Origin of the sequence: Micromonospora sp. NRRL B-16802, assembly GCF_001279555.1 — a bacterium.
GTDB classification, from domain to species: Bacteria; Actinomycetota; Actinomycetes; order Mycobacteriales; family Micromonosporaceae; genus Micromonospora; species Micromonospora profundi.
Map to the genome: position 1 here is coordinate 285,244 of NZ_LGEB01000053.1, position 114,172 is coordinate 399,415.

Here is a 114,172-nt window from a genome sequence, read left to right on the forward strand (position 1 = left end):
GGCGTTCGCCGGCTACGCCCGCGACCTCACCGACTATCCGGTGGAGTATCCGACCGCGTGCAGCCCGCAGGCGTGGTCGACGGGCACCCCGCTGCTGTTGCTGCGGGTGATGCTGGGGCTGGAGCCGCAGGGTGAGCACCTGATCATCGACCCGGCGGTGCCACCGGGCATGGGCCGCATCGAGCTGCTGGACATTCCCGGCCGCTGGGGCCGGGTGGACGCCCTGGGTCGCAGCCGCGATTCGCAGGGCGGAGCGACCGACAGCTGACCGGAGCGGGTCGCGTCAGTCCGGGCAGCCGACGGTGGCCGCCAGTCGTACGGCGCCGTCGTCCGGGCCGGCCTCGGCCAGCACTGTGACGTCGCCGGCGCGGTACGCGTACACCGGAGGTTTGTCCAGCAGTGGAGCGTCGCCGACCAACTGCGCGAGTGCGCCGGCCGGCGGAACCGGGCCGGGCTCGGCGGACCGGGCGGTACGGGCCAGCGCGCCACCGGGACAGGGCGCGGTGACCACCTCCGGTGCGGCGGGGTTCGGCTGGCCGAGAGCCTTCAGCGCGGCCGTCAGCACCAGGCTCAGCCCGGCGACCTCCGGGCCTGCGGCGGCGGACGTCGGGGTGTAGCCGGAGCCCACCGGCCGGCAGCCGGTCTCGACCGTCAACCGGACCCGGCCGTCCCCGGTCGGCCGGCCCTCGACGGAGACGAACTCGCCGGCGTCGGCGCGCAGCTCCGGGCCGTCCAGTCCGGGGCCGACCCAGGCCCGCCAGGTGGCGGGCAGTCGGTCGGCGATGCCGGTCAGCACGGCCCGTTCGGTGCCGGCGGGCGCGAGCACGCCGACCTCGCGTCGCAGGGCGGCACCGTCGGAGATCGGGGTGACCCGGCAGCCCGAACGGACCCGGGCCGGACCGACTTCCAGCAGCCCCGCCGGGCCGGCGGCACGGGCCAACTCGCCGGCCGCACTGTCGACGATCGGGCCAGCCTGATCGAGGGTGCGCTGCTCGCGCACTGTCGGCGGGTCGTCCCGAGCCGACGTCCAGGCGAGCCCGGCCAGCAGGACGCCCCACAGCACGGACGCGACAAGCAGCCAACGCCGCCAGCGCCGGGCGGGTGCCGGCGCGACAGGACCGTTCGACGACGGCCAACCCGTCTGCACAGCACCGCTCACCCGGTCATGGTGTCACGGGCGGTCAGCCGGCTCAGAGGCAGCGGTCGGTCGGCAGCACGGTACGGCGGTACCCGTCTCAACCGGACCGGGGCGGCGGGTCGATCCGGTAGCCGACCCCCCGCACGGTGTGCACCCGCGGGCCGTCCGGAAGGTCGCGCAGCTTGTGGCGGAGCCGCTTGACCGCGGAGTGCAGGATCGAGGAATCCCCCAGGTACGCGCCGTTCCAGACGGCGGCGAAGAGCTGTTCGTAGCTCCACACCACCAACGGCGGGCCGATGAGCCGGGCGAGCAACTCGCGTTCGATGCGGGTGAGTGGAATCGGCCCGCCGCGCCAGGTGACCACGTGCCCGGCCCGATCGACGACCAGCTCACCCCAGCGGACCGGCCCCTGCTGCGCCACCGGCGGGACGACGGCCGGTGCCGGGCCCGCCGTTGCTGGGAACAGCATCGCCCGCAGCTGGGACAGGTCGGCACAGCTCAGCACTGGGCCGACCCCGTCCAGCTGGCGCAGGACCCGCTCACGCACCGACACGTCCGCACTGACGCAGACGACGATCGGGACGTCCGCACCGGACACGTCGCCTCCAGCCCACACCCACCGTGACTTCACCCATAGATAGTGACGTACACCGATGTATTTCGGGGGGCGACACCAACGACCGGGCCGGTCACCCTCGAAGGAGTGACCGGCCCGGTCGATCAGAGCAGTGGGTCAGGCGACGGTGACGGTGACCTCGTTGAGGCCCCGGGCGGCGGTGACGGCGGCATCGCCGTTGCCGTGCCGGGACAGTGCCCGCAGCGTCCAGGAACCCGGCGCGGCGAAGAACCGGAACTGCCCGGCTGCCGAGGTGACCACCTCGGCGGTGAACTCACCGGTCGAGTCCAGCAGCCGAACGTACGCGCCCGGCACGACCTCGTCCGCCGCGGAGCGGACGATGCCCGTGATGACGGTTTCCTTCTCCAGGTCCAGGCTGGCCGGCAGCGGCGCGGCCTGGTCCGGGGCGGCGCAACCCGCAGCCGTGGGAGCGGTCATCGTCAGGCCTCCCCGGGCTCGTCGCCGAGCGCCACCGGCACACCGACCAGCGAGCCGTACTCGGTCCAGGATCCGTCGTAGTTCTTGACGTTGCGGTGACCGAGCAGTTCCTGGAGCACGAACCAGCTGTGCGAGGAGCGCTCGCCGATCCGGCAGTAGGCGATCGTCTCCTTGCCGTCGTCCAGACCGGCGTCGGCGTAGATCTTGCGCAGCTCGTCGTCGGACTTGAACGTGCCGTCCTCGTTCGCCGCCTTGGACCACGGGACGCTGATCGCGGTCGGGATGTGACCGGCCCGCTGCGCCTGCTCCTGCGGCAGGTGGGCGGGGGCGAGCAGCCGGCCGGCGAACTCGTCGGGGCTGCGCACGTCGACAAGGTTCTTGGTGCCGATGGCGTCGACGACCTCGTCACGGAAGGCGCGGATGGAGGTGTCCGGCTCCTGCGCGACGTACTGCGTCTTCGGCCGCTGAACCGCGTCGGTGACCAGCGGGCGGGCGTCCAGCTCCCACTTCTTGCGGCCGCCGTCGAGCAGCTTCACGTCGCCGTGGCCGTACAGCTTGAAGTACCAGTAGGCGTACGCCGCGAACCAGTTGTTGTTGCCGCCGTAGAGGATGACGGTGTCGTCGTTGCTGATGCCCCGCTCGGAGAGCAGCGCCTCGAACTGGGTCTTGTTGACGAAGTCCCGGCGGACCTGGTCCTGAAGGTCGGTCCGCCAATCGATCTTGACGGCGCCGGCGATGTGGCCGGTGTCGTAGGCCGAGGTGTCTTCGTCGACCTCGACGAAGACGACGCCCGGGGCGTCGAGGTTCTTCTCGGCCCACTCGGCCGAAACGAGTGCGGTGTCGCGACTCATCGAATCACTCCCTGGTGAATGGATGGTGAGTCAGCGCGCGAATGTCGATGGATGCAGTTTGTCGCACCGCGCGCGGGACCCAGCGGAAGGACGGGATCACGGGTTCGTGCGACGGCGCCGCTGCCGGGCGTTCGGTGGGATCACCGGAGGGGTCGAGGACCCTGCAAGCCGGTGGCCGCCATCAGGCGGCCGAAAACAGCCCCGCCGTCAGATGACGGGGCGACACAGGCAGGTGGCCACGCGGCACAGGTCGACCGCGCGCCGTTTGGTGAGGTGAATCCCCATGGTCACGGAGCCTACCAGTGAGTGACGGAGCTGCCACAGAGCCGACCAGCATCCGGGAATCGCCCCGGCTGTCGAACCATTGGCGTGTCCCACCGCCGGAGAAAACTGACGTGCCACTCAGCCTGCGGAGTTGATCGGCACGTCCTTCGCGTCGGCGGTGACGGCCAGACCTTCGGGCAACGGCCGGACCTCCCGGACCGCGAGCTGGAACGGCAGATCCGGCAACGGCACGTCGACGGAGATGCCCTTGGCGTAGTTGTTCAGGACGGCGCGGGCCAGCGGCAGGTTCGGCAGACCCTCGGCGTCCAGGTTGCTGAAGCGCAGCGCGACAGCGCCGTTCTCGGCGACGGTGACGTCGGCGGTGCCGCTGACCGTGAAGTTCTGGCCGAGCACGTCGACAGGCGCGGTGACCGCGAGCTTGCCGCCCTGCTCGCCGAGGGTGAGCCCGGGCCGGTTCAGCAGTGCGGCGAGGCTGTCGTAGCTGATCGTGCCGGTGCCGTTGACGGTGTCCGCCACGACGTCGCCCTGCCCGGTACGCAGGGTGTCCAGCGATGCCCGCACGTTGCGGGCGTCCACGTCGAGCACCGGCAGCCGTACGGCGTCACCTTCGACCGATGCCTGCACGTCCCGCAGCTGGATGGAGATCCGCTCGTAGCGACCGTCGAGCACCTGGGTGAGGAACGGCGTCCCGGCGACCTCCACCTTGGGAGCGGCGGCCTGCGCGCCCTGCTTGCTGACCTCCTGGCTGACCCGGTCGGCGATGAGGCGCTCGGCCACACCGACAGCCACCCGGTCGGCGACCACCAGCAGGCCCCCCACCACCAGGAGCAGCACGACCAGGCCGATGAGCAGCTTGCGACCGCGCCGTCGGGGCCGGGCATCGCCGGCCGGATACTCCTGGGCCACGCCGCCTCCTGTCTCCACCCGCCGCGGCGCGGCGGGGCGTGCGTACCGGTGCCGCAGCGCGGCGCCTCCGTAGGTACCCGACCGGCGCCGCGCTCAACCGTGACTCACGGCCCGACGGTGGATCAAAGAAAGAGCATGCACATCGCGTACGCCGCCGGCGCCGCCAGGGCGAAGCCACCGAGCGGCCCCTGCATGTGCCGGGCCACCCACATTGTGGGCAGTTCGCCGGCCATCATTCGACCCGCCTCCGCGTACCCCACGGCGAGGTCGGAGAGCACGGCGGTGACCGCCGCGACCAGGCCGAGCACCGCGGCCCTCGTCGGCGTGAAAGGTGCCACCAGGTAGCTCCCGAGCACCGCGCTGACAAGCGTGCCGACCATCGCGCCAGCCACCACGCCAGCGGCACCCCGGGGCACCTGCGGGGCCAGCCGGGGCCACGGCAACACCGCGTCGGTGAGCCGGGCGACTGTCAGCGCGACCCCGCTGGCGGTCAGGCAGACCATGATGGCCTGGGTGCCGGCCGGGATGCGGCTGAGCACGATCAGGGTGCCGAACGCCACCACGCCGACCACGATGAGCAGCGTGGCGCCGAGTGAATCGGTGACCCGGGCACGGTCGACCCGACGGACCAGTTGACCGAGCACGGCGGCGAGGAAACCGCCGACGGCCAGGTAACCCAGTGGTGCCAGCCCGGCGACGTCGGTCTGCACGGCGGCGACGTCGACGCCTGCGGCGACCACCGCGCTGACCCCGGCGACCAGCAGCACCGCCGGTGGGCGCATCGCCATCGTCCAGGCGAGGATGAAGAGCAACTGGACGCCGAAGACGACGAAGGCGAACGGCAGCCGGTTGCCCGGCCCGGAGGTCTGCGCACCGAGCACCAGACCGAGACCGAGCAGCGCGGCGAAGCCGGCGATGGTCAGCGCCAGCGGGCGGCGCACCTCGACCGGGGGTACGACCTCCTCCTCCGGCTCGTCGACCTCGTCCTCGGAGCGGCGGGCGGGCTCACCGGCGCGGCGAGCCCGGCGCGGCCCACCGCGCTCACGGCGTTCGCCGTCGGTGCCGGCCGGGCCGGTGCGCGGCGCCGGCGGTTGGCCACGGGTCGGGGCGGCCGGACCCGAGCGGGGGCCGTCGGGCCACGATTCGCGATCGGCGTCGGACGAGGTGGAGGGAAACACGCCCCGATCGTGCCAGACCGACCGCCCGACACGGTGGTCCCGGGTTTCAGCAACGTTAAAAAGTGCGCCACGATCAGGGGCAAGCTAGACAAACAGGAAAGGGCCTGATGGTGCGGGCGAGGCGATCGGTTAGTCTCGGACGCGTTACCCGCCCGTCAGCGACGCCGGGACCACGCAATTTCTCAGCGCACTCCTCGATGAGTGTGTCTGGTCGCGCGCGGCGATGCGCCGCCGGGACGGAGGTGATCGTGGAGATCCTGCTGCTGGTGACCGCGCGAGCGGGGGAGCCGTCGGCTGTGCTGCCGGCACTCGACCTGCTGCCGCACTCGGTTCGCACCGCGCCGCGAGACGTCCGCACACTTGTCGCCGGGCCCAGCCCGGACGCGGTGCTTGTGGACGCCCGTTCGGAGCTGAGCGAGGCCCGGGCGACCTGCCGGATGCTGCACGCCACCGGGCTCGGTGTGCCGCTCGTCGCGGTGGTGACCGAGGCCGGCCTGATCGCGCTGAACGCCGACTGGGGCGTCGACGACGTCATCCTCGCCTCGGCCGGCCCCGCCGAGGTGGAGGCGCGGCTGCGCCTGGCGGTCGGGCGTCTGAGCAACGCGACCGCCGGTGCCGGCGGCTCGATCCGCGCCGGTGAGCTGACGATCGACCCGGACACGTACGCGGCGAAGCTCAAGGGCCGCCCGCTCGACCTCACCTACAAGGAGTTCGAGCTGCTGAAGTTCCTGGCCCAGCACCCGGGCCGGGTGTTCACCCGCGACCAGCTGCTGCGCGAGGTGTGGGGTTACGACTACTTCGGCGGCACCCGGACGGTGGACGTGCACGTCCGGCGGCTGCGCGCGAAGCTCGGCTCGGAGTACGAGTCGATGATCGGCACGGTCCGTCAGGTGGGTTACAAGTTCGTCGTGCCGCCGTCGCGGTCCCTGCCCGAGGCGGAGCACGCGCCACTGCCCGTCTGACCCTGACCCGGGATCGCCGAGGACGCGATCCCACCTCCGGACGATTTCCCATATGCCCCTTTTGCGCAGCTCGCCGGCTCTATTCTGACTGCCGGGTTTGTCGGAAAAGGGGGGCGACGGTGCGCGCAGGTACCACGGGGGCAACGGGCGGGCGCGCCCTGTCGACGAGGCGGAAGCCGTGATCCGGGTCAACTCGACCGCGCGCGCCGCGGCGATAGTGACGCTGGTTGTGGTCGCACTGCTCGGCTCGGCGTACGTGCTGGGCCGCAGTCTCGTCCCCGAGCAGCCCCGACGGCACGCTACCGGTGCCACCACGAACGGCGACGAGCCGCACTACACCGACCAGCTCCCTCCCGACGAGCCCAGCGGCACCCCGAGCGCCAGCCAGAGCACCGGCCCCACCGAGGCAGGTCAGGACGGCTCGGGGCGGGACGCCAGCGGCGATCGGCTGTTCGGCGCGCACACCGGCACCGGCAGCGACCGACTCGCGCTGACCTTCGACGACGGGCCGGACCCGCGCTACACCCCGCAGGTCCTCGCCGCTCTGCGCGAGTACGACGTCAAGGCCACGTTCTGCGTGGTGGGCGAGAACGCGCAGAACCACCCGGACCTGATCCAGGCGATCGTGGCCGACGGGCACACACTGTGCAACCACTCCTGGCACCACGACGTCTCGCTGGGCAACAAGTCGACCGACCAGATCCGCGCCGACCTGCTGCGCACCAACGCCGCGATCCGGGCCGCGGTGCCGGAGGCGCCCATTGTCTGGTACCGCCAGCCCGGCGGCGCCTGGACGTATCCGGTGGTGTCGGTGGCACGTCAGCTCGGCATGACCCCGCTGCACTGGTCGGTGGACCCGTCCGACTGGCAGGCACCTGGCGCCGGCAAGATCGCCGCGACGGTGTCCACCCAGGTGGGCCCAGGCTCGGTGGTGCTGCTGCACGACGCGGGCGGCGACCGGCAGGGCACCGTCGACGCGCTACGCCGGATCCTGCCGGAGCTGAGCACGCACTTCGAGTTGGAGGCGCTGCCCACCGACCCGACGTGAGCCAGGCACCCACGCCGGGCGCGGCTTTACCTGGCGACGGTCCGAGCGTCACGCACCCAACGGATACGGTGGCGGAATGAGCAGCGCGGAGCCGACCAGCGACCAGGTGACCCGGACCGACCGACTGGCTCCGGCGGAGATCGCTGACGTGCTGGCCCTGGCCGGCGCCGCTGGCGACACCGACGGCGCGGACCCGCTCGACGAGCACGTCCTGCTCCGGTTGCGTGACCCGGAGGCCAGCGCCATACATCTGCTGGCCCGCGCCGACGACGGCACCCTCACCGGGTACGCGCACCTGGACACCACCGACCCGGTGGGCGGCATCGGCGTGGAACTCGTTGTGCACCCCGGCTACCGGCGGCGGGGCACCGGTCGGGCGCTGGCCCGGGGCGTGCTCGCGTCGGCCACCGGGCCGCTGCGGGCGTGGGCGCACGGCGACCACCCCTCGGCCGCGGCACTCGGCGTGGACCTCGGTTTCACCCGGGCGCGGGTGCTCCTGCAACTGCGCCGGCCGCTGACCACCCCGCAGGGCGAGCCGCGCCTGCCCGACGGGGTGGCGCTGCGCGCGTTCCGGCCGGGGGCGGACGACGCGGCGTGGCTGGCCCTCAACGCGCGCGCCTTCGCCGAGCATCCCGAGCAGGGCCGGTGGACCTCGGAGGACCTGCGCGTCCGCCTCGCCGAGCCGTGGTTCGACCCGGCCGGCTTCCTGCTCGCCGAGGAGACCGCGACCGGCCGGCTGCTCGGCTTCCACTGGACAAAGGTCCATGAGCGTCCGGGGTCGGCCCGCATCGGCGAGGTGTACGTCCTCGGCGTGGAACCGACAGCGCACGGCGGCGGGCTCGGCCGCGCCCTGACCACTGCGGGGCTGGCGTACCTGCGGGACAAGCGGGGCCTGGACCGGGTGATGCTCTACGTGGACGAGTCGAACAGCGCAGCGGTCGCGCTGTACGAGCGGACGGGCTTCGCCCGCTGGTCCGCGCACATCAACTACCACCTCGGCTGAGCTGCAACGGGGCACTGAAGTGCCCTGGTTCACTTAACGGACAACTCACCCTCAGCGAGCGGTCATCTTCCAGGCCGTACGTGTTCACCTTGCGTTCACTTGTGACCGGCAAACCGGCTACCTGGCACTTCTAACTTTCGTGTCAGCCGGCCAGTGCCGGTCCTCGGGCCCCGGATTCGGGGTGCCAAGTCAGACGCGAAGGGAACCCCTCAGGTGAAGCTCCAGCGGTACGGCGCTATTGCCGGCCTCGCCCTCGCCGCGACGCTCGGCCTCAGCGCATGCGGCTCGGACAACAACGAGCCCGCTGCCGGTGCCGGCGCTTCGGGCTCGGCCGCCGCGATCGACTGCGCTACCGGAACGCTGAACGCCCAGGGCTCGTCGGCGCAGAAGAACGCCATGGCCGAGTGGATCAAGGCGTACCAGCAGAAGTGCCAGGGCACCACTGTCAACTACGAGCCGACCGGTTCCGGCGCCGGCATCCAGGCGTTCATCGCCGGGACCGCCGACTTCGCCGGCTCGGACTCCGCGTTGAAGCCGGAGGAGCAGCCGCAGGCCGACGCCAAGTGCGTCGACGGCAAGGCCATTCACCTGCCGATGGTGATCGGCCCGGTGGCCGTCGCCTACAACATCAGCGGCGTGGACAACCTCCAGCTCAAGCCGGCCACCTTGGCGAAGATCTTCGCCGGCAAGGTCACCAAGTGGGACGACCCGGCCATCAAGGCCGACAACCCGGACGCCAAGCTGCCGGCCACCACGATCCAGACCGTGCACCGCTCGGACGAGTCGGGCACCACCGACAACTTCACCAAGTTCCTCTCCAAGACCGCCGAGGCCGACTGGACGCTCGGCAACGCCAAGGCGTGGAAGGGCCCGGGCGGCACCGGCGCCAAGGGCTCGGACGGCGTGGCCAGCCGGGTCAAGGGCGCCGAGGGCTCCATCGGCTACATGGAGTGGTCGTTCGCCGAGAACGCCGGCCTCAAGATGTCCAAGATCGGCAACGGTAACGGTGAGTTCGCCGCGCTGACCGCCGAGACGGCAGGCAAGACCATCGCCGGTGCCGAGGTCGAGGGCCAGGGCGACGACCTCAAGCTGAAGATCGACTACAACACCAAGGAGGCCGGGGCCTACCCGATCGTCCTGGCGACGTACGAGATCGTCTGCAGCAAGGGCCTCGCGGCCGACAAGTTGCAGCTGGTCAAGGGGCTGCTGGGCTACGCCGCCAGCGCCGAGGGCCAGAACTCCCTTACCGACCTGGGCTACGCCCCGCTGCCGGAGACGGTTCGCACCAAGGTCGAGTCCGCGGTCAAGAACCTCTCCTGACCCGACCCCAACACCTCAGCAACCGAATCGAGCGAGCAGATGGGTGAAATCCCTCACCGCTCGGCCGACGCCGGCACCGGCGGGACGCAAGTGACCCAGAGTCACGAGTGGCCCGCCGGTGCCTCGGCGCACGTGGCCGAGGCACCAGTCAGCACCCGTTCCCCGGGCAGCGGGGGGCTGGGCGGCGGCGGCGCGTTGCCGCGCAGCCGTAAGTTCGGCGCCGAGCGGGCCTTCCGCGGTCTCACCCTGGCCGCCGGCACCACCGTTCTGGTCATCATCGCCGCCATCGCGATCTTCCTGGTCGCGAAGGCGGTGCCGGCCCTGCGCGCCAACACCGAGAACTTCTGGTCCTACGAGGGCTGGTCCCCCAACGACACCGAGCCGAAGTTCGGCATCGGTGCCCTCGCCTTCGGCACCGTGCTCAGCTCGGCACTCGCGCTGCTCGTGGCGGTTCCGGTGGCGCTGGGCATCGCGCTCTACCTCTCGCACTACGCTCCCCGCCGGCTGGGCACCGCACTCGGCTTCCTGATCGACCTGCTCGCCGCCGTACCCAGCGTGGTCTTCGGCCTCTGGGGGCGCGACGTCTTCAGCGGCCCGGTCCGGGACTTCTCGATCTGGCTCAACCAGCACTTCAGCTGGATCCCGCTCTTCGGCGGCGACGGCCCGTTCGGCGCCTCCGTCATGCTGGGCGCCCTGGTGCTCGCGATCATGGTGCTGCCGATCATCACCTCGCTGTCGCGTGAGGTGTTCCTCCAGACGCCGACGGCGAACGAGGAGGCCGCCCTCGCTCTGGGCGCCACCCGCTGGGAGATGCTCCGCACCGCGGTACTCCCTTACGGTCGCCCCGGCATCATCGCCGCCGTGATGCTCGGTCTGGGCCGGGCGCTAGGCGAGACCATCGCCCTGGCGCTGACCCTCGGCATCACCTTCGGCATCTCGTTCAACCTGATCCAGAACGGCGGTAACACCATCGCCGCCAACATCGCCAACGCGTTCGGCGAGGCGAACGAGACCGGCCGGGGCGCGCTGATCGCCTCCGGTCTGGTGCTGTTCACCATCACGCTGATCGTCAACATCACGGCGCGGGCGATCATCTACCGCCGCCGGGAGTTCACGGAGTCGGCCGCATGACCACAACCGCCACCTCCCACCGCACCCGCCCGCCGGCCCAGCCCGACTCGCTGCGGGCACGCCGGCTGCCCCGGTACGCCGCACCGGCAATCGCCGTCGCGGCCCTGGCGCTCTCCGCCGTGATCGTCTACGGCGCCGGCATCGGCGGCCCGGTCCTCGTGATCGGCCTCGGCGCGATCCTCTACCTGGTGGGGCTCTTCGGCGCCGCCAACGCCGTCGAGGGACGCCGATCGGCCCGGAACCGCACCTGGAGCGCGCTGATCCACTCCGCGTTCGTGCTGGCGGTGCTGCCACTCGTGTCGGTGGTCTGGACGCTCGTCAGCAAGGGCGCCGAGCGGCTGGACGTCAACTTCTTCCAGACCTCGATGAACAACATCGGGGCGCGTGACGCGAACGGCGGCGCGTACCACGCGATCGTCGGGACGCTTGAGCAGGTCGGCATCGCCACCCTGATCACCGTGCCGCTCGGCATCCTCTGCGCCATCTACATCGTCGAGTACGGCCGGGGCAAGTTCGCCTTCGCGATCCGGTTCTTCGTGGACGTGATGACGGGCATCCCGTCGATCGTCTCCGGCCTCTTCGTGCTGGCGTTCTGGGTGCTGATCGTCTCGCCGTGGTTCAACGACGGCCGGCCGAGCTTCTCCGGTTTCGCCGCCGCGCTCGCGCTGAGCGTGCTGATGCTGCCCACCATCGTGCGGTCAACCGAGGAGATGCTCCGCCTCGTTCCCGCGCCGCTGCGCGAGGGCGCGTACGCGCTCGGCGTACCCAAGTGGAAGACCATCCTGAAGGTGGTCCTGCCGACCGCGCTGCCCGGCATCGTCACCGGCGTCATGCTCGCCATCGCCCGCGCGGCCGGCGAGACCGCGCCGGTGCTGCTGGTCGCCGGCGGCGGTGCCGCGATCAACGTCAATCCGTTCGAGAACAACCAGTCGTCGCTGTCCCTCTTCGTCTACCAGCAGGCAAGTGACGCGTCGCGGTACGCGCCGGCGCGGGCGTGGACCGCAGCGCTCACGCTTGTCGCCCTCGTACTCGTCCTGACGATCGCGGCGAAGCTGCTGGCCCGTCGCAACCGGCTCGGCCGATGAACCCCGGAGGTACCACCACAATGGCCAAGCGTGTCGAAGCCTCGAACGTCACCGCGTACTACGGCGGTTTCAAGGCGATCGAGAACATCAACCTGACCGTCGAGCCGAAGACGGTCACCGCCCTGATCGGCCCGTCCGGTTGCGGCAAGTCCACGTTCCTGCGGTCGATCAACCGGATGCACGAGGTGCTGCCGGGCGCCCGGGTCGAGGGCAGCCTGACCGTCGACGACCAGGACATCTACGACCGGGACGTGGACGTCACAGCTGTCCGGCGCATGATCGGGATGGTGTTCCAACGGCCGAACCCGTTCCCCACCATGAGCATCTTCGAGAACGTGGTGGCCGGGCTGAAGCTCAACGGCGTCCGGAAGAAGTCGATCCTGGAGGAGGCGGCCGAGAAGGCGCTGCGCTCGGCGAACCTGTGGGACGAGGTCAAGGACCGGCTGGGCAAGCCCGGCGCGGGCCTCTCCGGCGGTCAGCAGCAGCGACTGTGCATCGCGCGGACCATCGCGGTCGAGCCGCAGGTCGTCCTCATGGACGAGCCGTGCTCGGCCCTGGACCCGATCTCCACGCTGGCGATCGAGGACCTGATGTTCCAGCTCAAGGACAAGTTCACGATCATCATCGTGACCCACAACATGCAGCAGGCCGCTCGGGTGTCGGACCGGACCGCCTTCTTCTCGATCGAGAAGACCGGCGACCCGGGCCGCCTCATCGAGTACGACAACACGCAGAAAATCTTCAGCAACCCCGGCGTGAAGAAGACCGAGGACTACATCACCGGCCGCTTCGGCTGAGCTGACCCGGTCACCGGCGTCCGCCGTGCGCGCACCCCGCGCCTGCGCTGGACGCTCAAGATCGTGCTCGATCCTGGAAACAGTGGCCTCGGCCGCACGACGAACCCACTACTTCCTGGATCGAGCAGGTGTTCGCCGGCAACCGGCGAGCGGCGTGTCAGCCGAGCACGAAGCGGGGTTCGCCGTCGGGCGGGAGGTCCAGGCGTGGGGTGATCGGCGTGGCGGCGTCCCGGTCGGCCGCCGCCTGCCCCACTCCGGCCAGGTCGCCGGCAGCCGCGACCTGCTCCAGCGTGACAAGGGTCGGCGGCAGCATCGTCAACTCGCCCGCCGCGTGGCGGGCCAGCGCGTCCGCCGGGCGGATCCAGAGGGTGTGGTCGGCCTCGCCGGAGACGTCCCGGGTCCGCTGCCCCGCGGGCAGCAGGGCCACGAAGAAGTACGTGTCGAAGCGGCGCGGCTCGAACTCGGGTGTGATCCACCGGCTCCACGGCAGCAGCAGGTCCGACCGCAGCGTCAGCCGACGGTCGGCGAGCAGCGCCGCGAAGCCCAGCCGCCGCCCCTCCAGGTCCTGCCGGGCGGCCTCCCAGTCGTCGCCGCTGACGTCGCCCACCACTGTCGCCGGGTCCGGGCCGGCCAGCAGCACGCCGGCCTCCTCGAAGACCTCGCGGGCCGCTGCGCAGACGACCGCCTGGGCGGCGTCCGGGTCGACCCCCAGTCGCTGCGCCCATCCGGTCGGCGGCGGGCCCGCCCAGTCCAGGTGCGCCTCGGAGTCGGAGCGGTCGACCCCACCGCCGGGGAAGGCGTACACCCCGCCGAAGGTCATCGACGCGACCCGGCGGATGACGTACACCTCGAAGTCGGTGTCGGTCGGACGCAGCAGCAGCACTGTGGCCGCGACCCGCGGCACCGCCGGGGTGCCACCCTCGGCCTGGAACCGGCGGGCGTGCTCGACCAGGGCGGCCGGTGCGGCGAAGCCGTCGCTGTCGATCGTCATGGCGCGAGCCTAGTTGCCCGACGCGGCGACGCCGATCGACAGGTGTGCCGGCCGGGCACGCTCGACCGCCGACCAACCACCCGATCCCGCTGGATGCGCTGGCGGCGACCGGACATCGGGGCAGCGCACCGGCTCGGCTAGCGTTGCTGACATGACTCGTTGGGGCATCCTGGCCACCGGCCAAATCGCCACCCGTTTCGCCGAAGACCTCCGGCTGGTGCCGGACGCCGAACTGGTCGCTGTCGGCTCCCGCAGCGTCGAGACCGCCAAGCTCTTCGCCGAGCGGTACGGCGCACAGCGCGCGCACGGTTCGTGGGTGGAGTTGGCCGCCGATCCGGACGTCGACGTGATCTACGTGGCGACTCCGCACGCCGCGCATCACGAGGCGGCCCTGACCTGCCTGACCGCCGGCAAGCCGGTGCTGCTGGAAAAGCCGTTCACCCTCGATCTCGCCACCAGCACCGACGTGGTGGACACCGCCCGCGCCGCCGGGGTCTTCCTCATGGAGGCCATGTGGATGCGGGTGAATCCGCTGATCCTGCGGGCGGTGCAGTTGATCGCGGACGGGGCGATCGGCACGGTGCGCAACGTCCGCGCCGACTTCGGGGTGGCCGGGCCGTTCCCGCCGGAGCACCGCATGCGCAGCGCGGCGCTGGGCGGAGGTGCGCTGCTCGACCTGGGGATCTACCCGATCAGCCTGGCCCACCTGCTGCTCGGCGTGCCGCAGCACGTCCGTTCGTGGGCGAAGCTCGGCCCGGAGGGCACGGACGAGAACACCGGCATCCTGTTCGGCTACGACAGTGGGGCGCTTGCCACCCTGAGCTGCGGCATGGTCGGCGCGAGTGAGCTGACCGCCTCGATCACCGGCAGCACCGGCCGCATCGACCTGCCGGAGCCCTTCTTCCGGCCGGGTTCGTTGACCCTGCACCGGGACGGCGTCGAGCCGGAGACGATCACCACCGAGATCGTCGGCAACGGCTACCAGCACGAGGCGATCGAGGTGCAGCGCTGCCTGGCCGCCGGGCTGACCGAGAGCCCGCTGGTGCCGCACACCACCACCCTCGAGGTGATGGCCCTGCTGGACGCGATCCGCGAGCAGATCGGCGTGCGCTACGAGTGAGTGAAAGGAAGGGCCCTTTCCTAACGCTATGCGTTAGGAAAGGGCCCTTCCTTTCACGAGCGGCGGGGATCAGCCGAAGATCGGCCGGACCAGCAGGTAGGCGACGCAGGCGATGAGCGCGGCCGCCGGGAACGTGATGATCCAGGCGAGCACGATGTTGCCGGCGACGTTCCAGCGGACCGCGGAGAGCCGCTTCGTCGCGCCCACACCCATGATCGCCGAGGTGATCGTGTGGGTCGTGGAGATCGGCGCCTTCAACACAAGCGCGTTGAAGTAGAGCACCGCGCTGGCCACCGTCTCGGCGGCGAAACCCTCCGGGGGGCCAAGGTCGATGATCTTGCGACCGAGCGTGCGGATGATCCGCCAACCACCGGCGTACGTCCCCAGTGCCAGCATCGTCGCCGAGGTCCAGAAGACCCAGCCGGGGATGTGCGTCTTGCTCTCCTGGAAACCGCCGGTGTAGAGCGCGAGCACCACGATGCCCATGGTCTTGGCGGCGTCCTGCATGCCGTGGCCGACCGACATGGCGGCGGCCGAAGCGGTCTGCGCCCAGCGGAAGCCCCGGTTGAGCTTGCCCGGCTGCCCCTTACGGAACAGCCAGAGGATGGCGAGCATCACCAGGTAACCGAGGGTCAGACCGACGATCGGCGACAGCACCATCGGCAGGATGACCTTCTCGCCGATTGTGACCCACTGGACGATGCCGCCGGTGGACAGCAGGGTCGCGCCGACCAGACCGCCGAAGAGCGCGTGCGAGGACGACGACGGCAGGCCGAAGTACCAGGTGATCAGGTTCCAGGCGATGGCACCGAGCACCCCGGCGAACACCACACCGAGACTGCTGACCCCGGTGGGCAGGGTCACCAGGCCGTCGCCGACGGTCTTCGCCACCCCGGCGCCGAAGTGGGCGCCGATGAAGTTACCCACCGCGGCGAGCCCGAGGGCGATCCGAGGTGTCAGCGCCCGGGTGGAGACGCTTGTCGCGATCGCGTTGGCAGCGTCGTGGAAGCCGTTGGTGTAGTCGAACACCAGGGCCACCGCGATCACCGCCAGCACGGCGATGAGTTCGGGCGTCAGAGTCACCGGCTCAGGACTCCTTGACCGCGATGGTCTCTACGGTGTTGGCCACGTGCTCGAAGGCGTCGCAGGCGGCCTCCAGTTCGTCGGCGACCTCCTTCATCTTGAGCACCGTCAGCGCGTCGTACTCGCCGGAGAAGAGCCGGACGAGCAGCTGCCGGTTGATCCGGTCGCCCTCGTTCTCCAGCCGGTTGCACTCGATCCAGTAGTCCTCGAGGTCCTTCATCGACTTCAGCCGGGGCATCGCGTCGGCGGTGAGCTTCGCCTGCTGGTCGAGGACGTTGACCATCTCGTGCAGCTCGCGGGGCAGCGCCGGCAGCTCGGTCAGCCCGTACAGGTAGAGCAGGTCGCCGACGGCCTCGAGGTGGTCCATCACGTCGTCGAGCAGCGAGCCGAGCCGGTAGATGTCCTCCCTGTCGAACGGCGTGATGAACGTCGAGTTGATCTTCTTGTAGAGATCGTGCGTGATCTGGTCGCTGTCGTGCTCGACCTCGGTCAGCCGCTCGCTGACCGACTGGACGTCGACACCTGGAAGGGCCAGTTCGTTAAGCAGCGCCGTGCCCCGGACCAGGTTCTGCGCAGCCCTGGTGAAGAGCTCGTAGAAGGCGCCCTCGGTGGGGCGGAAGGAAAACTTCACAGCACAGACCTCGTCGTGTCGGTGGAAGGTGGCGGCGTCCATCGGCGTCCGCCTGGTGAATGCTAGGAAACGCTCGAAGCGTGAATGCGTCGGCCCACCCCTGGTCAGACCTGATTCACCGCTCGTTCACCTGCTGTTCATCTGCGGTCCCGACCGCCCCGCTCCCCCGACACTCAATCGGTCGCGCTCGTGCGCCACGTCGAAATCGGCAGGCGGATACCCGAGATTCAGCGTGTCGAACGTCTCTCGCAGCAGGTGGGCCACCGCCCAGTCCCGGTACCACTTGCGGTCCGCCGGCACCACGAACCAGGGCGCGGCGTCCGTGCCGCACCGGCTCAGGGCCTCGGCGTACGCAGCCTGGTAGTCGTCCCACTGCGCCCGGGCATCGACGTCCGACGGGTTGTACTTCCAGTGCTTACGCGGGTCGGTGAGCCGCTCCAGCAGGCGCTCGCCCTGCTCGGCGTACGAGATGTGCAGCATCACCTTCACCAGGGTCACCCCGCCGTCGGCCAGCTCCCGCTCGAAGGAGTTGATTTCGTCGTAGCGGGCTCGCCAGGTGGCCTCCGGCACCAGCGAGCCGACCCGGGCGATCAGCACGTCCTCGTAGTGTGACCTGTTGAACATTCCGACGTACCCGGGCGGCGGCAGCGCCCGACGGATCCGCCACAGGAAGTCGTGCCGTAGCTCCTGCGGCGTCGGCGGACCGAACGACCGGATGTGCAGGCCCAGCGGGTTCATCGCGCCGGCCACCCGCTTGATCGTGCCGTCCTTGCCGCCGCAGTCCATCGCCTGGAGCACCAGCAGCACCCGGCGCGCCGGGCGGTCCGAGGCTGCCGTGGCCATCGCGTACAGCATCTCCTGCTGCCTGCCCAACTCACCGCCGACGAGTTCGACCTGGTCACGGGCCCAGGTCTTGGGGCGTTCCCCGGTCACCTCGGTCGGCGGCAGCCCGGGGGTGGACCGGGGGTCGATCGCCGCGAGGTCCACCGGCGCGGTCACCCGCAACAGCTTCCGCACGGATCCGCCGTCCGGCGCCACGATCTGCCCGTGCTGGGGTGCACTCATCCTCGGATCATCGCCCACCCGCCGGTCGTCCGCCCGTCGAGGGCCGCCCCGCCCGCCGGGACCGGCGGAGCCGTCAGCACACCCCGACCGGGCCCGCCCGGTCACCGGGCCGTCATCAGTGGTGGCGGGGCTGCCCGTTCGTCCGGTTGGCGGGAGGATGGGCTCCGGGACACGTACCGGTCGGGGAGGGTGGTGGGTCGTGCGGGACCTGGCGACGGAGTTCGAGGCCGAGCGACGCCGCCTGCTCGCGGTGGCCAACCGGATGCTGGGCAGCCGCAGCGAGGCCGAGGACGCGGTGCAGGAGACCTGGCTGCGCTACGCCGGGGCGCTCGCCGATCCGACGGCCCGTGCCGAGATCCGCGACCTCTCCGCCTGGCTGACGACCACCTGCGCCCGGATCTGCCTCGACGTCCTCCGCTCGGCGAGGGTCCGGCGCGAGGCGTACCCCGGGCAGTGGCTTCCGGAGCCGGTGGTGAGCCCGCTGGACGCCAAGCCGCCGACCGACGGGTACGCCCCCGACCCCGCCGAGCGGGCGGTCCGCACCGACCAGGTCGGCACCGCGATACGGGTGATGCTGGAGCGGCTCGCGCCCGAACAGCGGGTCGCACTCGTGCTGCATGACGTGTTCGCTGTGCCGTTCGCCGGGATCGCCGACGTGCTCGGCACCACCGAGGCGGCCGCCCGGCAGCTCGCCTCCAGGGCGCGGCGGGCGGTCACCGCACCGGACGCGCCACGGCACACCGCCGATCCGGCCGAGCAGCGGCGGGTGCTGGAAGCGTTCGTTGCCGCCACCGAGTCCGGCGAGCTGGATCAACTGCTGCGGGTGCTCGCCCCGGACGTGATCCTCCTCGGCGACTCGGGTGGGCACTTCCCGGCTGCCCGCCGGCCGGTGGTCGGCGCGGACGCTGTGGGTCGCTTCATCCTCGGCCTGTTCGGTCGGGCCGGCCGGTACGGGCAGCGGGTGACGTCCCGGCCGGTGCTTGTCGACGGTGTGCTCGGCCTTCAGATGGAGACGGTGCACAGCGACGGGCGACCGATCCGCCTTGTCGTCGCCTTCGCCGTGCACGAAGGCCGGATCACCGGCGTGTTCAACCAGCTCAACCCGGAGAAGCTTGGCGACGTGCCGCCGCTGGGCGACGACGACGGGTGGCCGCCACGCCTGTGAGCCGGCGCCGGCTCAGACCACAAGCGCCAGCCATTTCCGGTACGCGGTGGCGAACGGCTCGGTGCCGTCACCGAGCGCCCCGAACAGCCAGCGGGCGGCCGCCTCGGACTCGACGACCAGGTCCTCCGGGTATCCGAAGCGCGCCCGATGCTCAGCGAACTCGTCCTCGTCGAGCAGTTCCACGACGCCGGTGGCGCGACGGCGGACGACATCCAGGTCCAGGTCGATGAGGTGGACCGTGTCGTCGGACTCCCAGCGGGCCGGGGTTGCTATGTCGCAGTAGACCTCGCTGGTGCGCGGCGGCGGGTTGAACATGCACGTCCACCAGGCGTGGTGCGGCACCAGCAGGACGAAGGGGATCTTCTCCACCGACGGCCGGCCGTGGTAGACGGACTCGGTGCCGAACGGGACGCCGAGCCAGATGCCCAGGTCGTCCTCAGCGAGGCGACGAGCCGGGTAGTCACGGTGCGCTCTGCCGTCGTACTTGCGGTAGATCACTCGGACCACGTCGCTCGGCATGATTCGCACCTTAACCGATACCGCCCACGCCTCGTAGTGCCGCCGTAACCGGACGGCTACCACCGAAACGACCTACCGGTCGGCTGCGCGCCACGCGGGCGGATGGGCGCAGCCGGTGTCGGGCGCGGCGGGTACCGTCGCACGGTGACTCCGCCCCGCACCGCCACCGGTTCCGCCACCCCGTCGGCCCGTGCCGGAAGCCGGCGGCGGGGTGCCCGGCCCAGCGGCACCGAGCTGCTGGCGGCGGCGGTCGGCGCGGTCCCCGGCGGCGCGGCGCGCCCCGGCCAGCAGCAGATGACCACCGCTATCGAGGAGTGTGTGACGAGCGGCGAGCACCTGCTCGTCCAGGCCGGCACGGGCACCGGCAAGTCGCTCGCCTATCTCGCGCCGGCGCTCACCGTGGACGGCCCGGTCGTGGTCTCCACGGCCACGCTGGCGTTGCAGTCCCAACTCGTCGACCACGACCTGCCCCGGCTGGCCGACGCGGTCGAGCCGCTGCTCGGCCGCCGGCCCACGTTCGCGGTGCTCAAGGGCCGGCACCACTACCTCTGCCTGGCCCGACTTGACAACTCCACCGAGGACGAGCCGGAGGACACCCTCTTCGACACCCCGCCCGCCCGGCCCGGCGGCGGAACGAAATGGCTGGGCGAGGCGAGTCGGCTGGGCAAGCAGATCGAGCGGTTGCGCGGCTGGGCCGAGCGGACCGCCACCGGCGACCGCGACGAGCTGGACCCGGGCGTCGACGATCAGGCCTGGCGGCTGGTGTCGATGCCGGCCCGCGAGTGTGTCGGGGCGACCCGCTGCCCGTTCGGGCAGGAGTGCTTCGCCGAGGCGTCCCGGGCGCGCGCCCGGGAGGCCGACATCGTTGTGACAAACCACAGCCTGCTCGCCGTCGACATGCTCGCCGAACGCCACATCGTGCCGCCGCACAAGCTGCTCATCGTCGACGAGGCGCACGAGCTGGCCGACCGGGTCTCGTCGGCCGCCCAGGCGGAGCTGGTCCCGGAGCTGATCGACAGGTCCACCCGCCGCGCACGCCCGCTGCTGCGACCGGAGACCGCCGAGGCGCTCACCGCGGCCGGTGACGCGCTCGCCGTCGGGCTGGCCGAAGCACCGGCCGGGCGTCTCACCGCCGGGCTGCCGACGCCGCTACGGGAGGCGTGCACGCTGCTCGACGCGGCCACCCGCGCCGCCCTGGACGCCATCGGCGACGTCAAGTCCGACGACCCCGACCCGGTCCGCAAGCAGCAGGCCAAGGCCGCGTTGGACGACCTGTCGACGACCGCCCAGCGGCTGCTGGAGGAGGCCGACCACGACGTGGCCTGGGTGGAGAAGAACGACAGCGGCAGCCGCCGGGCCCTGGTGGTCGCGCCGCTGTCGGTGGCCGGCACGCTCGCCACCCACCTGTACGACGAGCGCACAGTGGTCGCCACGTCGGCCACACTGGCGCTCGGCGGCCGGTTCGACACCGTGGCTCGCGCCCTCGGCCTGGACGCGCCCCCGCCCGCACCGCCGACGCCGGCCGCCGCCGCGCTGGCCGCCCGCACCGCACCGGGCCGCCCCGCCGCCGAGGCGCCCGGCCGTCGCCTGGCCGGCGACACCAATCCGGGCGCGGTAGTGCCGGCCACCGAAGGTCCGGGCTGGCGGTCGCTGGACGTGGGGTCGCCCTTCGACTACGCCCGGCAGGGCATCCTGTACGTCGCTGCGCACCTGCCCCGCCCCAGCGTCTCCGGGCTGCCCGAGGCCGCCGGGGAGGAACTGCTCGGGCTCGTCGAGGCGCTCGGTGGACGTACCCTCGGGTTGTTCTCGTCGCGGCGGGCCGCGCAGCAGGCGGCGGAGCTGCTGCGCGCGCGCACCGACCTGCCGGTGCTGTTGCAGGGCGAGGAGGCGTTGCCGCTGCTGGTGCGTCGGTTCCGCGAGGAGCGCTCCAGCTGCCTGTTCGGGGTGATGTCGCTGTGGCAGGGGGTGGACGTGCCGGGCGACGCCTGCCAGTTGGTGGTCATCGACCGGCTGCCCTTCCCCCGGCCGGACGAGCCCCTGGCGGCGGCGCGTGCCGCAGCAGTCGACGCGGGCGGCGGTTCCGGCTTCGCCGCGGTAAGCGTGCCGATCGCGGCGGTCCGGCTGGCGCAGGGCGTGGGCCGGCTCATCCGGGCGACAGGCGACCGGGGGGTCGTCGCGGTGCTCGACTCCCGGCTGGAGACGGCCCGGGGCTACGGGCCGTTCCTGCGTCGTTCGCTGCCACCGTTCTGGTACACGACACGACCCGAGGTCGCCCGCGGCGCCCTGGAACGCCTAGCCAGCTCCTGACGGCGCGCCCCGCCCACTGCACGCCCTGCGGCGGCGCGGCGCGCGCGTCGGGCTTGTCCGGCCGGCGCGGCGCCGGCCTCAGGGAGCTTGTGAGGCGACGACCACGGCGTCCGGTGGGGTGTCCGGCACGGTACGGGCGGCCAGTCGGCGCACGGCCGTATTGAGTACGGCGATCAGGGGCACCGAGACCAGCGCGCCGGTGATGCCGGCCAGTACCACGCCGGCGGCGATACCGATGATCACCGCGAGCGGATGGATGGCCACCGCCCGACCCATGATCAGCGGCTGGAGCACGTGCCCTTCCACCTGCTGCACACCGATCACCACACCCAGGATGATCAGCGCGGTGACCGGCCCGCTGTCGACAAGCGCCACCAGCACCGCCACACCGCCGGAGAGCGTGGCGCCGACGATCGGGATGAACGCGCCGAGGAACACCAGCGCCGCCAGCGGGAACGCGAACGGGATGTCGAAGATGACAAGGAAGATGCCGATGCCGACCGCGTCGATGAACGCCACGAGCACTGTCGCGCGGACGTACGCGACGAGGGTCTGCCAGGAGGCCCGACCGGCGTCGTCGACCTTCCAGCGGGCGGCCACCGGCAGCAGCCGTACGAGGAAACGCCAGATGCGGTTGCCGTCACGCAGGAAGAAGAACGTGGCGAAGAGCACCAGCAGGGCGCCGGTCAGCACCTCCGCCAGCGTCGCGGCGGTGCTCAGCGCGCCGCTTGTGAACTTCGAGGTGTTGTCGTTGATCCAGCTCTGCGCCTCGGCGATGTAGCGGTCGAACTGGCTGTCGGAGAGGTGCAGCGGGCCGGTCTTGAACCAGTTCTGGATCTGCCGGACGCCCTCGGAGGACTTCGCGCTCAACTCCGGCACACCCTGAATGAACTCGTTGACCACGAAGGTCAGCGTGCCGATGACAGCCGCCAGGCCGCCGACCAGCACCACCGCGGTCGCCAGCGACCGGGGCAGCCGGGCCCGCAGCAGCCAGCCCACCGCCGGCGCGAGCAGCGCCGACAGCAGCAGCGCGATGGCCAGCGGAATGATCACGATCTTGATCGTGCCGACGACCCGGAGCAGCGCCCAGGCCACCACCCCGATGACGATCAGGCGCCAGCACCAGGCCGCGGCGATCCGCAGCCCGTGCGGCACATCCGCGTCATCGCGACTGGACGTCGAGCTGTGCAGGTCCATCGCGGGCTCGGCACCGACGACCGTGGCTGCCGGCGGCGCGACCGGCCCCGGCACGGCGGGCGAGGCCACTCCGGCCGTCTCCGGCACGTCGCTCGGCTTCTGCTGGTCGGAGCGTACGGAATCCCGGCTCGACTGGTAGGCGCGGCGGAGCCGCCCGCGTACCTGCTCGAAGCGGCTCAAGCGCACCTCCTGGCAGAAAAGTCCGGCCCGCCCACGGTGACAGGTCGCACAGCATACGTCCGTCCCGACACCCTAGGACAGTTCCGCCACACAGTGCCCCCACCACCTCTGGCGTAACCACCGGCGGCGGGTCGTCGGCGACACGGTAGCGTCTCCCCGTGACCGCCGACCAGGATTTCGACTCCGGCCTGCCGATCCGCCTGCTGCACGACCGCGTGCTGGTACGGATGGACGGCAGCGAGGGCGAGCGGCGCTCCACCGCTGGCATCGTCATCCCGGCGACAGCGGCGGTCGGCAAGCGTCTCGCCTGGGCCACCGCCGTCGGTGTGGGGCCGAACGTCCGCGCCATCGTCTCCGGCGACCGGGTGCTCTTCGACCCCGACGACCGCTCCGAGGTCGAGCTGCACGGGCGCGGGTACGTGCTGCTGCGCGAGCGCGACGTGCACGCCGTGGCAGCCGAGCGCGTCGAGAACGACTCAACCGGCCTCTACCTCTAGGCACTTTTCGGCCACCGAGCCGCGCAGGCACTCTGCACCCTGCACCGTTTGCCCGGCCCCACGCGGGGAAGCCAGCCGGCGACCGTTGCCCTGGGGAGGGACGATGCCGGTATTCGTGAAGAAGCTGCTGACCTGGGGCAGCGTCGCGTTCCTGATCTACTTCATGGCGTTCCGGCCGGATGGCGCCGCGCAGTTGTTCAAGGCGATCGGGGCCGCGCTGATGGCGATGGCCCAGGGGCTCGGTGACTTCCTCACCACCCTGATGACCTGAGCGCCGCTCGCCGCCGCACCGACCGCCGCCGCACCGACCGCCGTCAGCGGTGAGCGGGCGGCCAGGGCGCCGGCGGGCGTGCACCGGGCCAGCCGGGCGGCGCGTACCCGGGCGGTCCGTATCCGGGCGGTCCGTATCCGGGCGGAGGCGGCGGCGGGGCCAGCACCACCGGAATCGGCACCACAGGCTCGTCGGGAGCCTCCACCGGGCGCTGCGTACCGTCCGGGAAGCGCAGGTGGTAGCGGCTTCCGTCCCAGACCCCTACCGGTGCCTGCGGGTCCCGGCCCACGAAGAACGACCGGTACGCGGTGATCTGCTCCAGCAACTGCCGCTCCTCGGCGGCGGTCCGCTCCTGGTCGGCGGGCTTGCGGTCCAGGCCCCGCAACGTGCCGTCGCGCAGCAGAGCCAGTCGGGTGGCGGCGAACTGGTACCCCCGCATCGCCCGTACACCGGCGTCTCCGGCGACCCGGCGTGCCCAACTGCGGGCCGCGTGGCGACGGCCGAGGCTGCTGAGCGCGGCCACCTCGGGTGGGCTGAGCCAGCCCGCGCGCACGTAGTCAGGCAATCTCCGCTCGGTGAGCCGGCCCTCCCACGCACGCAGCCACAGCGCGAGCCCGACCATGCCGAAGAACACCGGGACCATGAGGCTGAGGAAGCCGTACAACATGATCACTACCTCGCCGGTGGCCTGGGTCAGCGTGGGCAGCAGGTTCCAGGTGCCGTGCAGGATCATCGCCAGCAGCAGGCCGGCGATGGGGGCGAGCACCCGGACCCGACGGTCGGCGGTACGGGCCGCGATGCCCAGCCCCACACCGGCCATCGAGGTGAAGAGCGGATGGGCGAACCCGAACAGGAGGATCCGGACGATGAAGATGGCGATGACCTGTTGGGTGCCGGTCGCCGGGCCGTACTGGTCGGCGCCTGCCGCATAACCGTGCCCGCCCAGGTAGAGGATGTTCTCCACCATGGCGAAGCCGACAGCGGAGAGCCCGCAGTAGACGAGGCCGTCGGTGATCCCGGACCACTCACGGCGGCGGAACACCAGCAGCAGGATCGGGCCGAGGGCCTTCGTCAACTCCTCGATGAACGGCGCCACAAGCACCCCGGTGAGCGCGACCGGCAGCCCCCTGTCGGCGAACTGGGCGGCCGAGAACTCGTTCACTGTGAGCGAGGCGGCGGTGGAGACGAAGGCTCCCCAGGTGAAGCAGAAGATCAGGTACTTCAGTGGTTCGGGCTCGTACCGGTCCAGCCAGAGGAAGCAGGCGACGAGCACCGGCACCGGCAGGATCGCGGCGACCACACCGATCAGCAGCGCCTGCGCGCCGAGCGACTGCCCGAGCGTGAAGAGCATGAAGACCGCGCACGCGGCGATGAGCAGCACCACCCCGGCCAGCACCAGGAACCGTCGCCAGCCAAGTCGGCGCAACGGCATCCGGGGCGCCTCGCCGCCGGGTGGGGTCGCGGGCGCGGGCGGCAACGACGGCAGGGGTGCACCGGGCGGGGTGTCGGCCATGCGGTCAGCGTAGCCATCCGCCGCCTGCTGTTCCGGTCGCATCCACAGCCATGCGGCCGGCACTGACGCCGGGCTGCGCGCTCAGCCGATGGGCGGCGCGGTGGGTGGCTTCGGTGCCTCGCCCGGCTCGGCCGGCTCACCGACCGGCCTCTCCTGCTCGCCGAACGCGGTGCGGATCCACCGGTTCGCCTCGTCCTGCTCGATCCCGGACGCCACGAGCAGGTCACTTGCCGTCGTACGGATCTGCGCGACAACCACGCTGCCGGAGAAGCCCACCCCGGCGCCGTACGCCCGGCCGGCCTCGCTTACCGCCCGCAACGACCGCTCCCGCGCCTTCTGCGGCTCCTGGCTGGACGCGAACTCATGCTTGAGCAGCCGGACCGCCTCGGCGAGGTGCTCGATGCCGTCCGGCATCGGCTCCGGCACGGGCTCGTCGTCCTCGATAAGGGTGACGGACCGGCGGATGAGTGTGCCGGTGTTGCGCATCGCCCGGTCGATCGGGTCGGCCGCCTCCGCGTAGTGGGTCAGCTCGCTACGGCGGTGCCAGCGGGCCGGCGAGAGGGTGGCCGTCTCCTTCGCGCCCTCGATCGCCTCGGCCAGGGTGGCCAACTCCTCCTTGTTGTTGCGCATCCGGTCCAGTGCCCGTTGGGTGGCGTCGCGGTCCCGTTTGCGCAACCCGTCGGCGGCGGCGTCGAGTTGGTCGGCGAGCAGGTCCAGCGCCGGCCGGGCGGCGCGATTGATCACCCGCAGCGGGTTGAGCGGCAGCAGGACCGCCGTCACCAGCAGCGCGACCCCGCCGCCGAGGAACGCGTCGATGAAGCGCGGGATCTCCAGATCCTCCGTGGAAGGGCTCAGCGTCACGATCAGCACCGCCGTGGCCGCCGCCTGGATGACGATGGCCACGCTGGCGCCCGCGAAGATGGTGAGCAGGATCGCCACCGTGACCACCAGGCCGAGCTGCCACGCCCCGGTGCCGACCAGGTAGATCAGGATGTCGCCGATCGCCACCCCGATCGCCACTCCGAGGATCAGCTCCACGGTCCGGCGGAATCGTTGCCCGACAGACGCGGCCAGGGTGCCGACTGCGGAGATCGGCCCGAAGACCGGCTGCGGGTTGCCGAGTAGCTTGTGCGAGATCAGGTACGCCAGTCCGGCGGCCAGCCCGGCCTGGACGGCCAGCCCACCGGCCATCCGTACCCGGTGCAGCCGGTCGTGCAGTGTGGCCCGGCTGCGGTGGCGCAGTTCCTCGGTGACCTCGGCGATGCGGGCACCGTCGACGTCCACCAGACCTTCCCGCAACGGGGCGCGGCGCACCATCGGCGGTCTCTTGTCGCGGGCCACTGCCATGGGCGCGACTACCCGTGGCGGGCGCGCTGAATCCTCCCGCCCCGCGCACCGGGGACGGATTGCGGCAAACTCGGACGGTGACCGATCTGCTGGGCCGGTGGCGGGCGGCAGCCCGGGGTGCCGGGGCGACCTGTGACGATGCCGCGGCCCGGGCCGGGGAGCAGCTGCTCACCCGGTGGCGGGAACCGCACAGGCGCTACCACACTGTGGCGCACCTGACCGCCGTACTCGATGTGGTGGACCGGCATGCCGCGCTGGCCGAGCGGGCCGACCTGGTCCGCCTGGCCGCCTGGTGCCACGACGCGATCTACGATCCCCGGGCCGCCGGCGACAGCAATGAACGGGCCAGCGCCGAGCTGGCCGCCGACCTGCTCAGCGGGCTCGGGGTGCCGGAGGCGGCTACGGCCGAGGTACGGCGGCTCGTGCTGCTCACCGCCGAGCACGCGGTGGGGCCCGCCGACTCGAACGGCGCCCTGCTCTGCGACGCGGACCTCGCCGTGCTGGCCGCGCCGCCGGCCGCCTACGACCGCTACGCGGCGGCGATCCGGCAGGAGTACGCGCACGTGCCCGAGCCGGCCTTCCGGACGGGCCGGGCCGGCGTCCTCACCGGGCTGCTGGCGCTGCCCGAGCTGTTCCGGCTGCCCCCTCTCGCCGACCGCTGGGAGCAGCCGGCCCGGGACAACCTGCGCCGGGAACTGGCCAGCCTCAACGGGCCGTCGATGCTCGCGGACTGACCAGGTGCTTCGGGCGGCGCAGGCCGGCGTCGCGGAGTAACCGGACCACCTCCCGGCTCGGCACCACCCGCGCTCCGAGCCACACCGCCGACTCGAACCGGTCGGCCGGTATGTCGTAGTGGTCGCGGTCGAAGCCACGCCGGGGTGCGCCCAACACCTCGGCGAAGGCGTGCAACTCGGCGTAGGAGACGTCGCTGATCAGGTGTGACCAGAGTCGGCCGCGCCACGGCCAGGCGGGCTGGTCCAGGTAGAGCATGCGCCCAAGTTATCCCGCAGAGTTGATCATGTTGATGATCGGCCACCGGCGACCTAGCCTCGGCTGCATGGCCTCCACCACCGGACTCCTCGACGACCTGCGCGCCGCTCTGGGCGAGAACGCCGTGCTCACCGACCCGGACCTGCTGCGCATGCACCAGCGCGACGAGGCCGACCTCTGCGCCGCCGGGATGCCGCTTGTGGTGACCCGCCCGAGCAGCACCGAGCAGGTCGTCGCTGTGGTCCGGGCGGCGGCGCGGTACGGCGTACCTGTGGTGCCGCAGGGCGCGCGGACCGGCCTGGCCGGCGCGGCGAACGCCGTGGACGGCGCGGTGGTGCTCAGCACCGTCGCGATGAACGAGATCCGGGAGATCGACCCGGTGAGCCGGATCGCGGTGGTCCAGCCGGGGGTGGTCAACGCGACGCTTGCCGCGGCGGTGGCCAAGCAGGGGCTCTGGTACCCGCCGGACCCCGGCTCCTGGGAGTCGTCCACCATCGGCGGCAACGTGGCCACGAACGCGGGCGGCATGTGCTGCGTCAAGTACGGGGTGACCACCGAATACGTGCTCGGCCTTGAGGTGGTGCTCGCCTCCGGCGAGGTGCTGCGCACCGGCCGGCGTACCGCAAAGGGGGTTGCCGGCTACGACCTGACGCGGCTCTTCGTCGGCTCGGAGGGCACCCTCGGGGTGATCACCGAGGTGACTGTCTCTCTCCGGCCCGCACCGGCGGAGTCGTTGACCCTGGTGGCGGTCTTCCCGTCCACGGCGGCGGCCGGCGCGGCGGTGGCCGAGATCGCGGCCCGCGGGCTGACCCCCAGCCTGCTGGAGTTGCTGGACCAGACCCACCTGCGGGCGATCGAGGCGTACCAGCCGATGGGGTTGCGGACCGACGCCCAGGCACTGCTGCTGGCCGCCGCCGACACCGGCAGCCGGGCGGCCGACGACCTGGCCGCCCTGGCCGAGGTGTGCGAGGCGGCCGGCGCCGACGAGGTGTACGCGGCCACCGACGCGGTGGAGGCCGCAGCCCTGCTCCAGGCCCGACGGTTGGCGCACCCGGCGATGGAGAAGTTCGCGGCCGACGCCTACCCGGGCGGCAACGGCGGCCTGGTGATCGACGACGTGGCGGTGCCGCGCGGATCGCTCGCCGCACTGCTGGACGGGGTGGCCCGGATCGCTGCTGAGTGCGCGGTGCCGATCGGCGTGGTGGGGCACGCCGGGGACGGCAACATGCACCCGAACATCGTTGTCGACCGGGCCGACCCGGCGAGCGTGGAGCGGGGCCGGCGGGCGTTCGACGAGATCATGCGGCTCGGCCTGGACCTGGGTGGCACCTGCACCGGCGAGCACGGGGTGGGGTTGCTCAAGCGGGACTGGCTGGCCGCGGAGATCGGGCCGGTCGGCGTCCGGGTGCACCAGGCGATCAAGTCGGCGCTGGACCCGGCCGGGCTGCTCAACCCGGGCAAGGTGCTCTGACCCGCGCAGAGCGGTGGATCAGCCCTCGACCTCGGCCGGGGTCGCCTGGGTGAGCAACAGCAGGATCTCCCCCGCCACTGTCGTGCGCTCCTCACCCGGGCAGTCCTGCGAGGTGATCAGCCCGGAGGAGGTGAGCAGGCTCGAGGTGAGCGCGTCGATGCAGGTCGTCCGGTACCGCCGGACCTGGTCGGTCTCGTTGGCCAGCGCCGGATCGGCCAGCAGCACCTGAAGCCGTGCGGTCTGCTCCGGCGCGAGCCTGCCCCGCGAGGTGACCCCGTCGCCGGCACAGTCGAGGCACCGCCAACTGCCGTCCCGCTCGACGCTCAGGGTGCGCAGCGGACCATCCGCGCCGAGCCGTTGCAGCAGGCTGACCTGTCCCACGGCGACAGTTGTCGGGATCTCGGGCTCCGACCCACCCGCCGCCGTACCGGCTGGTGGTTGCGCGGCCGGCCCGGCGGAGGCATCCCTGTCGAAAAGCGAACAACCGGTCAGGACGCTGGTGAGCACCGCGGCGAGCAGGAGCGGAAGTAGTCGGGAGTGCGCACGGTAAGGCACGCGCGGAACCTACCCCACCGTCGGTAGGGTCCGAAACCGCCATTGGGGGGAGAATCGATAGTTACCCCTTGGTAACGTATTTTTCATCACCGAGCGGACGGACGCAACTCTGCCTGATCATCGCCACCCCGATCCGCGGCGTAACCCCTGACGTCCGGTGCGCCCAACCGTGCCGCGTCGGCGGCGGCGTCGTCAGGCATCAACTGGGACTGCCGCTCCGCCTGCACCCGCACGCGGTAGTGCTCGACCTCGCGGGCCCGGGTCGCCGCGTCCCAACCGAGCACACCGCCCATCAGCTCGGCGGCGTGCTCCGCCGACTCCAGGCCACGGTGACTCGTCTCGAAGGAGATCCGGGTCCGCCGGGTCAGGACATCCTCCAGGTGCAGCGCACCCTCGGCCCGAGCCGCGTACGCGACCTCGGCGGCCAGGTACTCCGGAGCCCCGGCCAGCGGTGACGCGAGCAACGGATCGGCGTCGATCATGGCGAGCAGGTCCAGTGTGAGGCTGCCGTACCGCTCGAGCAGGTGCTCCAGGACACCCACCGGCACACCGTGCCGGCGCGCCAGGTCGGCACGGTCGCGCCACAGCGCCGGATAGCCGTCCGCGCCGAGCAGCGGCAGATCGGCGGTACGCGACGCACGGCCGCCACCCAACCGGCGTACCGCCCTGTCGACAACGTCCGAGGCCATCACCCGGTACGTCGTGTACTTGCCCCCGGCAACAAGCATCAGCCCGAGCATCGGCTCGAACACGGCGTGCTCGCGGGAGAGCTTCGAGGTCGAGTCGGCCTCACCGGCCAGCAACGGCCGCAGCCCGGCGTAGACGCCCTCGATGTCGGCGGTGGTCAACGGCCTGTCGAGCACGGTGTTCACCTGCTGCAACAGGTACTCGATGTCGCTGGCCGAGGCCGCCGGGTGGGACCTGTCCAGTCGCCAGTCGGTGTCGGTGGTGCCGATGATCCAGTGCCCGCCCCACGGGATGACGAAGAGCACCGAGCGCGCCGTACGCAGGATGAGCCCCGTCTCACCGGTGATCGCCGAGCGCGGCACCACCAGGTGCACCCCCTTCGAGGCGCGTACCCGGATGCCGGGCCGCAGTCCCACGTCGTTGAGCATCCGGGACATGTCGTCGCTCCACACGCCGGTGGCGGCGATCACCGTACGGGCCTGCACCTCGAACTCGGCATCCGGCGACCCGGCCGGCGCCTCAAGGTCACGCACCCGGACGCCGGTGACCTCCCGCGCCTGCCGGATCAACCCGACAGCACGGGTGCTGCTGACCACCGTGGCGCCGAGGCTGGCGGCGGTACGGGCCAGGGTGACCACCAGCCGGGCGTCGTCGACCTGCCCGTCGTAGTAGCGGATCGCCCCGGCCAGCGCATCGGCCCGCAGGCTCGGGAAGATCCGCCGAGCACCCTCCCGGGTCAGGTGCCGGTGCAGCGGCATGCCTCGGCCACCGCCGAAGAGACCAGCGAACGCGTCGTACGTGGCCACACCGGCGCCGTAGTACGAGCGGCGGAAGATCCGGGCGGGCAGGTCCCGCAGACCTCGACCCGCCGGCAGCGGCACCAGGAACGGCACCGGGCGAACGAGGTGTGGCGCGAGCCGGGTCGCCAGCAGACCGCGCTCGGTAAGCGCCTCGTGGACCAGGTGGAACTCCAACTGCTCCAGGTAGCGCAGCCCGCCGTGGATCAGTTTGCTGGAACGGCTGGACGTGCCGGAGGCGAGATCGCGTGCCTCGACCAGGGCGACCTTGAGCCCTCGGGACGCCGCGTCCAGAGCCGCGCCCGCACCTGTCACTCCGCCTCCGATGACCAGCACGTCGAAGCGTTCCGCGCGCAGTCGGCGCAGGTCAGCGGTGCGGCGGGCCGGGGAGAGCTGTCCGGCGACCGATCGGGAGATGTTGGGGTCACGCACCCGTCCACCGTAACCGCCGTGGTCACCGGTCGACATGCGGCGCTCGCCCCGTACTGTGCGAGTCATGCAGGTCGGCTCTGCGTCACCCGCTGGTCAACCACCGCCCTACCAGCCGTGGGCGGCGCCCCGGCCCAGCCCGTGGCCGGTCGTCGCGGCCGTGCTGGCGGGCTGCTGGACGGTAGCGGTCACCGTGGGAACCCAGGCCGGTGGCTGGGTCACCGACCAGGTGCTGCTGGCCTTCGGGCTGGACCGGGTCGGCTGGCTCTGGCCGGTGCTGGGTCTGGCAACCGTCGTGCTGGTGGGCACACCCGCCCTGCTGTTGACCGTGTTGCCCCGCTCTGCCGCGGTCCGGGCCACCGGATGGGTCTGGCTGGTCGCCGCGCTGGCCAGTGGGGTGTTCACTGTGCTGCGGGTAGTGCCGCCGGTGCACCACGAGGCGTACCTCGCCGGGCTTGCCGGCTCGGCGCTGCTCGGCGCGTTCGCCGTGCGCTGGTCGGCGCGCCGTCGGGCGTACCCCAGGGTTTCCAACCCCATCGCCGGCGCGGCGCCCCACGGAGAAAGCGACGCCACGCGGCCCGAGGTCGCCGACGCCGCTCCCCACGGCGACGTTCACAGCGCGCGGCCCGAGGTCGCCGACGCCGCTCCCCACGGCGACAGCCACACCGCGCGGCCCGAGGTCGGCGGCGTCGCGGAGCCGGTCGGGCGGCGGCGGGAGTCGCGCCGCCCCGGGCCGGTGCCGCTGCTCGCGGTCGCCGCCGGCTTGGCGCTGCTGCTGCCGTGGGTCTGGCTGGGCGCGCTCGGCGGGCTGCTGGAGACGGTGCTCGCCGTGCTGGCGGCAGCCGCAGTGGGTGTGCTGGCCGCGACGCTGTTCGACGCTGCGTTCTGGTCGACGTTCGCTGTCGGTAGGCCGCCCCGCCCAACCCGGTTGGTGCTTGTCGGTGGGCTGGTAGCCGGGGTGGCGTTGCTGCTGCTGGCTGCCGGCGTCGGTCAGTCCGGTGCGCAGTTGCCCGCCCTGCTGACCCTGCCACCTGCGGGTTTCGCGTTGGCCGCGCTGTGGGCGGCGACCTGGCGACCTACCGCCGACCCGGCCGACGCCACGCACGCCGGTCGGGCCGCGACCGGGTGGCTGGTGGGCCTGGCCGTGCTCGGCCCGCTGGCGTTCACCGACCCGGAAGAGATCAGCCTGCTGCTGGTCGGCACCCGCGACGTGCCGTACTGGGTGGCGGTCGCCGCTGGTGCCGGGCTCGCCGTCGCGGTCCTGGTCGCCATCGGGTACGCGGTGCTGCTCGCCCGGCCGAAGGCACGCACCCCGAGCCGCCGGGTCGCGGCGGTGGCAGCCGTGGTGCTGCTGGTGACGGCGGTCGTCGTGGACGTCGGCCCCGGCCAGCCCGGCCTGCACGGCGAGCGGCTGCTCGTGGTCCTGCGCGAGCAGGCCGACCTGAGCGACCTGCCGGCCGCCACGCCTGGGAGGGCCGGGCGGGACGCGCGGGCGGTGGAGGTCTACCGGCGGCTGGTGGCCACCGCCGAGCGGACCCAGGCCGACCTGCGCCGCGACGTCAACCGGCTACGACTCGACCCCGTCTCGTACTACCTGGTGAACGCCGTGGAGGTGGATGGCGGCCCGTTCGTGCGGGCCTGGCTGGCCCGGCGGCCCGAGGTGGCCCGTGTACTGGTCAGCCAACAACTGCGACCGCTGCCCGCCCCGGCGGGACAGACCCGGGGCACCGCACCGGCGCCCACCGGCCCGGAGTGGAACATCAGGCAGATCGGCGCCGACAAGGTCTGGTCGCAGCTCGGGGTGACCGGCTCGGGCATCGTGGTCGGCAGCTCCGATTCCGGTGTGGACGGTGGCCATCCGGCGCTGCGAGCCGGGTTCCGTGGCGGGGACGACTCCTGGTACGACCCGTGGAACGGCACCCGCACCCCCACCGACAAGGGCGGGCACGGCACCCACACGACCGGTAGCGCTGTGGGACGGGCCGGCGTCGGGGTGGCCCCGGACGCGCAGTGGGTCGGCTGCGTCAACCTGGACCGCAACCTGGGTAGCCCCGGGCACTACCTGGACTGCCTCCAGTTCATGCTGGCCCCCTTCCCGGCCGGCGGCGACCCGTTCACCGACGGCCGCCCGGAACGCGCACCGCAGGTGCTTACCAACTCGTGGGGCTGCCCGCCCATCGAAGGCTGCGACCCGGCTGCGCTGCTGCCGGCCGCCACGGCGCTCGATGCCGCAGGCATCTTCGTGGTCGCCGCAGCTGGCAACACCGGCCCGTGGTGCGCGTCGATCGACGACCCGCCCGCGCCGTACGCGAGCGTGCTGACCGTGGGTGCTGTCGACGCGCAGGGGCGGGTGGCCGAGTTCTCCTCGCGCGGACCGGTTCCGGGCGGCGACGGCAAGCCGGATGTGGTGGCGCCGGGGGTGGGTGTGGTGTCGGCAATGCCCGGCGGCGGCTACGCGGCGCTGGACGGCACGTCGATGGCGACCCCGCAGGTCGCGGGAGTGGTCGCGCTCATGTGGTCGGCGAACCCGGCGCTGGTCGGTGACCTGCCCCGGACCCGGCAGATCCTGCGCGACACTGCCACACCGGTGACGACGACCTACCGTTCCGGCAACCCGGCCGACGCCTGCGGCGGCGCGGCCAACGTTACGGGCGCGGGGCAGGTCGATGCCTTCGCTGCTGTCCGCGCCGCCCAGCCCTAAGGAAGGGCACCTTATTAACGCCTGGTGTATAGGAAGGGGCCCTTCCTAACGCGGTGGGCGGGAACGCGGCGGGCGGGAACGCGGCACGACGCGCGGTGATCTAGGGTCGGCCACCATGACCGCCGAGATCGTCGTCACCGAGCTGACTCCCGACCTGGCTCCCAGCGTGGTACGCCTCTGCGCACAGGCTCTCGACCTGGCGGAGGACGCCACCGAGGCGGCAGCCATCGTGGACGTGCTGTGGCCCCGGGCCGCCACAGCCGGCCGGCCGGTGGTCGGGCTGGGCGCGTACCAGGGTGCTGACCTGGTCGGCGTGCTGCTCTGCTCGGTGTCGTCGAGCGACCCGTCCCTCGGGCACGTCGACCTGGTGGCCGTGCTGCCGGAGCAGCGTCGCCGAGGTGTCGGTCGCGCGCTCCTGAGGCGGGCCGAGCGGGTGCTCGCCGAACGCGGCGCGACCGAGGTGCTGCTTGCCGGCAACCCGCCGTACTACGCGTGGCCGGGCATCGACGTCCGCTACACGCCGGCGATCTGTGCCGCCCTCGCGCTGGGCTACCGGCAGGACCGGACCGCCTGGAACATGACGGCCGACCTGTCGTACGACGGTTCGCCGGCACTGCGGTCCACCGAGGCGGCGGAGCGGCGGCTTGCCGAGCAGGGCGTCACCGTACGCCGGGCGGAGCCGGCGGACCTGCCGGCGCTGACCGAGTTCGCCCGGTCCACCTTCGGCGGCACGTGGGACGGCGAGTTGGCAGGGTCGGTGGGTCGCGAGGGCGCCGGTTGCCACATTGCGGAGCGGGACGGCGAGGTGCTCGGTTTCGCCGCGTACGGGTCGTCCCGTCCGAGTTGGTTCGGGCCGATGGGCACCGCGCCGGCTGCTGCGGGTTCGGGCATCGGCGGGGTCCTGCTGCGGCGTTGCCTGCGTGACCAGCGGGCGGCAGGGCTGGACCGGGCGCAGATCGGCTGGGTGGGGCCGGTGCCGTTCTACTCGGGCAGCGCGGGTGCCCGGATCGAGCGGGTCTTCTTCCTGTACCGGCGGACACTCGATGTCGGTTAAAGGGCGAACAGGATATAGATCCATATAACGCGATTCGCCCGCATCGGTGATCGACACCCCCTACCGTTTCGGTAAGAGGAGGCAGCCATGACCACGGATGATGACCAGACCGAGGACGGCCCGCCGATCACCTGGAAGCCTGTCGCCGAACTGCCCGGCCAACTGCCGTTCGACAGGCTCGACTACGGCGACGCCGAGCAACTGGCCGAGATGACCACCGACGACCCGGCGGCGGAGTCGCACGAGATGGTGGACGCGCCGATCCACCTGCCTCCGCCATACGACCAGGCGAAGAAGCGGCGCAACCAGCGGCCACTGCCCACCTGACGACAAGGGCCAAACGACGAACGGGGCGGACCGCGTCAGCGGCCCGCCCCGTTCCGTGTCGGAACTGGACTCAGAAGTCCATCTCTCCGCCACCCGGGCCAGCCGGGGCAGCCGGGTGCTTCTCCGGCTTGTCCGCGACAACAGCCTCGGTGGTGAGGAAGAGCGCCGCGATGGAGGCGGCGTTCTGCAGCGCCGAGCGAGTCACCTTGGCCGGGTCGATGATGCCCGCGGCCAGCAGGTCGACGTACTCGCCGTTGGCGGCGTTGAGGCCGTGACCCGCTTCGAGGTTACGGACCTTCTCCACCACGACGCCGCCCTCGAGGCCGGCGTTGACGGCGATCTGCCGCAGCGGGGCGTCCAGCGCGACCTTGACGATGTTGGCACCGGTCGCCTCGTCGCCGACCAGGTCCAGCTTGTCGAAGGCGGTCTTGCCGGCCTGCACCAGCGCGACGCCACCACCCGGGACGATGCCCTCCTCGACGGCCGCCTTCGCGTTGCGAACGGCGTCCTCGATGCGGTGCTTGCGCTCCTTGAGCTCGACCTCGGTGGCCGCGCCGACCTTGATCACCGCGACGCCACCGGCCAGCTTGGCCAGCCGCTCCTGCAGCTTCTCACGGTCGTAGTCGGAGTCGCTCTTGTCGATCTCGGCCCGGATCTGGTTGACCCGACCCTGGATCTGCTCGGCGTCACCGGCACCGTCGACGATCGTGGTCTCGTCCTTGGTCACCACGACCTTGCGGGCGCGGCCCAGCATGTCGAGGCCGACGGCGTCGAGCTTGAGGCCAACCTCCTCGCTGATGACCTGACCACCGGTGAGGATGGCGATGTCGGCGAGCATGGCCTTGCGGCGGTCACCGAAGCCCGGCGCCTTGACGGCGACCGACTTGAAGGTGCCCCGGACCTTGTTGACGACAAGGGTGGCCAGGGCCTCGCCCTCGATGTCCTCGGCGATGATCAGCAGCGACTTGCCCGACTGCATGACCTTCTCGAGGATCGGGAGCAGGTCCTTGACCGACGAGATCTTGCTGTTGACGATCAGGAGGTAGGGGTCGTCGAAGACGGCCTCCATGCGCTCCGGGTCGGTCATGAAGTAGGCCGAGATGTAGCCCTTGTCGAAGCGCATGCCCTCGGTGAGCTCAAGCTCCAGCCCGAAGGTGTTGCTCTCCTCGACGGTGATGACGCCTTCCTTGCCGACCTTGTCCATCGCCTCGGCGATGATCTCGCCGACGGTGCTGTCACCGGCGGAGATGGAGGCGGTGGAGGCGATCTGCTCCTTGGTCTCGACGTCCTTGGCGAGCTTGGACAGCTCCTCCGAGACGCTCGCGACAGCAGCCTCGATGCCCCGCTTCAGGGCCATCGGGTTGGCGCCAGCGGCCACGTTGCGCAGACCCTCGCGAACCAGAGCCTGGGCCAGGACGGTCGCCGTCGTCGTGCCGTCACCGGCAACGTCGTCGGTCTTCTTGGCGACCTCCTTGACCAGCTCGGCGCCGATCTTCTCGTACGGGTCCTCGAGCTCGATCTCCTTGGCGATGCTCACACCATCGTTGGTGATGGTGGGGGCACCCCACTTCTTCTCGAGCACCACGTTGCGGCCCTTCGGGCCGAGGGTCACCTTTACGGCGTCGGCGAGCTGGTTCATGCCTCGCTCGAGGCCGCGGCGAGCCTCTTCGTCGAACGCGATCATCTTGGCCATACGGCGTTGTCCTCCTGGACACTCACGGGCCACCCGAGATTGTGCCCCGGATGGGCCGCCTGGTGTACGCACCTTGGGACGTCGCCACCTGGCGACGACGACGTCCTTCGGCCGGGCCGGATAGCCCGCGACGACCGGCCATGTGCCGCCCCGGTGTCTCCACACCGGTGCAACCTGGCCCCACCGTCCCGACCATTGGCACTCACAGTGTGCGAGTGCCAATGCCTTTTTTAGCACTCTCACCTGCCGAGTGCAAGCACGATGGGGCCGCTCAGCCGAGTTCCGCGGCCAGTCCGGCGCTGTTCACCGGCCCCTCATGGGCCCGCTGCTCGGTGTACGTGACCAGCAGGCCGACCAGCTGGACGAGGTAGGCCGGCAGGGCCAGGACCGAGGTGACCGCGATCACGACCACCACGCCCACTGCGGAGCCCGGCGACCCGAATGGATCCGTACCGAAGGGGGCGGTGCCCACCGACTCCAGGGCACCGGAGATCAAGCTGACGACGAGCACCACGCCGCCCACCAGCGCCACCCGGCCGAGCATCATCCCGAACCGGTCGTGGAACATCCGGAACGACCGGCCGATCGGGTTCTGCCGTTCGAAGAGGTAGACCGGGCCGGCCATGCTCAGCGCAAACGCCAGATAGATGCCGGGCAGTACGCAGAGACAGATACCCACGCCGACGAGCAGGCCCGTCACCAGCGTCCAGCCCCACAGGCCGAGCGCCCGGCGTACGCCGTACCCCAGCGCCGCGTCGAGGCTGGCCGGCCTGCCGGCGGCCTGCTGGGTGATCACCCAACTGCCTGCGGCCCACCCGATGGCCTGCACCGCACCGATGAGCAGGCTGCCGACGATCAGCACCACGGCGAAGGTCAACAGCTCTGTACCGAAGTTGTCCGGCAGCCCGGCAGCCGGGTCAGGGGGCTGCGTGTCCCACCCGGCTGACGGGTCCAGGGCCAGCGAGATGATCGCCAGGGCGGCTGCGGGCAGCACCTGGGTGAGCAGCAGAATCGGCACCAACTGCCGCCAGCCCCGCCGCAGCCCGCCGTTGAACCGTTGAAGCCAGCCCGGAAGACCGGCACCCGGTGGCGTGACCAGCGGGTCGTTGGGGTCGATGCCGGGTGGGTACCAGCCGACCTGCGGCCCCGGATACCAGTACTGGCCGCCGTAGGGACCAGCGCCGGGCGGGTAGCCGCCGGTGGGCGGGAAGACCCAGCCCTGCGGGGGTGGACCGGCCTGCGGACCCCAGCCGGCCTGCGGGTCACCCCAGCCCTGCGGCGGCGGACCGACCTGCGAACCCCCGCCCGCCTGCGGGTCACCCCAGCCCGCCGGCTGACCCCACCCACCCTGCGGGGCACCCCACCCTGGCGGCGGGCCGGCGGGCAGCTGACCTGCCGGTTGGCCCCAGCCACCCTGGGCGGCGTCCCACCCGGGCTGCTGACCGGGGTACGCGCCGGATGTGGGCGTCGCACCGGGCTGGAGCGGATCGGACGGACCCGGCTCCCCCGGCCCGATGGGCGGGTTGGGCGGGGGCGGCTGGTCAGTCATGAACCCTCCTCAGCATTGGCTGGAACGGTTCACGATCTTCCCGGGTGGGCTTCGTCGGCGCAGCCCCGACCCGCCGACGACCGGGCACGATTCAGCGCCCGGCCGGGCGGATGGGGTGCGGGGCTGCGCTCAGGCGACGACGCGCACGTGCTCGGCCTGCGGACCCTTCTGACCCTGGGCGATCTCGAACTCCACCCGCTGACCGTCGTCCAGCGCCTTGTAGCCGTCCATCTCGATCGCGGAGAAGTGGACGAACACGTCCTGACCGCCGTCGACGGCAATGAAGCCGTAGCCCTTTTCGGCGTTGAACCACTTCACGGTGCCCTGTGCCACGGTGCACTTCCTCACTCTGCGCGGCGTTGCCTGGCCCCGGCGCACGGCAGGGCCGGACGCCTCCGGCCCACCGCTTCAGCGATCGACGACGGCCGCTGAAGGGGGTGACCGAAATCGCACGCTACACGAGGAGTGACGGCCGCGCACGACCACAAATCGGGCATATTCCTGACCCTTCCCTCAGCACGCCTGACGGTGGCGACAACCCCCGCTTGATTTACGCCCGTCGTTGCGCAGGTGGCCGCTGCCGACCCTGATCAACCACCGCGGGATGCGCGTGGGCGTGCCGAGGATCCAGGTGGGAACGGGCCAGGCGCGGTCCGGAAAACGGCTTCTGCCCCTGTGGTAGGCATGCAGACATGACCACCGACACCGACTCGGCCGCCGTTCGACAGGCGAAGATCCGTCGGGTCCGGCCGGAGGATGCCGGCCGGATGCGGGCCCTGCGCCTGGAGATGCTCGCCGACGCGCCGTTGGCCTTCCTGGAGACCCTGGCGGAAGCGGCGGCCCGGCCGCACGCCGAGTACGCGGCCCGGATCGCGTACACCTCGATCGGGTCCGACACCGCGCAGTTCGTCGCCGATCCCGGAGGTCGGCTGGTCGGGCACGCCGGTGGCACTGTGGCGCCGCGCGAGGCCGACCTGACAGTGATCTACGCGGTCTATGTCACGCCGACCTGGCGGGGCAGCGGCCTGCTCGGTGATCTGATCGACGAGGTGGCGGCCTGGTCGCTGGCCTGCGGTCGGCCGGAGTTGATGCTTGAGGTGGTGGTCGGCAACGACCGCGCCTGTCGCGCCTATCAGCGGCTGGGCTTCAAGGACACCGGGGTACGCGTGCCCCACCCCACGATCCCGGCCCTGACCGAACTACAGATGCGCCGCCCCGCCAAACTGCCACTGCAAAACCGCGTGCTGATCTGACCACCCAAGCAGGCTTCGACAAGCGTGCCCACAAAGGGTTTCCGGGGCAGCCCGACCCGCGCAGGGATCAAGCCTGACCGCCCGGAGCGGGTCGGGCTGCCCCGGAAACCCCAACCGCAACCACAATCAGACGTGACGCCGCGACTGCACCACCCGGAACCGGTTGGCGACATAAGCCCCGTCGGTCAGCGCCGAGTTGGCCGCCGCGTTCGCCCCGCTGCCGTGGAAGTCGGAGAACGCCGCGGACTGGTTCACGAAAACCCCACCGGTCAGGTTGCAGGACAGGTGCACCCCGACGTCGACGGCCACCGCCTCGGCGGCGTCCAGCACTGCTTCGTCGGTCGAGTAGACCGCCGCCGTGAGCGCGCCCTTCTCGCCGACGGTCCGGCGCATCAGCTCCAGGCTGTGCGCCGTGGAGTCGGTCGCGATGGCGAACGAGATGGGCCCGAACCACTCCCGGCCGTAGGTGTCCGCGTCGTCCGCGGCCAGCTTCACGATCGTCGGGGTACGCACCACGGCGTCGGCGTACGACGGGTGCGCGACGGCCCGCGACTCCAGGATGGGCTCGCCGACCTTTGTCACCTCGGCCAGCCGCTCCAGCACGCCGTCGTTGACGATGGCGCCGGTCAGCTCGACGCCCCGCGCCGGGTCGGCGGTGAGCTTGCCGACCGCCGCGGCGATGCCGCCGGCCACCTCGTCGAAGCTCTTGTGGCCCTGGTCGGTCTCGATGCCACCGGCCGGGATGAGGATGTTCTGCGAGGTGGTGCACATCTGGCCGCTGTAGAGGGTCAGCGTGAAGCCGAGGTTGCGGCACATGCCGGCGAAGTCGTCGGTGGAGTCGATCACCACCGTGTTCAGCCCGGCCTTCTCGGTGTAGACCGACGCCTGCCGGGCGTGCGTCTCCAGCCAGTCGCCGTACTCGGTGGACCCGGTGAAGTCGACGATCTTCACGGACCGGTGCAGGGCCAGGTCGCTGGCTAGCTTTTCGCCAGGCGCCTCGGCGGCCAGCAGGATCAGGTTCGGGTCGAAGCCGGCCTCGGCGAGCACCTCCCGGGCGTACTTCACTGTGACGGCCAGGGGCAGCACCGCGCGCGGGTGCGGCTTGACGATCACCGGGTTGCCGGTGACGAGCGAGGCGAACAGCCCGGGGTACGAGTTCCACGTCGGGAAGGTGTTGCAGCCGATCACCAGCGCCACTCCACGGGGCACCACGTGGAAGGTCTTCGTCATCCGCAGCGGGTCGCCCTTGCCCGCGGGCTTCTCCCAACCGGCCGTCTGCGGGTGCCGGGTCATCTCGGCGTACGCGTACGCCAGCGACTCCAGCGCCCGGTCCAGCGCGTGCGCGCCGCCGGCCTGGAAGGCCATCACGAACGCCTGCCCGCTGGTGAACTGCACAGCGTTGGCAAGCTCGAAGATGTGCTTGTGCAACCGGTCGAGGATCTCCAGGCAGACGCCCACCCGGGCCTGCGGGCCGGCGTCACGCCAGGCCGGCAGCGCCGTCGAGGCAGCCCTGATCAGCTCGTCGGTGCCGGCGTGCGGGTAGCGCACGGCCAACTCCACACCGAACGGGCTCGCCTCGGTGGAGATCCGCCGGCCCGTGCCGGGCTGGTCGAGGGGGAAGTCCCCACCGAGGTACGCCTCGAAGGCGGCCTTGCCGTCGGCGGCGGCGGTCTCGCCGTACACCCGGGGGCTTGGGGATTCTGGGTACGCGGACCAGTAGCCCCGCTCCGTGATCGCGGTCAGCGCACGGTTGAGGGTGTCGGCGTGCCTGTCGTACAGGGGATGCGGGGTCTCCGTCATGCCGCCATCATGCCTGAGGACCCCGCACGAGCAGTAGCGCCGATCGCCCGTCAGAGGGTGAGCTGCCAGTTGTTCCAGGAGTCCACCGGGCGGAAGCCGAGCCGCTCGTTGATCGCCACCATGTAACTGTTGCTTGCCGCGTTGAAGGTGTCGACGACGCGTACCGCCGGCTCGTGGGTGAGCAGGTGATGCAGATTTTCGATCTTGGCGAGCAGACCGAGCCGGTGCCCACGGTGAGCGGGGTCGACGATGGTGATCTGCTGGAAGGCGTGCCAGTCTGCGCTGGCGCCCACGTCGAGCAGGGTCCAGGCGACAAGCCGACCGGACGCCTCGTGTCGCATCCCGAGGTGGTAGCGCCGCCGGCCCCTGGCCTCCAACGCCCGGTCGGTGCCCCGGATGCGTTCGGCGTCGACCTGCTCCGGCTCCCACTGCACGTCGCCCATTGGCGCGTCGATGAGCAGTCGGCCGTCCAGATAGGCGATGTCCGCCAGGTACTCCGTCGGGGTCGCACCCTGCCAGGTGACGGACTGATAGCCCTCGGCCATGGTGTGGGCCTCGGCGAGCGCAGCGCGCAGCGCGACCCGGTCGATGCTGTCGATGTCGAGTCGGCGACGCACGTCGACAAGCGCGGCCTGGGCTCCTATCGTGGCGGCGAACGCGTCACCCGCCACTGATCGGGGCGGCCCGTCGGGCATCGTGGAGACGGTCATCCCGACCACCCGCTTGCGTCCGTGCTCGCGCAGCAGGCGTACCCCGTACTCGTGCAGTGCCCGGCCGACGCCGCGACGCCGCAGCTCGGGATGCACCGTCAGCTCGACTGTCGCGTTGTCGGTGTTGTCGAGCTGGGGCAGGTCCAGTTGCAGGTAGCCGGCCGGTACGCCGTCCAGCCGGGCCAGCGCCCAGAGCGACTCGGTGCCGGGCATCGGCGTGTGGAACAGCGCGTCGAAGCGACGCCGGCAGAACGGCGGGAAGTCCGGCATGTCGACGTCGTTGGCGGCCGCGCCGATCCGGTACGCCTCGTCGACAGCGGCCCGGTCGGCGCCGTCGAAGGACGCGATCGTGATGCTCATGCCGGCGAGCCTGTCACCGGGAAAAGCGATCGGGCCACCGAATTAATCCGGTGGCCCGATCGGACGTGGTCGGGAGGGACACTCGCACAACGCCTCCGGCGTTGGGTCGCAAGAACTTCAAAAGTCTCCGGCGAAATGCCCTCCCGCACGGAGCATCTTGCGCCGTCCGGTTCCTGTCGTCAAGTCCGCAGCGGCGGGTTTTCTACACTCACTGCGAAAAGCCAGTTACAGGGCGGATCGGCCCGATCCCCCGTCCGGGCGATCCCCCGCCCCCGACCGGCGGTGGACGTCAGCCGAGGAGACCGGCGTCGCGGGCGGCGCGCAGAGAGGGCTTGATGTGGTGGGTCGGGCCGACCTGACCGGCCACGGCGTCGATGGTCTTCAGCCCTTCGCCGGTGTTGAACACGACAGTCTCGGCCGTCGGGTCGAGCCGACCGGACTCGACAAGCTTGCGCAGTACCGCCACGGTGACGCCACCCGCGGTCTCGGCGAAGACCCCGGTGGTGCGGGCCAGGTCGCGGATGCCGGCACGGATCTCGTCGTCGTCGACGTACTCCATCCAGCCGCCGGTGCGACGGACCGCCTCCAGCGCGTAGAGGCCGGCGGCCGGGTCACCGATGTTGAGGGACTTGGCGATGCCTGTCGGCTTGACCGGGGTGATGGTGTCGGTGTCGGCGTGCAGCGCCGAGGCGATCGGGTTGCAGCCGGCCGACTGGGCGCCGAAGACCTTCCAGCCACCGGCCGGCGCCTCGACCAGGCCGATCTCGACAAGCTCGGAGAACGCCTTGTCAATCTTGGTGAGCAGCTCGCCGCTGGCCATCGGGATGACCACCTGGGCGGGGATCCGCCAGCCGAGCTGTTCGGCGACCTCGTAGCCGAGGGTCTTGGAGCCCTCCGCGTAGTACGGCCGGACGTTGACGTTGACGAACGCGGTGTCCTCGAACTCGTCGGTCTCGACCAGCTCGCCGCAGAGCCTGTTCACGTCGTCGTACGAGCCGTCGATGGCGACGAGTTCGCCGCCGTAGACGGCGGTGGTGATGACCTTGCCCTGTTCCAGGTCGCTGGGGATGAAGACAATCGAGGGCACCCCGGCCCGGGCGGCGTGCGCGGCCACCGAGTTGGCCAGGTTGCCTGTCGACGCGCAGGCGAACCGGGTGAAGCCGAGCGCCTTGGCGGCGGTGAGCGCCACCGACACGACCCGGTCCTTGAACGAGTGGGTGGGATTGGCGCTGTCGTCCTTGACCCAGAGCGGCGCGGTGATGCCCAGCTCGGCGGCGAGGTGCGGGGCCGCCACCAGCGGCGTCAGACCGGGGTTGACGGTGACCCGGGTGGCCGGGTCCTGACCGGCGGGCAGCAGCGCGGCGTACCGCCAGATGTTGTTCGGGCCGGCCTCGATCTGCTCGCGGGTGACGGTGGCTAGGGCGGCGGTGTCGTAGTCGACCTCCAGCGGGCCGAAACACTCGTAGCAGGCGTGCTGCGCGGCGAGCGGGTAGCGGGCCGAACAGGCGCGGCAGACCAGGGCGCGGGCGGGGCTGGCGGAGGTGTCGATGCCGGAGGCGGCGAGCGTCGACGTCATGTCGAGAGTCCTCTCATCTTTCCCCGCATCGCACGGTGCGGCAGGGACGGAATTGGCACCTGCCCCACGGGTCGCTCAGCGGTGAGCGCGCGGGGTGGTTGCCGGGGCGTCGTCGGGCCGTATCCCTCAGCCCCTCTGGATGAGGTATTCAGTTGTGCCGCCGATTCTAGGCACCGGCGGCCGTCGCATCCAGCGCTGATCCCACGCTGTGAGCTAACCGACCAGGCCAGGACGGGTGACGAGCACGGCGCGTCGCCGGGGCCGCCTCGTCGAGGCCCCGGCGACGCGCGGTGGGAGTGCGGTCAGACCGGTACCGAAGTGGGCTCGGCGATCGGCGCGGTCAGAGTGGCGGGGCGACGCCGGGCCAACAGCGAGTCGAGCGCCCAGGAGCCTGGGCCGAGCACCGCGACCAGCAGGAAGGACCAGCAGAAGAGCGCGGACAACTCACCGCCGTTCTGTAGCGGCAGCAGGCCGTCCGGCTGGTGCACGACGAAGTAGGCGTACGCCATCGAACCGGAGGCGAGAATCGCGGCCGGTCGGGTGAAGAGACCGACAAGCACCAGCGCACCGCAGATCAGCTGAATCAGCGCGGCCCACCAGCCTGGCCACGTGCCGAGGGGTATCGCCTTGCCGGTCACGGGGTTGCCGCCGAACAACCCGAAGATCGAGGACAGGCCGTGCAGCGCGAACAGCAGGCCGGTCACGATGCGGAACAGGGACAGGATCGGCCCGCCGAGCCGAGAGACGTTCATGGAACCTCCCATAGATGGATATCGATACCACCCATCATGGAGCATGAATCCATCGAAGTTAATAGATTCCTTGCTAGTGGGAAAATCCCTGCTCGGAACAAGCCGGGCGTGATCGCCTCCTGTGGGAGCGCTCCCGCAACCGACGGTACCGTTCCGCGCGCGGTCCGTACACCCTGTCGGCCTCGTCGATAGTTGCGGCGGCACGTTTCCGGCTTCCCGGAAATCGCGCATCCCACCCGACCGACGCCCCAGGAAGCGAGTCGATCGAGCGGTGGCGTCAGGTGGCCGCTACGACGTGATGTCCTTGCGGGTGAACCGCCAGAACGCCAGCCCCCAGAACAGCGTCGCGTAGCAGATCGCCGAGATGCAGCCGCGCACCACGTCGTCGGTCTGCACCGGGGTGGAGAGCAGCCCCAACCAGGCGGTGCTGAAGTGGGTGGGCAGGAAGTCGCGCAGAGCCCCCAGGGCGGTGATCTGGTCCAGGATGCTGGACAGGATCCACAGCAGCACGGCGCCACCGACAGCGCCGAGCGCGGCGTCCGTCGTCACCGACAGCAGGAACGCCAGCCCCGCCACCACCAGGAGTACGACCGCCAGGTAGCCGAGCACGGCGAGCAGCCGGAGCAGCCCTTCGGTCGGCTCCAGCTCGGCGGCGACAGTGCTGCGCAGCGGCGACCAGCCGTAGCGCAGGGTGCCGGCCACCAGCGCGGTGCCGGCCAGCAGGAGCAGGGCCAGCCCCGAGTACGCGAGCGCGACCACGAGCTTCACCGTGAGCAGCCGGGCACGGGGCACAGGGACGGCCAGCAGGTAGCGCAGACTCCCCCAGCTCGCCTCGCTGGCCACCGTGTCGCCGCAGAACAGCGCGACGACCACCACCAGCAGGAACGACGCCGACACGAAGATCGAGAACAGGGTGAAGTTGAGCCCGCCCGAGGTGGCCAGCTCGACCAGGCTGGAGAACTCGTTGCGGCCGTTGTCGTCGTCACCGCCCGAGTCGAACTGGAACGCGATCAGGATGATCAGCGGCAGCAGCACCATGAACCCGAGCGCCAGCTGGGTGCGCCGCCGGGACGCCTGCCGGCGGAACTCCGCAGCGAACGGCATGGTGGCCGACGGCCGGTAGCCCCGGGCCGCACCGGCCGGATCGGTGACGCCCGACGGCGTGTCGACGGAAGAGCCAGCCATCACCGGTCACCGCTTCCCCGAGAGTTCTCGCCCACCAGGGCGAGGAACGCGTCCTCCAGGCGGCGCCGGGGCACCACCCGGTCCACTCCGATGCCGGCGCGTACCAGCTCGGCCACCACCTCGCTGCGGGCCGTGCCGTTGGTGTCGACCACCAACTGCCCGTCGCTCTCCGGCAGCACCCGTACGCCGTGCAGGCCGTCCAGCACCTGCCGCGCCGCCACCGGGTCGCTGACATCGAACAGCACGCTCGGCGACTCCCCCACGATCTCCTCCACCGGCCCGGACGCCACGATCCGGCCCTTGTTCACCACCACCGCGTGGGTGCAGGTCTGCTCCACCTCGGCCAGCAGGTGACTGGAGACCAGCACCGCGCGCCCGTCGGTGGCGTACCGCTGGAGGACTCGGCGCATCTCGGCGATCTGCGGCGGGTCGAGCCCGTCCGTCGGTTCGTCGAGCACCAGCAACTCGGGCAACCCGAGCATGGCCTGGGCGATCGCCAGTCGTTGGCGCATGCCGTGGCTGTAGTTCTTGATCTTCCGGTGCACCGAGTCGCCCAGCCCGGCGATCTCCAACGCCGCGTCGAAGTGCGCGTCCTCCCACGGCCGCCCGGTCGCCCGCCAGTACGCCTTCAGGTTGTCCAGGCCGGACAGGTGCGGCAGGAAACCGGGCCCCTCCACGAGCGCGCCGATGCGGGAGAGCACCGGTGAGCCGGGCACCAGCCGCCGACCGAAGACGTAGATCTCACCGGCGGTCGGCTGGGTCAGCCCCATCAGCACCCGCAGGGTCGTGGTCTTACCGGCCCCGTTGGGCCCGAGCAGGCCCACCACCTGCCCCGGATGCACCTCGAAGTCGACGTTCGACACGGCCACGAAGCCGTCCGCGTACTCCTTGCGCAGGGCGCGCACGGCAAGCGGCGTGTCCGCGTACTCCGGATGCACCGAGCGGTCCTGGCGGCGGTGGCGGCGGCGGACCACTGCGACGACCACGACGAGCCCGATCGCGATGGCCGCGAGCAGGCCGGCGAGCACCCAGCGCCACACGGTCGCGGCAGTGGGGATCGCCTCTCCGTCGATCGTGGGCAGGCTCACCGCGCCGTCCACCGCAACCGTGTAGACGGTGGGCTCGGCCGGAGTGGTGTACGCCTGGTCGGACGTGGCGACCACAAGGCGCAGCCGGTGTCCGGCCTCGACACGGTGGACGATGCCGGGCAGCGTCACGGTGACCGGGCGGGCATCCTGCACCTGCTCCGGCAGACCGGTGAGCCGGACCGGCGCGACCAGCCCGTTCGACAGGGTCGCGGCGCCGTCCTTGTCGACGTCGTAGAGCTTGACGAAGAGCACCGCCTCGCCGGTCGGCGACGCGGCCCGCACTGTGACTGTGGGCGCGCCCGCCACGTCCACCGCCTCGGTCAGCGGCGTCGACTCGAACCGGGCGTGCTGGCCCGGAACGTCGCCGGCCACCCCGCCGAGCAGCGAGGTGAGCCCGCCGGCGAACGGGATCGAGGAGATCGCCGCCGGATTGCCGTTCGGCGGGTTCGCGATCGGCTGCGGCGGGCCGGCGACGGTGACCTCTCGGCGGCTGTCGCCGTCCAGGCCCGGATAGTCGGTGGCGCGGAAGCCGGTGGCGACCAGACCCCTGTCGAGCGCGTCGAAGCCGGCGATGCGCGACCAGGTGAAGTCGTCACCGGGCGCGTCGCCCTCGCCCTTGACGTAGTGGTCGAGCCACTGGACGGTCAGGAACTTCACCCGGTCCGAATCCGAGCGGGGGCCAGCGCCGCCGTCGTGACCGCCGGTGAACCAGGCGACCCGCACCGGGGTGCCGGCGGCGGCGATGCCCTTGGCGTTGGCGTCCGCCTCGCCCAGGGGAAAGAGAGTGTCCGCCTCGCCCTGCACCAGCAGGGTGGGTGCCGTGATCCGGTCCAGCACGCCCGCCGGGCTGGACCGGCGCAGCAGGTCCACGGCGGCCTGGTCGGCCTGGCCGGTGGTGGCGATCCGCAGGTACGCGGCGCAGATGTCGGCGGCGAACCGGCCGCACGCAGGGTCGGCCGCTCCGGACGGTGCGCCACCCGGACCGGTGCCCGGCCCGCTGCCCGGCCCCGGGCTGGGCGGTCCGGCCGACGCGGGTGCGCCCTCCGGCTGGGCGGCTGTCGTCCCGGAAAGCCCGGCCGGGCCGCTGCCCACGTTGCCGCCCCCGCCGAAGAAGAGGCCCGCCCAGCCCTTCTTGAACACGCCCTCGGTCGGCGAACCGCCGGTGCTCTCCGGCAGGAACGCGCGGGACAGGTCGTTCCAGGTGATCATGGGGACGATCGCGTCCACCCGCCGGTCCTGGGCGGCCAGCAGCAGCGCCAGCGCGCCACCGTACGAGCCGCCGACCACGCCTACCTTCGGATCGCCAGGAGCGTCGGTGCGCACCTCGGGCCGGTCGGCCAGCCAGTCCAGCAGCCGCTGCGCGTCGCGTACCTCGTAGTCCGGGCTGTCCAGGTGGATCTGACCACCGCTGCGACCGAAGCCCCGCGCGGTCCAGGTGAGCACCGCGTACCCGCGCCCGGCGAACTCCTCCGCGTCGGAGCGCACCGAATCCTTTGTGCCGCCGAACCCGTGCGCCAGCAGCACGGCCGGCACCTTCCGTCCGGACGAGGCGTCGTCCGGCAGGTACAGGGTGGTGTCCAGGTCGACGGGCTGGTCACCGGCCGGTCCAGAGCGGACGGTGAGCATCGCGCTCTCGGTGCGTACCCCCGATCCCTGCGGCCACACCGCCCAGGTCACGGCGGCGGCCAGCAGGACGACGACCGCCGTCGCGGCGATCGCGCGACGGCGGGTGGGCAGGGCACGCCGGAACCACGCGGCCGGCGACGGCGATCTCATGCGGCACACGGTACGGCCCCGAGCCTGAGCGCTGGCTGAGATCCGCCGTACGTCCGTTCGGTTACTCCGATCGGTGATCGAGACGGGTGCGACCGCGCAACGTCCAGCGCTGGCCAGTGAGTTGAGTTCGCATTCCGTGAATTCCGATCTTCGTCGGAAATCCACCTCGATCCCTCCATGTCACACCCGCCAATGCCACGCAGCGTGTCTACAACCCGGACGAATGGTGACATCGCTCGAACTGACGCAAACCTGACTCTGCGCCAGCGACCCCACCTCGACGGCTTCGGTTAGTTTTCCGGTCCGGCGGACGGGACTCATCGATGAACCCGAAACCGCGTCGACCCCCGCCCGACGCCGGAGGAGACACACCATGACAGTTCCCGCGCCGCGGGCCCGTCGACGGACGTCCACGCTGGGCCGAATGCTGCCGCTGCTGCTCATCGCCGCGCTCCTGGCCCCGGTGGGCTTGCTGCTCACCCAGAGCTGGCAACACACCGGCGAGAATCGGGACCAGGCCTCCCGGGCACGGCTGGGCGTGGAGTACCTGCGCGCCCTCGCCCCGATCACCGAAGCCCTTGTGGAGGCCCAGTCGGCCGCCGTCAGCGGCCGGCCCGTCCCCGGTGAGCCGCTGACCCGCGCCGTCGAGCAGGCCGCCACGCTGGACGCCCGCATCGGCGTCGAACTGCGCAGCCAGGAACGCTGGGCCGGGCTCCGGGCCAAACTGGAAGCGCTGCGCGACCGCCGCCCCGCCGACCCGGAATCCGCCTACACCGCGTACGGCGAGGTCACCGACCTGCTGCTCGACCTGCACGACAAGGTCCGGGAGAGCTCCGGGCTGGTCCGTGATCCCGGCGCCGACTCGTACTTCCTCCAGGACAGCGTCGGCCAGGAACTGCCCGAGGCGATGGTGGGCGCCGGCCGGCTCGCCGACCTGGGCACGCTCGTCAGCCGCCGGCCCGCCGCCGAACGGACCCGCGGCCTCATCGAACTGACCAGCGTGCGGGTATCCGCCCTCGCCCCCGCCAACGGCGTGGTGGACAACCTGCGATCGGCGGTGGACAGCTCGGAGAGCACCGACCTGGGCGCGAACGTGCTGACCCCACTTGACGCCTACCAGCGGTCGGTGGAGGCGCTTGCCGCGTACTCGACCCCGGCCGCCGGCACCGGCGCGGTGGATCCCGGTCAACTGGCCGCCGCCGCGCTCAACTCGCGCAACGCCGCCCGGCAACTTCAGCCGGTCGTCCTCGCCGAACTCGACGCCCTGCTCGTAGAACGGCTCGACGGGCTGGACCGGGACCGCTGGATCACAGTCGGTGCCGCAGCCGTCGCCGTGCTGCTGCTGGGCTGGCTCGCCACACTGCTGATCGCGGCCGCCCGCCGGGCCCACCGACGCGCGGCCACGCCGACCACTGACGTGGACAGCTCGGGCGACCTGACGACGGGTGATCCCTGGCAGCCGCCGGGTGGCACGGGCAGACCCGCCGACCAGCGAACGCTGCAACCCGTCGGCGCGACCCAGCACACGGAGATCGCGCAGTGGGGGCCCTTCGATGCTTCTCGGTAGGCTCCGGATCCGCGGCAAGCTCGCGCTGCTCGTGGTGATCCCCCTGCTCAGCCTGGTCGGCCTCGCCGTTCCCGTGGTGCTCGACCGGGTTGCCGCCGCGCAACGCGCCGGCGAGATCACCGACCGCGTACGGCTCGCCAGCCAGGTCGGCAGTCTCCTTCAGGACCTTCAGCAGGAACGCGTCCTCTCGATCGGCTTCCTGCTCCGCCGGGTCGACCGCTCCGAACTGATCCGGAAGTCCGCAGATGTGGACGACCGGGTCGCCGACCTGCGATCCGGAGCCGACACGAAGCTGACCGACCGGGTCGAGTACGCCCTCGACGCGGTGTCAGGCCTCATCGATCTACGCTCGGCAGTGCTGACCGGCACCGCGAACCCGATCCAGGTGATGGAGGGGTTCGGCCCTGTCAACACCGGGCTCATCGAGTCGCTCCGGCTGAACTTCGGCGTGGACACCGACACGCTCACCGGCCGCCAGGTGCTCGCCCTCGACGGGCTGCTGCGCGCCGACGAGGGTCTGGGCGCCTGCGCCACCCTGAGCCTGGTGGTCAAGGCGACAGGCGCACCGCAGGCCAGCGCCGCGTACGTGGCGTGCATCGCCGCCCTCCAGGTGGACAGCCGACGCTTCCGGAGCCTGATCACACCCGATCAGCTCAAGGTCGCCCAGCTCCTGGACTCGGCTGTCGCCGCGCGTACCAGCCCCGACTTCCTGGTCACCAGCGCCCGGGACCCGGCCGGCGCCGTCCGCGACGTGCCGCTCGACGCGCTCTTCCCGTCCGTCCGCTCGATGATCCGACTCGGACAGTTCGTCGAGAAGAAGCTTGTCGCCGACGTGGTCGCCGAGGTCACCGCCGAGCGACGGCGGGCACTGACCGCCGCGCACCTGGTCGGTGGTGCCGCAGTGCTGATCATTGCGCTGGTGGTGCTGCTGAGCGCGGCTGTCGCGCGGACCGTGGCCCGGCCACTGACCCGCCTCACCCGCTCCGCCGACCGGGTCGCAAGGACCGCGGAGGCGGAGCTGATCCGGGTCACCGACGACGAGGCGGAGAGCGCACAGTCGGTACGTCTGGAACCTGTCGACATTCGGGCCAACGACGAGATCGGCGACCTGGCCCGGGCCTTCGACCGGGTGCAGAACACGGCGGCGCAGCTGGTCGAGCGGCAGATCGCCGGCCGGCGCAACGTGGCACAGATGTTCGGTCACGTCGGGCGGCGTACCCAGAACCTGGTGGGCAGGCAGATCGCCCTGATCGACCGGCTGGAGGAGCAGGAGGCCGACCCGGGCCGCCTCGAGCACCTGTACCGGCTCGACCACATCTCCAGCCGGTTGCGGCGCAACGCCGGCAGCCTGGTGGTGCTCTCCGGTTCGGCCGGGGCCGACCCGCACACCGCGCCGGTGCCGCTGGCGGACGTGGTGCGGTTGGCGCTCGGTGAGATCGAGGACTACACCCGGGTGGAGGTGCAGGTGCCGCCGGGCATCTCGGCCGCACCGGCAGTGGTCGGCGACCTCGTCCTGGCGCTGGCCGAGCTGATGGAGAACGCGACGGTGTTCTCCCCGCCGCACACCCGGGTGCTGGTGGCCGGTGAGCCGTCCGAGGTCGGTGCCCGGCTCACAGTGGTGGACCGGGGCATCGGCATGACCGAGCAGCGGCTGTTCGAGGAGAACGCACGCCTCACCCGGCGGGAACGCCTCGACCTCGCACCGACCGAGGTACTCGGCCTCTTCGTGGTGGGCCGGTTGGCCCGCCGCCACGGCTGGACGGTGCACCTGACCGCCACGGTGGGCGGTGGGGTGACCGCCCAGTTGGACATCCCGTCGGCGTCGCTTGTGGTGCGCCGTGCCGACCGGGCCGGGGCGACAGTGGCTCGGGCCGCGGTGCCGGACCGGAGCCGACGCCCCTCCGCCGCCGTCGACCCGGCGCCGAGCACCCCTTCCCGTGTCGCCACCGTCACCGCGGCCACCGCCGCGCCGGCCAGCCTGGAGACGGACCTGCTCAGCAGGGCCACCCGCAGCCTGGAATCCGGCGAGTCCTGGGACGCGTTCGGGGCCCGGGAGCCCGGCGACGCCCCGGTCACCGTCGACGCGGCGCACGCCCCCGCGCCGCCGGCCCCGGCCGGTCTGACGGACCCCAGCACCGGCCTGCCCCGTCGGCCAGCACAGGGAACCGCGCGCGTCGGCACGGGCCAACCCCGTCCGGCCACGGCCCCGGAGGCCCGGGAACCGTCGGGCAAGCCCGGCGGACCCCGGGTCCGGCAACGGGTTCCCGGTGCCAGTCTGGCCAGCACGGCCGCGCCGGTCGGGCCGGTCGACGCCACCGCCGCCGACCCGACCGCCGCCCGCGCACTGGTCGAGGCGGTCCAGGCGGGCGTACGCCGAGCCGAGCAGACCGTCACAATCGACCTGCCCGCCACGCCGGGCGACCCCATCCACCCGATAGTGGGCACCGGCGCCCCCGCAGACGCCACACTGGACCGTCCCCACCTCAACAGGCGGGTGCCCGGAGCGAACCTCACGGTCACCCCGCCCTGCCCGCCGACCAGCCCGCACCCCGGCGACCCGGCCGAGGTTCGCAACCTCATCACCGAGTTCGAGGCGGGCGTCGCCCGCGCTCTCCGTGAAGTCAGTCCAGACCGCCGGAACGAAGAAGGATCATCACGGTGACCAGCCCCTTCCTGCACGAAAACGTCGACCAGAGCCAGCCCGGCGCCGCGGGGGACCTCAGCCCGGAGGCCCGTACGTTCAACTGGCTGCTGGACTCCTTCACCTCCAGCACGGCCGGGGTCCTGGAGGCGATCGCCGTCTCCTCGGACGGGCTGCTGATGGCCATGTCGGCCATCAAGGACCGGTCCAACGCCGAGCGGCTTGCCGCAGTGGTCTCCGGCATGACCAGCCTCGCCGGTGGGGCGGCCAGTTGGTACGCGCTCGGCGGCCTGAACCGGGTGATCGTCGACATGGCCGACGGTTACCTGCTGATCAGCGCGATCAGCAGCGGTTCGGTGCTCGGCGTCGTCGCCGACCGGTCGGCCAACCTGGGCACCGTCGCCTACGAGATGACGCTCTTCGCTGGGAGGGCCGGTGGGGCACTCACCCCGCGGCTGATCGTCGAGCTGAAGAACTCCGTCCAGCAATGACTCCGGAGGTCCCCGGCGACGATCCGGATCCGGACCCGCGGGTCCGGATCCGCCCCTACCTGCGTACGCCGCACCCGGGTGGGGGCGGTACGCCGGCGGCGCCGGAGCCGGACGACGGCCGTCCGGCGGGTCCACGCCCGTTCGTGCTCACCTCGGGACGGGTGGAGAGCGTGGACCCGGCGATCGGGCTGGAGACGCAGGTGACCCTGCGCGCCGACGACGGCCGGTGGACCGGTACGTCGACAGCCCTGCTGGCGCCGGAGCTTCAGGCGATCATCGCGCTCTGCGCAGAGCCGATCTCCGTGGCCGAGTTGTCGGCCCGGACCCGGCTGCACTTCGGCGTGACCCGTGTCCTGGTCGGCGACCTGCGCGCCGCCGGTCACCTGGACGTGCACGTCACCGATGGCAACGACGCCTTCAACCCCGACCTCATCCTGCGAGTGATTGATGGACTCCGTGCGATCTCCTGAATGGCCGGTCGCCCCGATCGGGGGTCTCGCCGGCAACAGCGCCGCCGCCCGTTACGGCACGTCGCCAGGTACCGATCCCATGCTCGGGCGCGTCGGCCCGCCGCCGACCGCGCCTCCGCCACCGCCGTACCGGCCGGTGCCGAGTGCCGCGCCGTCGCTGCCGCCCGGCCGCCCGCCCGCGTCTCCACCGATACCTGTGAAGATCCTCGTCGCCGGCGGTTTCGGGGTGGGTAAGACCACCACCGTGGGGGCGATCTCCGAGATCGCGCCGTTGACCACCGAGGCCGAGATGACAAGCGCGGGGATCGGCGTGGACGACCCCGGCATCCGGTCGGCCAAGACCACGACCACGGTGGCGATGGATTTCGGTTGCGTGACCATCGACCGCAGCCTGAAGCTCTACCTGTTCGGTACGCCGGGGCAGGCGCGGTTCGGCTTCATGTGGGACGACCTGGCCCGGGGCGCGCTCGGTGCGCTTGTGGTGGTCGACAGCGCCCGGCTTGACGACTGCTTCCCGGCGGTCGACTTCTTCGAGCAGGCCGGGTTGCCGTTCGTGGTCGGCGTCAACGCGTTCGACGGTCGACTGGCCCTGGAGTTGGGTGAGATCCGCTGGGCGCTCGCCATCGGTGACCACGTACCCCTGGTGCAGTTCGACGCCCGGGATCGACTGTCGGTGCGGGACGCCCTGCTGGTCGTCCTGGACCGCGCGTTGGACCGGGCGACCCGGGACAGGTAGGGCCTGAGCCGACCGGCTCCGGCCCGGACAGTTGGGCCTGAGCCGACCGGCTCCGGTCGTGGCGGGAAGGGGTGATCGGGTGAGAGGCGACCTGGGCGACACGCTGGCCCGGCTGGCCCGGCGCGAGGAGGCACTGCGCCGCAGGACCAGTGACCGTGACGACACCTCGACGCCGCGTCCGGCCGGTGGCCCGGAGCATGGCCCGGGTGGTCGGGTCGACGCCACCGGGTCGGGCCGCCATGACGCTCGACACGCCGGGCGGGACGACACCGCCGACGTGGCCGGTTGGGGGCCGGTCGAGGCGGTGGTCGAGGCGGTGCGCGAGGTCGTCGGCGCCCACCCGGGGCTGGCGGTGACCGTCCACGTCGAGCACGACGGCCGGACGTACCCGCTGCGGGTCGACTGGGACGGCCAGGACGTCACTGTCGGTCCGGCACCGGCGGCACCAGTGGAGCCGCCACCGTCGTGGCCGCTGTCCGGCCGGACGGTGGCGGCCTGGACACCCGGCCCGCACGGGTTGACGCCGGACCCGGCGGCCCGCCTGGCTGAGTTGATCCGGCGCGATCCGACGCTGCTTGACGATGTGGATCCGGGGCGCTGATCGTCACGGCTGGCCTGCGGCGGCTACGGTCGGGCGGTGGCGCAACCCGACCTGACTCTGATCGCGAGCCTGCGGCCCGCGGCGCTGGACGCCCGACGGGGCATCGTACGGCTGCACCCGGAGGCGCTGACCGCGCTGGGGCTACGCCCCGGTGACCCGGTCCGGCTGGCCGGCCGCCGGGAGACCGCCGGGATCGTCGCGGCGGCCGACGCGGGCGCGAGCAGTGCCCTGCTGTACGCCGATGACCTGACACTCGGCAACCTGGGGCTGCGCGACGGCGGTCAGGTGCGGGTGTCGCCGCTGCCGTTGACCCCGGCGGGCCGGGTCACACTGGCCGGGCCTGTGGAGGTGGTCGCGGCGGTCAGTCCGGAGATGCTCCGGCTGGCCCTGCTGGGCAAGGTGCTCACGGTCGGCGACGACGTGTCGCTGCTGCCGCAGGACGTGCTGCCGGACGCCTCGGTGCGCAGCCTGGTCGAGGCGGCCCGCCGCAGCCTGTCCACGACGATCGGGTTCGCCTGGACCAGCACCCTGCTCACCGTTGTCGCCGTCGAGCCGTCCGCCGGGTCGCTGGTCACCATGGACACGCAGGTCGGCTGGGAGTACGGCCGGGCCACCCACGGCCCGACCGCCGGCCGGTCCTCCGCTCCGGCCGACGCCAGCCCGACCGCTCGGCGTGACGCCCCGGCGGACGCGGCCCTCGCGCCGGAGACAGAAGACGTGGACGACGCGCCCGACGTGGACGAGCTGCCCGGGCTGCGAACCCAGGCCGAGGAGCTGACCGAGCTCCTGGATCTCGGCTTCCACCACCAGGAGGTGCTGGGCCGGTTGGGCACCACCATCTCGCTCGGTGTGCTGCTCGGCGGGCCGGCAGGCTCGGGCAAGTCGGCGCTGGTCCGGGCCGTCGCGGCCAAGGTCGGTGCACGCGTACACCCTCTGTGGGCGCCGGAGGTGGCAGCGCTGAGCAACCAGGCGGCCGCCGACCGGCTGCGGGCCGTGGCGACGGCAGCCCGCGCCGACGGGCCGGCGGTGCTGCTGGTCACCGACCTGGAGGCGCTGGCCCCGGCGGACGAGCCCGGCCCGCTGGCCACTGTGTTCCGGCAGGTGCTCGCGGAGAGCGTCCGGGCTGGCGTCGCAGTGGTCTGCACCACCAGCCGGCCCGAGGCTGTCGACCCGGCGCTGCGTGCACCCGACCTGCTGTCGCTGCGGATCAGCATCCCGCTGCCCGACCCGGCCCTGCGCCGCGAGCAGCTCGGCGTCCTGACCCGGCAGGTGCCGCTCGCCGACGACGTCCGGCTCGACGAGGTGGCCGGGCGCACCCCCGGGTTCGTCGCGGCGGACCTGGCCGCGCTGGTCCGGGAGGCCGGGGTACGCGCCGCGCTGCGGCAGAAGTCCGCCCAGACGCCGACCGTGTCGATGGCCGATTTCACCGCCGCCCTGGAGGTGGTCCGGCCCACGACGATGGCCGCGTCGACACTGGAGTTGGCCTCGGTGACCCTTGACGACGTGGGTGGGCTCGACGAGGTCAAGCAGACGCTGACCGAGTCGGTGCTCTGGCCGCTTACGTACCCGGACACCTTCGCCCGGCTCGGCGTGCAGCCGCCCCGCGGTGTGCTGCTCTACGGCCCGCCCGGCTGCGGCAAGACGTACCTGGTGACGGCCCTGGCCGGGTCGGGTCGGGCGAACGTGCTGTCGGTGAAAGGTGCCGAGCTGCTCTCCAAGTGGGTGGGTGAGAGCGAACGCGCCGTACGTGAGCTGTTCCGCCGTGCCCGGGAGGCGGCGCCGACGCTGATCTTCCTGGACGAGATGGACGCGCTGGCCCCGGTACGCGGGCAGTCCACCGACGGGGGCACGACGGACCGGGTGGTCGCCGCCCTTCTCACCGAACTGGACGGGGTGGAGACCCTGCGCAACGTGGTGGTCATCGGCGCGACGAACCGTCCGGACCTGGTCGACCCGGCGCTGCTGCGGCCGGGCCGGTTGGGGCGGCTTGTCTACGTGCCGCCGCCGGACGCGGAGGCGCGCGCGGAGATCCTGCGGGCCGCGTCCCGACACGTGCCGCTGGCACCCGACGTCGACCTGGCCGCCCTCGGCGAGGAGCTGACCGGGTTCTCGGCCGCGGACTGCGCGGCGCTGGTCCGGGAGGCGGCGCTCGCGGCGATGCGGGAGTCGCTGGCCGCCGCCACCGTCACCGCCGCGCACGTGGCCATCGCGCGGGAACGGGTCCGTCCGTCGCTGGACCCGGCTCAGGTGGAGTGGCTCGCCAGGTACGCCGCCGAGCGGGGGTGACAGGCGCGGCGGCCAGTCACGCGGGGCCTCAGCGCGCGGGCGGCGTCGGGCTTCAGCGCGCGGGCGGCGTCGAGTCGAGGCAGATCTCGGCGTGCACCTTCCCGCCGGCCTCGCGCAGCGTCGCGCCGCACTTCTGGAGGACCGCGATCGCCCCGGCGTTGTCAGGGGTCGTCTCGGCCACCACGTTTCGCATGCCGGCCCCGGCCGCGGCGATGAGCAGCCCCCGCAGTGCGGCGGCGCCGATCCCCTGCCCGCGCGCGGACCTGCCGAGCCACATCCCGGCCTCCACCGTGCCCGGCTCATCACAGCGAGTCATCCTGATCATGCCCAGCACCTCGCCGCCGACAGTGACGGCGTACATCTGCGAACCGGTCGGGCCGTCCAGGCCGCCGAAGCTTCCCCGGTGGTAGTTCCGGAACGCCTCCCGACGGGCGAGCGACCAGCCGGCAGGCGCCTCGACCGGGGGCATCACGTCATGGGGTTCGGCTTCAGCAGCCGCTACTGAGAGCAACGACTCGAGGTTCCGCTCGTCCACCGGCTCCAGCCGGACCGCACCTGGCACGTGCCGCAGTCTGCCGTCCTCATGGGCTGAAGTCCACCCCATTGGCCTTGCACTGGCGGTCCGGTCACCGGTACCGGCCGGTCGGGCGCTCGGGGTGTTCCTCCTCACGCTCCGTTGCCACCCCTTCGGGGTGACAGGAGTTCAAACGGCGGACTCGAACTCGCAGAACACCACCGAGGCGTCGTCGGTGGCCTTGTGCCGGCGTAGCCGGTCGGCGTGGTCGCGCTCGGCGGCCCGGACCCGGTCGATGAGCGCCGCCGGCCCGTCGGCGCTCAACTGGTCCAGCAACCCTGGCCAGTCGGTCAACCCGAACTGCTCGACCGCGCTGGACGCGCCGTCGCTGAGCAGCGCCGCCCGGCGCAGCGCCCCCGGGCCGTGCCGGGGCACCGAACCGGTCACCGCGTGGAACGCCGCGTCCGGGTCGGCCGCCGCGACCCAGTAGCCGTGGGTACGGTTCATCCGCTCCCGCTGGACGCCCACCGCGTGCCGGAACCGGGTGACCGGGTCCACAGCCCCGGCCGGCACGGTCGCGACCATCTGCCGCAGTTCGGCCATCGCCACCTCCAGCCGGTCGTCGGTCACCACGCTGATGTGGCCGCCTTCGTCGAGCACCAGCGGGCTGTCGCAGAGCACCAGGTAGTCCACCTGGTCACCACGGTCCCGCAGCAGGCACACGGTGCTGGACGGCGTACCAGGGTGGTCGAGGTCGCACTGCCCCCCGTGGTCGGCGCGGACGGCGAGGATGGCCGCGGCCAGGTTGCTCGTCAGCCGGGCCGCCGGGCGTACCGACTCGGCCACCGCGATCCGGGCGGCCAGGTGCCTGACGTACCACTCCGGCCCGTGCACGCATCCGGTGTCGAAGCCGTCCGGCACTGTCGCGCCGTCCAGGACGCCGACCAGCGGGCCGACCTGGAAGGCAAGATCCTCGTTCACCTCGCGGCCGGGGGCCGGCGCGGACGCGGTACGTACCCGCATCATCGGCGCCGACCCCGCCCGGCCGACCGGGTCATCGCTGCCGGAGGTCGTCGACGGCCGCATGCGTCTGCCCCTGCACCTGCCCGGCGGAGGACCGGCCCTGCTCCCGAACCGTGGACATCCCCTGCTCGGCGGAGGACCGCACCGACTGCGCCGCCTGCTGGGCAGGCTCCCGCAGGTTGTCCCGGACCTGGTGGCCGACCTGGCTCGCCTGGTCGCGCAGCTGATCGGAGTGTTCGCTCACCATGTCGCGGGCCCGCCCGGCCAACTGCCGCTCCCGCCCGCTCGGCGGGACCAGGGAGGCGGCCAGCAGGCCGACACCGAAGGCGACAAGCCCTGCCGCGAGTGGGTTGCCCTGCGCCTGCTCGCGGGACTGCCGACCGAGTGACCGGGCCTCGTTCCGGGCCGAGTAGACCGCACCCTGCGACTGGTGCCCCAACGACCGGGCCTCGTCGCGGACCGAATTGGCCATGTGCGACATCCGCTCGCTGGACTGCTGACGGTTGTGGCTCGTGCTGCCCATCACCTTCTCCTTCGCTCGGGTGAACGCGCCACGGGCCTCTCCCACGCGGTCACCGGCGATGCGACGCGGGTTCATCTTGTCGGTCAACGCGTCGATGTCGTTGCTCAACTCGTTGCGGGTCGTCTCGATCTCCCGCCGGATCCGATCCGGATCACTCGACATGACCTGCTCCCCTCGCGACGTGGTCACCGGCCCCGCAGGGCGTCCGGTATTTCCTGTGCGCTCTGCTTCGTCCGCGGCAGTACGGCACGCAACTGGCGCGCCTGGTTCCGCGCGTTGACGAAGAGGCCGCCGGCGATGACGCCCCAGATGATCGCGACGATAAGCGCGGCCCAGCCCTCGTCCATCGTGTTGGACAGACCCCACCAGACGGCGTACGACACGAACAGCACGGCCAGGAACCCGGCCAGCCCCGCCCCGCCGAACATGCCACCGGCCTTGCCAGCCTGGGTGGCCTCCTCGCGGAGTTCGGCCTTGGCCAGTTCGACCTCCTTGCGCATCAGCGTGGAGAGGTCCCTGGTCACGTCACCCATCAGGTCGCCAACGGACGCCTGGGTCCGTTCCTTCTCCGGGGCGCTCACGGTGCCACCCCACCCGGCACGTCCCGTTCCGGCTGGCCAGGCGGCGAGGTGTTCTGCGCCCGAGCAGCCCCGCTGTACGGCTGCGGTCGCGCGCCGGCTGTCTCGCCCTGTGGTGGAGGTGGCTCGCTGGACATCGCCACGCCGCCGCCACCGCCGGTCAGGCCACGGGTGAGCCGTCCGACCAGCAGCCCGGCCACGGCCGCGCCAGCGAGGAAGGTGCCGGGATGCTGCCGGGCGTACGTCCGCACGTCGTCCAGCACCTCACCGGGCTCCCGTCCGTCGAGCCAACCGGCGGCGCGGTCGGCGGCGTCGGCTGCCCGGCGGACCGCCTGGCCTGCCAGGCCGGAGTCACCATCCCGTTCGGCCATGTTGTGGAACCCCTGGCCCAGGCCGCGCAGACCGTCGACGGCCCGCTGCTGCTGAGACCGGGCCTGTTCCTGAAGCTGATTGGTGGCCTCCCCGGTCAGGTGCCGGGCCTGTTGGCGCGCCTCGGCGGCCACCTGCCCACCCTGCTCGGCGGCGGCGTGGGCAACCTGGCCGCCGGCCTGGGCGGCCTGGTGTCCGACCTGGGACGCCTCCTGCCGTGCCTGTTGGGCTCTGCCGGTCGCACCTTGCGATGGCCGGCTCGGGTTGGCACCCGTCATGATCCCTCCCCCCGTCGGACCGCAGCCGCTGAGCAGCGGCTCGGTCTCCCCGGTGCCTACCCGTCCGGCCTGGCGACATGCTTTGGTCGACTGCGGCGGACCGGGCACCGGGGACGGCGTACTCAACCGGGCATGGTCGGTACGAATGCGACGCCCGCTGCGGGGCGCACGGAGGACGGATGTCCGCTCAGCGGCGGCGGTTACGGGCGCGTGACGAGCGCAGCCGGCGGAGACGGCCGATCAGCACGGGGTCGGCCGCGAGCGCCGCCGGATTGTCCAACAGCCCGTTGAGCAGCTGGTAGTAGCGCGTCGAGGAGAGCCCGAACGTGTCCCGGACGGCCTGCTCCTTGGCACCGGCGTGCCGCCACCACTGCTGCTCGAAGGCGAGGATCGCCAGTTCCCGCGCTGTCAGTCCCGCGGCGGCCGGTTCGGCGAGTTCGGCGGGTTCGGCCGCAATCTCGTCGTCCAGCCCAATGTCGTCGTCCAGCCCGGCGTCGTCGGTGCTCTCGACCTGTGGTGCCGGCCGGGGCGTCGGAACGCTCGGCGAGCCGGCGCCCGTCGTGTCGCCCGGACGAGCGTCGATGGACGGCTCGGGGGCGGCCGGGGAGGCGTCGGCGGGCATGACGTTCAGCCTAACCAGGGACGACCAAGGTCGCAGCAGCCGGCACGGCCGGCCCCGCTCGTCGGATGACCGACGGGCCGGACCGGCCGCGCGCTGTTGTTTCCTGTCGGGCTGACGCTAATCAGGAGATGTCGCGCCGCCGCATCGCCCAGAGCGCCGCGCCGAGGATCACCACGACGCCGACCGAGAACAGCACAGACGACTGCTGCCAGGTGATGTCCATGGTGGCCGGATTGCACTCGCCGTAGTAGTTCGCGTTGCAGGAGTTCCAGTCCTCCAGGGTGATCTTCTTGGTCATCCACGCCAGCGCGTACGTGGGCAGCAGCCATGCCTCGGCGAACCGTACGCTCGCCATCTCGAGGAGGATGCCCAGCCCGAACTGGCCGACCACCATCAGCGCGACGACACCACCGAGGGCCATCGCCGTGTGCCGTCCGAGCGAGGCCAGCGCGAATCCGATGGTGGTGACCGCAAGCACCAGCACCACGCCGCGCAACCCGGTCAGGGCGAACGACTGCCAGGCCCCGGAGGTCATCTTCTCGGTGCTGCCGCGGAATGTCGCGACCGCCCAGAACCCGGCGAACCAGAGCACCGCGGCGGGCAATGTCACCGCCAGGACGCCGGTGAGCAGCGCGGCCAGCTTGGTGAGCAGTACGGTGAGCCGCTTCGGTCGCCAGAGCAGCAGGTTCATCATGCCGCCGGTGCTCCACTCGGCGCCGATGAAGGACGCGCCGATCACGAATCCGACAAGCGCGAGGATCGCCGCGAACGGGACCAGCGTCTCGTCGAACGTCTCGCGGAAGTTGAAGGTCGAAGGCAGGAACCACTTCGCCTCGATCTGGTCGCGGCTCGGCGCCGTGATCACCGAGCAGTCGGCGGGGTAGCGGCCGTCGTTCGGTGTGCCGGCTGCCTTGGCCCGCTCGCACTCGACACGCTCCTGCTCGCTCCAGCGCACCTGCTCCTGGTGCTGCTGGTCGGCCTGACGCTCGGCCTTGGCGAGCTGAGCAGCGTCGATCTTCTGGTTGGTGAAGAAGACACCGACCACCACTGCGGCCAGCACCAGCAGGCCGAGCAGCGACATGTAGCGGGTGAAGCGCCGCTTGGCGAGCCGGCGCAGCTCCGTACGATAGAGGCTCACGCGCCCCACCCTCCTGCGGCGGCACCGGGCTGGCCCGTCCCACCGACCTTTGTGGACTGGTCGACCTGCCGGTTCTGACCGGGTACCGGCGCGGTGGCGGTGAGTTCCAGGAAGACGCTCTCCAGGTCGACCGCTATCGGAGCCAGCTCGCTGACGTAGAGGTGCTGCTCGGCGAGCAGACGTGTGACGGTGGCCGGCTTGTCGACGCCGGTCAGGATCAGGTGGTCCGGGTGCCCGGTGACCCGGACGCCGGCCCGGGTGAGCGCGTCGGTGGCCGCCGGCAGGTCGCTGACCGCCTCCAGCCGGACCCGGACTCCGCCGGACGAGTGCTGTGCGAGCACCTCGTCGACCGGCCCGAAGGCGACCCTCCGACCGAGCGAGATGATGGTGACCGAGTCGCAGATCAGCTGGATCTCGCCGAGGATGTGGCTGGACAGCACGACTGTCATGCCGTGTTCGGCGAGTGTCCGCATCAGCGTGCGCATCTCGCGGATGCCGCCCGGGTCGAGGCCGTTCGCCGGCTCGTCGAGGATGAGCAGCTTCGGGTCCTTCAGCAGGGCGGAGGCGACGGCGAGCCGCTGCTTCATTCCAAGCGAGTACGTCTTGACACGCTCGCCGGCCCGATCGCGCAGCCCGACCATCTCCAGGGCCTCGTCCACGCGGACGGCGGGCACCTCGCCCGCGCTGGCCAGCAGGGACAGCGTGTCGCGGGCCGTGAAGTGCGGGAAGAACTGCGGGCTCTCGACGATCGCGCCGACCTGGCTGGCGACGGTGGACAGCGCGTGGGGCACCTCGTGGCCGAGCAACGCCATCCGACCACCGTCGGGCCGGATCAGACCGAGCAGTGTGCGCAGGGTAGTCGTCTTACCGGACCCGTTGGGGCCGAGGAAGCCGTGCACCTGCCCTGCCTCGACCCGCATGTCGAAGCCGTCGAGCGCGTTGCGGGTGCCTCGTCGACGACTCTTGTACGTCTTACGTAGACCTTCGATCTCCAGGACAGCTGGCAAGCTGCACCTCCCCCGATGGTGGGCGTGACAGCCGACACCATACGCGGTATGCAGGCGCGCGCAATACCCGGTATGCATCGACGCGCCGATCGATGTATTCCATCGACGGAGCGTGACCGCTCAGGCGCAGACGACCTGCACTCCCGCCGCCCGGAAGGCGTCCACCACCTCGGGTGCGGCACCGGAGTCGGTGACCAGGGTCTCGACCCGCTCGACCGGGCAGATCCGGGCGAAGGCGTGACCACCCAGCTTGGACGAGTCCGCGATGATCACCACGCGCTTGGCGCGGGCCACCATGAGGTTGTTCATGGCGGCCTCCCCCTCGTGGTGGGCAGCCGCGCCGAGCTGCGGGTCGATGGCGTCGACGCCCAGCAACGCGACGTCAAGCGTGACCTCGCGCAGCAGCGCCCCGCCCAGCGGGCCGACGAGTTCGAACGACTTCGGGCGTACCACCCCGCCGGCCACAACCACCTTCATCCGGGACCGCACGAGCAGCTCGTTGGCGATGTTCAGCGCGTTTGTCACCACAGTGAGCTGGGCGCCCTCGGCGCTGGTGTTCAGGTCCGGCCGCACGGCGAGCGCCCGGGCCACCTCGGTGCTCGTGGTGCCACCGTTCAGGCCGACCACAGTGCCGGGCGTGACGAGCGCGGCGGCAGCGGCGCCTATCCGCTGCTTCTCCGCCGAGTGCTTTGCCGTCTTGTAGCGCAGCGGCAGGTCGTACGAGACCCCGTTGGCGACCGCGCCACCCCGCGTGCGGGTGATCATCTGCTGCTGGGCGAGCTGGTCGAAGTCACGTCGGATGGTGGCCTGGGAGACGTCCAGCCGCTCGGCTGCCGCCTCGACGCTCACCCGGCCGTTGTCGGTCAGCATTTCGAGCAGGGCGTTCCATCTGGCGTACCGGTCCACCGAGGGCCCTCCACTGACTGCACGAACGGTGATTGATTGCGTGCACACTAGTGCGCGAAACTGGGTGGGCGCAAAAGACAGACCTGCGCGAACGGACGGCCGGTTGCCACAGCCACCCCGGTTCGCGCAGAATGACGCGCGAAATACGGATGTAACGAGCCGTATTGCGCACAGCTCGCTGCGAGGGAGTTTCCCATGACGTACGTGGACGCGGAGATCGCGAGCCAACCCGACTGCTGGCGGGAAGCGGCCCGACTGTCCGGCGTCGTACGCGGCGACCTTCCGCGCCCCGGCGAGCGGGTCGCGGTCGTCGGTTGCGGCACGTCGTGGTTCATGGCGATGGCGTACGCCGCCCGCCGCGAGCAGACCGGCCAGGGCGAGACCGACGCGTTCCAGGCGTCCGAGTTCCCCGCCGGCCGCCGCTACGACCGGCTGATCGCCATCACCCGCTCCGGCACCACCACCGAGGTGCTGGAACTCCTCGCCGCGCTGCGCGGGGTCACCCCCACCACAGTCATCGTCGGCGACCCGGCGTCCCCGGCGGTCGAGCTGGCCAGTGCCGCGGTGACATTGCCCTTCGCCGACGAGCGGTCGGTGGTGCAGACCCGCTTCGCGACCACAGCGCTGGCTCTGCTGCGCGCCCACCTCGGCGACCCGGTGACCGCGCTCGCCGCCGACGCCGAGGTGGCGGTGCGCTCCCCGCTGCCGATCGACCCGACAAGCATCGAGCAGGTCACCTTCCTCGGTCGGGGGTGGACGGTCGGACTGGCCCAGGAGGCCGCCCTGAAGTGCCGGGAGGCGGCCACCTTCTGGGCCGAGGCGTACCCGGCGATGGACTACCGGCACGGTCCCATCTCGATCGCCGGCCCCGGCCGGCTGGTCTGGGCGTTCGGTGAGCTGCCCGACGGGCTGCCCGAGGACGTGGCGGCCACCGGCGCGGCTTTCGTGCACAGCCGTACGCACGGCTGGCGCACGGTGCTCGGCAGCTGGTCGGCCGGTCGTACGCCGGTCGACCCGATGGCCGACCTGATCTTGGCCCAGCGCTTCGCCGTCGCGCTGGCGACAAGCCGCGGCCTCGACCCGGATGCGCCGAGGCACCTCACCCGGTCCGTGGTGTTGGCGTGAGCGCGAGGAGTGAGCCGGGTTTGCGAGCCCCGCAGTCGCGAACCGGGCTAGCACCGTGAGGGACGGCGTCGCCGTGGACGCCGACCGGGTGGTTGTTGCGTTGGACGTCGGCGGTACCGGCATGAAGTGCGCGCTGGTCCGGCCGGATGGTGTCGCTGTCCACGCCGAGCGGCACCCCACCGACGCCGGGCGCGGCCCGGCCGCGGTGGTCGCCACAATCCTCGATGTCGCCGAAGGGCTGGCCGCCAAGGCGCGCGCCGACGGGCTCACTCCTGTCGCGGCGGGCGTCGCCGTGCCGGGGGTCGTTGACGAGGCGCGTGGGGTCGCTGTGTGGTCGGCGAATGTGGGCTTCCGGGACGTACCGCTGCGGGATCTTGTGGCGACGCGGCTCGGCCTGCCCACGGCGCTCGGTCACGACGTGCGCGTCGGTGGCCTGGCCGAGGCGCGGCTCGGCGCCGGGCGCGGCACCGGCCACGTGCTCTTCGTGGCGATCGGCACAGGCATCGCCGCCGCCCACGTCGTCGACGGTGTGGCCGCCACCGGCGCGCACGGCGCCGCCGGCGAGATCGGCCACATCCTGGTACGCCCCGACGGCCCGCGCTGCGGCTGCGGCCGGCCGGGTTGCCTGGAGGCGGTGGCTTCGGCCTCCGCGATCGGCCGCCGGTACGCGGAGTTGGCTGGCGGATCGCCCGAGGTGACGGCGGCCGGGGTGGTGGAGCGGGCTACTGCCGGCGAGCCGCTCGCCGGGCAGGTCTGGCGGGAGGCGGTCGAGGCGCTCGCCGACGGTCTGGCAACCGGTCAGGCGCTGTTCGACGTGGCGTCGATAGTGCTCGGCGGCGGCCTGGCCCAGGCGGGGGACCGGCTCCTCGACCCGCTGCGGATGGCGCTGCGCGAGCGTTTGACCTTTCACCGGGAGCCGCGACTGGTCGTGGCGGCCCTCGGCGACGAGGCGGGCTGCCTCGGTGCCGCCCTGCTAGCCCTGGACGCCGCAGGCGTCGGTGACCCTCAGGAGGAACGATGACGGTACGGGTGAACGGCCGAGTGGTGACCCCGACCGGTGTGATCCGGCAGGGCTGCGTCGAGTGGGACGGTGATCGGATCACCGCAGTGGCCGAGTACCCGTCGGTCCGGGACGGGCACTGGATCCTGCCGGGTTTCGTCGACATGCACACGCACGGCGGTGGCGGGCACACCTTCACCACAGGCGACGCCGACCAGGCCCGTTCGGCGGCCGGGTTCCACCTGACGCACGGCACCACCACCCTGTTGGCCAGCCTGGTCAGCTCGCCGTTGCAGGTGATGCGTGCGGCCACCGAGGCGTTCGCGCCGCTTGTCGACGAGGGAATCCTGGCAGGTGTCCACTTCGAGGGCCCCTACCTCTCGGACGCCCGCTGTGGCGCGCAGAACCCGGAGCACCTGCGTGACCCGTCCACCGACGAGCTGGCCGAGCTGATCGAACTGGGTCGCGGCGCGGTCCGGATGGTCACGCTCGCCCCGGAGCGCGACGGCGCGCTGGAGGCGATCAAGCTGCTCACCGCCGCGCGGGTGGTGGCCGCCGTGGGCCACACCGACGCCACGTACGAGCAGACCCGCGCCGCGATCGCCGCCGGTGCGAGCGTCGGCACCCACCTGTTCAACGGGATGCGGCAGGTGCACCACCGCGAGCCCGGCCCGGTGGTGGCGCTGCTCGAAGCGCCCACAGTGATCTGTGAGCTGGTCGCCGACGGGGTGCACCTGCACGACGGAATGTTGACGTTCGCCACGACGACCGCCGGCCCTGACCGGGCGGCGCTGATCACCGACGCGATGGCCGCCGCCGGGATGGCCGACGGCGAGTACGAGCTGGGCGGCCAGGCCGTCACAGTGACCGACGGGGTGGCCCGGCTCGCCCGCGACGGTGCGATCGCCGGCAGCACGTTGACAATGGACGCCGCGCTGCGGCACGCAGTCGACGCCGGCATCCCGATGGCCGACGCCGCCCGGATGGTGGCCACCACCCCGGCCCGCGCCATCGGTCTCGGCGACCGGGTGGGTGCCCTTCAGGTCGGCCTCCGCGCCGACCTTGTGGTGCTCGACGATGACCTGAACGTGGTGCGCGTGCTGCGCGGCGGCTCCTGGGTGGAGTGAGAGCCGACGCGGATCAGCCTGCGGTGGGGACCTCGACGCCGAGGACTGCCTGCTCGTCGGGGCGGTGCACAAGCACGTCGGCCAGGTACGACTGGACGGCGTGGCGCATCCCGACGTCCCGGCCGGCCTGCTCGGAGAGCAGCCACTTGTGCTCGATGATCTGCGCGAACAGCTCCTGCGGCTCCAGCTTGCGGCGTAGGTGCGCGGGCACGGCCCGGACCACCGGCTCGAAGACCTCGGTGAGCCAGCGGTGTGCCGCCTGCTGCTCGTCGATCAGGTCGCTCTCCGCCCGGTAGGCGTCCAGGTCGTTGAGCAACTTGCGGGCCTGGTTCTCCTCGGCGTCCAAGCCGGTGAGGCGCAGCAGCCGCCGGGTGTGGTAGCCGGCGTCGACGACCTTCGGGCGGACCAGGTAGCGCCCGCCCTCGATCGTCGACATGGCGACCTCGGCCACGTCGAAGCCCAGCTCGTTGAGGCGGCGGATGCGGCCCTCGATGTCGTGCCGGGCCTCCCGCTCGATCGCCTGCTCGTAGGTGATCTCGTGCCAGAGCCGTTCGTAGCGCTGCACGACCTCCTCGCAGACCACCTCCGGGTCGATGGACTCGTGCAGCAGGCCGGCGGCCTGAAGGTCGAGCGCCTCGCCGAAGATGTTCACCCGGGCGATCTCCAGGTCCTCGCCGCGCTGACCGTTGGAGAGCGAGTTGTGCAGGGCGCCCGTCTCCGCGTCCACCAGGTAGGCGGCGAACGCGCCAGCGTCCCGGCGGAACAGCGTGTTCGACAGCGAGCAGTCGCCCCAGAAGAAGCCGGTCAGGTGCATCCGCACGATCAGGGCTGCGAGCGCGTCCAACAACCGGCTCATCGTCTCCGGGCGCAGGGTGTGCGAGAAGAGCGCCCGGTACGGCAGGGAGAACTGAAGGTGCCGAGTGATCAGCACCGATTCGAGGGGCTCCCCGTCGTCGGTCTGCCGGTCGGCGACCACCGCCACCGCCTCCACCGACGGGAAGTCGATCCGCTCCAGCGCCCGCAGCAGGTCGTACTCCCGCTCGGCGATCCGCTCGCGGGTCTCCTTGAACGCGTACACGTAGTCGCCGAGCCGGACGAACCGGACGATGTGCCGCGAGATGCCCTGCGGCAGGGCCACCAGGTGCTGGGCAGGCCACTCCTCCAGCGGTGTCGACCAGGGCAGGTCGAGCAGCGCCGGATCGACGAGGGCAGAGGTGATCCGCACGGGCACAAGCATGACGGTTCGCCCCCGCATCCGCCGCACATCGTGGCTCGGCCCACAGCGCCGAACACCGGGCCGCCCGCCGGACCGGTAGCGTGGTCGCCGTGCTCAAAACCTCGGGGGTACGACGTGAGCTGCGGTTGCGCCCCGTCCGGCCGGCCGGCTGGTGGTTCGACGCCCTGCTGCTGGCCGGATTGGTCGGGCTGACCGTCGCGCTCGCCGCCGACCAGCTTTTCGGGCTGGACCGGGCGGTCGCCGACTGGGCCGACGGGCACCGGCCGGCTGTCGCGTACTGGGTGGCGCGGGTGTTCAACCTGCTCGGCCAGGGCACGCCGCTGACCCTGATCGCCGCCGGGCTGGGTGTGTTGCTGGCCGTCCGGCTCCGCTCGGTACGCCCCCTGCTGCCGCCCGTCGTCGGGTTCGTGCTGACGTACCTGACGATCGGTCCACTCAAGGTGTGGACCGCCCGCGCCGCGCCGAGCGCCAGCGTCAAGGAGCCGTTCCTGCCTCCCGAGCAGACGCTGCCCCTGTTCCACGACGACCTGCCGGTCCGGTTCGCCCAGTCCTACCCGTCGGGCCACGTCGCCAACGCCATCGTCTGGTACGGCGTCATCGCGCTGCTGCTCGCCCCGCTCGCGCGCACCTTCGGCCGGCAGCTCCCGACCCGGTTGGTCACAGTGATCCGGGTGGTGCCGCCGCTTGTCGTCCTCACCACCACCACCTACCTGGGCTGGCACTGGCTTACCGACTCGGTGGCCGGGCTGCTGCTCGGGCTGCTGCTGGACCGGCTGCTGCACCGGGTGCCCTGGGATGGTCTGCCGCTCCCCGGGCGGCTACGCGAATGGGACCGGCCGTTCACCTCGTACCCCTAAGGTTTCGGCTCGTGGGTCAACTGGCGCGGCGGCTCGGCGTACCCGATGCGGTTGTCATCGGGTTGGGCTCGATGCTCGGCGCGGGCGTCTTCGTGGTCTTCGGCCCGGCCGCCGCGGCGGCCGGCGGCGCCGGGCTGCTGCCCGCACTGCTGCTTGCCGGGTTCATCGCCTACTGCAACGCGACGAGTTCGGCCCGGCTGGCGGCCCGCTACCCGGAGTCCGGCGGCACCTACGTCTACGGCCGGGAACGCCTCGGGCCGCTCGCGGGCTTCGTGGCCGGCTGGGGGTTCGTGGTCGGCAAGACGGCGAGCTGCGCGGCGATGGCGTTGACAATCGGGGCGTACCTGTGGCCGGGGCAGGCCCGTCTCGTCGCCGTCGGCGCGGTGCTCGCGGTGACCGCCGTGAACCTGCGCGGCATCGGCAAGACGGCCACCGCCACGAAGGTGCTGGTCGCTGTGGTGCTCGCGGTGCTGGCACTGGTGGCTGTCGTCGGCGTCAGTGGAGGCGGTCTGGATCTGGACCGGCTCGGTGACTCCGGCGGGTCGAGTCGGGGCGTGCTCACCGCCGCCGGGCTGCTGTTCTTCGGGTTCGCCGGGTACGCACGGATCGCCACGCTCGGCGAGGAGGTCCGCGACCCGCGGCGGACCATTCCCCGCGCGGTGCCGCTGGCGCTCGGCGCGGTGCTCGCTATCTACCTTGTGCTGGCAGTGGTCACGCTCGGCGTGCTCGGCGCCGACCGGCTTGCCGACTCCGCAGCGCCCCTTGTCGACGTCGTGACGGCCGCCGGACTGCCCGGACTTGCCTGGGTGGTCCGCGCCGGGGCGACCATCGCGGTCGTCGGCGTGCTGCTGTCCCTGGTCGCCGGTGTCGGACGGACCACCCTCGCGATGGCCCGCCGCCGCGACCTGCCCGGGGCGCTTGCCGCCGTGCACCAGGTGCACCAGGTGCCGCACCGCGCCGAACTGGCAGTGGCCGCCGTGGTGATCGTGGTGGTGCTGCTCGGCGACGTACGCGACGCGATCGGCTTCTCCAGTTGCACGGTGCTGGTCTACTACGCGATCACCAACGCCGCGGCGCTGACCCTGGGCCGGGACGCGGACCGGCGACTGCCAGTCCGCGTCCTCGCCGGCCTGGGGCTTGTCGGCTGCCTGCTGCTCGCGGTCAACTTGCCGTTTGGCAGCGTCGTGGCGGGCTTCGGGGTGCTCGCCGCCGGTGTCGTCGGGTACCTGGCGCTTGGTGCCCGCCGCCGACCGGAGTAGGGCCCACTGTCAGCGGCTCAGCCGCCGGTAGCGGCGCACCGCCAGCGGCGCGAACACCGCGATCAGGACCACCGGCCACAGCACCGCCAGCATGATGGCGTTCTCCGCAGGCCAGGAATCGCCGCCCAGACCCGGATTGCCGAACAGGTGGCGGATCGCCGCCACCGTCGCCGACAGGGGGTTCCACTCCGCTACCGCACCGATCCACCGCGGCATCAACTCGGGCGCCACGAAGACGTTGGAGAGGGCGGTCAGCGGAAACGCCGCAGGGAAGACGATGACGCCTACCGTGTCCGGGTTGCGGACCAGCAGCGCGAGATAAATGCCGGCCCAGGTGATCGCGACACGCAGCAGCAGGAGCAGCCCGACCGCGAGCAGCGCCCGCCCCACGCCGTCGCGCCACTGCCAGCCGACGAGCAGGCCGCAGACCAACAGTGTGGACATCTCCAGCAGGGCACGGATGAGGTCGGCGGCGCTACGACCGGCCAGCAGGGCGGAACGCGCCATCGGCATCGACCGGAACCGGTCGACGACGCCCCGGTTGAGGTCCAGCGCCACACCGGTAGCGGTGGCGCCGAGGCCGTACAACATCGTCATCACGAAGACCCCCGGGAGCAGGAACTCGCGGTAGTTGCCGCCACCTGGCACCTGCATGCCGCTGCCGAACACGTACCCGAACACCAGCACGAACATGATCGGCAACGAGAAGTAGAGGATCAGCTCCTCCGGCGCGCGGACCACGTGGGTCATGTTCCGCCTGGTCATCGTCCAGCCGTCGGTCACCGCCGTCGTCATGCCACCGCCGCCTCTCGTGCGGCCGGCCCGCGCACCCCGTCGGGCCGGTGCCCGGTCAGGTACAGGAACGCCTCGTCAAGCGTCGCGCGGCGCAGACCGATGTCCTCGACAGCGATGCCTGCGTCGTCCAACGCCCGCACCACGTCGATCAGGCCGGCGACCCGGTCGGCGACAGGCGCGCTCACCCGGCGGATCTCCGTATCCCGCTCGGGCTGCACGCCGCACACCCGGGCCACGATCTGCTCCGCCCCGGCCAACTGCGCCGCGTCCCGCACCACCACCTCGATCCGGTCACCGCCGGTCATCGACTTGAGCTCGTCCGGCGAGCCCTCGGCGACCACCCGCCCGGCGTCGATCACCGAGATCCGGTTGGCGAGCTGATCGGCCTCCTCCAGGTACTGCGTGGTCAGCAGCACAGTGGTTCCCTCCGCCACCAGGGCGCGGACCAGGTCCCACACCTGGTTGCGGCTACGCGGATCCAGGCCCGTCGTCGGTTCGTCGAGGAAGAGCACACGCGGCGTACGGATCAGGCTGGCGGCGAGATCCAGCCGACGGCGCATCCCGCCCGAATACTCACCGGCGGACCGGCCCGCCGCCTCGTCGAGCCCGAACCGTTCCAGCAGTTCGGTGGCGCGCCTGCGGGCTGCCTTCGGGCCGAGCCGGAACAGTCGACCGAACAACTCCAGGTTCTGCCGGCCGGTGAGGATCTCGTCGACCGCCGCGTACTGCCCGGTCAGCCCGATCCGGGCACGCACCTCGTCGGGTCGACGCACCACGTCGAAGCCGGCCACTGTCGCCCGGCCGGTGTCGAACCGCAGCAGCGTGGCGAGGATACGTACCGCAGTCGTCTTCCCCGCGCCGTTCGGACCGAGCAGCCCGTGGACCGTACCGGTCGGCACGGCCAGGTCGAACGTGTCGAGCGCGAGGGTCGGGCCGTACCGCTTGCCCAGCCCCTCGGCGACCACTTCGAATGTCGTCATGCCACGACGGTGCCTGGCGGCGCTGACCGTTCACGCACCGTCCGCTGACGGCGGCTGGCCAGGCACTGTCGCGGCCGTCTGCTCTGCCTCGGCGATCTGCGCGAGCACCAGCATGATCTCCGTACGGGTGGCCTCCCCGACGTACCAGCCGGTGAGCCCGCCGACCAGCGCCGCCTCGCAGAGCCGCCGGGCCTCGGCGAGGTCCCCGCGCAGCTGTGCCACCCGGGCGAGGCCGAGCCGGGAGGCGGACACGAACTCCGGCGCGCCGCTGCGCTGGGCGAGGTGCAGCGCTTCCGCGAAGTCGTTGTGCGCCGCCACGAGGTCACCAGCGCGCAGCCGTATCTCGCCCCGCGTACGCATCATGTCGGCCCGGTCGACGACCGATCCCAGTTGCTCGGCCAGGTCCATTGCCTCGTCAAGCAGGTCGCTCGCCGTGTCCGGGTCGCCCTGCCAGGCGGCGACTTCGCCGAGCGCGCCGAGTGTGATCATGGCCCCCCACCGGTCTCCGGCGCTCCGGAAACCGTCGAGCGCGACGACGAGCGAGGCCCTGGCCTGCTCCCACTGGCCTGTCGACATCTGCGCCGAGCCGAGCCCCATCGTGCCGAGCGCGTTGATCCAGACGTCCGGCCCGGCCAGCCGCCGTAGGTGCCGCATGAGGTCGTCGACGTCCTCGACACCGCCGGCCGGCGGTCCGTTCGAGATCCCCGACAGATACAGCAGGAAGGGCTGTCGGGGCAGTCGGTCGAGGCCGTAGAGCAGCGGTTGCTCCGACCCGAGGGACGACAGCTGGCCGAACCCTCCGAGCGAGGCGTTGTAGACGCAGAGGGCGTACTCCTCGCCCAGCTCTTGCGGCTCCTCGGTGCCGAGCAGGTCGAGGACGGCGGCGGCCAGCCGGGCACCCTCCCCGCGCATGCCGCGCAGCCACCAGTAGAACGACAGGGCCGCGACCAGCCCGGCCGCCTCGGCCGTGTCACCGGCAGCTGTGGCACGACGCAGCGCCGTGTGCAGGTTGTCCCGTTCGGCGTCGAGCCGTCGCAGCCAGCGCACCTGGTCCGGCCCACGCAGGTGGTCACTGGCGGTCCAGGCGAACTCCAGGAAGTACGCGGTGTGCGCGCGCCGCAGCTGATCGGCCTCACCGGCCTCGGCGAGCCGTTCGGCGCAGAACGCGCGCACGGTTTCGAGCATCCGGTAGCGGCCGCCGGTCAGCTCCACGAAGGACTTGTCGGCAAGACCGGTCAGCGCGTCGACAAGCTCGGCGGTGGGCAGGCCGGAGACCCGCCCGGCCGCCTCCAGCGTGGCACCGCCGGCGAAGACAGCCAGCCGGCGGGCCAGCCTCCGTTCGTCGTCGTCGAGCAGGTCCCAGCTCCACTCGACAACCGCGCGCAGCGTCCGGTGTCGCGGCGGGGCGGCCCGGCTGCCCACCGACAGCAGCCGGAACCGGTCGTCGAGGCGGACGGCCACCTCGGCGACGGGCAGCGCCCGCAGCCGCGCGGCGGCCAGCTCGATGGCCAACGGCAGGCCGTCGAGGGTGCGGCAGATGCACAGCACCGCCTCGGCGTTTGCCGAGGTGACGGCGAAGCCGGGTACGACGTCGGCGGCCCGCTGGGCGAACAGCCGCACCGCCGCGTAGTCGTCGACGGCCAGCGCCGGGACGTCGGGCGGCGGCACTGTGAGCCCGGACAGCGGGCACAACGCCTCGCCGGCCAGCCCGAGCGGTTCACGGCTGGTGGCCAGGACGCGCAGCGACGGGCTGGCGCTCAGCATCCGTGCGGCAAGCCGGGCCACGTCGGCGACGACGTGCTCGCAGTTGTCGAGTACGAGCAGCAGCCGCCGCTGCGCCAGCGCCTCGACCAGCCGATCGGTCGGATGTCGGCCGTGCTCGGCCGGGGCGCGCAGGCCCGCGTCGCGCAGGCCGAGCGCACTCAACACCGCCTGCGGTACGTCCGACCCGTCGGTCAGCCCGGCCAGCTCGACGAAACGGACCTCCCCGCCGGCCCGGCCCGCCGCCTCGATCGCCAACCGCGTCTTGCCGGCTCCCCCGGGGCCGGTGAGGGTGACAAGTCTCCGCTCGCTGAGCAGGTCACCAACGCGCTTCAGCTCCTCTTCCCGCCCGACGAAGGTGGTGAGCTGGCTCGGGAGCGCCTGCTCGGTCGCCGGGCGTTCCTCACCGCGCAGCACCGCCAGATGGATCGCGGCAAGCTCCACCGAAGGATCGACGCCGAGCTGCTCGGCGAGCGTGCGCCGCGCGTCCTCGAACTCGGCGAGCGCCTCGGCCGGCCTGCCCAGCCCGGACAGGACGCGCATGAGCTGACCTCGCGCCCGTTCCCGCAGCGGATGCGCGACGACGAGCTCCCGCAGCTCCGCGACCAGCGCGCTGTGCCCGCCCAACGCCAGCTCCGCCTCGATCCGATCCTCGACGGCGGCCAGCCGCAGCTCGTCCAGCCGTGCCGCCTGCGCTGGCGCGTTCAGCACATCGGCCAGAGCAGGGCCGTGCCACAACTCCGACGCCTCGCGCAACACAGCCGCCGCGTGGGACCAGTCACCAGCGGCGAGCGCGCGGCGCCCCGACTCGGCGAGGCGCTCGAACCGGTACGCGTCGACGTCCTCGGGATCCACCGCCAGGCGGTAGCCGGCCTGGTGAAACTCAACCAGGGCGTCCTCTGCGGGCAGGGCCTGACGCAGCCGCGACACCTGGGATTGGAGCGCGTTGGCCGGTCCATGGGGTGGGTGCTCGCCGTACAGGCCGTCGATCAGCCGCTCGGCGGGAACGATGCGGCCCGCATTGAGCAGGAGGAGCGCCAGGAGCGCGCGCAACCGAGGACCGCCCACGGGAAGCTCTCGCCCGTCGGCAAGCAGCACCCTGGTCGGCCCGAGGACGCGGAAACGCATGCCATGGATTGTCGCTCAGTGTCGGCCGGTTCCTGCGGATCGGTCAGCCGCTCAGCGCCCGGCGGAGATCCTTCATCAGCAGCAGCAGGTGCATGGGGTCGGTGGGGCTGGCCTCGAACTTGGCCAGCCGCTGGTAGAAGTCGCGGGCAGCGTCTGTCTCACAGTGAATGAGCACGGCGCGTACGCCGATGACCTCGGCGGCGGAGGCGATACGCCGCAGGGCGTCGACCACAAGCGCTCGACCAAGACCGACGCCCTGGGCGCTGCGGTCGACTCCGAGCCGAGTCAGGATCACCACCGGTTGGTGGTAGCGGCCGGCCCCCTGCTGTAGGCGAGGCGAGGCATCGGCGGGAGCGACACTACCGGCAGCCAGCGCGTAGTAGCCGGCCACTCGCTGATCCGGGTGCTCGTTGTCACGCACCACGTACACCCGGGACAAGCCCGCTCGGTGGCTTTGTAGGGCATGCTCGACCAGCCACACCGACTGTGCGCGGGAGCCGCAGTCGAACCCGGTCACTGCGGACTCGGCCGACAGCGGCTCGACGGCCGAGAAGCGGGATCTCACCGCGACGCACCATCTGCCGGCGGGTCGAGCACCGTTGGACCGGTCAACAGCTCCCGCAGCCCGGCGACGTCCTGCGCCGGCTCCTGCAACGCCTCATCGAAGACGCGCCAGGCGTCCTCGTCCAGCACGAACACCCGCCGGTCGGCGAGCACATCCGCCGCGGCTTCGGTCGCCGCCTTCAACACGAACGTCGACACGCTGTCCCCGGACGCCTGACTCGCCGCCTCCAGCAACGCCTTCTGCTGCTGGTCGACCCGCAGGTGCAGTCGCTCTGCCTTAGCACTCACAGCCCGAGTGTACGCACAATGTACGCCATCGCAAGTCGAGTAGCTGGACAACGTCGGCCCGGGCTCACCGGGCGCCGTCAGTTCACCTCGCCGGTCCCGTCATGTCGACGGGCCACCTCGGGTTCGTCAGGTAGACCGCCGTTGGTCGTCGAGGGCAGATCTCCGGCCGGATGAACGGGGTGCGTCGTGTCGACCCCCGCACCTGCCTGGCCCGGCACCACGGGGGCCGTCGCCGCTGGGCTGTGCACTCCGCCATGGACCGACTCAGTCGGCCGGGAGACCGGGGCCGGCGGGGCGCACTGACCGGTCAGCCAGTCCAGGCCGCGTCGGCGGGCGACCACTGTGAGCCGGTCACCCGCGAAGATCACCTGTCGGGGGTCGAGGTCCTTCCACCAGATCGTCCTGCCCCCACCGGCCGGAGTCCGGGCGATGAGGCGGACCTGCCCGTCCCGGCTGACCGAGCTCAGGGGGCGGCCGTCCAACTCGGAGCCTGCGGCGACAGGCACCTCGGCGACCGGCAGCGCGTGCCGGTCGACAGGGATCGTGGTGATGACAGCGCGTTCGGTGAGGGCACCGATGAAGGCCGGCGCGGCCAGGTAGGAGACCGATCGGGACACGCCGAGGGCAAGGGTCTCCTCGACCCGCGCGGCGAAGTCGCCGTCGAGGAGGCGCAGCACCACCCGCAGGTCGTCGCGGAGGTCCCGGGCGGTCAGTGCCGCCTCCAGGTTCGCCACATCGTCTGTGGACGCCACCACAAGCGCCTGGCAGTCGGCCACCGACGCGGAGATGAGCGTCTCGGGCAGGGCGGCGTCGCCGACGATCAGCGGCACCTCCAGTTGCCGGGCGAGGGCACCGCCGCGCGGCTCCGGGTCCTTGTCGATGGCGACCACCTCGACGTCGTACTCGCGCAGGCGTGCCATCACCCGGGTACCGACGTTGCCCAGGCCGATCACCACCACGTGCCCCGCCCGGGCCGGCTGCTGCCGGCCGGTGTGCAGGGCCAGCCGTGCGTTGACGATGCCGTCGACCACCACGGCGGTGATCAGCGGGATCAGCGCCAGGCCGGCCAGGTTGAGCACCACCTGCATGATCTGCGCGTCGGGTGGCTTGCCGGTGTCCGGGTCGGCGCCGCTGAGCGTTGTGACAAGCGTCAGGTACAGCGCCTCCGCCGGGGAGACGCCCTCGGCGCGGGAGATCAGTGCCCCCAGTACCGCGATCACAGCGAGCACCAGCATCACGGCCACGCCGATCTTGCGGGTGGCGAAGCCGCGTACCGCACGCATCAGCACCGCCACCGGGCGACGCCGCCGCCGGGCGCGGACCAGCCGCCGGGCGGCGACCTCCGTGCCCGGCGGCTGACCGGTGGCCTCGGCCAACACCAGGTCCGCGCCGGCCTGCTCGGCAGGCAGCAGCTCGACACCCTGCTCCTCACTGACGTGGGCCAGCGCGCACACCACGTCCTGCGGGCGGACGTCGGCCCGCCGGGCCACCCGCAGCGTCTTGTCCCGATGCTGGAAGGAGCTGGGGTCGACCTCGCCGAGCGCGGCGGCCACGAAGGCCGGCGCGGCCATCTCGGCGTCGGAGAGCACCTCGACGGGCGCCTTGAGCAGTTTGCGTACGCCGTCGGCGAGGGTGCCGTTGAACATGCGCAGCACCTGGCGGACCCGCTGGTCGACGGCCTGTGCGCACAGCGCGGCATGCAGGTTGCCCACGTCGTCCTGGTGCAGCAGGGCCAGCCCGGTGGCACCGGCAAGCCCGGCGGTCTCGAAGGTGGCCACGTCCAGCCGGTCGGAACGGACCACCCGGACCCCGCGCAACGCTGCCACGTCAGCTGCGTTGCGGGGATAACGCTCCGGCACCACGACTGTCACCCGGGCTCCGCCGACGGGCAGCTCGGATTCGAGGATCGCGCGGGCGACGTAGTAGGCGAGCGCGTCCCGGCCGCAGATCACGTAGTGCGGGCGGGGATCCCCGGCGGCCCGTAGTCGCCAGTTCCACTCGACCGCCCGTCGCGCCCGGTCCCGCCACGGCTCAGCCATGCCCGGATCGTAGTCAGCACTACCACGCTGGGCGACCCCGTCCGGATCATCCCTGGCCAGGCATGCCAGCCCCCCGTGCCGGGTAGAGCCCTGCCATGCAGACCTTCCTCCCGTATCCGGACTTTCTGGCCAGCGCCCGCACGCTGGACCAGAGGCGGCTGGGCAAGCAGCGGGTGGAGGCCATCCAGGTGCTGCGCGGGCTGACCCGCCCCGGGTACGGCTGGCGCAACCACCCCGCTGTGAAGATGTGGGCCGGGTACGAGGAGGCGCTAACCCGCTACGGACTGGACATGTGCGCGGTCTGGACCGAGCCGGGCCGGGCCGACACGTGTGCCGCCACGCTGGCCGTGGACCTCGCCGCCGCCTGCGGCCCCGGGGTGATCCGTACCCAGGATGAGTTGACCCGGGCCGGTGAGCTGCCGCCCTGGCTGGGCCGCGACGACCTGCACCTCAGCCACCGCTCGTCGCTGCTGCGCAAGGACCCGGAGCACTACGGCCCGATCTTCGGCCCGGACGTGCCGACGGACCTGGAGTACGTCTGGCCGGCCTCCGACAGAGCGCGCCGCTGCCTGCCTTAGGGGAGACTGGCGGGAGAGGGAGGTGCCCGTGGCACTGTCGCGAGTGGTGGGTCGGCTCATCGGCGTACGTCAGCACGTGGTGGACCCGGGCGGCGATGGCGCGGACCGCGTACCGCGACAGGTGTCGGCGGTGGTGGTGGGTGGCGGGATCGCCGGCATGTCGGCGGCGGTCGTGCTGGCCGAGCGGGGTGTGGCGGTGACGGTGCTAGAGGCCGCGCCGACAGTGGGTGGCCGGCTCGGCGCGTGGCCGGAGGCGCTCGCCGACGGCAGCCAGCAGAACGAGCACGGCTTCCACGCGTTCTTCCGGCAGTACTACAACTGGCGGTCCATCCTCCGCCGCATCGACACGGACCTGAGGTTTCTCAAGCCCATTCCGGGCTATCCGATCCTCAGTGCAGAGTGGCCGACGGAGGAGTTCGGCAAGCTGCCGCCGGCACCGCCGGCCAACCTTCTGGCGTTGCTGCTGCGCAGCCCAAGCCTGCGCCTGTCCGACCTGCGGTCGATGGACCGCGACGCCGCGCTGCCGCTGCTCAGCTACGACCCGGTACGCACCTACGCCGAACTGGACGACCGCACCGCCGACGAGTTGCTGGCGTCACTGCGGCTGCCGGACCGGGCGCGGGCCATGCTGTTCGAGGTCTTCTCGCACTCGTTCTTCAACCACGAGGCGGAGATGTCGGCAGCCGAGATGGTCGCCCAGTTCCACTTCTATCTGCTCGGCAACCCGGAAGGGCTGGCGTTCGACTGCCCCGACGAGGATTACGCCACGGCGATCTGGGAGCCGCTGACCCGGCACGTGGAGAAGCACGGCGGCCAGGTGCGCGTCAGCTCCGGCGCGACAGGTGTGCACCGTGACGCCGACGGCTGGCGGGTGAACACCACCGACGGCGGCAGTCACTCGGCCGCCCACGTGGTGCTCGCGGTGGACCCGCCGGCCCTGGCCGCGCTGGTGGCGGCCTCTCCCGACCTGGTCGAGCAGGCACCGGAGCTGGCGGAGCGGATGCCCGCGTTCGGCACGCCCGGCCCGCCGTACGCGGTGGCACGGTACTGGTGCGACGGGGACGTGTCCGACGAGCGGGCGGTCTTCAGCGGTGTGTCCCGTCAGCCCACACTGGACTCGGTGACGCTCTACCACCGGCTGGAGAACGAGTCGCGCCGCTGGGCGCGGCAGACCGGCGGGTCGGTCGTCGAGCTGCACGCGTACGCCTGCGAACCCGACGTACCTGCCGACGAGCTGGCCGAACGGATGCGCCGCGAGCTGGTGACGCTCTGGCCGGAGGCCGCCGATCTGCGGGTCCGCGAGCTGCGCGCCCGGGTGGAGGCGCAGGCGCCGGCATTCACGCCGGGCAGCCACGCATGGCGTCCAGGGGTACGCACCGAGGCCACAGGCGTCTACCTGGCCGGCGACGGCATCGCCACGGACTTCCCGAGCGCTCTCATGGAACGCTCCGCGGCCACCGGGATCATCGCGGCGAACCACATCCTGCGCGCCGAGGGCGCTGCTGCCGAGCCGGTGCGGTCGATCCGGCCCCGAGGGCTGCTCGCCGGGCGGCCCACTCCAAACCGACAAAAACCAATATAAGCGACAGAGTGCTGCCGTACGCTCGAATGATCATCCGTCGATCGGTCGGGCGGGAGGGCAGCGGCGATGTCACCACTGCACCGCGCCGGCGACCTCCCGCTGGCCGAGGACACCGGCCGGGACGACGCGTACCCGCTGCTCCGCGACGAGCGCGCCTGCGTCGTCACCGCCCTGCGGCTGGGCTGGTGGATGGCCGACGCGTACCACCACGGCCAGCACGCCGAGCCCTCCCCTGCCGTCGCCACCCACCCGCCGGCCAAGCTCTCCAACCTGACCGAGATGTCGACACCGCGCCGAATGCGGATGTACCTGGACGGGGTCGACGTCGCGCTGGCCCAGATCGCCGCGCTCACCCGGCACACCGGGCAACTGCCCGACACGTCCGCCGTCCGCGCCCGACTCCCCGAGCTGGACCGGCTGCCCGACCTGGACCAACCCGGACCCCTCGACCTCGAATCGCTACTGCTCGCCCTGGACGACCTCAACGTGGAGGTGCTGCGGTGGGCGATGGCCACCAACCTCCGGATCGGGCTGGCCTACCGTCTCGGCCGGTCGCTGGCCGACACCGTCCGGCCCGGCGACGCCACCCAGTTGCTGCGCCGCTTCAACGGCCGCCAGATCCAGCTCAGCCGCTGGCTGGACGAGCTGGCCAGCGTCCTGCCGCCGTACTCGGCCGCAGTGGTACGCCGTTCGCTGTCCGCGTGGGCGGTCGTGGTGGAGCGGGCCGGGCGGGGTGACCCGACCGAGCCCGACGCCGCCGAGCTGAGTCGCGAGCTGCGCAACCAGGGTGACCTGTGGCGCGGCGTACTCACCGGTGGCCTGCATCCCCGCGACCTGCTCGACGAGGAGGACTACGCGGTGGTCGCCCGCAACCTGATCATCCGCGACCGGCGGCTCGTGGCCCAGGCCGCCCGGGGCATCTTCTGGCCGGTGCTGGTACCCCTGCTTGTCGTCCTCTTCGCCGTGGTCGGGGTGAGCGCCGCCGCGGCGGCCGGTTCGCCCACCACCAGGGCCGCCGTCGCCCTGCTCGGCCTCGGCGCCGGCCTGGCCGCCATCTGGCGTTCCGTCTCCGGCCCGGCCCTGGCGGTCGCCGCCGAGGTCAACCGGCCTTTGCTGGACAGCGAACTCACCGCGCGGATGGCACTGCGACTGGACCGGCCGCTGGCCATCGCCCGCCGCTCGGTGGGAACCGCTCCCCGGACCCGTCGTCAGCGACGTCCCGAGTCGCCGGAGGGCCGATCGAAATACGTTGCCCCTCTGTCCCCCGCCGACCTACCGTGATCGCGCAAGGTCAACCACCACCGCGGGAGCAGATCATGACGATGTGGCACGTCACCACCGTGTCGTCGTCGGTGCTGCCCGTCGGCGGTTGCCGAGCGGAAGGTCCCCGGGCGGGCCGGCCCGACTGACGCGTACCCGAACGCGCTGAGCCGCCCCGTCCGACAGCAGGACCGGGCGGCTCTTCGCTGTCCGGATCAGTACGCCTCTGAAAGGAGATCCCGGTGGACGCCGTCCTCGTCATCAACGCCGACCTCGGCCCGCTGCACCGGGTCACCGTTCAACACGCCGTACGGATGCTCTGCCGCCGGGTGGCCGAGATCCACGAGGCTGAGCCGGACCAGGTCATCGGTGTCTTCCCGATGCCCCGGGTGGTGCGGCTGGTCCGCTACGTGGTCACCCGGTGGCGGTTCGGCGCCGGGCCAGCCTGGTCCCGCGCCGGGGTGCTGCGCCGCGACAACCGCTGCTGCGCGTACTGCGGCGGTCCCGCGTCGACCATCGACCACATCCTGCCCCGCTCGCGCGGCGGCCGGAACACCTGGCGCAACACGACCGCCGCCTGCTACGCCTGCAACCAGCGCAAGGGCGACCGGACTCCGGCGGAGGCGGCCATGCCGCTGCGCCGGGAGCCGGTGAACCCGGGCTGGTCGGCGCTGGCCGCGCGGTGACCGACCGGGCCGGCGGGAACGGGGGGCCGCATCGAGGTACGTCCTCGGCGCGGCACCCGCCGGCCCCTGGTCCAGGGGCGTGCCGTCGCTGCAAACGCCCGCGAGGGATGCGATCTCGTCTAGGAGGCGCGTTCCTTGACCGTCGGTTTCGGACGGCCGTTGGGGCAGCGCGCCCGGACTTCGCTGCGGTTCCCGGCGGACTCCAACTCGATCCGGACCTGCCTGGCCGGTCCCGGGTCGTACGTCTCCGCCCGGTAGCCGGACGCTGGCGTCACCGCGAGCACCTCGACCAGCTTTCCGACACAGCGAACGGTTACCGTCCCGCCACGCGCCTCCACCGGTACGCCAGAGGACGAGGTGGGCGGGGAGGCGGCCCCTGTCGGTGCGGGCCCTGGGATGGTGACGGACGGGCTCGGGGCGGCGGTCGGGCTCGGGGCGGCCGTCCGTCCCGGTCTGCTCGGAGGGCCGGGCCGGGGGACGGGCGAGGTGCTACTGGCCGACGGAACGGCGGACGGTCGTGGGTCTGTGGCAACGGCCGATTCGGCGGTGCCTGGAAACCCCACCGATGTGGTGCCCGGGCCGGCGCCTGTCGGCGGCGCGCCCCGCCCCTGTCGACGATTGTGCGAGTCGCCAAGGGACCCGGCCATCGCCACGGCCGCGATCAGCGCGCCGCCGACAGCCACGATGGCCCGCCGCCGACGCCACAGCCCCTGCCGCCCGCTCGCCCCGGCAAGCCCGCTCGGATCGGCCTGCTCGGTCGGATCGGCTGCCGCAACTCGCTTCGGCTCGGCGGGCTCGCCGCCCTGGGCGACAGTGGCCGACGCCGGCTCGGCGGCGCTGACAGCCGTCCCGACCTCACCGCTGACGGCATCCGCCGCTCGGGAGGCGACAAGCAGGATGCGGGCCGCCTCGGCGGCCGGCGGCCGGTCGGCCGGGTCGTGGGCCAGGCACCAGCGGTACAGCCGCTGGACCTCGGCCGGCACCCCATCGATATCGGGCAGCGGGTCCGGCTCGACGTGCTCGGACGCGCGCAGCATCCCGACCTGCGCTTCGTCGGCCCAGGGCAGCCGACCGGTGAGCACCCGGTGCAGGAGCAGGCCGAGGGCGTACACGTCGGAGGCCGGCAGCACCTCGCCGGCGGCCAACCGCTCCGGGGCGAGGTAGGCCGGCGTACCGAGCAGCCGCCCTTCGAAGTCGATCTCCGGGTCGCCGACGGCGGCCGCGATGCCGAAATCGAGCATTTTCGCCCCGGCGGGGGTGAGCATCACGTTGCCCGGCTTGATGTCGCGGTGCACCAGCCCTTGGGCGTGCGCGGCCGCGAGCGCCGACGCCACCTCGGCGCAGACCCGCAATCCGGCGCGGGGCGGGAGCGGCCCGGCATCCAGCCGTTGTTCGAGGGTGTGGCCGTCGAGCAGCTCAAGCACCACGAACGGGACCAGGGCACCGTCGAGCGACGACTCCCCGTAGTCGTAGACGTTTGTGACGTGCGGATGCGACAGCCGGGCCGCCGCCTTGGCCTCGCCCCGGATCCGACGCCTGCCGTCGGTGCCCGAGACGACCAGTACCTTGACCGCCACGTCGCGTTCGAGCACCTCGTCGTACGCCCGGTGCACCGCGGACATGCCGCCACTGCCGAGACGCTCCAGGAGCCGGTAGCGGCCCGCAAGCAACCGATCACGCTGCACGACGGACAGCCTGCCGTACGGTCCCGAGCCGACACCACCCAGGATCGAGGTTTTCCCATACATGGAATCGACAACGGCCGTCGGGCGGTCAGGTCTGGCAGAGCTCGCGGAAAGGCTCCGGCGGCCCGGCAGGTGCCCACTCCGTCCAGCACCCGCCGCCGCCGAGACGCTCAGTTGTCGGTCGGGGCCTGCCAGGCGAAGCGGGGCATCCGGCGTTCGGCGACCGCCGCCACGCCCTCCCGGGCCTCGCCGGTGGTCACGACCTTCCGGTGCCACCAGGCGATCCGCGCCGGCCCGGCCCGGTCGTCGACGATCTCCTTGGCTGCTGCGACGCTCAGCGGCGAGCGCTGAGCGATCGTGGCCGTGAGTTCATCCACCCGCGCGGCGAGCTGGTCGGCGGGCAGTACCTCGTCGACCAGACCGATCCGCAGGGCACGCTCGGCGTCGACGAGGTCGGCGGTGAACAGGAGGTGCTTGGCGGCGGACGGGCCGACCAGCCGGGCCAGCCGGCGGGTAGTGGGGGCCGGATAGACCAGGCCGAGCCGGGCCGGCGGTACGCCGAACCGGGCGTCGTCCGCCGCTATCCGCAGGTCGCAGGCCACCGCGAGCTGGGCGCCACCTCCGACGCAGGCACCCCGGATGGCCGCCACCGTCGGCTTGGCGAAGCTGGCCAGGCGTTCCTCGGCGGTCACCGCGATGCTGGCGTCGCCCGCGTCCAGCAGTTCGGCCAGGTCACCGAGGTCGGCGCCGGCGCAGAAGGCGTTGCCCGCGCCGGTGAGCACCAGCGCGCGTACGTCGGGGTCGGGCTCCAACCGGTCGAGCAGCTCGGGCAACTGCCGCCACATGGCCGCCGTCATCGCGTTACGGCGAGCCGGGTTGTGGATCACCACGGTCGCCACCGGACCGGTCACCTCGACGGTCAACTCCGCGTCCGACACGTCCACCCCTTTCCGCGTCAGCCGTCCGGGGGCGTACGCCGCCGATCCGACCCGCCGGCACACGGCGGTGCGGCGACCATAACGGCGCGGACCCGGCGACCACCCGTGAGGGGTGGCCGCCGGGCCCTGGCGTGTCAGCTCAGGTCAGGAGACGTTGAGCGCCGTGTCGTCGACCACGAAGGACGTCTGCAGCGAGGAGTCCTCGATGCCGGTGAACTTCAGGCTGACGGTCTGGCCGGCGTACGCGGCCAGGGAGAAGGACTTCTGGCTGTAGCTGGTGCCCTTGTTCAGGTTCGAGTAGGTCGCCAGGGTCGCCAACACCGTTCCGCTCGAGTTGAGCACCTGCACGTTGAGCTTGTCGTACGCGACGCTGGTGGTCGTCTCGGCCGAGTTGACGTACAGCCAGAAGCTGAGGGCGTACGACGAGCAGCCGGCCGGCAGGCTCACCGACTGGGCGAGCGTCTCGGTGCGGGTGCTGCCGTACCCGTTCAGCCACGCCTTGTACGACCCGGTGCGGGCCGGCCGGGTGCTGGAGTTGGTGATGACGCCGGAGCTGGCCGTCCAGCCGGTCGCGCCGGACTCGAAGCCCGGGTTGGCCAGCTTCTGGCCCGGCGCGGTGCAGCCGCCACCGGTGCCGTTCACTGTCAGCGAGTACGTGGCGCTGCGGGTGACAGCCCCGGCACCGTTGACGGTGATCGAGTAGGTGCCGGGTGAGGTGCTCGCCGAGGTGCTGATGGTGAGGGTGGACGAGGCGCCCGAGGTCACCGAGGCGGGGCTGAACGCGGCGGTCGCCCCGCTGGGCAGGCCCGACGCGGAGAACGTCACGGTCTGCGCCGTACCGCTGGTGGTGGCGGTCGCCACTGTGGTGGAGACCGAGCTGCCCGGGTTGACCGAGCCGGCGGTCGGCGAGAGCGACACCGAGAAGTCGTTTCCGGTCGAGCAGTTCGAGTCGCTGCCGGCCACGTTCACCGCGGTCCAGGCGGCCTGCACGGCCTTGTACTCGGTGGAGCAGCTGCCGTACAGGTCGGTGGCCGCCCGCAGGCTGTAGGCGCGGGCGGTGTTCGCCGGGTTGCTGGTGTTGACGTACGACGTGTTGGAGGTGAAGTAGACGTCCAGCGCCCGGTACCAGATCTTCTCGGCCTTGACCCGGCCGATGCCTGTCACCGCGGGAGCGGAGCCGCAGACCGGAGAGGTGCCGTACGACGTGGCGCCCGTGCCCTCGGCGAGGTTGAAGAAGAAGTGGTTGGCGACGCCGGAGGAGTAGTGCACGTCCTTGTTCTTCGTGCTGGTGGACCAGCAACTGTCGGACGAGCCGTCCAGCGACGGGTTGTACATGTAGCGCAGCGGCGTACCGTTGCCATTGATGTTGATCTTCTCACCGACCTGGTAGTCGCCCGGGTCGCTCGGCGCGGCGGCGTAGAACTCCACCATGTTGCCGAAGATGTCGCTTGTGGCCTCGTTGAGGCCACCGGACTCGCCGGAGTAGACCAGGCCGGCCAGCGCCTCGGTGACGCCGTGGCTCATCTCGTGCCCGGCCACGTCCAGCGAGACGAGCGGCCGGGAGTTGCCCGAGCCGTCGCCGTAGGTCATCTGGGCGCCGTCCCAGAAGGCGTTGACGTAGTTGTTGCCGTAGTGCACCCGGCTCGGCACGCCGTTGCCGTTGCCGAAGATGCCGTTGCGGCCGTGCACGTTCTTGAAGTAGTCGAACGTCTTGGCTGCGCCGAAGTGCGCGTCAACAGCGGCAGACTGCCGGTTGGAGGCGGCACCGGTGCCCCACGCGTTGTCGGCGTCGGTAAGTGTGGTGCAGGAGGACGTGCCGTTGTTCATGTCGCAGGTACGGCCGTTGCCGTGCGACGGGTCGATCATCTGGTACGTGCTGCCGGAGAGCGTCGTGTCGATGCTGACCGAGCCGCTGTAGATGCCCTGGCCACTGCCGACCACCGACTCGATCTCGTCGTACGACCCCACTGCCGCGCCGGTGACGGCGTCGGTGATGACGTGCAGCCGGGACGGGGTCTGCCCGTCGGGCTGCCAGCCGCTGACCACAGTCTCCCAGGCGAGTCGACCCTTGCCGGAGCTGGCGTCGACGAACAGCTCGGGTGCGCCTACCGCTTCCGCCTTGCCGGTGAATTCGGCGCGGGCGGCCTTCTTTGCCGCGTCGGCGGTGACCTTGGCCGTGGTGGCGACGGTCAGCGGTGCGGCGAGTCCGACGGAACTGCCGGCGTAGGTGCCGTTGGGTGCGGTGTGGATGACGAAGTCACCGCCGTACACCCGAAGGCCCTGGTAGGTCCGGGTGTAACGGGTGTGCGCCGCGCCGGAGGCGTCCACCTTGGTGCTCTGCACCTGGTAGGACTCGGCGCTCGAACCCTGGACTGCGCCGGGGTTCGTTCGCAGGACGCTCGCCGCCTGGGCCGCGGCGGAGGCGCCCGGCGCGGGGGCGGTGGGTGGAGCCGCTTGTGCCGCGGTGGCGACACAGGTCAGCAGGCCGCTGGTGAGCAGCGCTGCGCTGACGGCGGCGACGGATCTTTTCACGTGCCCTCCTGGAAGGAGAAAGAGTGTGACGGGGGTAGTCACGCATGTAGATATAGCCATGTGTCGACGAAAAGAGAAGAGCTGAACCGTTCTCAGACATCGACACTGGCCGAACGGATGAGTGCCTTGACAAGGGAACCAACGACCCACCTCGCGCGTCCGACGGACATGAGACCCGCCTCGACAGCCGGTGCCACGATCGCGCTCCTGGCCGCTTTCCTGGTCGGCTGCACCAGCACCGACCAGGCCGACACCCCCCAGGCTCAGCCGTCGACCACCGCCGACGGCACCACGGCCACGGCCGTTCCGCCGTCCGCTGTCCCCGCCACCGCGGCACCCACACCGACCGCCTCCGGTGCCACCGACAGCTCGCCCGCGCGCGTGCTGCTGTTCCGCTCCGGCGGCTTCGCCGGTCGCGGCGACCAGGTGACAGTCGAGCCGGACGGCCGGTGGACGGCTGTGGACCGGGCCGGCAGCCGGCGTACCGGCCAACTCGCCCCCGCCGACCTCGGTCGCCTACGCGGGCTCGCCGCCGACCCCCGGCTCACCACCGAGGCCCGCCAGGGCACGAGCACGACAAGCTGCGCCGACGCCTTCAGCTACCGGTTGACCGTCGGCACCATCGAGACCGGGTACGTCGACTGCCCCGCCGACCCCGCACCACCGCCGGCAACCCGCGCGCTCGTCGAACTGCTGCTGCGCGCCACCGACACTCAGACCAGGTAGTCCGCCGGCAGGCCGGTGCCCCGCAACTCCAGAGGCAGGTGCGCCACGTCGTTGACGGCGACCAGGCTCGGCGGCCCCGCAGGGCCGTACCGGATCACTGTCAGACCCGCGTTGTGCAGGTTCAAACCCAGCCACCGGCGCTCCGGCGCGTCGAGGGCGTGCCGCACCAGCCAGGCGATCAGGAAGTTGTGCGTCACGACCAGCTCACGAACCGGCTCGTCCCCGGCGGCCTGCGCGCTGACCGGGCCGGCGAACCGCCGCACCGCCGCCGCCGTCACCCGCGGCCCGTCGGCCCTCTCGGCCGCCGAGAACCCGGCAAGGAATTCGGCGTACGCCTGCGGCAGGCCAGCCGGATCCGTGTCGTGCGGCAGGTGGTCACCGGCCAGCTCCGTGGCGTACACCGGGACCTCGGGCAGCGACTGCGCGACCAGCTCGGCGGTCTGGGCGGCCCGGAGCAGCGGCCCGTGGTGGACGGCGGCGAACGAGCGGCCCCGCAGCCGCTCGCCGAGCAACGCGGCCTGCCGCCGACCGCGCTCCGACAGGCCGGTGTCCGGCTCGCCCGGCCCGGTCAGATCCTGCTCGCCGTGTCGGGTCAGGTACAGCAGCCGTGTCCGCATACCCCACACCCCAACACAGCGGAGGGCGCGGGATCGCCCCGCGCCCTCCGCTGTGGCTCGCCCCTACGACCGGGGGAACATCTGGCCGATGCGGATCCGGTTGCCGAACGGATCCCGGATACCGAAGTCGATCCCGTACGGACGCTCGGTCGGCTCGTCGGTGATCTCGACACCCTTCGCCACGAGATCCTCGTGCGTCTTGCGGGCGTCGTCAGTGGTCATGAAGAGGTATCCGCCCAGGGCGCCCTTGGTGAGCAGCTCCCGGACCTGCTCGGCGGTGGCCGGGTCCAGTGCCGGCGGGCCCGGCTTCTCCAGCAGGATCTCCCGCTCGGGGTCGCCGGGCAGGTTGACGGTCAACCACCGCATGAACCCGAGGTCCTGGTCGGTGTTGACCTCCATGCCGAGCTTGTTCACGTAGAAGTCGAGTGCCTCGTCCTGGTCCAGGACGTAGATCTGGGAGCGGCTGATCGCGTTCATCGTCATGCCCATGACGTTAGAGGTCGCCCCTGAGCTGCTGCTTATCCAAAACTGACAGGTCTGGTCCACGCCTTGGTGAAGCAGGACGGCACATTGGTCGGTGTCGCCCGTTGACGGAAGCTCGTGGGTGACTCCCCGACGATCTGCCGGAACGTGCGGCTGAACGTGCCCAGGCTGCTGAAGCCGACCGCGTAACAGATGTCGGTGACGTCCCGGTCGGTCTCCACGAGCAGCGACATCGCCCGCTCCACCCGACGACGTTGCAGATAGCGGTGCGGCGTCTCGCCGAAGGTGGTCCGGAACGTACGGATGAAGTGGGCCTCGGAGACGTGCGCGATCCGGGCCAACGCCGGGATGTCCAACGGCTGGGCGTACGCCCGGTCCATCGCGTCCCGGGCACGCAGCATCGCCCGGTTCGACTGCTCCACCGCGCGACTCATCGGACCCCCGTCCCGCTCGGCTCGTTGCCCGACCCCAGGCTACCGGCAGGACTGCACAACTCGGTCAGCTGAACTGGGACTGCGGCGGTCGGCGCTGCTGCGCGTACGCGCCGGCGGCGACCCAGTCCGGTGAAGCCAGCGGCGATGACCATCAGAGCGACGACGCCTAGCAGGGCGCCGAGCAGCACCGTGTTGTGCACGCCGTGGCTCGGCAGCGCGAGGCCTGCGACCAGGGCGCCACCGGTGATGCCGACGTTCACAGCGGCAGAGACGGTGGCGGCCGCGAGGTCGGAGCGCCCGGGCGCCACCTGGAGGACGACGCCACCGAGCACAGCTGTGAACGCCGCGAACGCCAGTCCGGCCAGAGCGAGCAGGCCCACGGCAGCCGTTGGGCGGTGGCCGATCGCGTACAGCCCGAGCAGTGCCACCGACTGAAGCGCGACGGTCGCGACCAGGGCGAGCCACGGGCTGCGGTCCACCACCGCTCCGACAGCGAGGATCCCGAGCACGCTGGCGACACCGCGCGCCAGCAGGATGACCCCGACCGCCGAGGCGGGGAACCCGCTGACCTCGGTGACGAAGAGGGCGACATAGGTGTAGGCCGCGATGGCACCTGCGGTCGTCAGGATCGCCACAGCGACCAGCAGCCAGAAGCGGTGGACGTCGGGTGTAGCGCCCCGGGCGGCGTGCCCCTGATCGGGCGGCGCGGAGGGCAGGAGCGACGCCACCGCGACGAGCACGACCGCGCCGAGCCCGGCGACCGACAGGAACGACACCCGCCAGCCCGCGCGTTCACCAAGCCAGGTGCCCGCAGGCACCCCCATGACCAGAGCGACGCTGCCGCCGGCGAACACGATCGCCACCACCCGACCGCGTAGCCCGGGTCGGAACAACTCGGCCGCGGCCGGCACCACAACGGCCCAGAACAACGCATGCGTCGCCGCTGTTGCCATCCTGGCCGCCAGCAGCAGCGCGAACGTACTCGCGAACACAGTGATCGCGGTGCTGACGACGAAGCCGGCCAGGAGCGCCGACAGAAGTCGTCGACGCGGAATCCTCCTGGCCAGGGCCGTCAACGGAATCGAGGCGACAACCACCACCGCGCCGTACGCGGTGACGAGCATGCCCACTTGCGACGGTGCGACAGCGAGGTCCGCGGCCATCGGGAGCAGCAGGCCGATCGGCAGCGCCTCGGCGGTGGTGTAGAGGAACGTCCCGCCGGACAAGCCGATCAGCGCTCCGACTGCTCGCCAGTGGACCATCCACCCCTCCAACTGTTACCGGCTAAATTGCTTACGCGAGAAACAAGCTAGCGAGGCCTTCGATGAGGGTCAACTGGTAAAGTTGGTTTTGATGGAAACAGCCGAGGACGTGACGCGGATGCACCTGGTGGGCGGCAACCTCGCCCTGGACTTCGTCAACACCCGCACCGGCCCACCCGTCGGCCCCTCGGACGACGACGTACTCACGGGCTATCCGGAGCTGGTCGCCTGGGGCGTGCACGGGGGCACCCTCACCGAAACCGAGGCGACGGCGCTACGCCGACTGTCGCGAAACGACCCAGACGGTGCCCACGCCGCCTTTTCACGAGCGCTGAGCACCCGCGACTACCTCGACGAGATATTCCGGCCGCTGGCCGCCGGAGGCGCGCCGAGCACGGCCGCGCTGGCGCGGCTGCGAGACGACGAAGCGGACGCTCTCGGCCACGCGCAGCTCGAAGGCGGGAGCACGTTCGCGTGGGTATGGCGAGATGACCAGACGCTTGCCCGGCCCCTACGGCCAGTGGTGCACGCGGCGGTCCAACTCCTCACCGCGGGAGCACTGGACCGGATCAAGGGATGCGGAGGCTGTCGCTTCCTCTTCCACGATGAGAGCAAGAACCGCAGTCGCCGCTGGTGCAGCATGGACGACTGCGGCACTGCCGAGAAGATGCGCCGCTACGTCGCCGCGCGGCGACGTAGGTCGGAAAAAGCCTGATGGAATTGGAGCCCCGGCCGGGATCGAACCGGCGACATCTCGCTTACAAGTTCTGGGCGCTTTGTGCGGTTGGGTAGGCGTCCGTCTTCGAACGCGGGCGTCAGCAGCCGCGGACCCCTCGTCATCGCCGACGTCCGCGCGGATCGCGGCATGTCAGTGCGTTCAGCCGAGGGTGGGCCCGCCCTCGGCGATCTGTTCTTCCACCGGACGACCGGACCAGGACAGCCATGGGGCCGCGCCGGACTTGGGCACAACCGCAGGCCCGTTGCCGACCAGCGCGTCGGAGATGCGGCCTGACTCGATGAAGGCGCGGGACTGGTAGCTCACGGACCATGCGGTCTCGTGCTCCTCCGCGCCGCTGATCACCCACTCACCAGTGCGGAACTCTTCAATGCGGTCAGCGAGGAAGCCAGACGCGATCCCGCGAGCCTCTTCATCGGTCGTGCTCGCGACCCTAACGCCGGGACGACAGTTGGCGGCACACCCCGACAGTCCGGCCGCTGCCTTCGCTGCGGTGGCTGCGCGGTTGCGTCAACCCGGTTGCTGTCAGCGTTGCTGTCGATCACCGCGCTCCCGGTCCTGCGGTCCGGGAAGCGCCTGGTGGATATGGAGCCCCCGGCCGGGATCGAACCGGCGACATCTCGCTTACAAGGCGAGTGCTCTGGCCAGCTGAGCTACAGGGGCGCGTGCGTCGAGGTCAGCATAGCGACTGGCGTCCGGATATCCCGCTCGCGAGGGCTCCCGAGCACGGGAAACGTCAACAACCCGACGTCCGTACGTCTCCAGTGGGCCGATCGGACGTGTCGATTGATGTCCTACCGTGCCCGAGTGACCGGAATGCCTGATCGCTGACTCACTTCCGACGACCCCTCACCTTGGCAGCGGGATGAAACACGTTTACGGTGCAGTGACACGGATGACGATCAGCCGCCCTCGTGGCGACCCGACGTCCGCTGACCGGTACGGCTTCGTACCGGTCGCTCCTTCACTCGGATCGTCCGGCACGTTCCTGCCGGTGAAAGGAAGCGCTTCACCATGGCTACGGTCACCTATTCCAAGGCGTCCCGGATTTACCCGGGCACCGAGCGTCCCGCCGTCAACGAGCTGGACCTCGAAATCGGCGACGGCGAGTTCCTCGTCCTCGTCGGCCCGTCCGGTTGTGGCAAGTCCACCAGCCTGCGCATGCTCGCCGGTCTTGAGGACGTCGACGCCGGCTCGATCTACATCGACCAGCGCGACGTCACCCACCTCCCCCCGAAGGCCCGCGACATCGCGATGGTCTTCCAGAACTACGCTCTCTACCCGCACATGACGGTGTACGAGAACATGGCGTTCGCCCTGAAGCTGCGCAAGACCTCCAAGTCGGAGATCGACCGTCGGGTCAAGGAGGCCGCCGGGCTGCTCCAGCTGGAGGAGTACCTGAGCCGTAAGCCGAAGGCGCTCTCCGGTGGTCAGCGTCAGCGTGTCGCGATGGGCCGGGCGATCGTCCGCGAGCCGCAGGTCTTCCTCATGGACGAGCCGCTGTCGAACCTCGACGCCAAGCTGCGCGTGCAGACCCGTACCCAGATCGCGTCGTTGCAGGCCAAGCTGGGCGTCACCACCGTGTACGTGACGCACGACCAGGTCGAGGCCATGACCATGGGTCACCGGGTGGCGGTGCTGCTCGACGGTGTTCTCCAGCAGGTGGACACCCCTCGGGCGCTGTACGACACCCCGGCGAACGTGTTCGTCGCCGGCTTCATGGGCTCCCCCGCCATGAACATCAAGACCGTTCCGCTGAACGAGCAGGGCGCGGAGTTCGCTGAGCTGCACATCCCGCTGACCCGCGAGCAGGTCGCCGCGGCCCGCGCCGAGGGCGGCGATGGCAAGGTGACAGTGGGCTTCCGCCCGGAGGACTGCGACCTGGTCAGCCCGACCGAGGGCGGCATGCCGGTCGTGGTCGAGCTTGTCGAGGACCTCGGGTCGGACGCCAACGTCTACGGGCACGCCGCGCTGGGTGGCAGCTCGGAGCGCTTCGTCGTCCGCACCGACCGGCGCACCATGCCGAACATGGGTGACACCGTGTTCGTCAAGCCGCGCACCGGCCGCAGCCACGTCTTCCACGCCGCCACCGGCAGCCGGATCTGACGTAACGCCGTACCGATGGGGGCGGTCCGCTGCGGCGGGCCGCCCCTTTCGTCGTACCGACGCCTGAACCCACCGGAACCGAACATGCGACGAGGCTCCTCCCGGCGGACCGGGAGGAGCCTCGTCGGCGTGGTTACAGCTCGACCGAGCGGCGGCGGGCCACCTCCGCGAGGGTGACCGCAGCGGCCACGCTGGCGTTGAGGGACTCCACCTCGGAGATCATCGGGATGCTGACGGTCAGGTCGCAGGTCTCCCCGACGAGGCGGGACAACCCGCGCCCTTCGGAGCCGACAACGACCACCAGCGGGCCGACGGCGGCCTCCAGGTCGTACAGGTCGGTGTCGCCGTCGGCGTCCAGGCCGACCACCATGAAGCCGGCGTCCCGGCACGCCTTCAGCGACCGGGTCAGGTTGGTGACCTGGGCCACCGGCACCCGCGCGGCCGCGCCGGCGCTGGTCCGCCAGGCGGTCGCCGTGATCCCGGCTGCCCGCCGCTCGGGTACGAAGACACCCTGCGCGCCGAACGCGGCGGCCGAGCGGATCACCGCACCCAGGTTGCGCGGGTCGGTGACCCCGTCCAGCGCGACCAGAAGCGGCGCCGGCTGCTCCAGGGCCGCGACGACCATGTCCTCGAAAGACTGGTACGCGAACGGCGGCACCTGCAACCCGACGCCCTGGTGCAGCACCCCGCCGGTCATCCGGTCCAGCTCGGCCCGGCTGATGTCCAGGATGGCGATGCCCCGGTCGGCGGCCGTCCGGAGGATCTCGTTGATCCGGTCGTCCGTGTCGATGCCCTGGGCCGTGTAGAGAGCCGTCGCCGGCACCTGTGCGCGCAGCGCCTCCAGCACCGGGTTACGACCGACAAGCAGCTCCGGCGTGTCCTTCGATGGGTTGGACTTACGCCCCGGCGCGACCCGGGGGCCAGACCGACCGGGAGCGCCACCACGACCGGCAGCACCACCTCGGCCGGCGGCACCGCCCCGACCGCCCGGCACGCCACGACCGCCGCCCTTGCCCCAGGTGGTGTCCTTGCTGCCCGGCTGGCCGATCTTCGGGGCACGCCCCTCCTCGGCCGCCACCCGACGCTCCTTGTCCTGCTTCCAGGCGGTGCGCTGCGGCAGCTTCTCGGTGCCCGAATAGCCCTTGTGCCAGGGTCGCTCGTCGGCGGGCAGGGTGCGACCCCGCCCGGCCAGGGAATCCTTGTTCTTGCCGCCGGAGCCCTTGGGGGCACCCGCCTTCGGCGTCAGTCGCCGGCCACGGCGCTGCGAGTTGCCGGCCATCAGTCCTGCTCTCCAATAGTCCAACGGGGGCCCTGGGGGGTGTCCTCGACCGCCACGCCGGCCAGCTTGAGCTGGTCGCGTACCGCGTCGGCGGCGGCCCAGTCCTTGCGGCCCCGGGCCTGCGCGCGCTGCTCCAGGGCCAGCGCGATCAGGGAATCCACCACGGCGCGCAGATCGTTCGAGCTGCCGCCACCGGTCCACGCGGGGTCGAAGGGGTCGATGCCGAGGATATCCAGCATCGCCCGTACATCGGCCAGCGTGGTGCGGACGGTCACATCATCGCCGACGCTCAGCGCGGTGTTGCCGTCCCGGAGGTGCTGCTGCAACACCGCCAGCGCGGCGGAGGTGTTGAGGTCGTCGTCCATGGCCGCGACGAAGCCGGCCGGAAGTCCGCCGGGCTGCCCGGCGCCCACCCGCTCGGCGGCCCGCTGCACGAAACCCTCGATCCGCCGGTACGCGGTGGCAGCCTCGCGCAGCGAATCCTCCGAGTAGTCGATCACCGAGCGGTAGTGGGCGGCGGCGTAGTAGTACCGCAGCTCGACCGGCCGCACCCCGAGCGACTCCACGTACGCCAGGCCCAGCGCGTTGCCGGCGGACTTGCCCATCTTGGCTCCGCCGATGCTGAGCAGCCCGTGGTGCACCCAGTAACGGGCGAACGGCAGCCCGGCCGCCTTGGACTGGGCGATCTCGTTCTCGTGGTGCGGGAACGTCAGGTCCAGGCCACCGCCGTGGATGTCGAACTCCGGGCCGAGGTAGCGCCAGCACATCGCCGAGCACTCGATGTGCCAGCCCGGACGGCCCAGCCCCCACGGCGACGGCCAGTAGGCGTCCGCAGGCTCGTCCGGCTTGGCGCCCTTCCAGAGCGCGAAGTCACGCGGGTCCCGCTTACCTCGATCGGGGGCGTCACCGGCCGACTGCATCGCGTCCGGGGACTGACCCGACAGCGACCCGTACGTCGGCCAGGACGCCACGTCGAAGTAGACGTCGCCGGAGCCGTCGGTCGCCGGGTACGCGTGCCCGTCCGCGATCAACTTCATGATCAGCTCGTGCATCTCGGGGATGTGCCCCGTGGCGCGCGGCTCGTAGGTGGGCGCCAGCACGTTCAACGCGCGGTACGACTCGGCGAGGATCAGCTCGTTCGCGTACGCGATCGACCAGAACGGCCGACCCTGCTCCCCCGCCTTGACCAGGATCTTGTCGTCGATGTCGGTCACATTGCGGATGAACGTGACCTCGTAACCGGCCGACAGCAGCCAACGGCGCAGCACGTCGTAGTTGACGCCGGAGCGAAGGTGGCCGATGTGCGGCGGAGCCTGAAGAGTGAGACCACACAGGTAGACCCCCACCTTGCCGGCTTCCCGCGGGACGAAGTCCCGCACCGATCGGGTGGCGGTGTCATACAGGCGTAGCGTCACCGTACAAGGGTAGCCGTCCGTGTCTGTCCGGGTCCGCCGGTGCCGGGTCGTACGCTGCCTGCGTGGATCCGACCGCACACCCCGGTGAGCCACCCGCCACCTCCACCAGCCCTGGGCAGGCCGAGGCAGTCGCCGGGCGTGCCGGCGCGGTCGCGGGGCGGGGCGGGGAGACGGCGCAGACGCTGGACCGTGGGCTGCGGCTGCTGTACCTGGTCGCCGACGCGCCAGGCGGACTGACCGTTACCGAGGCGGCGACCCGGCTCGGCATCGGAAGGGCGGCCGTCTACCGGCTGGTGGCTCCGCTCATCGATCACGGAATGCTGCGGCGCGACAGCGACGGCAAGCTCCGGCTCGGTGTCGGCGTACTGCACCTTGCCCGCCGCGCTCAACCACTGCTCGCCGAGGGTGCGCTACCCGCCCTGCGCCGGCTTGCCGAGCAGGCTGGGGCAACCGCGCACCTGACAGTGGTCGAGGGCGGAGACGGAGTCGCCCTGGCCGTGGTCGAGCCGAGCTGGACGTCGTTCCACGTGGCCTACCGGACCGGGGCACGGCATCCACTGGACCGGGGTGCTGCGGGTCGGGCGATCCTCGCGGGCCGGGCAGGGGTGAGTGAGCCGGTGAGCAGCAGTGGTGAGTTGCAGTCCGGGGCGTACGGGGTGGCGGCACCGGTCCTCGGCGTACCAGGCCTGGAGGCGAGCGTCGGCGTCGTCGCGCTCGCCCCGCTGGACGTCGACACGGTCGGCCCTCAGGTGCTCGCCGCCGCCACCGCCGTCTCCACCGCCCTGCGCTGACACCGCCGGTTGATCGACGGCCATAACACGGCCGGCGCTCGACGTGGCGGCTGTCCACAGGGGTCGGCCGGGCGGCCTGGCGAGGTTATCCACAGGGGTATCCGCCGGCGTTGGGCGGTCGGCAGGCTGCTCGTCATGCCACCACGTCCACATCGACCCGAGGCCCTGGCTTGGCAGGTCTTCCGCGGCTCCGACGCTGTCCGGGACGGCCTGCTCACCGAACATCAACTGCGCAGCGCCGCCTGGGTGCGGGTGCGCCACGACGTGTACGCAGACGCACGACTGGACCGCGACCACGCCCTTGCCTGTCGCGCCGTTCTCCTCCGGCTACCTCCCGGGGTGATCGTTGGTGGCCCCTCGGCCGCCTACCTGCACGGTGTCGAACACGCCGCCGCCTTCACCGACGACGTCCACGTCCTCGTGCCCCGACCGCTGCGGGTCGGTGCCCAGCGCGGTCTCCGCGTGCATGTCGGCGTCGGCGTTCCGTCCCCCGAAACCAGTGCCGGTGAGCGATCCGGAACCACACCTGGCAGCGCGGCGCGGGTCAGCTCAGGCAACACGCGGGCAACCGGGCCGGGCGACGGGCGGATGAGCGTCGCCAGGTTGGAGCCCGTCCGCATGCCGGACACCTCGGTCGCCAGCTCCGCACCGGGGCGGGAGTTCCGGGAGCAGCGAGGTTCGATTCACCGCTCCGACCCGGGGCGGGCCGCCTGGGAGACGGCAGTATGGCTCGATCCGATCCGGGCGGTGACCATCGTCGACACGATGCTCGGGCAGGGCCTGACCGACAGCGACACGCTGGCCGAGATGGCTGCCCGCAACGCGGACAGTTTCGGTGCACGTCGGGCGCGCTGGATCTTCGGCCTGGCCGACGGCGGCGCTCAATCCCCGCCAGAATCGCAACTTCGAGTCCGCCTGGTGCTGGGCGGGTTGCCGCGACCGGCCGTTCAACATCCGGTACGCCTGCCCAAGGGGATCGTCCTGCATCCCAACCTGGCCTGGCCGGAATACCGGGTAGCTGTCGAGTACGACGGGCAGTGGCATGCGGACGCGGAACAGTTGCACCGCGACCGCCGCCGGCTGAACCTGCTCGTCGGGGCGGGCTGGCTGGTACTGCACGTGACCAGCCGACGGTTGCACGTCGAGTTCCCCGCGGTGCTCCGTGAGGTACGCGCTGCGCTGGTCGCCCGCGGGTGGCGCCGGTGAGCCACCGCCCCGACCGCCTCCGACCGGCCAAGAGCATCTCGGGTTCCTGGAAACCGGGCTATCCCACTCGCCTCGACACCCCGATTTCCAGGAACCCGAGTCGATCAAGCCCTGGCCGCCTCGGCGCAGCGCCAAAACGCGGTCCGGACGCGGGTCGGGGCCCGGTGACAGGTGTCTCCGGGCCCCGACGTGGTGCGTTACGGGCGGGCGTTCGGCTTGAGCGGGGTCTTCACCGCCGCGTAGGCGTCGACGATCCCGTAGCCGTAGAAGCCGTTGAAGTTGACCCCACCGGCGCAGTACGCGTCGTAGGTCTCGTCCCGGCCCTCGTTGCGGTACTGCTGGAGGCGCGGCTCGGGGCAGGCGTGCTCCGCAGCCGTCCGGTAGAGGTGCTGCTCGACCAGGTTCGGCGACATGCCGAAGCCACCGCGACGCTCCGGCTTGCCGTGCCGGCTGACGATCAGCGCGGCGACGCCGGCGGCGTGCGGGGACGCCATCGAGGTGCCCTGGAGGTAGGTGTAGTAGCCGCACTCGCCGTTGGCCTTGCACTGCTTGAAGACCGACTCTTCGAAACCGGCGACGATGTTGCCGTCGGCGTCGACCGAGCCTTCCTCCTGGAGCACGTGCTTCGGGTACGTCGAGAGGATCATGTTGGCGTCGGTGCGGAACGTGTCGGTGCCGAAGCCGTCCCGGAACCAGCCACCCGGCGCCGCCACGGAGATCTGCTCGGTGCCGTAGTTGGAGAAGTCCGACTTCTTACCGGACGGGCCGACCGCCGACACCCCGATGACGTGCGGGCCTTCGACGGGCAGGTCCCAGCAACTGTTGTTGTCGATCGGCCGGGGGTACGGGGCGGTGCCACCGTAGTTCGGGCTGCTGGTGTCCGTGCGCGGCGCACCCAGGTCCATGTTGCTGTTGCCGAGCGCGCCGACAAGGGTGACGCCGTTGTTGTGGGCGAAGTTCAAGGCCCGCTTCATGGCCTTGATGGTGGCCCGCTGCGCCGCCTGGTTCTCCGGTGAGTCGGCCGGGTTTGCGGTGCAGTTGAAGAGCCACGGGTCGACGTAGAACGACATGTTGACCACGTCGATACCGGACCGGCCGGCGTGCACCAGAGCGTTGACAACCGGGTCCAGGAAGAAGTAGCCGGAGTCCTGGCCACCCTTGAGCTCGACCAGCGAGACCTTCGGCGCGACACCGGAGAGACCGAAGCCGTTCGCGGCGGCGCCGATGGTGCCGGCCACGTGGGTGCCGTGCCCGCCGTCGTCGGTGCCGACCGGGTCGAGGCAGCTCGCCACCTCACAGGGGCCGTCGATGTCGACCAGGTCCGGTGCGAAGTTGCGCGACAGCGCCCAGTTGAAGTTCGGCGCGATGTCCGGGTTGCTGGCGTCGACGCCGGTGTCCAGTACGCCGACGGTCACCCGACGGTCACCCGGCTCGATCTTGCGGGCCTTGTCGGCCCCGATCATCTTGAGGCCCCAGAGCTTATCGTCGAGCGGGTCCAGCTTGGCGCCCTTCTTGGCCGCCTTACCGGCGGCGGCCCTGGTGGCGCTGGTCAGGTGCTCCTGCTCGACGCGGTCCAGCTTCGGCTTGCGGCCGATCGCCTTCTGCTCGGCGGCGCCGATCAGCGCGGGGGCGGCGGTCGCCTTGGCCGCGAAGTCGGCCCGGTCGCTGGTCACCTGGAACATCCCGACCTCGTCGGACCGGGACACGACAGTGCCACCGGCTGCCTTGATGGCGGCGACGGCCGTCTCGGCCGCGACACCGTCCTCGGCGACGACGGTGAAGGTTCGGGAGCTGGTAGGCGCGGCACTGGCTGGTACACCCAGTCCCGCTGCCGTGAGCGCCAGCACTGCCGCGGTTGCGACAGCGCCGACGGTGAAGCGCTTGCTCACCACATCGGATCCTCTCGTTGAGGGACGTGGCGTCATCACACAACACCTAGCGGGATTCCGCCAGACGAGCGTCCATCATGACGGTGATTCTCTGCCGGATCCGGCCAGGTCGGCAGCCACCCCACCCGGATCGACCGGCACCGCTGGATGATCGGCGAGCGCCGCCGGCTGGCACCGACAGCGCAGGTCAACCAGCCGGCAGCGCAGGCAGACCACCCGACACCGCCGGCAGGTCGACTAGCACCGCAGGCAGGTCGGCCATCGTTGACACTTCGGCGGCGGGCGGGAATCCGTCTGGACGAGCCTGGCCGGTCCGGTTCAGCCACACCGAGCGGAGGCCGGCACTGCGGGGTGCGACGACGTCGTGCACCCACGAGTCACCGACGTACACGATCTGACTGGCCGGGACGCCGGCCGCCGCGACCACCGCCGCGTAGAACTCCGGGGCGGGTTTCTTGGGCAGGCCGTTGTCGTGCGCGTACACCTCGAAGGCGAACTCGCCGGCGAGCCCGCAGCGTTCGGCGCGGCTGTTGCCGTTTGTGGCGAAGCCCAGCGTGTACCGGGCGCGGAGCGTGGCCAGCGCCGGCAGTACGTCCGGGTAGGGACGGGTGAGGGCGAACCGGCGGGCGAAGAAGAGGTCGGCGATCTCGTCCAGGTGGTCGTCAAGCCCGGCGCGGGCCAGCGATCGGGTCAACGCCGCACGGCGGATCTCCGTCACCGGGGCGGCGCTGAGTTCGCCGAAGACCGCACCCCAGTCGGATTCCAACTCGGCGAGTGTCACGTCGGCGGCGGCCGGGGTCCGTCGCCGCATGTCGTCGAGGACGGCCATCAGCCCGCCGGTCACCGCCGGTCTCAGGTCCAGCAGTGTTTCGTCGGCGTCGAACACCACGGTGGTCAGCACGCTGCCCACTGTCTCACCGCCATCGGAGGCCAGGCGCGACAGGCGCGACCCACTGTCTCACCGCCCGTCGACGGCCAGCGCGGGCTTGGGCGGTACGGGCATGGCCGGAGTTGCGCGCATCTCGTCGAGGCGGACCAGCGCGACTCCGGCGATGATCAGCGTGCCACCGAACAACTGCCAGGCGGTCGGCAGTTCGTTGAGGAACAGCCACGCGATCAGCACGGCGAAGAGCACCTCGGTCAGCCCGACAAATGACGCCAGGCGGGCGCCGAGGATGCGAGCGGCGGCGACTCCGGTGAGGTACGCGACGACGGCGGCGATCAGTGACAGCCCGGCGATGGGCAGCAGCCAACTGGTGCGCTGCCCGGCGAAGGTGACCTCGCCGAACGTGGCGTGCAGGGGCAGCAGGCCGGTCAGCCCGACAAGCAGCAGCGCGACGGCGCCGACGGCCATTCCGCCGCTGGCCAGGGCCACGGAGGGCAGCCGGGGGTCGGCGCGGCCGGCGAGTACGAAGTAGCCGGCCAGACCCACTGCGGCACCCAGCCCCCAGAGCACGCCCACGGGGTCGAAGCTGCCGGTGCCGGTGACGTCCAGCACGAATGCCAGGCCGCACAGGGCTGCCACCGAGCCGATCACTGTGAGCTGGCGGGGACGCTGCCCGTGCCGCAGCCACATCCACGCGACGACGAGGACGATGCCGAGGTACTCCAGCATGAGCGCGACGCCGACCGGCAGGTAGCGCACGGCGTTGAAGAAGCACACCTGGGCTACCGCGACCCCGAGCAGGCCGAACATCCCGACCTCCGTGAGGTTGCTGCGCAGCACGTGCCATTTGCCCCGCAGCGACAGCACCGCGGGGATCGCGAGCACGAGGGCGGCGATGCCGACCCGGCAGATCACTGCGGCCTCGGCCGACCAGCCGGCGTCGATGAGCGAACGTGCGAAGGTGCCCGAGGTGGCGAAGGTGACCGCGGAGAGCACCGCCAGCATGGCGCCTGCGGCGGGTCGTTGGTGCATTTCGCTCTCCTCGGGACGGCAAAGATGTCATGAGCAAACTACCCTTGCGCTGATGACGCTAGGTGGCACCTGTGACAGGAGTCAAGTTGCTATTCGCTCATGACACGGAACACTCGCTGATCTCCGCCGCGGCACTTGTCAACACCGCTGGGCGGGAGGGCGAACTCCTGCCCGACGTGGCCGCGCTCAACAACTACTTCGACCGGCACGCCTACACCGGGCGGCACGAGTGCGACGACGCCGAGTTGCAGGCCGTCCGGGACCTGCGTCCCCGGCTGCGCCGCATCTGGTACGCCGAGCCGCCCGAGGTCGTCGCCGTGGTCAACAGCCTGCTGCTGGAACACCGCGCGTTGCCGCAGCTCATCCAGCACGACGACCAGCCGTACCATCTGCACGCCGTGCCCCGCGACGCGCCGCTGGCGACCCGGATGGCAGTGGAGGCGGCGATGGCGATCGCCGACCTGGTCCGGATGGGTGAGCTGAGCCGGCTGCGGATCTGTGAATACCCGGACTGCGACAACGTGGTCGTCGACCTGTCCCGCAACCGGTCGCGGCGGTTCTGCGACTCCGGCTGCGGCAACCGGGCGGCGGTGACCGCCTACCGTGCCCGTCGGGCCGCGGGCCGCCCCTGAGCCGCCGCCCACTCCTGCGCCCGCAACTCGTACTCCACCTCGCCGTGCTCCGTCCCCGGAATCGGGTCGTCCCACTGCACGTGGAAGGTCCGCACGTGGCGCAGCCCCGCCTTCGCCAGCACCCGCCGTGACCGGTCGTTGACCGCCATCGTCTCGGCCCACACCCGACGCACCCCGACCACGTCGAAGGCGTGCCGCACCAGCGCCCGGGAGCCCTCGGTGGCCAGACCACGCCCCCACGTCGCGCGACGCAGCCGGTAGCCCAACTCCGCCTCGTCACCATCGGCCGACGGGTCGAGCGCGAACCACCCCACGAACTCGCCGGTCGCCCGATCGAGCCCCGCCCAGCGGCCCAGCCCTGGGTGCCGGTCGTACTGGCCCAACAGCCTCGGCAACTGCTCGTCGCGGACCGTGGCCAGCGGCGTGGCGGCGCCCCCCGTCAGGAACCGCATCACCTCGGGATCGCTGTCCAACTCGACAAGCGCATCCACATCCGCCGCCGTGAACCGCCGCAACCGCAACCGCTCCGTCCCCGCAGGAACCACCAGGCCATCCCCATCCATGACCGGATCATCCCGCCGCCGCCCGACACCCGTCGAGCCGATTACCCGCGCGGGAAACTCGACCGCCGCCGCGCGGCAGGCGGTCGCGTCAGCGCGGGGTCGCCGCCACGAAGAGCCGCCAGGAGTACGCGTCGACGGCGAGCACGGGTCCGTCCGGGTCCTTGCTGTCGCGCACCCCGACCACGTCCCCCAGGTTCGTAGCCACCTCGACACAGTTGGCGTCCTGGTTGCTGCGGCTGCTCTTGCGCCAGTCAGCGCCGATCAGCTCCATGACTCGGCCACCTCGTTCATCAACTCGACGGAAGCCTGCGGGGGCAGGGCTTCCCCCAAGGTAGCCTCCCAGACTCGTTGCAACCGCGCGAGATCCGCAGGCCGGTCCAGCTCCTGGCCCCGAACCTGACTGTCCAGATAGGCCAGTTCGGTGCCATCGGGCAGGGCTGCGAGCGCAAATTGCCCACCGAGCCCCGGATACTCCTCAGCGGATCGCGGCACCACATGCAGCCTGACTCGAGGGTGTCCAGTGGCGATGCATGCCAGGTGCAGCGTCTGTTCGCGCATCACCTTGCGCCCGCCCACCCGGCGGCGCAGCACCGCCTCGTCCAGCACCGCCACGATGTGTGGGGATCGCTCGCTGTGCAGCACTTCTTGACGGTTCATCCGGTCGGTCACTCGCCGGTCGACCTCATCGGATTCGAGCAGTCCACCCGCCTCGAAGACCGCCCGTGCGTAGTCTTCCGTCTGAAAGAGACCGGGCACATAGCGGGGCTCGTACCAACGGACCGTGCGCGCCTGCTCAAGGATCGCCTGCCAGCCGCGCAGCCACGGCTGGGCCCGGTCGAGGCTGACGAGCTCCGTGGACATGCGGCCGAAGAGGCCGCCCGTGTCCAAGGCGCGGTCGACGAGTTCCAGGTATTTGCCGGTGGGCGGTTGCTGGCCCAGCTCGACGGCGCTGACCATCGACGCCGAGTAGTTGACCGCCTTCGCCAGCTCGTCCTGACTCCAACCCCGTCGGGCTCGCGCCCGACGAAGCTCCGCGATCAGGAACGCCGCCGCCGTCATCTGCCCATCGGCCATGCCTGCCGCCCTCCACCCCGCCGACGATCAACTCCAGTCGGCCGCCAGTGGCGGTACCACCCGAAACAGGGCGACTACGACGACGCGACCAAACCCTTCCGACCGTAGTCGCCCGATCACCAGACTGTGAAGTGCGGCGCCGCTCCCCGTCCCCCGGGCCTGTCGGTGCCGCAGGGACCGCCCGCTCCCCCGGTCGGGCGGTCCCACCCGATTCGGCTCCAAGGAAGGCCGCACCATGACCCGGAGCGCACCGGACGGCCGCTCGGCTACCCCGCGTCGACAGCACCTGCCACTGCGCCCGCTCTGGCTCTGCCGGGTCTGCGCCGCACCCTGGCCGTGCCCGGTCGCGCGGCTCACCCTGCGCCAGGAGTACGCGCACGACCGGATCGCGTTGAGCATCTACCTGTGCGCGGTCCTGCACGACGCGGCCGCCGACCTGTACCGGCTCAACCCGCATGACGGCCCGGACCCCGCCGCGCTCTACGCCCGCTTTCTCGCCTGGGCGGCACCACGTGACGACCCGCAGGTCAGGGGTGGGTCATCCGGAGCAGGTCGAGGGCCTCGTCGAGCTGGGTCTCACTGAGCTTGCCGGAGTCGACGTGGCCTCGGGAGATCACCACCTCGCGGATTGAGGTCTGCTTGGCCAGCGCCTCCTTGGCAATCGAAGCTGCCTCGTCGTACCCCAGGTAGCGGTTGAGCGGGGTGACGATCGACGGCGACCCTTCGGCGTACGCCAGGCAGACCTCGGCGTCCGCGACCAGGCCGGCCACCAGGCGGTCGGCGAACAGCCGGCTCGCGGCTGCCAGCAGCCGGATCGACTCCAGCAGGTTGCGGCCCATCACGGGGAGCATCACGTTCAGCTCGAAGTCGCCCTGCGAGCCGGCGAAGCCGACAGTCGCGTCGTTGCCGATGACCTGGGCGCAGACCTGCCGCATGGCCTCGGCGACCACCGGGTTGACCTTGCCCGGCATGATCGACGAGCCGGGCTGGAGGTCGGGGATGCGCAGCTCCCGCAGGCCCGCCCGAGGGCCGGAGCCCATCCAGCGGATGTCGTTGGCGATCTTGTAGAGGCCCACGGCGACAGTGCGCAACTGCCCCGAGGTCTCCACAAGCGCGTCCCGGGCGCCCTGCGCCTCGAAGTGGTTGCGGGCCTCGCTCAGCGGCAGCCCTGTCGACTCGCGCAGCCTGTCGATCACGGCGGCGGCGAAGCCCAGCGGGGTGTTGATCCCGGTGCCCACTGCGGTGCCACCCAACGGCAGCTCGGCAAGCCGCGGCAGCGCCGATTCCAGCCGCTGCACGCCGTAGCGGACCTGTGCCGCGTACCCGCCGAACTCCTGCCCGAGCGTGACAGGCGTGGCGTCCATCAGGTGGGTACGGCCCGCCTTGACCACCGTCTCGAACTCGGCCGCCTTGCCCTCAAGCGTCTCGGCGAGGTGGGTCAGCGACGGCAGCAGGTCTTCCACGATGAACTGGGTGGCGGCCAGGTGGATCGAGGACGGGAACACGTCGTTGCTGGACTGCGAGGCGTTGACGTGGTCGTTCGGGTGCACCGGCGAGCCCAGCTCCCGGCTCGCCAGGGTGGCGATCACCTCGTTGGCGTTCATGTTGGACGACGTTCCGGAGCCCGTCTGGAACACGTCGATCGGGAACTGGTCGTCGTAGCCGCCGTCGGCCACGTGCGCGGCGGCGGCGGAGATCGCGGAGGCCACATTCGCGTCGATCACACCAAGCTCGCCGTTGACCTCGGCAGCCGCGCCCTTGATCTGGGCGAGCGCCTTGATCTGCGCCGGCTCGATGCCCCGGCCGGAGATCGGGAAGTTCTGCACGGCGCGCTGGGTCTGCGCCCGCCACAGCGCCTCGGCGGGCACCTCCACCTCGCCCATCGAGTCGCGTTCGATTCGGTAGCCGGTCGCCTCTGGAGTCGTCACGCATACCATCCTGCCGCGCCACCCGCCGGTGTGCAGGGAAAGTGGCACGGCCCTCAGCCCAGCTCGGCCAAGAGCCGCTCCACCTCGTGCCGGTCCGGCGACTCGACTTGCTGAAGCAGGGCCAGCGCCCGGAGCAGATGGGTGCGGGCCGCCGCCGGGTCGGTGCCGCGCACACAGCGGGCGATGCCCGCCAACGCCTGGGCCTGCTCGTAGCGGGCGCCCAGCCCGGTGGCGTCCGCGAGCACCCGCCGATACAGGTCGAGCGCGCTTGTCGCGTCGCCCTGTGCCCGGATCGCCCTGGCCAGCAGGTTGCGCGAGGTGCACTGCTCGATCCGGTCCCCCGCCTCGGTCATCGCGACCAGGGCCTTGCGGTGCAGGTCGGCGGCGCGCTCCGGACGGCCGGCCTCCCGTTCCATCATCGCGATCTCGTTGAGCACCTCACCCTCGCCGGCCCGGGCGCCCTCCTGCCGCCTGAGGCGCAGCGCATGCCGCAGTAACCGACGCGCCGGCTCCACGTCCCCCATCCGGTGCCGGATCATGCCCAGGTGCCCCAGGGCCCTGCCGAACTGGCGCACGTCGCCGGTCTCCCGGGTCAGGAACAGGTTCCGCCGGCAGATGACCAGCGCCTCGTCCAACTGGCCGTGAAACAGCAGGGTGATCGACAGGTTGTTGAGCCCGCTCGTGAGCTCCCCCAACGCCTGTAGGCGTCGCGCCAGCGCCAAAGATTCGTCATAGCACTCACGGCTACGGCGGTAGTCACCGTTCAGGCCGTACACGGCGCCCAGATTGCCCAGGGCGTTGCACACCTCGCGACGCAGCCCGAGTCTGCGGTACACGCCGACCGCCTGCTCCATGAGGCGGATCGACTCCGACAGGCGGCCCATCCGGAAGTAGCCCGACGCGAGGTAGTTCAGCATCATTCTCGTGCCCGCGTCGTCGCCCAGTTCCTCGGCGGCGCTCAGGCCGAGGGTGTGCGTCTCGATCAACTCCTCCAGGTGGCCGCCATCGTACTGAGCGTGCCAGCAGGCCCGGGCAAGCTGCCAACAGTGGCTGCGGAAACCCTCGGCGTACGCCAGCCGGACCAGGGCGGTCAGATCGGCCACGTTCTCGTCGAACCAGGCTCGGCCCTGCTCGGCGGCCAAACCGACCAGGTCGGCACGGGTCGGCTCGGGCAGCAGCGTCAGGTTCCATCTGCTGGAGACTTCCCTCTTCCGGGCGATCACCGCGCCGACCTGCAGGTGATGGTCGAGCAGACGTTCGATGCCGTCCCGCCGCTCGACCGCGCGTTCCGGCGCGGCGACCAACGTCCGCGCGTACTCCCGCATCAGGTCGTGCAGTCGGTACCGGCCGGGCCCCCCCTCATCAACCAGATTCGCGTCGACGAGTTCGTCCAGCAGGCCCTGCGCATCGGATACCGACAGCTCCAGAAGAGCGGCGGCGACCACGCTGTCGAACCGCACGCCCGGGTGCACGCCCAGCAGCCGGAACGCGCGCTGCGCGGCGGACGACACCTGCGCGTACGACAGGGCGAAGGCGCGGCCGACGGACCGATCGCCCGCCTCGAACTCGGCCAACGGATCCGGCCGCGAGGTCAGTCGCTCGGCCAGGTCGGCGATCCGCCAACGAGGGCGGTGGGCCAGCCGGGCACCGGCCAGCCGGATGGCCAAGGGCAGGTGACCGCAGCGGCGGACCACCTCGATGGCGGCCTCCGGCTCTGCCGCGACCCGCTCCACGCCGACCACCCGCCCGAGCAGTTCGACCGCCTCGTCGGGGTCGAGCACCGGAAGCGACGACGGCCGCCCCTCGTCCACCCCGACGAGTCGACGGCGGCTGGTGATCAGCGTCAGGCACTGCGAGCTGTTGGGCAGCAGCGGTGTCACCTGATCGGCGGTGGCGGCGTTGTCCAACACCACGAGCGCACGCCGGTCAGCCAACTCGGTACGCCAGAGCGCCAACCGGTCCTCCGGGTTCCCCGGCACCCGATCCGCGGGCACACCGAGCTGCCGTAGGAGCGTGGCCACCGCCGCAGGCGGCGTCAACGGGGTGCGTTCGCTGTGCCCGTGCAGGTCGATGTAGAGCTGGGCGTCGGGATAGTCATCCGCGAGGGCGGTGGCGAGGTGCACCGCGAGGGTGGTCTTACCGCTGCCGGCCATCCCGTCGATGAGCTGGATCCGGGCGCCTTCCCGCACCTCCTTCACGAGGCGGGCCACCGTCTCCTGCCGGCCGGTGAAGTCGCCGATCGCCCGGGGCAACGAGCGGAGGGGGCCGACCAGCCGAGGGGACTGCCCGGCCAGGGCCAGGTCACCGGCGAGTACGCGCTGGTGCAGCGCCTGCAACTCGGCGCCCGGCTCGATGCCCAGCTCCTCGGCGCAGAACCGCCGCCCCTCCCGGTAGACCGCCAGCGCCTCGGCCTGCCGCCCCACCGAGGACAGGGCGAGCATCAGCTGGCCACGCAGTCGTTCCCGCAGCGGGTGCTGATCGGTGCTCTCGGTGAGTTCGTCGATCAGCTCCAGGGCCCGCCCGAGGCGGAGCTCGACGTCGACGCGCTCCTCCAGCGCGGTCAGGCGCTGCTCGTCGAGCGTCTGCGCGCGGCGGCGGACGCTGCGGCACGGGATTCCGGCGAGCGCCGGCCCTCGCCAGAGCGCCAGGGCCGCGCGGAACCGCTCGGCCGCTTCGCTCAACCGGCCGGCTGCGGCGGCGGCGCGGGCGGACTCGACGCCTCGGGCGAAGACCTCGGCGTCCAGGTCGTCCGGGGCAAGGCGGATGCGGTAGCCGACCGGGTCGGTGGCGATGATTTCTGGCGCCAGCCCCAGCTCCGCGAAGCGCCCCCGCAGCCGCGACACGCAGGTCTGCAACTGGGCTCGGGCGGTGGCCGGCGGGTTCTCCTCCCAGACCGCGTCGACCAACTCCTCGCCCGGCACCAGCCGACCGGGGCGCAGCAGCAACATGGCGAGCACGATCCGGTCGCGACCGGCGGTGACGGTGGTCGCGCCGCCACCGACGTGCAGCGGTCCCAGGATGCCGAACCGGATCTGCCCTCCCGCGTCCGGCGCCTGGTCGATGATCTGCGTGGGTGGCGAGATGGTGCGAGGTTCGCCGGGCGGGCCCGCCGGGAGATCCAGATCGGGGTCTTCGCGGATTATCGCCACCTCGAGGTCGCGCAGCTCGGGGGCGGGATCAAGGCCCAGATCCCGGGTGATCGACGTCCGGTGCTGACGGAATGCGGCCAGGGCGTCCTGTCGACGCCCGGACCGGTACAGCGCCAGCATGAGCAACTTGATCAGCTGCTCGTTGAGCGGCTGAGACTCGGTCACCTTTGTCAGTTCGACCACCACCTGTTCGTGGCGGCCCATCTGCAGGTCGGCCGCGACGCACAGTTCGAGAAGCTGCCGATGGATCTCGATCAACGGCCTGCCGACCCGGCGTCGCAGTTCGTCCGAGGCGACGTCCGCCAGCGGGTCGTCCCGCCACAGTGCCAGGGCTTCCCGCCCGTGCCGGGCACGCTCGGCCGGTTGCTGCTCGTGGCGGGCGCGGTCCGCCAGAGTCCGAAAACGCTGGGCGTCGATCTGCTCGGGCTGGGTCAGCAGTGCGTAGCTCTGCCCCTCCCGGACCAGCTGGGCTGCCGACCCGGCCGCTGCCAGGCAGCCGCGTAGCCGGGCGGCGGCGGTCTGCACGGTGCCCCTCGGGTTCGAAACCTGCCGGTCCGCCGTGAGGAGTTGGGCCAGCCGGTCCACCGGAATCGGCTGGCACGGTTCGAGGAGCAGGAGACCGAGCAGCAGTCGGACCTGTCGCCGCGGCAGGTCCACTTCCTGTCCGTCCACAAAGGCCCGCACCGGTCCCAGGACCAGAAATTGCACGTCCACAGGTCGTTCCCATCGCCATGAAGCCGGTCGATCAAGTCAGTACCAGGTCATTCGAGGTGCGACAACGGAAAGTCCGTCGCGTTCTGGCAACACCCGAGCGGGGCGGCGCGTCGATGACCTCGCCGAACCGACCCGTCCACGGCTGCGATAGTGACGTGAGAGCGAATCGAGGGCGGGCTGTCGGACGATCGTCGGGTCGATGTTGACGGGGACCGACGGGGGCGGTGCGCGGGTCCGACCCGAGCGGGCTGCGCGCACCGATGTCGGTGGGGCGCCGACGACGAAGGGGGCGCCGGGCCGTTGCCCGGCACCCCCTTTGCGCGTACGCGTCGTCAGCGGCGGCCGACGGTGAGCACCGGCTTGGTGACCTCGGCGAAGAAGTCGTTGCCCTTGTCGTCGACCACGATGAAGGCGGGGAAGTCCTCCACCTCGATCTTCCAGACCGCCTCCATGCCGAGCTCGGCGTATTCGAGCACCTCGACGTGCCGGATGCAGTCCTGAGCGAGGCGGGCCGCCGGCCCACCGATCGAGCCGAGATAGAAGCCACCGTGCTCCTGGCAGGAGCGGGTCACCTGACCCGACCGGTTGCCCTTGGCCAGCATCACCTGTGAACCGCCTGCGGCCTGGAACTTCTCCACGTAGGCGTCCATCCGGCCGGCGGTGGTCGGGCCGAACGAGCCGGACGCGTACCCCTCGGGGGTCTTCGCCGGGCCCGCGTAGTAGACCGCGTGGTCGCGCAGGTACTGCGGCATCGGCTCGCCCGCGTCCAGCCGCTCGGCGATCTTGGCGTGCGCGATGTCGCGGGCCACCACCAGCGGGCCCGACAGGGACAGCCGGGTCTTCACCGGGTACTTGGACAGCTCGGCGCGGATCTCGTCCATCGGCCGGTTCAGGTCGACCCGGACGACCGTCTCGGAGTCGAGCGTCTCCTCGGTGACGTCGGGCAGGAAACGCGCCGGGTCGGTCTCCAGGCGCTCCAGCCAGACACCCGACGGAGTGATCTTGGCGACAGCCTGGCGGTCCGCCGAGCAGGAGACGGCGATCGCCACCGGGCAGGAAGCACCGTGTCGGGGCAGCCGGACCACCCGTACGTCGTGGCAGAAGTACCGGCCGCCGAACTGCGCGCCGATGCCGAAGTTGCGTGTCAACTCCAGCACCTCCGCCTCCAGCTCCAGGTCGCGGAAGCCGTGCGCGCTCATCGACCCGGAGGTGGGCAGCGCGTCGAGGTACTTGGCGCTGGCGTACTTGGCGGTCTTCAGCGCGTACTCGGCGGAGGTGCCGCCGATGACGACGGCCAGGTGGTACGGCGGGCACGCCGCCGTGCCGATGAGCCGCAGCTTCTCCTCCAGGAACTGCATCATCCGCGTGGGGTTGAGCAGCGCCTTCGTCTCCTGGTAGAGGTACGACTTGTTGGCCGAGCCACCCCCCTTGGCCATGAACAGGAACTTGTACGCGTCGGCGTGTCCGTCCGGGTCCTCGGCGTACAGCTCGACCTGCGCGGGCAGGTTGCTGCCGGTGTTGCGCTCGTCCCACATGGTCAGCGGGGCCAACTGCGAATAGCGCAGATTCAGTCGGGTGTACGCCTGGTAGACGCCCCTGGAGATGGCCTCGGCGTCGGTCCCGTCGGTAAGCACGTGCCGGCCGCGCTTGCCCATCACGATGGCGGTGCCGGTGTCCTGGCACATCGGCAGGACGCCACCGGCGGCGATGTTGGCGTTGCGCAGCAGGTCCAGCGCGACGAACCGGTCGTTCGGCGACGCGGCCGGATCGTCGATGATGGCGCGGAGCTGCGCCAGGTGCGCCGGGCGTAGGAAGTGTGCGATGTCGTGCATCGCCTCGGCGGTCAGCGCGGTGAACGCGGCCGGCTCCACGGTGAGGAACCGGCGGCCTCCCGGGCCGTGCACGACGTCCACGCCCTCGTCGGTGATCAGGCGGTAGTCCGTCTGGTCGGGGCCGGTCGGCAGGAGGGGGGCGTACGAGAATCCGGCGGCACTGCTCATGAGCGGCAAGCCTAGGGCAGACCGGTCGATCATTCCCACCCGCCGGGCTGCTGCTGGGACGGTGCTCTCATCCTCCGCGCCGGCCGGGCTCCGACGACGTCCGGTCATACCGCCCTTCACCACGCCTTAACGCCCGGTCGGCGGGCCTGGCTCAGCCGTCCTTGCTGCCTTCGGGGCAGAGTTCCCTCTTCGGACCGCAGGTGCTGTCGTCGCCCGGCCCCCCGGGACCGGTGCCACCTGGGCCGGTGCCACCCGGGCCGGGGACGCCGCCGTCGCCGGGGCGTGGATCGGGGGCGCCGCCGGTAGCGCCGAAGCGGACGTACCCGATCTCCCGACCCTCACCGATGACCATGCCTTGCGGGCCGACCGCGAGGGCGTTCGCGGAGGTACGCAGGACTGCCAACTCCCGACCGCTGCGGGGGTCCACCGCGACCAGGCGGGACGGCTTCTCGTCGCCGAGCACCGCCGCGTACGGGGTGAGCGCCGCGCCGGCCTTGGCGCTGGCCGAGCGGGTCCACAGCACCCGGTCGGTGCCCAGCTCACGGGACACCACCGAGCGCTTGTCGGCACTGCGGAACACCGCGTAGCGGTCGTCGACAGCGACCAGCTTCGTGGCAGAGTCGCCGACCCAGAGCAGCCGCCCGTCGTACCCGTCGATGACCGCCTCGCGGCCGTCCGCGCC

105 protein-coding genes, 1 tRNA gene, 1 pseudogene and 1 riboswitch (2 of these 108 running past the window's edge) are annotated in these 114,172 nt (G+C 71.6%); of the genes and pseudogenes, 42 read left to right on the plus strand and 65 right to left on the minus strand.

Annotation, left to right across the window (positions count from 1 at the left end; translation table 11 throughout):
* Positions 1-268, plus strand: partial view of a glycogen debranching N-terminal domain-containing protein gene (locus tag ADK66_RS11660; RefSeq protein WP_053654277.1) — the final stretch only. The gene continues 1,787 nt to the left of window position 1, outside the view; 268 of the gene's 2,055 nt are visible here — the last part of the coding sequence; its start codon lies beyond the left edge, outside the window; the stop codon is at positions 266-268.
* Positions 269-283: 15 nt separating this feature from the next.
* On the opposite strand, the gene ADK66_RS11665 is transcribed toward ADK66_RS11660, so the two are convergent.
* From ADK66_RS11665 to ADK66_RS11690, 7 genes are all read right to left on the minus strand, one after another.
* On the minus strand, positions 284-1,159 hold the full coding sequence (locus ADK66_RS11665) for a hypothetical protein (RefSeq protein ID WP_053654279.1): 876 nt from the start codon (positions 1,157-1,159) through the stop codon (positions 284-286).
* A gap of 76 nt (positions 1,160-1,235) precedes the next feature.
* A complete protein-coding gene (locus ADK66_RS11670; protein WP_053654281.1) occupies positions 1,236-1,736 on the minus strand; it encodes a winged helix-turn-helix domain-containing protein in 501 nt (166 codons plus the stop codon).
* 135 nt (positions 1,737-1,871) lie between these two features.
* Positions 1,872-2,192 (minus strand): DUF1416 domain-containing protein, encoded by a 321-nt coding sequence (locus ADK66_RS11675; RefSeq protein ID WP_053654284.1) that lies wholly within the window; start codon positions 2,190-2,192, stop codon positions 1,872-1,874.
* Positions 2,193-2,194: 2 nt separating this feature from the next.
* Entirely contained in the window at positions 2,195-3,043 is an 849-nt protein-coding gene (locus ADK66_RS11680; protein ID WP_053654286.1) for a sulfurtransferase, read from the minus strand.
* A 207-nt stretch (positions 3,044-3,250) separates the two neighbouring features.
* Positions 3,251-3,328, minus strand: coding sequence for an Ms5788A family Cys-rich leader peptide (locus ADK66_RS32690; RefSeq protein WP_312877454.1), 78 nt, complete (start codon positions 3,326-3,328; stop codon positions 3,251-3,253).
* 117 nt (positions 3,329-3,445) lie between these two features.
* On the minus strand, positions 3,446-4,234 hold the full coding sequence (locus ADK66_RS11685) for a DUF2993 domain-containing protein (protein ID WP_053654288.1): 789 nt from the start codon (positions 4,232-4,234) through the stop codon (positions 3,446-3,448).
* A gap of 122 nt (positions 4,235-4,356) precedes the next feature.
* On the minus strand, positions 4,357-5,412 hold the full coding sequence (locus ADK66_RS11690) for a hypothetical protein (protein ID WP_053654290.1): 1,056 nt from the start codon (positions 5,410-5,412) through the stop codon (positions 4,357-4,359).
* Between the two features lie 242 nt (positions 5,413-5,654).
* Between ADK66_RS11690 and ADK66_RS11695 the strand changes: the two genes are divergently transcribed.
* The 7 genes from ADK66_RS11695 (at position 5,655) to pstB (ending at position 12,758) form a co-directional block, all read left to right on the plus strand.
* Positions 5,655-6,374, plus strand: coding sequence for a response regulator transcription factor (locus tag ADK66_RS11695; protein ID WP_179781168.1), 720 nt, complete (start codon positions 5,655-5,657; stop codon positions 6,372-6,374).
* Between the two features lie 178 nt (positions 6,375-6,552).
* Positions 6,553-7,422, plus strand: a complete 870-nt coding sequence (locus tag ADK66_RS11700; RefSeq protein WP_053654292.1) for a polysaccharide deacetylase family protein — start codon at positions 6,553-6,555, stop codon at positions 7,420-7,422.
* Positions 7,423-7,498: 76 nt separating this feature from the next.
* Positions 7,499-8,425: a mycothiol synthase gene (gene mshD, locus ADK66_RS11705; RefSeq protein WP_053654294.1), complete on the plus strand. Its 927-nt coding sequence runs from the start codon at positions 7,499-7,501 to the stop codon at positions 8,423-8,425.
* 213 nt (positions 8,426-8,638) lie between these two features.
* Positions 8,639-9,745 (plus strand): phosphate ABC transporter substrate-binding protein PstS, encoded by a 1,107-nt coding sequence (gene pstS, locus ADK66_RS11710; RefSeq protein ID WP_053654296.1) that lies wholly within the window; start codon positions 8,639-8,641, stop codon positions 9,743-9,745.
* A 39-nt stretch (positions 9,746-9,784) separates the two neighbouring features.
* Positions 9,785-10,876 carry a phosphate ABC transporter permease subunit PstC gene (gene pstC / locus ADK66_RS11715; protein WP_053654298.1) on the plus strand — a complete coding sequence of 364 codons (1,092 nt, stop codon included), beginning with the start codon at positions 9,785-9,787 and terminating at the stop codon, positions 10,874-10,876.
* Positions 10,873-11,961, plus strand: coding sequence for a phosphate ABC transporter permease PstA (gene pstA, locus ADK66_RS11720; protein WP_053654300.1), 1,089 nt, complete (start codon positions 10,873-10,875; stop codon positions 11,959-11,961). Before pstC ends, pstA begins: the two co-directional genes overlap by 4 nt.
* Before the next feature lie 20 nt (positions 11,962-11,981).
* On the plus strand, positions 11,982-12,758 hold the full coding sequence (pstB, locus tag ADK66_RS11725; RefSeq protein ID WP_053654301.1) for a phosphate ABC transporter ATP-binding protein PstB: 777 nt from the start codon (positions 11,982-11,984) through the stop codon (positions 12,756-12,758).
* A 157-nt stretch (positions 12,759-12,915) separates the two neighbouring features.
* Here the strand turns inward: pstB and ADK66_RS11730 are convergent, their stop codons facing one another.
* A complete protein-coding gene (locus tag ADK66_RS11730; RefSeq protein ID WP_053654303.1) occupies positions 12,916-13,749 on the minus strand; it encodes an NUDIX domain-containing protein in 834 nt (277 codons plus the stop codon).
* 151 nt (positions 13,750-13,900) lie between these two features.
* Between ADK66_RS11730 and ADK66_RS11735 the strand changes: the two genes are divergently transcribed.
* The gene (locus ADK66_RS11735) at positions 13,901-14,869 is read left to right on the plus strand and encodes a Gfo/Idh/MocA family protein (RefSeq protein ID WP_053654306.1); all 969 of its coding nucleotides are present in this window, start codon (positions 13,901-13,903) and stop codon (positions 14,867-14,869) included.
* A gap of 69 nt (positions 14,870-14,938) precedes the next feature.
* Here the strand turns inward: ADK66_RS11735 and ADK66_RS11740 are convergent, their stop codons facing one another.
* The 3 genes from ADK66_RS11740 to ADK66_RS11750 all read right to left on the minus strand — a co-directional run bounded on the left by ADK66_RS11740 (position 14,939) and on the right by ADK66_RS11750 (position 17,648).
* Entirely contained in the window at positions 14,939-15,946 is a 1,008-nt protein-coding gene (locus ADK66_RS11740) for an inorganic phosphate transporter (RefSeq protein WP_053655018.1), read from the minus strand.
* A 10-nt stretch (positions 15,947-15,956) separates the two neighbouring features.
* Positions 15,957-16,583, minus strand: coding sequence for a DUF47 domain-containing protein (locus ADK66_RS11745; RefSeq protein WP_053655020.1), 627 nt, complete (start codon positions 16,581-16,583; stop codon positions 15,957-15,959).
* Positions 16,584-16,709: 126 nt separating this feature from the next.
* The gene (locus ADK66_RS11750) at positions 16,710-17,648 is read right to left on the minus strand and encodes a PPK2 family polyphosphate kinase (RefSeq protein WP_053654308.1); all 939 of its coding nucleotides are present in this window, start codon (positions 17,646-17,648) and stop codon (positions 16,710-16,712) included.
* 199 nt (positions 17,649-17,847) lie between these two features.
* Here ADK66_RS11750 and sigJ point away from each other — a divergent pair, with 199 nt between their 5' ends.
* The gene (gene sigJ / locus ADK66_RS11755; protein ID WP_053654310.1) at positions 17,848-18,813 is read left to right on the plus strand and encodes an RNA polymerase sigma factor SigJ; all 966 of its coding nucleotides are present in this window, start codon (positions 17,848-17,850) and stop codon (positions 18,811-18,813) included.
* Positions 18,814-18,825: 12 nt separating this feature from the next.
* Here the strand turns inward: sigJ and ADK66_RS11760 are convergent, their stop codons facing one another.
* Entirely contained in the window at positions 18,826-19,332 is a 507-nt protein-coding gene (locus tag ADK66_RS11760; protein ID WP_053654311.1) for a DUF402 domain-containing protein, read from the minus strand.
* Positions 19,333-19,434: 102 nt separating this feature from the next.
* Here ADK66_RS11760 and ADK66_RS11765 point away from each other — a divergent pair, with 102 nt between their 5' ends.
* Positions 19,435-21,639, plus strand: a complete 2,205-nt coding sequence (locus ADK66_RS11765) for an ATP-dependent DNA helicase (protein ID WP_197281490.1) — start codon at positions 19,435-19,437, stop codon at positions 21,637-21,639.
* A gap of 78 nt (positions 21,640-21,717) precedes the next feature.
* Here the strand turns inward: ADK66_RS11765 and ADK66_RS11770 are convergent, their stop codons facing one another.
* On the minus strand, positions 21,718-23,022 hold the full coding sequence (locus ADK66_RS11770; protein ID WP_053654313.1) for an AI-2E family transporter: 1,305 nt from the start codon (positions 23,020-23,022) through the stop codon (positions 21,718-21,720).
* 152 nt (positions 23,023-23,174) lie between these two features.
* Between ADK66_RS11770 and ADK66_RS11775 the strand changes: the two genes are divergently transcribed.
* Both ADK66_RS11775 and ADK66_RS31860 read left to right on the plus strand, forming a co-directional pair.
* Positions 23,175-23,513, plus strand: coding sequence for a co-chaperone GroES (locus ADK66_RS11775; RefSeq protein WP_053654316.1), 339 nt, complete (start codon positions 23,175-23,177; stop codon positions 23,511-23,513).
* Positions 23,514-23,616: 103 nt separating this feature from the next.
* Entirely contained in the window at positions 23,617-23,784 is a 168-nt protein-coding gene (locus ADK66_RS31860) for a hypothetical protein (RefSeq protein ID WP_167946833.1), read from the plus strand.
* Positions 23,785-23,827: 43 nt separating this feature from the next.
* Here ADK66_RS31860 and ADK66_RS11780 read toward each other — a convergent pair whose 3' ends face one another.
* Both ADK66_RS11780 and ADK66_RS11785 read right to left on the minus strand, forming a co-directional pair.
* A complete protein-coding gene (locus ADK66_RS11780; RefSeq protein WP_082377403.1) occupies positions 23,828-25,339 on the minus strand; it encodes a PrsW family intramembrane metalloprotease in 1,512 nt (503 codons plus the stop codon).
* A gap of 39 nt (positions 25,340-25,378) precedes the next feature.
* Positions 25,379-26,614, minus strand: a complete 1,236-nt coding sequence (locus ADK66_RS11785) for an aromatic acid exporter family protein (RefSeq protein WP_053655025.1) — start codon at positions 26,612-26,614, stop codon at positions 25,379-25,381.
* A 107-nt stretch (positions 26,615-26,721) separates the two neighbouring features.
* On the opposite strand from ADK66_RS11785, the gene ADK66_RS11790 reads away from it, so the two are divergent.
* Positions 26,722-27,378 carry a metal-dependent phosphohydrolase gene (locus ADK66_RS11790; protein ID WP_053654318.1) on the plus strand — a complete coding sequence of 219 codons (657 nt, stop codon included), beginning with the start codon at positions 26,722-26,724 and terminating at the stop codon, positions 27,376-27,378.
* On the opposite strand, the gene ADK66_RS11795 is transcribed toward ADK66_RS11790, so the two are convergent.
* On the minus strand, positions 27,350-27,634 hold the full coding sequence (locus ADK66_RS11795; protein WP_053654320.1) for a DUF4031 domain-containing protein: 285 nt from the start codon (positions 27,632-27,634) through the stop codon (positions 27,350-27,352). The two genes, ADK66_RS11790 and ADK66_RS11795, sit on opposite strands and share 29 nt — an antisense overlap.
* A gap of 67 nt (positions 27,635-27,701) precedes the next feature.
* Between ADK66_RS11795 and ADK66_RS11800 the strand changes: the two genes are divergently transcribed.
* Complete coding sequence (locus ADK66_RS11800) at positions 27,702-29,105, plus strand: FAD-binding oxidoreductase (RefSeq protein WP_053654322.1); 1,404 nt, start codon at positions 27,702-27,704, stop codon at positions 29,103-29,105.
* Positions 29,106-29,123: 18 nt separating this feature from the next.
* Here the strand turns inward: ADK66_RS11800 and ADK66_RS11805 are convergent, their stop codons facing one another.
* A complete protein-coding gene (locus tag ADK66_RS11805) occupies positions 29,124-29,660 on the minus strand; it encodes a hypothetical protein (protein WP_053654324.1) in 537 nt (178 codons plus the stop codon).
* Between the two features lie 86 nt (positions 29,661-29,746).
* On the minus strand, positions 29,747-31,561 hold the full coding sequence (locus ADK66_RS11810) for a glycerol-3-phosphate dehydrogenase/oxidase (protein WP_197281504.1): 1,815 nt from the start codon (positions 31,559-31,561) through the stop codon (positions 29,747-29,749).
* Between the two features lie 79 nt (positions 31,562-31,640).
* Between ADK66_RS11810 and ADK66_RS11815 the strand changes: the two genes are divergently transcribed.
* The 3 genes from ADK66_RS11815 (at position 31,641) to ADK66_RS11825 (ending at position 35,655) form a co-directional block, all read left to right on the plus strand.
* A complete protein-coding gene (locus ADK66_RS11815; RefSeq protein WP_053654328.1) occupies positions 31,641-34,274 on the plus strand; it encodes a S8 family serine peptidase in 2,634 nt (877 codons plus the stop codon).
* A gap of 115 nt (positions 34,275-34,389) precedes the next feature.
* Complete coding sequence (locus ADK66_RS11820) at positions 34,390-35,328, plus strand: GNAT family N-acetyltransferase (protein WP_053654330.1); 939 nt, start codon at positions 34,390-34,392, stop codon at positions 35,326-35,328.
* 87 nt (positions 35,329-35,415) lie between these two features.
* Entirely contained in the window at positions 35,416-35,655 is a 240-nt protein-coding gene (locus tag ADK66_RS11825) for a hypothetical protein (RefSeq protein WP_053654332.1), read from the plus strand.
* A gap of 70 nt (positions 35,656-35,725) precedes the next feature.
* Here the strand turns inward: ADK66_RS11825 and groL are convergent, their stop codons facing one another.
* The 3 genes from groL to ADK66_RS11840 all read right to left on the minus strand — a co-directional run bounded on the left by groL (position 35,726) and on the right by ADK66_RS11840 (position 39,230).
* Positions 35,726-37,348, minus strand: coding sequence for a chaperonin GroEL (groL, locus tag ADK66_RS11830; RefSeq protein ID WP_053654334.1), 1,623 nt, complete (start codon positions 37,346-37,348; stop codon positions 35,726-35,728).
* Positions 37,349-37,619: 271 nt separating this feature from the next.
* A complete protein-coding gene (locus ADK66_RS11835; RefSeq protein WP_053654336.1) occupies positions 37,620-38,897 on the minus strand; it encodes a hypothetical protein in 1,278 nt (425 codons plus the stop codon).
* A 129-nt stretch (positions 38,898-39,026) separates the two neighbouring features.
* Positions 39,027-39,230: a cold-shock protein gene (locus ADK66_RS11840; protein ID WP_053654337.1), complete on the minus strand. Its 204-nt coding sequence runs from the start codon at positions 39,228-39,230 to the stop codon at positions 39,027-39,029.
* A 359-nt stretch (positions 39,231-39,589) separates the two neighbouring features.
* Here ADK66_RS11840 and ADK66_RS11845 point away from each other — a divergent pair, with 359 nt between their 5' ends.
* Entirely contained in the window at positions 39,590-40,150 is a 561-nt protein-coding gene (locus ADK66_RS11845) for a GNAT family N-acetyltransferase (RefSeq protein WP_053654340.1), read from the plus strand.
* 126 nt (positions 40,151-40,276) lie between these two features.
* On the opposite strand, the gene paaN is transcribed toward ADK66_RS11845, so the two are convergent.
* The 6 genes from paaN to ADK66_RS11875 all read right to left on the minus strand — a co-directional run bounded on the left by paaN (position 40,277) and on the right by ADK66_RS11875 (position 49,397).
* A complete protein-coding gene (gene paaN / locus ADK66_RS11850) occupies positions 40,277-41,950 on the minus strand; it encodes a phenylacetic acid degradation protein PaaN (protein WP_053654342.1) in 1,674 nt (557 codons plus the stop codon).
* 50 nt (positions 41,951-42,000) lie between these two features.
* Positions 42,001-43,020 (minus strand): GNAT family N-acetyltransferase, encoded by a 1,020-nt coding sequence (locus tag ADK66_RS11855; protein ID WP_053654344.1) that lies wholly within the window; start codon positions 43,018-43,020, stop codon positions 42,001-42,003.
* Between the two features lie 289 nt (positions 43,021-43,309).
* Positions 43,310-44,596 carry a threonine synthase gene (gene thrC, locus ADK66_RS11860; RefSeq protein WP_053654345.1) on the minus strand — a complete coding sequence of 429 codons (1,287 nt, stop codon included), beginning with the start codon at positions 44,594-44,596 and terminating at the stop codon, positions 43,310-43,312.
* 10 nt (positions 44,597-44,606) lie between these two features.
* Positions 44,607-44,742, minus strand: a riboswitch (SAM riboswitch).
* 156 nt (positions 44,743-44,898) lie between these two features.
* Positions 44,899-45,348, minus strand: a complete 450-nt coding sequence (locus tag ADK66_RS11865) for a DoxX family protein (RefSeq protein ID WP_053654347.1) — start codon at positions 45,346-45,348, stop codon at positions 44,899-44,901.
* A gap of 288 nt (positions 45,349-45,636) precedes the next feature.
* The gene (locus tag ADK66_RS11870) at positions 45,637-46,533 is read right to left on the minus strand and encodes an ABC transporter permease (protein ID WP_053654349.1); all 897 of its coding nucleotides are present in this window, start codon (positions 46,531-46,533) and stop codon (positions 45,637-45,639) included.
* Positions 46,533-49,397 carry an alpha/beta fold hydrolase gene (locus tag ADK66_RS11875; RefSeq protein WP_053654351.1) on the minus strand — a complete coding sequence of 955 codons (2,865 nt, stop codon included), beginning with the start codon at positions 49,395-49,397 and terminating at the stop codon, positions 46,533-46,535. Before ADK66_RS11875 ends, ADK66_RS11870 begins: the two co-directional genes overlap by 1 nt.
* A gap of 373 nt (positions 49,398-49,770) precedes the next feature.
* Between ADK66_RS11875 and ADK66_RS11880 the strand changes: the two genes are divergently transcribed.
* From ADK66_RS11880 to ADK66_RS11910, 7 genes are all read left to right on the plus strand, one after another.
* Positions 49,771-50,964 (plus strand): hypothetical protein, encoded by a 1,194-nt coding sequence (locus tag ADK66_RS11880; protein ID WP_053654353.1) that lies wholly within the window; start codon positions 49,771-49,773, stop codon positions 50,962-50,964.
* Positions 50,951-53,626, plus strand: coding sequence for a sensor histidine kinase (locus ADK66_RS11885; RefSeq protein WP_053654355.1), 2,676 nt, complete (start codon positions 50,951-50,953; stop codon positions 53,624-53,626). The genes ADK66_RS11880 and ADK66_RS11885 overlap by 14 nt, the downstream gene beginning before the upstream one ends.
* On the plus strand, positions 53,623-54,096 hold the full coding sequence (locus tag ADK66_RS11890) for a roadblock/LC7 domain-containing protein (protein WP_053654358.1): 474 nt from the start codon (positions 53,623-53,625) through the stop codon (positions 54,094-54,096). The genes ADK66_RS11885 and ADK66_RS11890 overlap by 4 nt, the downstream gene beginning before the upstream one ends.
* Positions 54,093-54,566, plus strand: a complete 474-nt coding sequence (locus ADK66_RS11895) for a DUF742 domain-containing protein (protein ID WP_053654360.1) — start codon at positions 54,093-54,095, stop codon at positions 54,564-54,566. The genes ADK66_RS11890 and ADK66_RS11895 overlap by 4 nt, the downstream gene beginning before the upstream one ends.
* Complete coding sequence (locus ADK66_RS11900; RefSeq protein ID WP_197281491.1) at positions 54,544-55,302, plus strand: ATP/GTP-binding protein; 759 nt, start codon at positions 54,544-54,546, stop codon at positions 55,300-55,302. Before ADK66_RS11895 ends, ADK66_RS11900 begins: the two co-directional genes overlap by 23 nt.
* A gap of 79 nt (positions 55,303-55,381) precedes the next feature.
* Entirely contained in the window at positions 55,382-55,903 is a 522-nt protein-coding gene (locus tag ADK66_RS11905; protein ID WP_053654362.1) for a hypothetical protein, read from the plus strand.
* A gap of 36 nt (positions 55,904-55,939) precedes the next feature.
* The gene (locus ADK66_RS11910; protein WP_053654365.1) at positions 55,940-58,189 is read left to right on the plus strand and encodes an AAA family ATPase; all 2,250 of its coding nucleotides are present in this window, start codon (positions 55,940-55,942) and stop codon (positions 58,187-58,189) included.
* Between the two features lie 52 nt (positions 58,190-58,241).
* Here the strand turns inward: ADK66_RS11910 and ADK66_RS11915 are convergent, their stop codons facing one another.
* The 9 genes from ADK66_RS11915 to ADK66_RS11955 all read right to left on the minus strand — a co-directional run bounded on the left by ADK66_RS11915 (position 58,242) and on the right by ADK66_RS11955 (position 65,147).
* Positions 58,242-58,751: a GNAT family N-acetyltransferase gene (locus tag ADK66_RS11915; RefSeq protein WP_157552408.1), complete on the minus strand. Its 510-nt coding sequence runs from the start codon at positions 58,749-58,751 to the stop codon at positions 58,242-58,244.
* 141 nt (positions 58,752-58,892) lie between these two features.
* Positions 58,893-59,789, minus strand: coding sequence for a hypothetical protein (locus tag ADK66_RS11920; protein ID WP_053654369.1), 897 nt, complete (start codon positions 59,787-59,789; stop codon positions 58,893-58,895).
* Complete coding sequence (locus tag ADK66_RS11925) at positions 59,758-60,411, minus strand: DUF3618 domain-containing protein (protein ID WP_053654371.1); 654 nt, start codon at positions 60,409-60,411, stop codon at positions 59,758-59,760. The genes ADK66_RS11920 and ADK66_RS11925 overlap by 32 nt, the downstream gene beginning before the upstream one ends.
* Before the next feature lie 23 nt (positions 60,412-60,434).
* Positions 60,435-60,830, minus strand: coding sequence for a phage holin family protein (locus ADK66_RS11930; protein WP_053654373.1), 396 nt, complete (start codon positions 60,828-60,830; stop codon positions 60,435-60,437).
* Positions 60,827-61,474, minus strand: coding sequence for a hypothetical protein (locus ADK66_RS11935; protein WP_053654375.1), 648 nt, complete (start codon positions 61,472-61,474; stop codon positions 60,827-60,829). The genes ADK66_RS11930 and ADK66_RS11935 overlap by 4 nt, the downstream gene beginning before the upstream one ends.
* Before the next feature lie 187 nt (positions 61,475-61,661).
* Positions 61,662-62,096 carry a DUF3263 domain-containing protein gene (locus ADK66_RS11940; RefSeq protein WP_053654378.1) on the minus strand — a complete coding sequence of 145 codons (435 nt, stop codon included), beginning with the start codon at positions 62,094-62,096 and terminating at the stop codon, positions 61,662-61,664.
* A gap of 121 nt (positions 62,097-62,217) precedes the next feature.
* On the minus strand, positions 62,218-63,234 hold the full coding sequence (locus ADK66_RS11945) for an ABC transporter permease subunit (RefSeq protein WP_053655030.1): 1,017 nt from the start codon (positions 63,232-63,234) through the stop codon (positions 62,218-62,220).
* A complete protein-coding gene (locus tag ADK66_RS11950; protein ID WP_053654380.1) occupies positions 63,231-64,241 on the minus strand; it encodes an ABC transporter ATP-binding protein in 1,011 nt (336 codons plus the stop codon). Before ADK66_RS11950 ends, ADK66_RS11945 begins: the two co-directional genes overlap by 4 nt.
* 120 nt (positions 64,242-64,361) lie before the next feature.
* Positions 64,362-65,147 carry a DeoR/GlpR family DNA-binding transcription regulator gene (locus ADK66_RS11955; RefSeq protein WP_053654382.1) on the minus strand — a complete coding sequence of 262 codons (786 nt, stop codon included), beginning with the start codon at positions 65,145-65,147 and terminating at the stop codon, positions 64,362-64,364.
* Between the two features lie 195 nt (positions 65,148-65,342).
* On the opposite strand from ADK66_RS11955, the gene ADK66_RS11960 reads away from it, so the two are divergent.
* The 3 genes from ADK66_RS11960 to nagA are packed head-to-tail and all read left to right on the plus strand — an operon-like array spanning position 65,343 to position 68,399.
* On the plus strand, positions 65,343-66,272 hold the full coding sequence (locus tag ADK66_RS11960) for an SIS domain-containing protein (RefSeq protein WP_053654384.1): 930 nt from the start codon (positions 65,343-65,345) through the stop codon (positions 66,270-66,272).
* Positions 66,273-66,327: 55 nt separating this feature from the next.
* A complete protein-coding gene (locus tag ADK66_RS11965) occupies positions 66,328-67,293 on the plus strand; it encodes an ROK family protein (RefSeq protein ID WP_053654386.1) in 966 nt (321 codons plus the stop codon).
* Positions 67,290-68,399: an N-acetylglucosamine-6-phosphate deacetylase gene (gene nagA / locus ADK66_RS11970; protein ID WP_053654388.1), complete on the plus strand. Its 1,110-nt coding sequence runs from the start codon at positions 67,290-67,292 to the stop codon at positions 68,397-68,399. Before ADK66_RS11965 ends, nagA begins: the two co-directional genes overlap by 4 nt.
* A gap of 13 nt (positions 68,400-68,412) precedes the next feature.
* On the opposite strand, the gene ADK66_RS11975 is transcribed toward nagA, so the two are convergent.
* Positions 68,413-69,636: a DUF4032 domain-containing protein gene (locus ADK66_RS11975; RefSeq protein ID WP_053654390.1), complete on the minus strand. Its 1,224-nt coding sequence runs from the start codon at positions 69,634-69,636 to the stop codon at positions 68,413-68,415.
* A gap of 119 nt (positions 69,637-69,755) precedes the next feature.
* Here ADK66_RS11975 and ADK66_RS11980 point away from each other — a divergent pair, with 119 nt between their 5' ends.
* Complete coding sequence (locus tag ADK66_RS11980; RefSeq protein WP_197281506.1) at positions 69,756-70,493, plus strand: phosphatase PAP2 family protein; 738 nt, start codon at positions 69,756-69,758, stop codon at positions 70,491-70,493.
* Positions 70,494-70,504: 11 nt separating this feature from the next.
* A complete protein-coding gene (locus ADK66_RS11985; RefSeq protein ID WP_053654392.1) occupies positions 70,505-71,752 on the plus strand; it encodes an APC family permease in 1,248 nt (415 codons plus the stop codon).
* A 9-nt stretch (positions 71,753-71,761) separates the two neighbouring features.
* On the opposite strand, the gene ADK66_RS11990 is transcribed toward ADK66_RS11985, so the two are convergent.
* The 6 genes from ADK66_RS11990 to ADK66_RS12015 all read right to left on the minus strand — a co-directional run bounded on the left by ADK66_RS11990 (position 71,762) and on the right by ADK66_RS12015 (position 79,307).
* Positions 71,762-72,547 (minus strand): ABC transporter permease, encoded by a 786-nt coding sequence (locus tag ADK66_RS11990; protein WP_053654394.1) that lies wholly within the window; start codon positions 72,545-72,547, stop codon positions 71,762-71,764.
* Entirely contained in the window at positions 72,544-73,527 is a 984-nt protein-coding gene (locus ADK66_RS11995; protein WP_053654396.1) for an ATP-binding cassette domain-containing protein, read from the minus strand. Before ADK66_RS11995 ends, ADK66_RS11990 begins: the two co-directional genes overlap by 4 nt.
* A 30-nt stretch (positions 73,528-73,557) precedes the next feature.
* On the minus strand, positions 73,558-76,416 hold the full coding sequence (locus ADK66_RS12000; RefSeq protein ID WP_053654397.1) for a BTAD domain-containing putative transcriptional regulator: 2,859 nt from the start codon (positions 76,414-76,416) through the stop codon (positions 73,558-73,560).
* Positions 76,417-76,459: 43 nt separating this feature from the next.
* Positions 76,460-76,981 carry an N-acetyltransferase gene (locus ADK66_RS12005; RefSeq protein ID WP_053654399.1) on the minus strand — a complete coding sequence of 174 codons (522 nt, stop codon included), beginning with the start codon at positions 76,979-76,981 and terminating at the stop codon, positions 76,460-76,462.
* Positions 76,978-77,268, minus strand: coding sequence for a DUF1778 domain-containing protein (locus tag ADK66_RS12010; protein WP_053654401.1), 291 nt, complete (start codon positions 77,266-77,268; stop codon positions 76,978-76,980). Before ADK66_RS12010 ends, ADK66_RS12005 begins: the two co-directional genes overlap by 4 nt.
* 77 nt (positions 77,269-77,345) lie before the next feature.
* Positions 77,346-79,307 (minus strand): TrkA family potassium uptake protein, encoded by a 1,962-nt coding sequence (locus ADK66_RS12015; protein ID WP_053654403.1) that lies wholly within the window; start codon positions 79,305-79,307, stop codon positions 77,346-77,348.
* A 95-nt stretch (positions 79,308-79,402) separates the two neighbouring features.
* Here ADK66_RS12015 and ADK66_RS12020 point away from each other — a divergent pair, with 95 nt between their 5' ends.
* The 4 genes from ADK66_RS12020 (at position 79,403) to ADK66_RS12035 (ending at position 83,413) form a co-directional block, all read left to right on the plus strand.
* Positions 79,403-79,885, plus strand: a complete 483-nt coding sequence (locus tag ADK66_RS12020; RefSeq protein ID WP_053654406.1) for an MSMEG_6728 family protein — start codon at positions 79,403-79,405, stop codon at positions 79,883-79,885.
* A 28-nt stretch (positions 79,886-79,913) separates the two neighbouring features.
* The gene (locus tag ADK66_RS12025; protein ID WP_053654407.1) at positions 79,914-81,467 is read left to right on the plus strand and encodes an FAD-dependent oxidoreductase; all 1,554 of its coding nucleotides are present in this window, start codon (positions 79,914-79,916) and stop codon (positions 81,465-81,467) included.
* 66 nt (positions 81,468-81,533) lie between these two features.
* Complete coding sequence (locus tag ADK66_RS12030) at positions 81,534-82,748, plus strand: hypothetical protein (protein WP_053654409.1); 1,215 nt, start codon at positions 81,534-81,536, stop codon at positions 82,746-82,748.
* A gap of 221 nt (positions 82,749-82,969) precedes the next feature.
* The gene (locus ADK66_RS12035) at positions 82,970-83,413 is read left to right on the plus strand and encodes an HNH endonuclease (RefSeq protein WP_053654411.1); all 444 of its coding nucleotides are present in this window, start codon (positions 82,970-82,972) and stop codon (positions 83,411-83,413) included.
* A gap of 119 nt (positions 83,414-83,532) precedes the next feature.
* On the opposite strand, the gene ADK66_RS12040 is transcribed toward ADK66_RS12035, so the two are convergent.
* The 3 genes from ADK66_RS12040 to ADK66_RS12050 all read right to left on the minus strand — a co-directional run bounded on the left by ADK66_RS12040 (position 83,533) and on the right by ADK66_RS12050 (position 88,568).
* Positions 83,533-85,098, minus strand: a complete 1,566-nt coding sequence (locus tag ADK66_RS12040; RefSeq protein ID WP_231640007.1) for a serine/threonine-protein kinase — start codon at positions 85,096-85,098, stop codon at positions 83,533-83,535.
* Between the two features lie 170 nt (positions 85,099-85,268).
* Positions 85,269-86,042, minus strand: a complete 774-nt coding sequence (locus tag ADK66_RS12045; protein ID WP_053654415.1) for an enoyl-CoA hydratase/isomerase family protein — start codon at positions 86,040-86,042, stop codon at positions 85,269-85,271.
* 138 nt (positions 86,043-86,180) lie between these two features.
* Positions 86,181-88,568 (minus strand): M4 family metallopeptidase, encoded by a 2,388-nt coding sequence (locus tag ADK66_RS12050; protein ID WP_053654417.1) that lies wholly within the window; start codon positions 88,566-88,568, stop codon positions 86,181-86,183.
* Positions 88,569-88,736: 168 nt separating this feature from the next.
* Between ADK66_RS12050 and ADK66_RS12055 the strand changes: the two genes are divergently transcribed.
* Positions 88,737-89,294: a protealysin inhibitor emfourin gene (locus ADK66_RS12055; RefSeq protein WP_053654420.1), complete on the plus strand. Its 558-nt coding sequence runs from the start codon at positions 88,737-88,739 to the stop codon at positions 89,292-89,294.
* Here ADK66_RS12055 and ADK66_RS12060 read toward each other — a convergent pair.
* The 4 genes from ADK66_RS12060 to ADK66_RS12075 form a co-directional block, all read right to left on the minus strand.
* Positions 89,282-89,911: a histidine phosphatase family protein gene (locus ADK66_RS12060; RefSeq protein WP_053654421.1), complete on the minus strand. Its 630-nt coding sequence runs from the start codon at positions 89,909-89,911 to the stop codon at positions 89,282-89,284. The genes ADK66_RS12055 and ADK66_RS12060 overlap by 13 nt on opposite strands.
* Before the next feature lie 63 nt (positions 89,912-89,974).
* Positions 89,975-90,394, minus strand: coding sequence for a VOC family protein (locus ADK66_RS12065; RefSeq protein ID WP_053655034.1), 420 nt, complete (start codon positions 90,392-90,394; stop codon positions 89,975-89,977).
* Between the two features lie 35 nt (positions 90,395-90,429).
* The gene (locus ADK66_RS12070; protein ID WP_053654423.1) at positions 90,430-90,828 is read right to left on the minus strand and encodes a helix-turn-helix domain-containing protein; all 399 of its coding nucleotides are present in this window, start codon (positions 90,826-90,828) and stop codon (positions 90,430-90,432) included.
* Positions 90,825-92,090 carry an MFS transporter gene (locus ADK66_RS12075; protein WP_053654425.1) on the minus strand — a complete coding sequence of 422 codons (1,266 nt, stop codon included), beginning with the start codon at positions 92,088-92,090 and terminating at the stop codon, positions 90,825-90,827. Before ADK66_RS12075 ends, ADK66_RS12070 begins: the two co-directional genes overlap by 4 nt.
* Before the next feature lie 91 nt (positions 92,091-92,181).
* Here ADK66_RS12075 and ADK66_RS12080 point away from each other — a divergent pair, with 91 nt between their 5' ends.
* The gene (locus tag ADK66_RS12080; RefSeq protein WP_053654426.1) at positions 92,182-92,805 is read left to right on the plus strand and encodes an ABATE domain-containing protein; all 624 of its coding nucleotides are present in this window, start codon (positions 92,182-92,184) and stop codon (positions 92,803-92,805) included.
* A gap of 162 nt (positions 92,806-92,967) precedes the next feature.
* Here the strand turns inward: ADK66_RS12080 and ADK66_RS12085 are convergent, their stop codons facing one another.
* A complete protein-coding gene (locus ADK66_RS12085; protein ID WP_209274818.1) occupies positions 92,968-93,297 on the minus strand; it encodes a YrhB domain-containing protein in 330 nt (109 codons plus the stop codon).
* A 115-nt stretch (positions 93,298-93,412) separates the two neighbouring features.
* A tRNA-Thr gene (locus tag ADK66_RS12090) sits at positions 93,413-93,489 on the minus strand.
* 351 nt (positions 93,490-93,840) lie between these two features.
* Between ADK66_RS12090 and ADK66_RS12095 the strand changes: the two genes are divergently transcribed.
* A complete protein-coding gene (locus ADK66_RS12095; RefSeq protein ID WP_053654429.1) occupies positions 93,841-94,932 on the plus strand; it encodes an ABC transporter ATP-binding protein in 1,092 nt (363 codons plus the stop codon).
* Positions 94,933-95,065: 133 nt separating this feature from the next.
* On the opposite strand, the gene rlmB is transcribed toward ADK66_RS12095, so the two are convergent.
* Positions 95,066-96,211, minus strand: coding sequence for a 23S rRNA (guanosine(2251)-2'-O)-methyltransferase RlmB (rlmB, locus tag ADK66_RS12100; RefSeq protein ID WP_053654431.1), 1,146 nt, complete (start codon positions 96,209-96,211; stop codon positions 95,066-95,068).
* Complete coding sequence (cysS, locus tag ADK66_RS12105) at positions 96,211-97,626, minus strand: cysteine--tRNA ligase (protein ID WP_053654432.1); 1,416 nt, start codon at positions 97,624-97,626, stop codon at positions 96,211-96,213. The genes rlmB and cysS overlap by 1 nt, the downstream gene beginning before the upstream one ends.
* Positions 97,627-97,808: 182 nt before the next feature.
* Between cysS and ADK66_RS12110 the strand changes: the two genes are divergently transcribed.
* Together ADK66_RS12110 and ADK66_RS12115 are read left to right on the plus strand one after the other, a co-directional pair.
* On the plus strand, positions 97,809-98,417 hold the full coding sequence (locus ADK66_RS12110) for an IclR family transcriptional regulator (RefSeq protein WP_231640016.1): 609 nt from the start codon (positions 97,809-97,811) through the stop codon (positions 98,415-98,417).
* A 135-nt stretch (positions 98,418-98,552) separates the two neighbouring features.
* Positions 98,553-99,623, plus strand: coding sequence for a hypothetical protein (locus ADK66_RS12115; RefSeq protein ID WP_053654437.1), 1,071 nt, complete (start codon positions 98,553-98,555; stop codon positions 99,621-99,623).
* A 197-nt stretch (positions 99,624-99,820) separates the two neighbouring features.
* Here the strand turns inward: ADK66_RS12115 and ADK66_RS12120 are convergent, their stop codons facing one another.
* From ADK66_RS12120 to ADK66_RS12130, 3 genes are all read right to left on the minus strand, one after another.
* A complete protein-coding gene (locus ADK66_RS12120) occupies positions 99,821-101,512 on the minus strand; it encodes a S8 family serine peptidase (RefSeq protein WP_053655036.1) in 1,692 nt (563 codons plus the stop codon).
* Between the two features lie 187 nt (positions 101,513-101,699).
* The gene (locus tag ADK66_RS12125; RefSeq protein ID WP_053655038.1) at positions 101,700-102,413 is read right to left on the minus strand and encodes an HAD family hydrolase; all 714 of its coding nucleotides are present in this window, start codon (positions 102,411-102,413) and stop codon (positions 101,700-101,702) included.
* Positions 102,414-102,470: 57 nt separating this feature from the next.
* Positions 102,471-103,430 (minus strand): DMT family transporter, encoded by a 960-nt coding sequence (locus ADK66_RS12130; protein ID WP_053654439.1) that lies wholly within the window; start codon positions 103,428-103,430, stop codon positions 102,471-102,473.
* Positions 103,431-103,516: 86 nt separating this feature from the next.
* Between ADK66_RS12130 and ADK66_RS12135 the strand changes: the two genes are divergently transcribed.
* Positions 103,517-104,062, plus strand: coding sequence for a CGNR zinc finger domain-containing protein (locus tag ADK66_RS12135; protein ID WP_053655040.1), 546 nt, complete (start codon positions 103,517-103,519; stop codon positions 104,060-104,062).
* On the opposite strand, the gene ADK66_RS12140 is transcribed toward ADK66_RS12135, so the two are convergent.
* From ADK66_RS12140 to ADK66_RS12150, 3 genes are all read right to left on the minus strand, one after another.
* Entirely contained in the window at positions 104,029-104,625 is a 597-nt protein-coding gene (locus tag ADK66_RS12140) for a GNAT family N-acetyltransferase (protein WP_053654441.1), read from the minus strand. The genes ADK66_RS12135 and ADK66_RS12140 overlap by 34 nt on opposite strands.
* A gap of 88 nt (positions 104,626-104,713) precedes the next feature.
* On the minus strand, positions 104,714-104,896 hold the full coding sequence (locus tag ADK66_RS12145) for a DUF397 domain-containing protein (protein WP_053654443.1): 183 nt from the start codon (positions 104,894-104,896) through the stop codon (positions 104,714-104,716).
* Positions 104,887-105,699, minus strand: coding sequence for a helix-turn-helix transcriptional regulator (locus ADK66_RS12150; protein ID WP_053654445.1), 813 nt, complete (start codon positions 105,697-105,699; stop codon positions 104,887-104,889). The genes ADK66_RS12145 and ADK66_RS12150 overlap by 10 nt, the downstream gene beginning before the upstream one ends.
* 235 nt (positions 105,700-105,934) lie before the next feature.
* Here ADK66_RS12150 and ADK66_RS30715 point away from each other — a divergent pair, with 235 nt between their 5' ends.
* Positions 105,935-106,282, plus strand: a complete 348-nt coding sequence (locus ADK66_RS30715) for a hypothetical protein (RefSeq protein WP_082377406.1) — start codon at positions 105,935-105,937, stop codon at positions 106,280-106,282.
* Here the strand turns inward: ADK66_RS30715 and ADK66_RS12155 are convergent.
* From ADK66_RS12155 to ADK66_RS12170, 5 genes and pseudogenes are all read right to left on the minus strand, one after another.
* Entirely contained in the window at positions 106,227-107,636 is a 1,410-nt protein-coding gene (locus ADK66_RS12155) for an aspartate ammonia-lyase (protein ID WP_197281492.1), read from the minus strand. The two genes, ADK66_RS30715 and ADK66_RS12155, sit on opposite strands and share 56 nt — an antisense overlap.
* Before the next feature lie 44 nt (positions 107,637-107,680).
* A complete protein-coding gene (locus ADK66_RS12160; RefSeq protein WP_053655042.1) occupies positions 107,681-110,659 on the minus strand; it encodes a BTAD domain-containing putative transcriptional regulator in 2,979 nt (992 codons plus the stop codon).
* Between the two features lie 120 nt (positions 110,660-110,779).
* Positions 110,780-111,490: pseudogene (locus tag ADK66_RS32285) on the minus strand (BTAD domain-containing putative transcriptional regulator); the annotation flags it as partial.
* A gap of 332 nt (positions 111,491-111,822) precedes the next feature.
* Positions 111,823-113,490, minus strand: coding sequence for a fumarate hydratase (locus tag ADK66_RS12165; protein WP_053654448.1), 1,668 nt, complete (start codon positions 113,488-113,490; stop codon positions 111,823-111,825).
* A 151-nt stretch (positions 113,491-113,641) separates the two neighbouring features.
* Positions 113,642-114,172, minus strand: the 3' end of a protein-coding gene (locus ADK66_RS12170; protein ID WP_082377430.1) for a PQQ-binding-like beta-propeller repeat protein. 927 nt of this gene lie beyond the right edge of the window; 531 of the gene's 1,458 nt are visible here — the last part of the coding sequence; its start codon lies off the right edge, out of view; the stop codon is at positions 113,642-113,644.

What these genes read in the sequence shown, in the direction of transcription:
- ADK66_RS11675 (WP_053654284.1), bottom strand. Translation starts at nt 2,192, where the DNA reads ATGACCGCTCCCACGGCTGCGGGTTGCGCCGCCCCGGACCAGGCCGCG.
- ADK66_RS11680 (WP_053654286.1), bottom strand. Translation starts at nt 3,043, where the DNA reads ATGAGTCGCGACACCGCACTCGTTTCGGCCGAGTGGGCCGAGAAGAAC.
- ADK66_RS32690 (WP_312877454.1), bottom strand. Translation starts at nt 3,328, where the DNA reads ATGGGGATTCACCTCACCAAACGGCGCGCGGTCGACCTGTGCCGCGTG.
- mshD (WP_053654294.1), top strand. Translation starts at nt 7,499, where the DNA reads ATGAGCAGCGCGGAGCCGACCAGCGACCAGGTGACCCGGACCGACCGA.
- pstC (WP_053654298.1), top strand. Translation starts at nt 9,785, where the DNA reads ATGGGTGAAATCCCTCACCGCTCGGCCGACGCCGGCACCGGCGGGACG.
- pstA (WP_053654300.1), top strand. Translation starts at nt 10,873, where the DNA reads ATGACCACAACCGCCACCTCCCACCGCACCCGCCCGCCGGCCCAGCCC.
- pstB (WP_053654301.1), top strand. Translation starts at nt 11,982, where the DNA reads ATGGCCAAGCGTGTCGAAGCCTCGAACGTCACCGCGTACTACGGCGGT.
- ADK66_RS11730 (WP_053654303.1), bottom strand. Translation starts at nt 13,749, where the DNA reads ATGACGATCGACAGCGACGGCTTCGCCGCACCGGCCGCCCTGGTCGAG.
- ADK66_RS11735 (WP_053654306.1), top strand. Translation starts at nt 13,901, where the DNA reads ATGACTCGTTGGGGCATCCTGGCCACCGGCCAAATCGCCACCCGTTTC.
- ADK66_RS11750 (WP_053654308.1), bottom strand. Translation starts at nt 17,648, where the DNA reads ATGAGTGCACCCCAGCACGGGCAGATCGTGGCGCCGGACGGCGGATCC.
- ADK66_RS11760 (WP_053654311.1), bottom strand. Translation starts at nt 19,332, where the DNA reads ATGCCGAGCGACGTGGTCCGAGTGATCTACCGCAAGTACGACGGCAGA.
- ADK66_RS11765 (WP_197281490.1), top strand. Translation starts at nt 19,435, where the DNA reads ATGGGCGCAGCCGGTGTCGGGCGCGGCGGGTACCGTCGCACGGTGACT.
- ADK66_RS31860 (WP_167946833.1), top strand. Translation starts at nt 23,617, where the DNA reads ATGCCGGTATTCGTGAAGAAGCTGCTGACCTGGGGCAGCGTCGCGTTC.
- ADK66_RS11780 (WP_082377403.1), bottom strand. Translation starts at nt 25,339, where the DNA reads ATGCGACCGGAACAGCAGGCGGCGGATGGCTACGCTGACCGCATGGCC.
- ADK66_RS11785 (WP_053655025.1), bottom strand. Translation starts at nt 26,614, where the DNA reads ATGGTGCGCCGCGCCCCGTTGCGGGAAGGTCTGGTGGACGTCGACGGT.
- ADK66_RS11795 (WP_053654320.1), bottom strand. Translation starts at nt 27,634, where the DNA reads ATGCTCTACCTGGACCAGCCCGCCTGGCCGTGGCGCGGCCGACTCTGG.
- ADK66_RS11800 (WP_053654322.1), top strand. Translation starts at nt 27,702, where the DNA reads ATGGCCTCCACCACCGGACTCCTCGACGACCTGCGCGCCGCTCTGGGC.
- ADK66_RS11815 (WP_053654328.1), top strand. Translation starts at nt 31,641, where the DNA reads ATGCAGGTCGGCTCTGCGTCACCCGCTGGTCAACCACCGCCCTACCAG.
- ADK66_RS11820 (WP_053654330.1), top strand. Translation starts at nt 34,390, where the DNA reads ATGACCGCCGAGATCGTCGTCACCGAGCTGACTCCCGACCTGGCTCCC.
- ADK66_RS11825 (WP_053654332.1), top strand. Translation starts at nt 35,416, where the DNA reads ATGACCACGGATGATGACCAGACCGAGGACGGCCCGCCGATCACCTGG.
- groL (WP_053654334.1), bottom strand. Translation starts at nt 37,348, where the DNA reads ATGGCCAAGATGATCGCGTTCGACGAAGAGGCTCGCCGCGGCCTCGAG.
- ADK66_RS11835 (WP_053654336.1), bottom strand. Translation starts at nt 38,897, where the DNA reads ATGACTGACCAGCCGCCCCCGCCCAACCCGCCCATCGGGCCGGGGGAG.
- ADK66_RS11845 (WP_053654340.1), top strand. Translation starts at nt 39,590, where the DNA reads ATGACCACCGACACCGACTCGGCCGCCGTTCGACAGGCGAAGATCCGT.
- paaN (WP_053654342.1), bottom strand. Translation starts at nt 41,950, where the DNA reads ATGACGGAGACCCCGCATCCCCTGTACGACAGGCACGCCGACACCCTC.
- ADK66_RS11855 (WP_053654344.1), bottom strand. Translation starts at nt 43,020, where the DNA reads ATGAGCATCACGATCGCGTCCTTCGACGGCGCCGACCGGGCCGCTGTC.
- thrC (WP_053654345.1), bottom strand. Translation starts at nt 44,596, where the DNA reads ATGACGTCGACGCTCGCCGCCTCCGGCATCGACACCTCCGCCAGCCCC.
- ADK66_RS11865 (WP_053654347.1), bottom strand. Translation starts at nt 45,348, where the DNA reads ATGAACGTCTCTCGGCTCGGCGGGCCGATCCTGTCCCTGTTCCGCATC.
- ADK66_RS11870 (WP_053654349.1), bottom strand. Translation starts at nt 46,533, where the DNA reads ATGGCTGGCTCTTCCGTCGACACGCCGTCGGGCGTCACCGATCCGGCC.
- ADK66_RS11875 (WP_053654351.1), bottom strand. Translation starts at nt 49,397, where the DNA reads ATGAGATCGCCGTCGCCGGCCGCGTGGTTCCGGCGTGCCCTGCCCACC.
- ADK66_RS11880 (WP_053654353.1), top strand. Translation starts at nt 49,771, where the DNA reads ATGACAGTTCCCGCGCCGCGGGCCCGTCGACGGACGTCCACGCTGGGC.
- ADK66_RS11885 (WP_053654355.1), top strand. Translation starts at nt 50,951, where the DNA reads ATGCTTCTCGGTAGGCTCCGGATCCGCGGCAAGCTCGCGCTGCTCGTG.
- ADK66_RS11895 (WP_053654360.1), top strand. Translation starts at nt 54,093, where the DNA reads ATGACTCCGGAGGTCCCCGGCGACGATCCGGATCCGGACCCGCGGGTC.
- ADK66_RS11900 (WP_197281491.1), top strand. Translation starts at nt 54,544, where the DNA reads ATGGACTCCGTGCGATCTCCTGAATGGCCGGTCGCCCCGATCGGGGGT.
- ADK66_RS11920 (WP_053654369.1), bottom strand. Translation starts at nt 59,789, where the DNA reads ATGCGGCCGTCGACGACCTCCGGCAGCGATGACCCGGTCGGCCGGGCG.
- ADK66_RS11925 (WP_053654371.1), bottom strand. Translation starts at nt 60,411, where the DNA reads ATGTCGAGTGATCCGGATCGGATCCGGCGGGAGATCGAGACGACCCGC.
- ADK66_RS11935 (WP_053654375.1), bottom strand. Translation starts at nt 61,474, where the DNA reads ATGACGGGTGCCAACCCGAGCCGGCCATCGCAAGGTGCGACCGGCAGA.
- ADK66_RS11940 (WP_053654378.1), bottom strand. Translation starts at nt 62,096, where the DNA reads ATGCCCGCCGACGCCTCCCCGGCCGCCCCCGAGCCGTCCATCGACGCT.
- ADK66_RS11960 (WP_053654384.1), top strand. Translation starts at nt 65,343, where the DNA reads ATGACGTACGTGGACGCGGAGATCGCGAGCCAACCCGACTGCTGGCGG.
- nagA (WP_053654388.1), top strand. Translation starts at nt 67,290, where the DNA reads ATGACGGTACGGGTGAACGGCCGAGTGGTGACCCCGACCGGTGTGATC.
- ADK66_RS11975 (WP_053654390.1), bottom strand. Translation starts at nt 69,636, where the DNA reads ATGCTTGTGCCCGTGCGGATCACCTCTGCCCTCGTCGATCCGGCGCTG.
- ADK66_RS11990 (WP_053654394.1), bottom strand. Translation starts at nt 72,547, where the DNA reads ATGACGACGGCGGTGACCGACGGCTGGACGATGACCAGGCGGAACATG.
- ADK66_RS11995 (WP_053654396.1), bottom strand. Translation starts at nt 73,527, where the DNA reads ATGACGACATTCGAAGTGGTCGCCGAGGGGCTGGGCAAGCGGTACGGC.
- ADK66_RS12000 (WP_053654397.1), bottom strand. Translation starts at nt 76,416, where the DNA reads ATGCGTTTCCGCGTCCTCGGGCCGACCAGGGTGCTGCTTGCCGACGGG.
- ADK66_RS12015 (WP_053654403.1), bottom strand. Translation starts at nt 79,307, where the DNA reads ATGGCTGAGCCGTGGCGGGACCGGGCGCGACGGGCGGTCGAGTGGAAC.
- ADK66_RS12020 (WP_053654406.1), top strand. Translation starts at nt 79,403, where the DNA reads ATGCAGACCTTCCTCCCGTATCCGGACTTTCTGGCCAGCGCCCGCACG.
- ADK66_RS12030 (WP_053654409.1), top strand. Translation starts at nt 81,534, where the DNA reads ATGTCACCACTGCACCGCGCCGGCGACCTCCCGCTGGCCGAGGACACC.
- ADK66_RS12055 (WP_053654420.1), top strand. Translation starts at nt 88,737, where the DNA reads ATGAGACCCGCCTCGACAGCCGGTGCCACGATCGCGCTCCTGGCCGCT.
- ADK66_RS12060 (WP_053654421.1), bottom strand. Translation starts at nt 89,911, where the DNA reads ATGCGGACACGGCTGCTGTACCTGACCCGACACGGCGAGCAGGATCTG.
- ADK66_RS12065 (WP_053655034.1), bottom strand. Translation starts at nt 90,394, where the DNA reads ATGACGATGAACGCGATCAGCCGCTCCCAGATCTACGTCCTGGACCAG.
- ADK66_RS12070 (WP_053654423.1), bottom strand. Translation starts at nt 90,828, where the DNA reads ATGAGTCGCGCGGTGGAGCAGTCGAACCGGGCGATGCTGCGTGCCCGG.
- ADK66_RS12075 (WP_053654425.1), bottom strand. Translation starts at nt 92,090, where the DNA reads ATGGTCCACTGGCGAGCAGTCGGAGCGCTGATCGGCTTGTCCGGCGGG.
- ADK66_RS12080 (WP_053654426.1), top strand. Translation starts at nt 92,182, where the DNA reads ATGGAAACAGCCGAGGACGTGACGCGGATGCACCTGGTGGGCGGCAAC.
- ADK66_RS12095 (WP_053654429.1), top strand. Translation starts at nt 93,841, where the DNA reads ATGGCTACGGTCACCTATTCCAAGGCGTCCCGGATTTACCCGGGCACC.
- rlmB (WP_053654431.1), bottom strand. Translation starts at nt 96,211, where the DNA reads ATGGCCGGCAACTCGCAGCGCCGTGGCCGGCGACTGACGCCGAAGGCG.
- ADK66_RS12115 (WP_053654437.1), top strand. Translation starts at nt 98,553, where the DNA reads ATGCCACCACGTCCACATCGACCCGAGGCCCTGGCTTGGCAGGTCTTC.
- ADK66_RS12130 (WP_053654439.1), bottom strand. Translation starts at nt 103,430, where the DNA reads ATGCACCAACGACCCGCCGCAGGCGCCATGCTGGCGGTGCTCTCCGCG.
- ADK66_RS12140 (WP_053654441.1), bottom strand. Translation starts at nt 104,625, where the DNA reads ATGGATGGGGATGGCCTGGTGGTTCCTGCGGGGACGGAGCGGTTGCGG.
- ADK66_RS12145 (WP_053654443.1), bottom strand. Translation starts at nt 104,896, where the DNA reads ATGGAGCTGATCGGCGCTGACTGGCGCAAGAGCAGCCGCAGCAACCAG.
- ADK66_RS12150 (WP_053654445.1), bottom strand. Translation starts at nt 105,699, where the DNA reads ATGGCCGATGGGCAGATGACGGCGGCGGCGTTCCTGATCGCGGAGCTT.
- ADK66_RS30715 (WP_082377406.1), top strand. Translation starts at nt 105,935, where the DNA reads ATGACCCGGAGCGCACCGGACGGCCGCTCGGCTACCCCGCGTCGACAG.
- ADK66_RS12155 (WP_197281492.1), bottom strand. Translation starts at nt 107,636, where the DNA reads ATGGTATGCGTGACGACTCCAGAGGCGACCGGCTACCGAATCGAACGC.
- ADK66_RS12165 (WP_053654448.1), bottom strand. Translation starts at nt 113,490, where the DNA reads ATGAGCAGTGCCGCCGGATTCTCGTACGCCCCCCTCCTGCCGACCGGC.